The following is a 115,026-nucleotide window of genomic DNA, read 5'->3' as shown; positions in this document are numbered from 1 at the left end:
GGACGACCAGTACATCCAGGTCGACCTCGGCTCCACGCAGACCTTCGACCGGCTCAACCTGACCTGGGAGTACGCCTACGCGGCGACCTTCGTCATCCAGGTCTCGGCCGACGGCAACACCTGGACCGACGCCAAGGCCGTGGACAACTCCCCGGTGCCGATGACGATTTTTGTCAACGGCGTCAAGGTGTTCATCCGCGGCGGCGCGTGGGGCTGGGACGAGCTGCTGCGCCGGATGCCGCCGGACCGCGTGGACAACGTGGTCGCGATGCACCGGGACATGAACTTCACCCTGATCCGCAACTGGATCGGCTGCAGCTACCGCGAGGAGCTGTTCGCGGCCTGCGACAAGTACGGCCTGTTGCTGTGGAACGAGTTCTGGGACGGCTTCTCGGCCGACCCGGCCAACCACGACATCTTCCTGGCCCAGGCCAAGGACGTCGTGCTGCGCTACCGCCACCACGCGTGCAACGTGGTGTGGTTCGGCTGCAACGAGGGATCGCCGCCGGACGCCATCGACACGCCGCTGCGCGAGATCGTCACCAGCAGCTGCGACCTGATGTACCAGAGCAACTCGGCCGGCGGCGTGATCAGCGGCGACGGCCCGTACTTCTGGCAGGACCCGAAGAACTACTACGGCGTCACGCACGGCTTCTGGAGCGAGATCGGCCTGCCGACCGTGTCCGTGGTCGAGTCCATGCGCAACCTCGTCGGCGCGGACGACCCGGGCTGGCCGATCGGCCCGTCGTGGTACCTGCACGACTGGTCGGCCAACGGCAACCAGAAGCCGCAGACCTACGTCGACGCGATCTCCGCCCGGCTGGGCCCGGCCAGCTCGCTGGAGGAGTTCTGCCGCAAGGCGCAGTTCGTCAACTACGAGAGCATGCGCGCCATCTTCGAGGCGTGGAACGCGGTGCTGTGGAACGACGCCCGCGGCGTGCTGCTGTGGATGTCGCACCCGGCCTGGCACAGCACGGTGTGGCAGACCTACGACTACGACATGGACGTCAACGGCAGCTACTACGGCTCCCGCAAGGGCTGCGAGCCGCACCACGTGCAGGCCAGCCTCGTCGACTGGAAGGTCAGCGCGCTCAACCACACCCCGGTGGCGGTGTCCGGCGCCACGGTGTCGGCGCAGCTGTACGACCTGGCCGGCAAGTCCCTCGGCGCGGTGCAGAGCCAGAAGGTCGACATCGCGCCGTCCTCGGTGACGGCGTCGTTCACGGTGCCGTTCGCCGACTCCCTGCCGGCGCTGCACCTGCTGCGGCTGCGGATGACCGACAGCAACGGCAACCTGATGTCGGAGAACACCTACTGGCGCTACCGGGCCGACACGGACATGCGGACCCTCAACCAGACCGCCGCGACCAGTGTCTCGGTGTCGCTGAACCAGAGCGGCAACGCCTACAGCGCGGTCGTGAAGAACACCGGCAAGACGGTGGCGGCCATGGTTCGGTTGTCGCTGCGGGAGCACAACGGCAAGGACCGCGTGCTGCCCACGCTGTACGGCGACAACTACTTCTGGCTGCTGCCGGGCGAGAGCAGGACGGTCAGCGTGGCGCCCCGCAGGTCGGTGTCGCACCCGCGTCTGCTGGTCGAGGGCTACAACGTGCCGACGGTCCTGTCGAACTAGCCCACACGCTTCGCGCGGTACGTCGGGCCCAACCCGGCGTACCGCGCGAATCCCATCTCCCGGCCCGTTTCCGGCCGTGCGGATGCGCCGCGACGGGCCGATCGGGCCTGGCGTAATGTCCGGGTTGTGCCCTGGTGGATCGTGCGTGCCGGTTATGTGGTCGGCTTTCTCATCGGCACCACGACGCACGCGATCGACCTGCTGGCCGGCGGCTACTCGGGCGTGCCGGTGCCGCTGGCGGTGTTCTTCACGGCGCTGGTGGTGATCGATCCGCTGACGGCGGTGCTGGTGGCGCTGGGCCACCGGCACGGCGTGACGCTGGCCTTCGCGGTGATCGTGCCGGATCTGCTGGCCAACTGGTACCTGAACTGGCCCGGGCTGCCGGGGGCGCTGCTGCACCCGACGTGGCTGGTGCTCAACCTGTTCAGCCTGTTCGTGCTGGTCACCTGGTGGCCGCTGCGGCGGCGCACGCCCTAGGCCGGCACGACCTCGATCTCGCCGTTGTCGGTGCTCAGGTCCAGGGTGTTCTTGCCGTTCGGGTCCTCGGTGATGCCGATCTTGCGGTGCCCGTTGTGGTTCTGGGTGGTCAGCCGGTAGCCGCCGGTCGGCACGGCCAGCTTGACGTCGCCGTTGTCGCTGCGCGCGGTCACGTCGCCCGGCTCCAGCAGCGCCAGGTTGATCTCGCCGTTGCTGGTGGTCGCCTGCACGGACCCGCCCCGCAGCCCCCGCCCGGTGATCTCGCCGTTGCTGGTCTCGGCCTTCACCGTGCCCGCCACGTCGGCCAGGTCGACCTCACCCGAGCTGGTGGTGACGTTGACCGCCCCGACGTTGCGCAGCTGGACGTCGCCGTTCGAGGTCTCGCCGCTGACCGGCAGGCCGGCCGGCGCCGTGACGTCGTAGGCGACGTCGCAGTTGCTGCCGCAGTCGCCGCTGAGCACCAGCACGCCGCCGTCCACCCGGTAGGTGTCCTGCTTGGGCGTGCCGTCGTGGTACTTGATCGTCCGCTGCACCGTCACCTTGGTCAGCCCGGCCTGCCCCCGCACCGTCACGTCGCCCGACCGGCCGTCCAGCTTGATCGAGGTGACCGACTGGTCCAGCGTCTTCGTCTCGCTCATCGACTGCGGCGGCAGCAGGCGGCTGCACCCCGACGCCACGCACACCCCGGCCACCACCAGGCCGGCGATCCCCAACACCCTGTGCATCCGCCCACTCCCCCTACGACGTCCCGACGCCCACGGACGGTATCGGGGGGTGGGCGGCCGTCGCATCGGGAATGACCCTGAGGTCGCCTCTAGGGGAGGCTAGAAGGGGAAGCCGTTGTGCTGGCCGGCGACCGTCACCCAGCGGGTGTCGGTGAAGGCCTCCACGCCCCAGCGGCCGCCGAACCGACCGTAGCCGCTGGACTTCACGCCGCCGAAGGGCACCTGCGGCTCGTCGTCCACGGTCTGGTTGTTGACGTGCGCGATCCCGGTGCGCAGCCGCCGGGCCACGGCCAGCCCGCGCCGGGTGTCCTCGGTGATCACGCCGGCGGTGAGGCCGTAGTCGGTGTTGTTGGCGATGGCGATGGCTTGCTCGTCGTCGTCCACAGTGGTCACGGTGACCGCGGGCCCGAAGATCTCCTCGGTGAAGATCCGCATCTCCGGGGTGACGTCGGCCAGCACGGTCGCCCGGTAGCGGGACCCGTCGGCCTCGCCGCCGCCGGCCCGCAGCGACGCGCCGGCCGCGACCGCCTCGGCCACCAGCTCCGACACCCGCCGCGCGGCGCCCGCGGTGATCAGCGGCCCGATCACCGTTCCCGGGTCGGCCGGGTCGCCATGCGGCAGCGAGGCCACCTTGGCCGCCAGTTTCTCGGTGAACTCCTCGACCACGGCGCGGTGTACCAGCAGCCGGTCGGCCGACATGCAGATCTGGCCGGCGTTGTGGAAGGCGGCGAAGGCCGCGGCGTCGACGGCGTAGTCGATATCGGCGTCGTCCAGCACCAGCAGGGCGTTCTTGCCGCCCAGTTCCAGCACCGCGGGCTTGATGTGCTCGGCGGCGGTGGTGCCGATGATGCGGCCGACCCGGGTGGAGCCGGTGAAGTTGACGACCCGGACCCGCTTGTCCGAGATCAGGGCGCGCGCGACCTCGGCGGCGTCGGCCGGCGCGTTGGTGACGACGTTGAGCACGCCGGCCGGCAGCCCGGCCTCGCGCAACACGTCGGCGATGAACAGGCCGCACGCGATGGGCGCGTCCTCGCTGGGTTTGAGCACGACGGTGTTGCCCACCGCCAGCGGCACCGCCAGCGACCGCGTGCCCAGGATCAGCGGGGCGTTCCAGGGGGCGAAGGCCGCCACCACGCCGACCGGTTCGCGCAGGGCCAGCGACAGCTGCCCCTCGGTTTCGGTGGACAGCACCTCGCCCAGCGGCTGGCCGATGGCCGCGGCCGCGTCGCGCAGGATGCCGGCCGCCAGGCCGACGTTGAACATGGCCCAGCCGGCGACGCCGCCGACCTCTTCGGCCATCACGGCCACCGCCTCGGCCGTCCTGGCCTCGAGAATGTCCGCGGCCTTGAGGAAGATCCGGCGGCGGGCCGCCGGTGAGGTCGCCGACCAGGCCGGGAACGCCCGCTGGGCGGCGTCCACCGCGCGGGTGACATCGGCCGGACCGGCCGCCGCGACGATCGCGTGCACCTCGCCGGTGTACGGGTTGAGATCCTCCGTCGTGCGGCCGTCCAGCGCCGGGACGTCCTCGCCGCCGATGACCAGGTCTCGTTTGATCGTCACGAGCCACTCCAGTGTTCGCTCTGCGCACGGTCATTCGGTATCCGTACGCCAGTGTGGTCCCGTGGGCCCGGTGTCGTCAAGCGGCACTCTGTTGAAATTTGTACTATGTTCGACATGGCCGATGAGAACTGGCTCGACGAGCGCGAACTCACTGCGTGGAAGCAGTTTCTCACCGTGGGGGCCGCCGTCAACCGGCTCGTCGACCATCAGCTCAAGCGGGACGCCGGCCTGTCGCACCCGCAGTTCGAGGTGCTGGCCCGGTTGGCCGAGGCGCCCGAGGGCCGGCTGCGCATGACCGAGCTGGCCGGCGCGGCGGTGACGTCCAAGAGCGGCCTCACCTACCAGGTCGGGCAGCTGGAGAAGGCCGGCTTCGTGCGGCGCTGCGGCTGCCCCAGCGACGAGCGCGGCATCGTCGCCGTGCTCACCGAGGCCGGCTGGCGCAAGCTGCGCGAGGCCGCCCCCGGGCACGCCGCCCTGGTCCGCGAGCTGTTCGTGGACGGCATGAGCCGCAAGGACTTCGCCGCGCTGGCCGACGGACTCGGGGCCCTGCACGAGAACTTGCGCGATCGGGTGGAGTGACCGGCAATTCTCGGGTATCTGCGCCGGATCCCGCCGGACCTGGCGAGGGTGTCACCCATGAGGGGAATCTCCAGGCGTGACTTTCTGACCGTGGTCGGCGCCGCGGGCGGGGCGGGCGCGATGTTCGCGACCATGGGCGCACTCGGGCTGGCGCCGACGGCCATGGGCACGGCGGACTACCGGCCGCCGCAGCCGTCCGACTTCCGGCTGACCGGCCGTGCGGCGGCCAAGGTGGTCGTCCTCGGCGGCGGCATCGCCGGCCTGGCCAGCGCGTACGAGCTGGGCAAGGCCGGCTACGACTGCACCGTGCTTGAGGCGCGGGACGTCGCCGGCGGCCGCAACTTCACCGTCCGCGGCGGCACGCGGCAGACCGAGCTGGACGGGCAGACCCAGGTCGGCCGGTTCTCCGACGGCGAGTACATGAACGCTGGCCCGGCCCGGATCGCGCAGTGGATGGTGACCCTGGACTACTGCCGTGAGCTGGGCATCCCGATCGAGGTGTTCACCAACACCAACGCCAGCGCGCTGATCTACCACGAGGGCATGGGCGCGCCGGTCCGCTATCGCACGGCCAAGGCCGATGTGTACGGCTACGTCAGTGAACTACTGGCCAAGGCCACCGACCAGGGCGCGTTGGACAGCTCGCTGACCGGCGACGACAAGCAGCGGCTGCTGGCGTTTCTCGAAGACTGGGGCGACATCGGGGCGCAGCACAGGTACACGGGGTCCAAGCGCCGCGGCTATGCCGTCGATCCGGGGGCTTTCGACCAGGCCGGCACTCCGCTGCCCGGGCCGCCGTCGCTGTCGGACGTCCTGGCCCGCGGCGTCGGCCGGCATTTCTCGTTCGAGTTCGAGTACGAGCAGGCCATGCTGATGTTCCAACCGGTCGGCGGCATGGACCGGATCCCGGCGGCGCTGGTGCGGGCGATCGGGCCGGGCCGGGTGCGCACCGGGTGCGCCGTCACGGGAATCACCAACGGGGACAACGGGGTTTCTGTCACGTACACGCGCGGCGGCCGGGAGCAGCGGATCGACGCCGACTACTGCATCGCCGCGATGCCGCCGCACATCGCCGCTCGCATCCCACACAACCTGGGCGCGGATGTGCGGCAGGCGCTGACCACCTTCGACGTCCACCCGGTCGGCAAGATGGGCCTGGAGTACCGGAGCCGCTGGTGGGAGACCGATCACCGGATCTACGGCGGCATCACCGAGACGGACCTCGACCTGGATCACCTCTGGTATCCCTCGCACGGCTATCACGGTCGCCGGGGCACCCTGATCGGCTACTACAACACCGATGCGCATGCCGTGGCGTACGGGCAGCTGACGCCGGCGCAGCGGGAGGCCCGGGCGGTGGCGCAGGGCGTGCGGATCCACGGCGACAAGTACCGGACCGAGCTGGCCAGCTCGTTCTCCGTTGCCTGGCACCGGATTCCGCACATCGAGGGCGGCTGGGCGCTGCCCACCACTGACAACATCCCGGCGTACGTCCTGCTCAACCAGCCGCAGGGGCGGGTGTACTTCGCCGGCGACTGGTTGACCTTCCTGGTGACCTGGCAGGCCGGCGCGTTCGACTCGGCCCGGCGGGTGGTGACCGAGCTGCACTCCCGCGTGCTGAAATCCTGAGGCGTGCTACCGGCTTCATCGGATACGCTGTGCCGCAACACGTCGACGGAGACAAGTAGCCGGGGACCAACGCGGGTCCTCAGAGAGCCGCCGGTAGCTGCGAAGGCGGTCCCGCGTCCCCCGGTGAAGACACTCCCGAGTGCGGGGAGCAGTGATATCGAAGGGTCGGGCCCCGCCGGCCGGCCCGCGTGATCGGGCCAGAACGAGGTCCCCGTCCGCGGGGGCGAAAGTGCGGTGGCACCGCGAGTTTCCCTTCTCGCCCGCACTCCCAAGGGGTCGACTCGACCACTGGAGTGGCGATGATCGCCCGTGTCCTGTCCGCGGAATTGGCCGCCCACATCGGTGAACGCGTGCGCGTCGCCGGCTGGGTGCACCGCGGCCGTGAGCTGAAATCCGTGACCTTCGTGATCGTGCGCGACCGGTCCGGGCTGACCCAGGTGGTCGCCTCCGGGCCCGCGCCCGCCGAGGAGACCGTCGTCGAGGTGACCGGCCTGGTCACCGCCAACCCCAAGGCGCCCGGCGGTTGTGAGCTGACCGAGCCGGTGCTCACCGTGCTCGGCGAAGCCGTCGCGCCGCCGCCGTTCGACCTCTACCGGCCGACCGTCTCCGCCACCCTGCCGACCATTTTGGACCATGCCCCGGTGGCGCTGCGGCATCCCTTGCTGCGGGCCCAGTTCGAGATCGCCGGCGCCTCCGTCGCCGGCTTCCGCCGGGCCCTGGACGGCATCGGCTGCACGGAGATCCACACGCCCAAGATCGTCGGCTCCGCCACCGAGTCCGGGGCTGACGTCTTCGGCATCGACTACTTCGGGCGCAAGGCCTTCCTGGCCCAGTCGCCGCAGTTCTTCAAGCAGGCCATGGTCGGCGTGTTCGAGCGGGTGTACGAGGTCGGGCCGGTGTTCCGGGCCGAGCCCCACGACACCGCCCGCCACCTCGCCCAGTACACCAGCCTCGACGCCGAGATCGGGTTCATCTCCGACCACCGCGACGTCATGGCCGTGCTGCGCGAGGCCATCGCCGGCATGCTGGCCGGCGCCGCTTCGCGGGCCGATGCGGTCGAACTGCTCGGGGCGGAGTTGCCCGAGGTGCCGGCCGAGATCCCGTCCATTCACTTCGCCGAGGCTCAGAAGCTGTTGGGCGGCAAGGACGCGATCGACCTCGCCCCCGCCGACGAGCGGTGGCTGTCCGAGTGGGCCCGGCGTGAGCACGGGTCGGAGTTCTTTTTCGTCACCGGCTATCCCATGGCCAAGCGTCCCTTCTACACCCATTCCGAACCCGGCAACCCTCTGTACAGCAACAGTTTCGACCTGCTGTTCCGTGGCCTGGAGCTCGTCACCGGCGGTCAGCGCCTGCACCGTCACGCCGACTACCTGGCCGCGTTGGCGGAGCGTGGCGAATCGCCCGAGGCATACGAGGGCTACCTGGAGGTGTTCGCGCACGGCATGCCGCCGCACGGCGGCTTCGCCATCGGGCTGGAACGGTGGACCGCTCGGTTGCTGGGGGTGGCGAACATCCGGCAGACGACCCTGTTCCCGCGAGACCTGCACCGGCTGACGCCGTAAGCGGTCTTCTCCCCACCTCAATGTATAGCCGACCCGGGGCCTTGCGGCAAGGCCCCGGGTATGGTTCATCATTGCCCGCCGTACGGCTTTCACCAGCGGAAATGGGGGCAACCACATGCGTGTGGTGCTGATGACATACGGCTCGCGCGGCGACGTGGAGCCGGTGGTGGCGCTCGCCGCCACCCTGCGCGACCTGGGGGCCGAGGCGCTGGTGTGCGCCCCGCCCGACGAGGAGTTCGTGACGCTCATGGCCCGCGCCGGCGTGCCCCACGTGCCGCTCGGGCCTTCCGTGCGGGAACTGATGTCCGTGGCCAAGCCCGATCCCTTCGCCCTGGCCCGGGGCCTCGTCGACGCCCGCTTCGACACCCTGGCCCGGGTCGCCGAAGGCAGCGACGCCATCGTCGCCGCCGGTCTGATGCCGGCCGGCGCCCGCACCGTGGCCGAGCAGTCGGGAATCCGCTACGTCTTCGCGAGCTACCAGTTGTACGGGCTGCAGAAGGCCGCGTGGCAGCAAGATGTGGAGCGCATCAACGCCTTCTACCGTGAGCCGCTGAATTCTCATCTGACCGCCCTCGGGTTGCCTTCGGTCGACAACGTTCGCGATCATGTTTTTACCGACCGGCCCTGGTTGGCCGCGGATCCCGCGCTCTGCCCATGGGAGGGTGTGACGGAGCTCGACGTCGTGCAGACGGGGGCTTGGATCCTGCCGGATGATCGGCCCCTTTCCGGGGAGTTGGAGGAGTTTCTTCAAAGTGGTGAGCCGCCGGTGTATGTGGGGTTCGGCAGCATGCACCTGCATGCCGCGCCGAAGCTCGGGCGGATGGCCGTCGATGTGCTGCGGGCGCAAGGGCGTCGGGTGCTGTTGGCCCGAGGGTGGGCGGAACTCGGTTCACTGGATGATGCCGGGGATTGCTTCGTGACGGGCGATGTGAATCAGCAGGCCCTGTTTCCTCGGGTCGCCGCTGTGGTTCACCACGGGGGTGCTGGCACCACGACTGCGGCGAGCCGAGCCGGGGTGCCGCAGGTTGTGGTGCCGCAGATCGGGGATCAGCCTCAGTTTGCCGCTCGGGTGGCGGAGTTGGGGATCGGGGTCGGCCACGACGGGTCTACGCCTACGTATGAGTCGTTGGCGGGGGCGTTGAGGGTGGCTTTGGAGCCGGAGGTGGCTGTGCGGGCCAGGGAGATTGCTGGGCGGATCCGTACGGATGGGACGGTGGTGGCGGCGAAGATGCTGCTTGAGGGGTGAGGGTGAGGGTGGGGGTGGGGGTGGGGTAAGGGTGTGTCGTTGATCTGGGCGGTGGGCGGGGGGCGGGGGGCTGGGTGTGGCGGTGGCGCGTCGGGTGTCCGCACCGCGCAGTTGCCTGTCGGTTGGTTACCAGGTCCACGCCACCAGACGGGCACGGTGACGTGCTCCGGCGTCTGCACTCCCTGAGGGCGTCGACCGGTGCCGGCCCACGAACCCCGGTCGTGGTTCGGGTGTCCGCACCGCGCAGTTGCCGGCCTTTGCGCACAAAACACAATCACTCTCTTCGGCATGCGGTTCTGGAGTGGAGGCGGCGCGAGGTGCGTGGGGAGGGCGGGGTGCGTTGCGCGACACGGGTTGAGCGGGTGCGCGTGATTACAGAAGGCTTGGGACGGGTCGGAGGGTGAGGACTGATCCCTGTGGAGGAAGCGTTGCAAGGGGGGGCTGGAAAACGCTTTCCAGCAAAGGGATTGAAGGCCGCCACGATCGTGTATAGGTTGGTGTGTAACGGAAATCGATCATAAAAGGGTAGTAGAATGGGGGTATGTCAGCGAATCCTGAATTCCCTGCCGACACCGAAGGGTGGCAGCACGGCGAACTGGAGCTGTGGCAAGCCGGGGAAGAAGCCGAGAGCCGGTGTCGGGCGCTCTACATCCAGCAGCTGGAGCGCGTCTGGGAGGTGTGGGACCGATCGTTGAAGTCGAAAGAGGACCGGACCTCCATCGTGTCGACAATGGTGATCCGCTGGCGGCTCACGGTCAGGGAAGCGCGTGAGCGGCTTCGGTACGCGGAGTTGTTCCACAGCCAGGCGATCCGTGAGGCGGGTCGCGGCGGGGTGTTGGGCCGGCAGCATTTGAAGGTCATCCACGAGACGTTGCGGATAGCGCCGGCGGTCGAGCGGGACCGGGTTGAGGCGTCGTTGTTGGAGAACGTCCAGTTCGATGAGGGCGAGTTCAAGAACATCGCGCAGCGGATTCTGTTCCACCTCGACCAGGACGGCAAAGCGCCGGATGACCGGGAGTTGCGGGCGCCGAAGCGTGAGTTCCGTTTCGAGCGCAAGCTGGACGGCAGCATGGTGTTCTGGGGAATGCTTGACCAGGAGTACGGGGCGAAGATCGCGGCGATGCTCAGTGCGCTGGCCAAGCCGACCTCGGGCAAGGATCCGCGCACGACGGCGGAGCGGCAGGGGGATGCGTTCGCGGAGATCGTCGAGCTGGCTTCCCGGTGTGAGGGCTTGCCGGAGCAGGGTGGGGAGCGGCCGCATCTGACGTTGTCGATGTCGTTTCAGGATTTCATGGACAACACGGGTGTGGCGAAGGTCGAAGGTGGCGGCGTGATGAGCGCGGCGGAGGCCCGCCGGATCGCCTGCGACAGCACGGTGATGCGCCTGGTGCTGGGAGCCAACGAAGAGATCCTGAATGTGGGGCGGCAGCAGCGCACGGCCCCGAAGGGGATCCGCAAGGCCCTGATCGAGCGGGACGGCACGTGTGCGTTCCCGGGATGCCAGACGGAGCCAGCGCAGTGCCACGCCCACCACGTAGTCGAATGGGCGAACGGAGGACCGACCAGTCTGGACAACATGGTCCTCCTCTGCGGAGCCCACCACCGGCTCATCCACCACAGCCGGTGGACGGTGAAAATGGTGGACCACAGGCCGGTGTTCTCCGACGGGCTCGGGGAAACGGGGTGAAGGGCCACCCCTGGCCCGCTCCGGCATGTCGGCGCGGGCAAGTCACGGCTGTGCGCGCGGCGGCGGTGGATCGGCGAGCTCGGGCGATCGGGGCCGGGCCGAACTGGAGGTGCCGGCGGTGGAGCGGGGCTGGGCACGCATCGAGGGGGTGGCCGGTGAATCGAGGCGAACGCCGGCTAGAGCAAGGACAAGAGCTCGGCGGCGGCGCGGGCGCCGGACTCGGCGCCGCCGTTCATGTAGCCCTGAGAGTCGACGGAAGTGTGCTCGCCGGCCAGGTGGATGAGGCCCTGACGAGTGGCCTCGTAGCCGGCGAAGCGGTGGCAGTAGTCGACGGGATAACAACTGTAGGCGCCGAGGCTGAAAGGGTTGCGGTGCCACGCGGCCAAGGTGGCCTGGCCGGTGTAGGCGTCGGCGAGGTGAGGGACGACGGGGGCGAGTTGGGAGAGCTTCTGGCGGACGGAAGAGCGCACGTACGGGGAGAAAGCGTTGGAGAAAGGGGACGAAGGCTGGAAAGACAGAGCTCCGGCGCCGCCGCCGTACTGGATGGCGATGCCCGAAGGGCCGGGCTGACCGGTGGTGGCGTCCCACACCTGCTGGTAGCCGGTGTCGGAAAAGCTGATGCCGTTGGCGACACCCGGCCAAGGGCCGTGGCCGAGCCAAGGGCGGGAGGAGAAACGCATATGCAGCTTGGTGCAGAAACCCATCTGCAGCTGGGAAACCGCGCCCCTCATGCGAGGGTCGAAGCCGGCGCGGTTGAGGTCGAGCCGCTGCAACACCCCGAGAGGCACGGTCAGAACGGTGTGATCGGCCCGCACGGCGCCGGTGTCGAAATGCAGAGTCTGGGAACCATCGCTGTTGCGCACCAAGGCTTCGAGGCGATGACCGTGCTGGACGGTGCCGGCGGGTAAAGCACGGGCGATGGCCTCCGGCAGGGACTGATTGCCGCCGGAGATGTGAAAGCGCTCGTCGGAAGCACCCCAGATCTCAGGCTCGGAGAGATCCGACTGGTCGATCATCATGTACGCCAGGTTGACGGCGGTCTGCTCGGAAGTGTCGCGGCCGTACTCGACCACGTAGGCGTCATCGAGGAAACGGGCGATCCACGTCGAATAGCCGCCGGGCACGCGGGTGGAAATCCACTCCTGCACGGACATGCGGCTCAACGCGACGCCGAAAGGCGTCGACGAGTCCCAGGTCGGGGCGTCCTCGCCGGCGCGGTCGATATCGACCCGAAGAGCCTTGTACACAGGCTGGAAATCGGCCACAAACTCGGCATGCGACCGGTAACGGCCCTCGTAGTACAAAACATCGCTGCTGCCGACGGGCTCTGCGGCGCGGATGTCGGTGAGGCCGATGGAGAAACGCTTGCACAGGGCGCGGATCACGGAGTGGTCGGTGTCGATCAACTCGCCGCCGTACTCGGTGACCTGCCCGCCGCCCCAATAGTCACGCTCGGAGAACATCCGGCCGCCGACACGGTCGCTCGCCTCGTAGACGGTGCAGCGCACGCCGGCATCAGCCAAGGCGAGGGCGGTGTTCAAGCCGGCGATGCCGGCACCGATGACAGCAATCCTCGCCTTGCCACCACCCAGCGGCACGGCGGCGGCCCTCGGTGCACGTAAGACGCTGGCCGCGCCGAGCACGGCGGCGGAGGCGCCGAAGATCCGGAGCGCGTCGCGACGGCTCAACGTACCGGCGGCCCGAGCCAGCCGCGCCTCACGGAACTCCAAGACCGGCATGCCCAGCCGCGCGGCGGCGGCATGGTCGGTCGCGACTCGACGCAGAAACCGGAACATCTCCGTACGCGGCATGCCGGGAGCAAACACCAACCGAATCAGTACTGTCAACGTCTCAAGGCAACGAAATCAGTTGCCAACGATGGCCAGAAACGCGCGAGTCGCAGGAGACAGGGCCACCCCGGACGGTGTGGCGGCGTGCACGGCGCGGGTCGGGACCTCGTCGGGATGCAGCCGTACCAGGCAGATGTCCGAACGCACGGACTCGGCGGCAATGGACGGGATGAGCGTGATGCCCACGCCCGCCGCCACAAAGCCCTGCTTGGCCATCCAGTCCCGGGCCACGAAACCGATCCGCGGCCGGAACCCACGAGCCAGACACGAGCTGATCAAGGTCTCCTCCGGCCGGTCACTGCCGGCGATCCACTCCTCGTCGGCCAGATCGATCAGCCGCACCCGACGGCGACGGGCCAACCGGTGCCCGGCCGGCAGTGCCACCAGCATCGTGTCGTCACGGAGTTTACGCAGGTCAACGCCCTCAAATGGGCCGTCGCCGGACAGCACGGCCACGTCCAGCTCGCCGCCCCGCAACTGCCGGGCCAACCCCGGGGTATAGGCCTCGGTCAGCGTCACCGTGACCGCCGGATGGGCGGCTCGGAAGGCGGCGATGGCCTTGGGCACCAGGGAGGCATCGGCGGTGGCGAAAGCGCCGACGCGCAGTCGGCCCGTCGCCAACTCGCGGAGGTCAGCCAGCTCCCGACGGGCCGCCTCCAACCGGTCCAGCACCGCCTCGGCGTGCAGGAGCAGCCGCCGGCCCGGCTCGGTCGGGCGGACTCCGCGCGGCAGCCGGTCGAACAGCGGCGTGCCGGCATCCTCCTCCAGCGCGGAGATCTGACGGGAGATCGCCGACTGCGTGTAGCCGAGCCGGCTGCCGGCCGCCGTGAACGAACCGAGCCGGGCGACCTCGACGAAGATCCGCAGCAAACCGCTCGACAACTCATGCGTGTCCGGCATGCCATCCATGCTAGACATTCGCTGGTTGCATCGCTGCGAGAACCCTAGCGTCGACGCTATGGAAAAGATCGCGTTTCTCGGGCTGGGCTCGATGGGCCTGCCGATGGCCCGCCGCCTGCTGGCCGCCGGCTACGAGCTGACGGTGTGGAACCGGACCGCCGCGAAGGCGGAGCTGCTTGCGTCAGAGGGTGCCAAGGTCGCCATCACACCGGCCGAAGCCGCGTGGGACGCCGACGTGATCGTCACGATGCTGGCCGACCCGGAAGCGGTGCACGCGGTCGTCGGCGCAATGCTCCCGGCCCTGCGCCCGGGCAAGCGCCTGATCGACATGTCCTCCATCGGCCCGCAGTCGTTCGCGGCGCTCGCCGCCAAGCTGCCCGAAGGCGTCACCGCGATCGACGCTCCGGTGCTGGGCAGCGTCGACCGGGCCGCCGCCGGTCAGCTGATCCTGTTCGTCGGCGGCGATCCGACGCCGGTGCAGGGCATCCTGGAGCAGTTCGGCCGCATCACCCGCTGCGGCGGGCCGGGCGCCGGCTCGGCGCTGAAGATCGTCGTCATCACGGCGGTGATCGTCGGCGTCACGGAGATCGCCGAGGCGATGAAACTCGCCGCCACCTATGGCCTTTCCGAGGATCTGGTCACGGCCGCCCTGACCAACAGCCCGCTGGGCGGGGTCGCGGCGCGGGCGTTCGCCGAGGGCGTGCACTACCCGATTCGCTTGGCGGCCAAGGATGTCGCGCTGGCGACGGCCTCGGCCGACCTGCCGCTCGCCCGCACCGTGCACGGGCAGCTGGCCTGGCTGGCCGACACCGAGCAGGACCTGGGCAAGGTGGTCGACCAGCTGCGCTGAACCTGAACGGCCCTCGTCGCGTTGAGACGAACGGGCGCGGCGCGAACCCGGGCGCGCCGCCGTGTACCGTGCCCGCGACGAGTGCAGGGGTGCCCGTGGCGGAATTGGCTTCGCGCGACTACGAACGCATGCTCGACCTGGCGGTTGCGGTGATGGACAGCCGCAACGTCGACCAGACGTGGTCGCTCGTGGCCGACGAATTGATCCGATCATTGCACGGCACCACGTGTGTGCTGTCCCGCAGCCACCGCTTCGTCAGCCGCGTCATCGTGCTGGACGAGGTCGAGGTGTGGACGCCGTGGTTCCGCGGCGTGCTGCCGCCGGAAGCCGAGGAGCGGGGCCGGATGCCGCTACACCCGCTGGTGCGGCACTACGCCGAGACCGGCGACGGCGAGCCCCGGACCGTCAGCGATCTGCTGGACGACCGGACGTGGCGGTCGACGGAGACGTTCGGCTCGCTGCGCGGAACCTCCGGCGCGACAAGGCATATCGCCCTGCCGCTGCACGACATGTCCGGCGCCAACCGGGGCTTTGTGCTCGGCCGGTCCGGGATGGACTTCACCGACCGGGAACGGGCCTTCGTGCGGCGGCTGCAACCGTTGCTGCGCAGGGTGGACGGCCATGTGCGGCAGCTGAAGCTGTGGCAGGACAAGGCAATCGACGGCATGGACCGGGCCGCCGAGGTGAAACTGACCAGTCGCGAGATCACCGTGCTGTCGCTGCTGGCCTCCGGGCTCACCGCCGGCGGCATCGCCAGCCGCCTCGGCGCGTCGCCGCGGACCGTCCACAAGCACCTGGAGAACATCTACCGCAAGCTCGGCACGTCCGACCGGCTCACCACCGTGCTGAGGGCCCAGCGGTTCGGAATCCTGCCGTCATAGCAGGGAAACGCCGCTCTCGGCTGCGATGAGACGCAGCGACGCCACGCTGTCCCGCGTGGCCTGCGCGGTGCCGCCGACCGGCGCCGAGTAGTGCGTCTCGATCGACAGGTACTCGTCGTAGCCGGCGTCGGCCAGGCCGCGCAGCTGGCTCGGCCAGCCCACGATGCCCGCGCCCGGCTTCACCCAGCCCTGGTCGTGCGCGTAGTCCTTGACGTGCACGTGGGCCACCGCCTCGGCCACCTTGCCGCAGTTCACCGTGTCCGGCTCCGTGCGGCGGAAGCGGGCCTCGTTGGCCGGGTCCCAGACCACGCCCAGCAGGCCCGGGGCCATCTTGCCCAGCAGCTCGTCGGCCTCGGCCACCGTGGCCACCATGCAGGCCTCGTCGATCTCCAGCAGCAGCGTGAAGCCCGCCGCCCGCACCTGGTTGGACGCCGCCGACAGCACGTCGGCCAGCCACGGCAGGTACCAGTCGCGGTCGTCCACCCGCAGCCCCGAGAACACCCGGATCGCCGTCGCCCCGACCAGGTCCGCGATCTCCATGCCGCGGTCCAGGTGCTCCCAGATCGCCTTCGTCGCCTTCAGGAACGGCGTGTCCACCACCGGGCAGGCGAAGCCGCCCGCCGCCAGCGCGTCCCGGAACTCCCGCAGCCGGGACTGCTCGTGGTGCACCACGTTGCGGCCGCCGACGCTGCGCAGCTCGACCGCGGACAGCCCGAGCGCCTCGCACTCGCGCAGCGCCGTGTCCAGGTCGGGCGCGATCTCGTCGGTGATGACGGACAGCCGCATGCTGCTTCCACTCCACGGTCGGCAGGGTCCCCCGTGGAGTACCAGCTACAGCCGGTCGGCGCAACGGCTACCCCTCGTCACAGCCCCGGCGGCCGGGCCAGACGCGACGATCGGTCGAAAATCCGAGACGTTCGGTCACAGTGATCACAGGCCTTCGAGGTCCCGGTTTACCACGCTGTAGCGCCGCACGGTGGCGAAGCCGAGGCGGTGGTTGACGTCGGCCATGTGCGTGTTGGCCACTCCGGTGGACGTCCACACCTGCTCCAGGTCGTCCTTGTCGGCGGTGATCCAGCGGAGCATGTCGGCCTTCATCGCCAGCCCCAGGCCGTGCCCGCGGTGGGCGCCGAGCACGACCGTGTCGCCCTGTATCAACCGCCGCCGATCCGTCGGCCGGGCCTCCAGCTCCGTCAGTCCTGCGACCTCGCCCCGTGCGTCAACCGCGACGACCGTCCGGTGCTCGATGCCATGTTCGTGGTAGTCGGCCTCGATCCGTCGCACCCGGTCCACCGTCCAGTCCGGCGCCGTCAGTGCGGATTCGCCGGTCGGCGCGTCGCCGATGGCCCGGCGGGCCACGGCGTACGCGTCGACCAGATCATCCGGCGCATGTCCGATCCAGCGCACGAGCCGGTACCCCTCGGGCACGTCGACCTCCCACCGCGCACGGTCGAGCCCGCTCAACTCCATGATCTGCAGCAACGTGCTGTGCACCAACCGAAACCCGTGACGCCGGATCCAGTGCCCGCTGTCCCCGTCGAGGTTGACGTTCCAGCCCTCGACCACGGTGCGGCCACGCTCACGGAGCAGCGGTGCCACGAAGTTCAGCAGTTCCGTGCCAATGCCCTGCCGCCGCAGCTCCGGGTGGACAACGACATCCAGTGCGGCGAGGTGCTCATTGCCGTCGGCCGGCAGGCTGACATGCGCCCGGCCGACCAGCCGGCCGTCCCGACGCGCGGTCCACAACAGCCGCTCGCCGAGCTGAACCTGCGGCGCACGCAGCCCCGAGATCGTCGCCGCCCTGGTCGGCGCCGGGAGCTCCGGAAAGTCGCGCTCGTAGGCGGCCAGCCTCATCTCGTGGTAGTCGTCCCACTCCGCCTCGCCGGCCTCGGCCACATCGAACAACCTCACGTCAAGCATCAGATCTCCCCCAGGAGTCACAGGCCTTCGAGGTCCCGGTTTACCACGCTGTAGCGCCGCACGGTGGCGAAGCCGAGGCGGTGGTTGACGTCGGCCATGTACTGGTTGGCGGTCGCGGTGGAGGTCCACACCCGCCGCAGCGAGGGGTTGTCGGCGGTGATCCAGCGGAGCATGGCGGCCTTCATGGCCTGGCCGAGGCCGTGGCCGCGGTGGGCGGCGAGGACGGCGGTGTCGCGCTGGGCGGCGAGGTCGGGGCGCAGCGGCTGGAGGTCGAGCTCGGTGAGGCCGACGACGTCGCCGGTGGTGTCGACCGCGGCGACCACGCGGCGTTCGACGCCGTGCTCACGGTAGGCGGCCTCAAGGCGCCGGACGCGGTCGACGGTCCAGGTCGGGGTGCGCCACGCGGAGCCGCCGGGCGGGGCGTCGCCGATGGCGTGGCGGGCCCGGGCGTAGGACTCGACGAGGTGCTCGGGGGCCTGCCCGATCCAGCGCACGAGGCGATAGCCGAGCGGCGTCGGGACGTCCCAGATGTCCGGGTCGACCTCGGCGAACTCCAACAGCTGGAAGATTGACCTGGTGGCGGTGCGGAAACCGAGCGCGGTGGCGAAGCGGTCGCCCGGGGAGTTGGACTCGACCCGGGACACCTCGACGGTCACGCGGCCGCGGTCACGCAATGCCGCGGCGGCGGTGTGCAGCAACAGGGTGCCGATGCCGTGCCGGCGCAGTTCGGGGTGCACGACCAGCCGGACCATGCCCAGGTGCTCGTTGCCGTCCACGGGCAGCTGAGCGGCCAGGGCGCCGACCAGCCGGCCGTCGACGCGGGCGGTCCAGGCCACGCTCTCGCCGAGGTCGACGTCGGGGTTGCGCAGCCGGATCAGCACGGCCTCGCGGGTCGGCGGCGCGACGGTGGGGTAGTCCACCTTGCTCACGGCGAGGTGCAGCTCGTGGTGCTCGTCGACGTCGGCGGTCAGCGGGTCGACGAGCCGGATCTCCGGCGTCACGGTTCGATGATCCACGTTTCGAGCCGCAGCGACCGCCCTTTTGACTGAACCTCGACCGGATCGGCGTCGCTGAGCCGCGCCCCGAGCGCCCGGGCCACGGCCACGCTGGCGGTGTTCTCCGCCTCGATCTCCAGCAGCACGTGCGGCAGCCCCACGGCCCGCAGCGCGAACTCGGTGATCACCTGGGCCGACCGCACGGCCAGCCCCTGCCGGCGGTGCCGCTTGCCGACGACGTAGCCCACCATGCACAGCGCTGGCCGCAGGAACACCATGCCCAGCGGCACATCCTCGCCCGCACGGGTGATGGCCAGGTGCAACCGGTTCTCCTCGGCCCTGGTCCGGCGCATGACCGCCAGGTAGTCCCGCGCGGCGGCCAGGTCGAACGGCGAGGCGATGGGCGTGCGCAGCGCCACATCGGGGTCGTCGAACAGGTCCACCATCACCGGCAGGTCGGCGTCGGTGAAATCCCGCAGCAGCAGCCCGTTCCCGGTGATGGCCAACGGCGAGGCGAACGGGTTCATGGCCCAACAATGCCAGACATACCGGTTCGACATCGGGCGGACGATGCTGCACGATCGTTGCCCATGCGCTTCATCGTGGACACCGACGTGCCGGTCGTGACCAGGGACGGCACCGCGCTGGCCACGAACGTCTGGCGGCCCGCCGACCAGCGGCCGGCGCCGGTCCTGCTGCTGCGCACCCCGTACGGCAAGGACGACATCGCCAGTTACGGCGGCAACCGCCCGAACCTGTTCGCCCTGCTGGAAGCCGGTTACGCGGTGGTCGTGCAGTGCTGCCGCGGCACCGCGCGGTCCGGCGGCGTGCACGTGCCGCACGAGAACGAGGCCGCCGACAGCGCGGACACCCTGGCCTGGCTGCGGGAACAGCCTTGGTGCGACGGCAACATCGGCGGTTTCGGGGCGTCCTACCAGGGCGCGGTGCAGTGGCAGTCGGCGGAGTTGTTGCAGGCCATCGCCCCGATCTTCGCCACGGCCGACTTCTACCGGGCCCCGTGGTACTCCCCCGGCGGCGCGATGTCCCTGCACACCGTGCTGACGTGGATCACCGCCAACGCCGCCGGCGAAGCCCTCAAAACCGGTGCGGTGCAGGACCTTCCGGAGATCATGCGGCAGCAGTTCGACACCCTGCCGACCCGGGACCACCCCGTGCTGGCCAAGCACTTCCCTTGGCTGGACACGGTTTTCGCGCACCCCGAGCACGACGGCTACTGGCAGCGGCTGGCCCCGGCGGCCAAGGCCCCGGCGCTGAGCATCGGCGGCTGGTACGACGTCTTCGTCGACGAAACCGTGCGCTCGCACAACGAACGCCTGATCATCGGGCCTTGGACCCACCTCAGCACCGACTACCGCGGCGCCAACCTGACCGACGCGCACCTGCGCTTCTTCGACCAGTGGCTGCGCGGCAAGCCGGACGACTCGGCGCCGGTGCGGATCTTCGTGATGGGCATCGACCAGTGGCGCGACGAGCGGGCATGGCCGCTGCCCGACACCCGGCGCATGGACTACTTCCTCGGCGAGGGAACACTTTCCGTGTCGCCGATGAGGACCGGCGCCACCACGTACCGGTACGACCCGCTCGACCCCACGCCCACGATCGGCGGCAACACCCTTGCCGCCGATGCCGGCCCGCGCGACCAACGACCGGTCGAGGCGCGCCAGGACGTGCTGTGCTTCACCGGCCCGCCACTGGGCGATCCGCTGGAGGTCACCGGGCACGTCTCGCTGACCCTTTTCGTGTCCAGTTCGGCCGTGGACACGGACTTCATGGGCAAGCTGGTGGACGTGCACCCCGACGGCACGGCGATCAACCTGTGCGAGGGCATGCTGCGCGCCCGCTACCGCGACTCCCTGTCCGCGCCGGAACTGCTGACGCCGCAACGGGTCTACGAGCTGACGCTGGACCTTTCCGTGACGTCCACCGTGTTCCGGCCCGGCCACCGCATCCGGCTGGAGGTGTCCAGCAGCAACTTCCCGCGCTACGACCGCAATCCCAACACCGGCGGCGTGGTCGCGGCGGCGGGCCCGAACGATGTGGTGGTCGCCGAGAACACCGTGCACTTCGGGCCCGCCCGCCCCAGCCGACTGTCGCTGCCGGTGATCAGCGCCAGGTGACCAGCCCGTCCAACGGGATCTGCTGGGGCCGGTTGGCCAGGCTGCTGGGGACGGCGCGGGAGTTGTCGTCGGAGTAGCCCAGCGTCAGGACACCGGCCAGGCCCACGTCCTTCGGCAGGCCGATGAGCTCTTCGAGGCCGTCGGCGTGCGGCCCGAAGAAGCCGGTGGCCAGGCCCTCGTTGGCCGCCGCCAGCTGGAGCAGCACCAGCAGGCTGCCGCTGTCGAACCACCAGAACGGCACCGGCCACTCGCCTTCCTCGCCCTCGTCGGTGACCTTGTCGGGCTGCCGGTAGCGCTCGTGGTAGGACTCCTCGCGGATGCCGATCGCGATGAGCACCGGGGCCACCGAGATCCACGGCTTCATGCCGCCGTCGAGGTAGGTCTGCTCGGTCAGGTCGGCGACCTTGCGGCGGAGCTCCGGGTCGGTGATGACGATCAGCCGGTGCCCCTGGCTGAAGCCGGCGCTGGGCGCGCGGTGCACCACCTTCACGACCCGGCGCAGCACGTCCTCCGGCACCGGGTCGGGGCGGTAGCTGCGCACCATTCGGCGAGCGCGGAGCACTTCGGCGAAGTCCACGGGCGTCTCCTTGCGGTCGGGCCCTCCAGCATGCCAGGACCGCCGGCGCCCGCGAGGGGTTTTATTCGGTCACGAACCATTCCCTTGATCCGACCGGGCCGTCACCAGCACCGAATGCTTGTGGATGCGCACGGTGCCGCGACCGGCGACTTCGTTGTGCAGCACGGACAACTCCTCGTCGGTGAGGTCACGGTCCACGCAGCTGGCCAGGTAGGCGACCACCGGCTCGGGTGTGGCCACGACCAGCTCGTCCTCGTAGCGGATCAGGTCGACGTCCTCGAAGTCACGGCTCAGCAAGGCGATCGCGTTCTCGGCACGGAACGAGAGGTCCGCGGCCAGCGGAAAGGACATCGGCAGGCCGACCTTCTCGGCGATCTCCCACAGCTCGGCCATGTGGCCGCCGCCGTTGGTGGTCGCGACCAGCCAGCCACCGGGCCGCAGCACCCGGTTCAGCTCGGCGATGGCCTTCGGCGGCTCGTCGACGTGATAGAGCATGTGGGACGCGATCGCGCCGTCGAAGGAGCCGGCGGCGAAGGGAAGGGCGTCGGCGCTGCACCGGGCCGGCGCGAATCCCTTGCCCCGCAAGGTGGTGCACATGGCGGCGGAGAGATCCGTCGGCACCAGGGCGATGTCCGGCTTCGACGGCCACAGCGCCCTGGTGCCGGCGCCGACCTCCAGCACGCGTTGGCCTTGGCGCGACGGCAATCGCTCGCGGACCCAGTCCTGCCACGGCTGCGGATTCGTGCCGTAGCCGTGCAGGGCGATGCGGGCGGCGAGCTTGTCGACGGTCCGGTACTGGATCACACCTTCACGATGCCATGGCCAGCCGCCGACCGGCCCAGACCAGGATCACCAGCTGCACGACGCTGAACAGCACCAGCACCAGGAGGCTGGGCAGGGCGGTGAGCGCGACGCCGACGACCAGCACCGGCAGCGCGAGGCCCAGGTAGAAGGCGAGGAACACGCCGGCCAGGGTCTCGCCCCGCAGCTCGGGGGCGGCGACTGCGGCGACCTTGGCCAGGGCGACCCGGAAGCCCAGGCCCATGCCGGCACCGCCGACGACGGTGCCGGCGCAGAACAGCAGCTCGCTGCCGCTGAGCACGCTGGTCGGGATAGCCACCAGCGACAGCACGAGGCCGCCGAGGCCGATGAACAGCTGGCGGCGCAGCGGCTGGCCGGCGAACAGCAGCTGCGAGCCGGCGGCGGCCGCGAAGACCGACATCGCGACCAGGCCGCCGACCAGCAGCGACGGCTCCCGGAAGGTCCCGCGCAGCAACGTCGGCGCGAGCGCCCCGACCAGGCCGCTGAACATGTTGACGGCGAAGGCGACCGCGGCGGCGGCCCAGAACACAGGCTTGGCGTGGTGCGGCACCGACACCCGCTGCGGGTGGTAGCGAGGGCGGTCTTCGTTGCGTGAGACGGTCTCAGGCACGAACTTGACAGCGCCGGCCGCCACCACGAACAACGCCAGGAAGATCACGTACGGCGTGGTCAGCGGCGCTGTGACGTAGCTGGCCAGCAGCCCGCTGACCACCGGCCCGATGCCGAGGCCGGCCATGTTGACCATGGACGAGAACAGCCCGGCGTCCCGGCCGGGATGGGTGACGGCCCGCAGCTCGGCCAGGTGGGCCGTGGCGGTGGCGGTCAGCGCGCCGATGCCGACGCCACCGACGAATCGGGCGACGACCAGCCCGGGCACGTCCGGCCAGGCCAGGAACACCGCCGCCGAGACCGCCTCGGCCAGCACGGCGGCCAGCGCCATGCGGCGGCGGCCGAGCCAGTCGCTGACGTGCCCGATGAAGTACATGCTGGCCACGACGCCGAGCGCGTAGGCGGCGAACACGACCGTGATGACGACGGTCGGGAAGCCGTCGCGCTGCTGGTAGAGGGGGTAGAGCGGGGTCGGCACGGTGGAGAAGGCCAGGGCCAGCAGGAAGGCGGCGGCCACCACCCAGAAGCCGGTGCCGTGGTTCAACCGCGGCGCGGGGCGCGCGACCATCAGCGTGGAACTCATGGTCCCAGCCTGCGCCGCGCCGAGCATCGAGTCCAACGAAAGATGCTGGTCACAGTTATCGGCGTGGTGCGATAATCGGGGACGTGGACACGCGTCAGCTGGAGTACTTCGTCGCGGTGGCCGAGGAGCTGAGCTTCACACGGGCCGCCCGGCGGCTGCGGGCGGTGCAGTCGACCGTGTCGGCCGGCATCAAGTCGTGGGAGTCGGACCTGCGCACCACCCTGTTCGACCGGTCGACCCGCTCGGTCGCGCTCACGCCGTCCGGGGCGGCGTTCCTGCCCGAGGCCAAGGCCGCGCTGGCCCAGCTGGACCGGGCCAAGGCGGTCGTGCAGGAGGCCGGGGCGGGGCTGCGGGGCAGCCTGCGCATCGGCACGATGATCAGCGTCGGCCCGCTGGACCTGCCCGGCCTGCTCGGCGCGTTCCACCGCCGGTATCCGCTGGTCGACCTGCACCTGACCATGTCGACCACCGGCTCGACCGGCCTGGCCGAGGACGTCCGGGCCGGCCGGCTCGACGCCGCGCTGGTGGGGCTGCCGCCGTCCGACCTGGCCGGGCTCCAGGCGCGCGAGCTCAACCGTCACTCCTACGTCGCGCTCATGCCGGCCGAACACCGGCTGGCCACGCGGTCCACGGTCACGATCACCGACCTCACCGGCGAGGATTTTGTCGACACGCCACGGGGTTTCGGCAACCGGATCGCCCTCGAACGGGCCTTCGACGCCGTCGGCAAGCCCCGGCGGGTGGTGGCCGAGGTGTCCGACCTGCGGGTGGTGCCGGGCTACGTGCGGGCCGGGCTGGGCATCGCCGTGGTGCCCGACCTGGAAATCATCCGCGAGCCCGACCTGGTGCGCATCCCGCTGGCCGGCGCCGCGGTGGAATGGCTGGTGACGCTGGTGTGGCTGGCCGATCACAAGCCCAGCCGGGCGCTGACCACGCTGCTGGGGCTGGTCGAGGACATGTTGACGGCCGGCGGCGACGGCGAATAGCGTTGGCACGAGTGAGCGACGAGACGTTCCGGCTGCTGGTCAACGGGGCCGAGGTGACGGTCGAGGCCGACCGCGACACGCCGTTGCTGTACGCGTTACGCAACCAGCTGGGTCTGAAGGGCACGCGGTTCGGCTGCGGGCTCGGGCTGTGCGGGTCGTGCAACGTGCTCGTCGACGGGCGGGTCGTGCACTCGTGCGACACTCCACTGTGGTCGGTCGACGGCAAGGAAGTCCGGACCGTGGAAGGGCTCGGCGACTCGCCGCTGCAACGGGCGATGATCGACGAGCAGGCGGCGCAGTGCGGCTACTGCGTGTCCGGCGTCGTGATGACCGCGACCGCCCTGCTGGCCCGGAATTCCTGCCCCTCGGAGTGCGAGGTCCGCGAAGCCCTTGACGGCAATCTGTGCCGGTGCGGGGCCCACAACCGGATGGTGCGCGCGGTGCTGAAGGCGTCCCAGATCGAGGCGGCGCAGTGATCCCGCGCAACCTCGCCGCGAATCCCCGCCTGTCGCACTGGGTTTCCGTGCGCCCCGACGGCACCGTCGACGTCCGTTGCGGCAAAGTCGAGCTGGGACAGGGCATTCTGACCGCTTTGGCGCAGATCGCCGCCGATGAGCTGGATGTCGCCTATAACCGGATCCACATGGTGCCGGCCACCACCGACTCCAGCCCCGACGAGGGCCTGACCGCCGGCAGCCGGTCGATCGAGGACTCCGGCGCCGCCCTGCGACAGGTGGGCGCGGAGGTCCGGGCCGTCTTCCTCGCCGCGGCGGCCAAGGTGCTCGACAGTTCCGAGCTGTCCGTTGTGGACGGCCTGATCAACGACACGGTCAGCTACTGGGACCTGCTCGACGACGTCGACCTCGACGTCGAGGCGACCGGTGCGATCGAACCGAAACCCGTTGCCGAGCGCAAGGTCATGGGCACCAGCCCGGGCCGGTTGGACATTCCCGACAAGGTGTACGGCCGGGCCCGCTTCATCCACGACCTGTCGCTGCCGGGCATGCTCCACGGCCGCGTCGTCCGGCCGCCCTCCCGTGGCGCGACTCTGATGTCCTTGGACACCAGCAAATCCGCCGAGTTGGACGGCGTCGTCGAGATCGTCCGTGACGGCGATTTCCTCGGCGTGATCGCCGATCGCGAGGAGACCGCTGTGCGCGCCGCCGAGTTGCTGCGCTGCGAGTGGGCCGAGCGAGACAGCCTGCCGGACGTCGACGCCATGCCGGAATTCCTGATGTCCCGCCGCACCGAGGACGTCACCATCGTCGATGAGTCCACTTCGGACGATGCCGTCACCACGGTGGCCGCCACCTATTCCCGGCCGTATCTGTCCCACGCCTCGATGGCGCCCTCGTGCGGCGTCGCCCGCTGGGACGGGGACAAGCTGGAGTTGTGGACGCACAGCCAGGGCCTGCACCCGCTGCGCCTGGACATCTGCCGGTCGCTCGGCGTCGCCATCGACCAGGTCACTCTGCACCACGTCGAGGGCGCCGGTGCCTACGGCCACAACGGGGCCGATGACGCCGCGTTCGATGCCGTGTTGTTGGCCCGGGCCGTCAACGGGCGGCCGGTCCAGGTCGTCTGGTCGCGGGCCGACGAGCTCGGCTGGGCCCCTTTCGGCGCGGCGATGGCCGTGCACATCGAGGCCGATCTCGATGCCGCCGGCGAGGTCGTCGCCTGGCGGCACGACGTCTACAGCAACGGCCACGTCTCGCGCCCCGGCTTCTTCGACGCGCCGGCCCTGCTCGGCACCCAGCTGCGGACCGGCACTCCCCCGCCGGTGTCCATGGATCCCCCGTTCGCCAACGGCGGCGGCTCCGAGCGCAATTCCGTTCCCCTGTACACCTTTCCCGGTCAGCGGATCACCAAGCACCGGCTGCTGGAGATGCCGCTGCGCACCTCGTCGCTGCGGGCCCTCGGGGCTTACGCCAACGTCTTCGCCATCGAGTCCTTTGTGGACGAGCTGGCCCTCCGTGCCGGTGTCGACCCCGTTCAGTACCGGCTACAGCACCTGTCCGACGAGCGAGCCCGGGCCGTCATCACCGCTGCCGCCGACGCCGCCGGCTGGTCCCGCCGCGGCGAGGGCTGGGGCTTTGCCTTCGCCCGCTACAGCCACCATGGCGCCTACTGCGCCGTCGTCGCCGAGGTCGAGGCCGAGACCTCCGTTCGCGTCAAGCGCCTCACCCTCGCCGTCGACGCCGGGGCCGTCGTCAGCCCCGACGGCCTTCGCAACCAGGTCGAGGGCGGGGCGATCCAGAGCACCAGCTGGACCGTCAAGGAGCAGGTCCGCTTCGATCGCTCCCGCGTCACCAGCACCGACTGGGAGTCCTACCCCATCCTGCGGTTCTCCGAGGTGCCCGAGGTCGAGGTGGTGATCGTCGACCGCCCCGACCGGCCCAGCCTCGGCGCCGGCGAGACCGCCCAGGGCCCCACCGCCGCCGCCATCGCCAACGCCCTCCACTCCGCCCTGGGCGTCCGCGTCCGCGACCTCCCGCTGACGCCGGCCGCCATCATCGCCGCCCTGTGAACCGGTAACTCAGGTGTCTGAGAGCGGGACTCGCGCTACGGAGTTGCGTTCGATCAGTTCGACGGGGAGGACTAGGCGTTTGGGTGGGGAAGAAGGGGTGGCGATGCGCTCCAGGAGGAGGCGGGCGGCCTCGTAGCCGATGTCGTAGTGGGGGATGCGGACGGTGGTGAGGGCGGGGCGCTGCTTGTCGACGAAGGGCATGTCGTTGAAGCCGGTGACCGAGACATCCTCGGGACAGCGCAGGTCGAGCTCGGCCAGCGCCCCGTAACAGCCGAGGGCGATCATGTCGTTGCCGGCGACGATGGCGGTGGCGGAGGTGGCGGCCAGCAACTTGTGCGTGGCGTCGAAGCCGGCCTGCTCGCTGTAGGCGTCGCACACCTCGACGCCGGCCGGGGCAAGGCCGCGGGCGGCGAGACCGTCGAGGAAGGCCCGGCGGCGCTCGACGCCGGTGGAGGTGTCCTGGGGCCCGGCCAGGTGGGCGATCCTGGTGTGGCCTCGCGCGATCAGGAGGTTCACCAGCGCGTGCACGCCGGCGCTGCTGTCGGCGACGACGGAGGGGACGTCGCCGGCGTCGGTGCGGCGGTTGACCAGCACCACGGACACGTCGGGCCCCAGCGGCACACTGTCCCGCTTGCTGGTGGCGAGGATGAACCCGGCCAGCTGCTGCCCGCGCATGGTGGCCAGCAGGTCCCGCTCCCGCGCGGCGTCGCCGTCGGTGTTGCCGAGCAGCGCCAGGTAGCCGGCCTCCCGCAGCGCGTCCTCGACGCCCCGCACGATCGGCGGGAACACGGGATTGCGCAGGTCCGGGATGACCACGCCGACCACCGACGACGTGCGGGTCCGCAGGCTGCGCGCGGCCGAGTTGGGCGAGTAGCCCAGGGCACGGGCGGCCTCCACGATCCGGGCCGCCGTCCGCGGGCTCACCTTGTCCCGGGTCTGCGGGTTCAGCGCACGGCTCGCGGTCGCCGCGTGCACGCGGGCCATTTCGGCGACGTCCTTGATGGTCGCGGGCTTGTCCATCGCGTCAGCATATTGACCGCGCCAGCATCGTGAACCGCGCCAGCATCGTGAATGGAACTGTGGACGCGCCGCGAACTCACTCGTCCGGAGTCAACCCATCATCCACTGACACGTTCTCCGGTTCGAGCGCGAGGCCGGCCCGGCGGGCCTGCTCCAGTAGTAGCGTGGCGAAGTCCTGCTCGGTGTGGCCGGCGCCGATGGCCGAGGCGATCAGCTGGGCGGTGGCCGAGGCGATGGGCATCGGGGCCTCCAGGCTGCGCGCGGCGGCCAGGCCCAGATCGAAGTCCTTGCGCAGCAAGGGCATCGTGAACGTCGGCGTGAAGTCGAGGTTGACCAGCGCGGGAGACTTGTACCGGGTGAACGCCGAGCCCAGCACCGAGTCGTTGAGGAATTCGAGGAACGCCGCCCGGCTGACGCCGCCCTTCTCGGCCAGCACGGTGATCTCCGACAACGACTGGACGACGACACCGAGGAACACATTGTGAGCGATCTTCACCAGCCGGGCGACCTCGTCCTCGCCGACGTAGGTCACGCCCCGGCCGAGCGCGCGCAGCACCGGCTCGACCTCGTCGAACACCGCTCGCGGGCCCGACACGGCGAGGGTCAGTCGACCCGCCGCCACGACCTTGGGGTTGCCGCTGACCGGCGCGGCCAACAACTCCGAGCCCCGCTTGCGGGCGGCCACCCGGACGGCGGCCGACGCTTCCTCGGACACGGTGGACGAGTCGATCACCACGCGCGGCGCGACGTCGGGATCGGTGAACAGGCCGTGGTCGCCGGAGGTCACCTGCTCCAGGTCGGCCGAGGCCGCGACCATGGTGAACACGATGTCCCGACCGGCCAGGTCGACCGGCCGGTCGACCACCGTGACGCCGAGCGCCTCGGCCTTGGCCCTGGTCCGGTTGTAGACGGCGACGTCGTAGCCGGCGGCGCCGAGCCGCTTGACCATGGCGGCGCCCATCCGCCCCGCGCCGATCCAGCCGATGCTCGGTCGAGCCATGACACTCCCTGAGGGCACCTGCAAACGTTCACAGTGAACGATGCCCAAGGAGGGGTCGGGCGTCAACCATTCTACCCCCGCCGACTATTGCACTATGCAAGACTCGGGAAGACACAAGGGACAAACGGAGGGCCGATGCGGGTGCTCGTGTGCGGCGCCGGTGTGGCCGGGCTGACCACGGCGTGGTGGCTGGGCCGACACGGGTGGGACGTGCTGCTCGTCGACCGCGACGAACAGCCCCGCGACGCCGCGCACCTGCTGGACGTCGGCGGCGCCGGCTACGACGTGCTCGACCGCATGGGCCTGCTGCCCGCGTTGGGCTCGCTGCGCCGCAACATCCCGGCCATCGTCTACGTCGACCAGGACGGCGGCACGCTGGCCACCGTGAGCTACCTGGCCACCGCCACCATGCTGCACGGCCGGCTGCTGACGATCATGCGGGGCGACCTGGAAGCGGCGCTGACCGCCGCGCTGCCGCCCCGGGTGCAGGTCCGGCGCGGCGTCGAGATCGTCTCCGTCGAGGACAGCGACGGGCCCGTTCGGGTGACGTTGTCCGACGGCGGAGTGCTGGCCGTCGATGCGCTCATCGGCGCCGACGGACAGCACTCCGCCGTGCGGCGGATGGTGTTCGGACCGGATCGTCTGTACGTGCGGCCGCTCGGCCAGCAGTGTTCGACGTACCTGTTCCGCGACGACGACCTCGCTCAGCACCTCGGCCCGGATCTGAAGGTGCTCAGCCTCGCCGACCGACAGGCCGGGTTCAGCCGCACCGCCGACGGCCGGATCGCCGCGTTCCTCGTGCACCGCGGCGACCGCTCGCCGGCCGATCCCGTCGCCCAGGTACGCGCCCGCTGCACGGGCATGGGGTGGATCGTCGACCAGGCGTTGGAGCAGTGCCCGCCTTCGCTGCGCCACGTGCCGGTGTCCCAGGTCGAACTGGCCACTTGGCATGTGGGACGCACCGTGCTGGTCGGCGACGCCGCCTCGGCGGTGTCCGCGCTGGCCGGCCATGGGGCGTCACTGGCCCTGCTCGGCGCCTTCCGCCTGGCCGATTCCCTGGCGCGGTCCACCGATATCGGCACGGCCATGGCCTCGTACCAGCTCGGCCTGCTGCCGGCCGTGCGCCAGGTGCAGCGGGCCGGGCGGCGGGCGGCGGGCTGGGTCGCGCCGACGACACGCTGGCAGATCGCGATCCGGGACGCCGTGCCCGCACTGTCCGGCGGGGCCTGAGGCACACTGGTGTCATGCCGCGCACACCGGGTGAACTCGCCGAGTCCACCGACGTCGACGCCGTCACCGACGCGGTGCTGACGGCATCGAGGCTGCTGGTCGCCGTGTCCGCCCGGTCCATCGCCGCCGTGGACGAGGCGATCACCCTGGCCCAGTTCCGGCTGCTGGTCATCCTGAACTCGGTCGGGGCCACCAAGCACGCCGCGCTGGCCGAGCAGCTCGGCGTCAACCCGTCCACCGCCAGCCGCATGGTCGACCGCCTGGTCGCCGCCGGCATGGTCGTGCGGGAGACCAACCCGGCCTCACGCCGCGAGATCGTCATCGACCTGACCGCCGAGGGCCGCCGGGTGGTGCGCCAGGTGACCGCCCGCCGTCGCAAGGAGATCGCCCGCATCGTGGCCCGCATGCCCGAGTCCACCCGGGTCGGCCTGGTCGACGCCCTCTCCGCCTTCGCCGAGGCCGGCGGCGAGCCCGCCGTCACCACCCCCGACGCCGCCTGGTCCTAACCGCGAGTCCCGCTCTCCAGCACCCATGAAACCGGTACGACCCCCGCGAGTCCCGCCCAGCGTCACACCGAAACCCGCTAGCGGTACTCCGGGTTCTGGAAGTCGAACCGGGAGCCGGCGTCCCACTCGGAGCGCTGGTTGCCGTGGGCGGGAATGCCGCCGGCGTCGGAGAGCATCCGGGCCATGTGCATCAGGTTCCAGGTCATGAACGTGGTGTTGCGGTTGGTGAAATCGTTCTCGGGCCCGCCGGAGCCGGGGTCCAGATAGGACGGACCGGGGCCGGCCTCGCCGATCCAGCCGGCGTCGGCCTGCGGCGGCACGGTGTAGCCGAGGTGCTGGAGGCTGTACAGCACGTTCATGGCGCAGTGCTTGACGCCGTCCTCGTTGCCGGTGATCAGGCAGCCGCCGGCCCGGCCGTAGTAGGCGTACTGGCCGGCGTCGTTGAGCAGGTGGGAGCAGGCGTACAGGCGCTCGATGACCTTCTTCATCTCGGAGCTGTTGTCGCCCAGCCAGATCGGGCCGCAGAGCACGAGGATGTCGGCCGCCAGCACCTTCTCGTAGATCGCGGGCCAGGCGTCGGTGGCCCAGCCGTGCTCGGTCATGTCGGGCCACACCCCGACGGCGATGTCGTGGTCGATGGCCCGCAACACCTCGACGGTGACGCCGTTGCGGGCCATGATGCCGCTGCTGACGTCGATCAGCCCGTCGGTGTTGCTCAGCTCTGGGGACCGCTTGAGCGTGCAGTTGACGAACAGCGCGCGAAGGTCGTCGAAGGCCATGCCGACAGTCCAGCACGGGAACCCGGGATCCCGCACGGTCCGGTAATAACCCCCTAATGTCACGGTGCCGCGAGCGCCTGGGTGGGTGTGAGCCGGGCGGCCCGGACCGACGGGTAGATGCCGGCCAGCACCCCGATGAGCACGGCCCCGGCCAGCCCGCCGCCGAGCGCGGCGAAGGGAATGATCACCGGCCAGCCCTGGTATCCGGTGTACGCCACCGTGGCCACCACCCCGATCACCGTGCCGGCCAGCCCGCCGAGACCGGACAGCACGGCGGCCTCGGTGAGGAACTGCCCACGGATCTGGCCACGGGTGGCGCCGAGCGCCCGGCGCAGGCCGATCTCCCGCCGCCGCTCCAGCACGGAGATCACCATGGTGTTGGCCACGCCGACGCCGCCGACCAACAGGGCGACGCCGGCCAATCCCAGGAACAGGCCGGAGAAGGTGGTCTTCGTGTCCTGCTTGGCCGCCAACGCGTCGGACGGCCGCGACACCTGGACCAGACCGGGAGTCTGCGGGTACAGGGTGGGTGCGAGCACGGCCCGCACGTCCTGGATGGCATCCTCGTCGGCCTTCACGTAGACCACGGTCGGATGGCCGTCGAAGCCCAGAACCTGTTTCGCCGCACCCCATCCGACCAGCACAGCCCGTTCGAGGTCGGGATTGAGCGGCATGGGGTCGAGAATGCCGATCACCGTGAACCACTGCGTTCCGATGAACACCTGCGGCGGCTGCTGGTTGGGCACCAGGTCGGTGAAGCCGAGCCGGGACGCGGCAACGGATCCCAGCACCACGGTCGGGAAGTTGGCCGAGGCGTCGTCGAGGAACTTGCCGGCGTGCAGGGAACCGTTGACCGCTCCTAGTAGATTGGTGCTGCTGGCCAACACCGACAGCCCCGAGTCGGCGTTGGGGTCGATACGGTCGTTGCGATGCACGGTCTTGTGGGCGTTGGCCACCTGCGCGGCGGCGGTGACGGGGCCGATCCGTTTGACCATGCCCATCGCGTCCTCGGGCAGCAGCACGGGATCGCCCTGCGTCTGCTGGGGCTCGGCCCGCAACAGGTTGGTGCCCAAGGCAGTCAGCTGATCGAGCAGGGACTGCTGGCTGGAGGCCGGGATGCTGGTGACGATCACCATGGTGGCAATGCCGATGGAGATTCCCAGCGCCGACAGGACGGTTCGCATCTTGCGGCTGCCGACGCCGAGCAGCCCGAGCCGCAGCACATCGCCGAACGAGAGGCGAACGGGCTGGGTTTTCAACGCAGTCACACCAAACTCCCAGCACGCGTGTCGGCCACCAGCCGACCGTCCCGCATCTCGATCCGCCGGGGCAGACCGGCCGCGATGTCCCGGTCGTGCGTGATGACGGCGATCGTGGTGCCGTCACTGTTCAAACGCCGCAACAACTCCAGCACAGCCTGCCCGTTGGCGGTGTCCAGGGCGCCGGTCGGCTCGTCGGCCAGCACCAACGCCGGATTGTTGACCACGGCACGAGCGATGGCCACCCGCTGGCGTTCACCGCCGGACAGCTGCTGCGGCTGGTGGTCGACACGGTGCGACAACCCGACCCGGTCCAACGCCTCCAGGGCCAGGGCCCGCCGCTGCCGCCGGGGTACGCCGGCATACAACAGGCCGGTGGCGACGTTCTGCGTTGCGGACAGGCCGTCGGTGAGATGGAACTGCTGGAACACAAAGCCCAACCACCGGCCCCGCAGGGCGGACAGCCGCCGGTCGGACAGCGTCGTCACGTCCAGGCCGCCGAGGAACACCGAGCCCTCGGACGGGAGGTCGAGGGTGCCGATGATGTTGAGCATGGTCGACTTGCCCGAGCCCGAAGGTCCCACGATGGCAACGAGTTCGCCGGTCTCGATCTCCAGCGACACCGAGTCCAGCGCGGTCACGCCGGGGTAGCGCTTGCTGACGTCCCGCAGCTCCAGCACCGGAGTCACGACGTGGTCACCACTTTCAGCCCCTCGCTCAGGCCGGCGCCGCTGACCTCCACCATGCCCTGCGCGAACATCCCGGTCTGCACGGCGTGGTACTTGCCGTCCCCGGTCTGCACGGCATAGCCGCCCTCCCGCAAAGCCACGAGCGCCCCGACCGGAACGGCCAACACTGCCTTGTGGACCTCCGTCGCCACCTGAACCTGCACGGAGGCCGCGTCCAGATCGGCCACAGTGGACGGATCGTCCGGCGTGATCGTCACGGTCAGCTTCGGCGGTCCGGACGTCTGGTCCTTGCCGCCACCGTCCACAGTGGTGCCGATGGCCGTCACCTTGGCCGACACAGGCTTGGTGTCCGGGCGGATGATCGTTACCGCCGCGCCGGCCTTGATCTGCCCGACCTCGGTCGCCTCCACCGGCATGGTGACGACCTTCTGCGTCGACGTGACCGACAACAGATCGCCCGCCACCGAATCCCCCAGCTGCGCGGTCACGGCGTTCACCCGCATCGGGCCCTTCAACACCACGACCTGGCCAACATCAAGCGTCCCCGTGTCGTCCAGACCGACGCTCTTCTCCCACTTCTTCAGCGCGGCCGCAATGGCCGGCGTGAACGACGGATCCTTGGCCGGCACCGAACCGACGCTGTAGCCCAAGGCCTTGAGGTTCGCCGCCACCACGGCGACATCCGCGCCCTTCAACGTCGGACCGTCGAGCTTGCGGAACAACGGCGTGTCACCGAAGAACACCGGCACCGGCTTGTCGTTCACCCAGTACAACGCCTTGCCCTGCCCCGCGATGTCGCCGACCGCAGGCAACTTGGTCACCAGCCCCGTCCCCGCGCCCTTGACGGTCATCGGCGCCCCGTAGCCGAGCGTGCCGCCGAACGACTGCCCGTTGGACAGGTCCATCCGCTTCACCGCGACGGTCTGGGCCGACGCCGGCGTGGCCGTGGTCGTGGCCGACGAGCCGTGCCGGGCATCGATCAGAGCCACGCCCAGCACCGTGCCGACCACCACGGCCAGCACGGCGATCCCGATCACCGCCCGCCGGCGGGTGTCCGCAGTCATGCCGTCACCATCACGGACGGTTATGAGGAACTTGTCAGGATCCGGTGGCCCGCGCATGGCCGACCTATCATCGGTGCCATGTGCGCCCACATCGTGCTGGCCGAGGACGACGAGAAGCAGGCGGAGCTGGTCCGCCGCTATCTCGAGCGTGAGCGGCACACGGTTGTCGTGGTCGGCGACGGCCGGGCGGCCATCGACACGGTGCGGGCCAACCGGCCGGACCTGCTGGTGCTCGACGTGATGATGCCCAAAGTGGACGGTCTGGACGTGATCCGGGTGTTGCGGGCCGAATGCGACGTGCTGGTGCTGATGCTGACCGCCCGCTCCACCGAGGACGATCTGCTGCTGGGCCTGGACCTGGGCGCCGACGACTACATGACCAAGCCGTTCAGCCCCCGCGAGCTCGTCGCCCGCGTGCGGACCCTGCTCCGGCGGGTCCAGCGCACGCCGGAGCCGGACGACCTGCTGCGCGTCGGCACGCTCACCGTCGATCCCGGACGGCACGTGGTGACCAGCGACGGCCACCGCGTCGAGTGCACGCCCGGCGAGTTCCGGCTGCTGGAGACCCTGGCCGGACAACCGGATCGGGTGTTCACCCGGCAGCAGCTGCTGGCCCGGCTGCACGGCTTCGACCGCTACATCACCGATCGCACCATCGACGTGCACGTGATGAACCTGCGCAAGAAGATCGAGCCCGATCCACGCCGCCCGGTCCGCCTCGTCACGGTGTACGGCGTCGGCTACAAGCTCACCGGCGAGGAGAGGCCCTAGTGCTCGCCCGACTTCTGGCAGTGTCCATTGTGGTCGCTGCCTGCTCCATCGCGGCCACGGCCTGGCTGGCCATCCAGACCACCAGCGTGGCCATCCAGCAGGAGCAGGGCCAGGCCATCAGCTCCGGCAACCGCATCTACGAGGACCTCGTCGCCTACGCGGCCCGGCACCCGAGCTGGGACGGCGTCCGCACGGAGGTGTCGGTGCTGGCGCAGGAGACCGGCCGGCGGATCGTGCTCACCGACCAGAACCGACGGATCATCGTCGACTCCGAGCCCGGCGGCCATGCCCTGCCCGTCAGCGCGTCGGCCGGCGTCGACGCGCTGTCGGTCGACCAGAGCTTCGCGCCGGACCGGATCTCCCCGTCGGCGATCGGGCCGTACGCGCTGAGCCAGGACGACATCGCGTTCCTGAGCGGGCTGGCGCAGCGGGCGCTGGACTGCGTGCGGAATCGGGGCGCCGTCGGCACGATCACCGAGCTGCCCAGCGGCCGCCCGCGGATCCAGAGCCCCGACGCGGCCAACTGCGCGAAGACCCTCAACCAGCCCGTGAAGTCCGAGCAGGCCGCCCTGGAGCAGTTGGACGGCCTGGTCAACGAGTGCCTGTCCCGCCAGCACCTGCCGCCGGTCGCGGTGGACCTGGACTTCTCGTGGCAGGTCCAGACCGCGCAGGCCGCCCCGAGCGGGGTCGCGCCCGACCGCAACGACCAGCGGGTCCAGGACTGCGTCACCACCGGCCGGCACGAGCAGCTGACCCCGTTCGTGGCGCCGGCCGCCCTGTTGTTCGTGACCAGCCCCGGCGGCTCGGTCACGCCCAGCACCTTCGACCTGTCCGCCGGCAACAAGGTCCGCATCGGCCTGGCGGCCGGCGGCGTCCTGGCCGTCACGATCCTCATCACCGTGCTGGCCGGCCGCCGTTTCACCCGGCCGCTGCGGGCCCTGACCGCCGCCGCCCAGCGCATGCGTGACGGCGACGTCAACGCCTCGGTCCGGATCAGGCGGCGGGACGAGATCGGACGCCTGGCCGGGGCCTTCAACGACATGGCGGCCAGCCGCGCCCAGGTCGAGCGCCTGCGCACCGACCTGATCAGCGACATCGCCCACGAGCTGCGGACGCCGCTGAGCAACATCCGGGGCTGGCTGGAGGCGACCCAGGACGGCGTCAGCGAGCCCGACGAGGCCCTGATCGCGTCCTTGTTGGAGGAAGCCGTGCTGCTCCAACACATCATCGACGACCTTCAGGACCTGGCGCAGGCCGACGCCGGCACGCTGCGCCTGCATCGCGAGCCGGTGTCGCTGGCCGAGCTGACGGCCCAGGCCTGCGCCGCCCACCGCGCCCGCGCCGATGCCGCCGGCATCGAGCTGCGGGGCGACGGCGACGGCGAGATCAGCGCCGATCCCGTCCGGCTGCGGCAGGTCGTCGACAACCTGGTGACCAACGCGATCCGGCACACCGGCCCGGGCGGGGTGGTCCGCATCGAGGCTCGCCGCGAAAGCAAGCACGCCTTCGTAGCCGTCAGCGACACCGGATCCGGAATCGCTAGCGAGGATCTCCCCCACGTCTTCGACCGCTTCTGGCGGGCCGAGAAGTCCCGCAGCCGCCAGACGGGCGGCAGCGGACTCGGGCTGTCCATCGTCAAGAAGCTGGTCGAGGCCCACGGCGGCACGGTCGGCGTGGACAGCGTCGTCGTGGGCGAAGGCTCTCGGTTCTGGGTCAGGTTGCCGGGATGACGACGGGGCGACCACGCTGACGACGGCCAGTTCCTGTCATACCCGGCTCGTAGAATCAACCCGGCGCGGTCAGCGCATTTCCGCAGGTCCGGGCCCCGCTGACCGGGCCGCTCACCGCTCACCACGATCCTCGTCCGCCACGGTCAGCGCGCGATCAGTCAACGGTCAGCGCCGGACGCGACGGTATGACCACACACCGAACGAGGAGGCAGAAATGACGAAGATCCTGGTTTCCGGAGCGAGCATCGCCGGCCCGACCACCGCCTACTGGCTGCACCGCCACGGCTTCGAGGTCACCGTGGTCGAGCAGGCCCCCGCCCTGCGGGCCGGCGGCTCGGCCGTCGACTTCCGCGGCGAGCAGCTGGAGATCCTGCGCAAGATGGGCGTGCTGCCGCAGATCGAGGCTCTCAGCACCCAGATGGGAGACGTGACCATCGTCGATCGCGACGGCCGCTTCGAGGCCAAGGTGCCGGCCGCGGTGATGAGCGGCGAGGTCGAGATCCCCCGGGGCGACCTGAGCCGGGTGCTGTACGAACACACCAAGGACAAGGTGGAGTACGTCTTCGGCGACAGGATCACTTCGCTGACCGAGCACGCCGGCGGCGTCGACGTCACCTTCCAGAAGGGCGCCCCCCGCACGTTCGACCTGGTCATCGGCGCCGACGGCTCGCACTCTGGTGTGCGGTCGCTGGCCTTCGGCCCCGAGCAGGACTTCGCCACCGACCTCGGCTACTACGTCGCCTACTTCACCGTGCCCAACCACCTTGGCCTCGACCACGACGGCCAGATGTACTCGGAGCCCAACCTCGGCGTCATGGTCACCAGCCACCTCGACCAGGACACCATGGGCGTGGCCATGTACTTCGCCTCCGAGCCGCTGACCTACGACCGGCACGACGTCGAGCAGCAGAAGCGCATCCTGATCGACAGGTTCCGCGACGCCGGCTGGGAGGTCCCGACCATCCTCGACGGGCTGGCCAGGACCGACACGCTGTTCTTCGACTCGCTCACCCAGATCCGGCTTGACAAGTGGTCGAAGGGCCGTGTCGTGCTCGTCGGCGACGCGGCGTGGGCCGGCGGCCCGGGCAGCGGCGGCACCGGCCTCGGCATGATCGGCGGCTACGTGCTGGCCGGCGAGCTGGCCACGAAGTCCAGCTACAGCGCGGCTTTCGAGGCGTTCGAGGAGGTCATCCGGTCGACCGCGAAGATGGGCCAGAACCAGGCCAAGCAGTCCGGCGGCTTCTTCGCGCCGGGCAGCGACCGCAGCATCCGCAACCGCAAGTACGTGTACCGCGTGCTCAACACCAAGCCCATGACCGGTCTGCTGACCTGGCTGGTCAACCGCTCCGCCGACTCGCTCCAGCTGCCGGACTACACTCGGGCGGCGTGAGTGATCCGGCTCAGGTACTGCGCACCGTCTTCGGCTACGACTCGTTCCGCGGCGACCAACAGGACATCGTGGAGCACGTCGTGGCCGGCGGTGACGCGCTGGTGCTGATGCCCACCGGTGGTGGAAAGTCCCTGTGCTACCAGATCCCCGCGCTGGTCCGTGACGGCGTGGGGATCGTCGTCTCGCCCCTGATCGCCCTGATGCAGGACCAGGTGGACGCGCTCAACGCGCTGGGCGTGCGGGCCGGCTTCCTGAACTCCACTCAGGATCCGGGCGAGCGCCAGATGATGGAGGCGCTCTACGTCGCCGGCGAGCTCGACCTGCTCTACCTGGCGCCGGAGCGGCTGCGTATGGAGTCCACGCCGCGGCTGCTGGAGCGGGGCAAGATCGCGCTGTTCGCCATCGACGAGGCGCACTGCGTCTCCCAGTGGGGGCACGACTTCCGGCCGGACTACCTCCAGCTGTCCCACCTGCACGAGCGGTGGCCGGACATCCCGCGGATCGCGCTGACCGCCACCGCGACGGAGGCCACCCGCAAGGAGATCGCCAGCCGGCTCAACCTGGAGCAGGCCCGGCACTTCGTCTCCAGCTTCGACCGGCCCAACATCCAGTACCGGATCGTGCCGAAGAACGAGCCCAAGCGGCAGCTGCTGGAGCTGCTGCGCACTGAGCACCAGGGCGACGCCGGCATCGTCTACTGCCTGTCCCGGTCCTCTGTGGACAAAACCGCGGAGTGGTTGACGGAGCAAGGAATCGCGGCGCTGCCGTACCACGCGGGGCTGGACGCGAGGACCCGCGCCGAGAACCAGTCCCGGTTCCTGCGCGAGGACGGCCGGGTCATGGTCGCGACCATCGCGTTCGGCATGGGCATCGACAAGCCGGACGTGCGCTTCGTGGCCCACCTGGACCTGCCGAAGTCGGTCGAGGGCTACTACCAGGAGACCGGCCGTGCCGGCCGCGACGGCCTGCCGTCCACGGCGTGGCTGGCCTACGGACTTCAGGACGTGATCCAGCAGCGCAAGATGATCGACACCTCCGAGGGCGACGACACGCACCGGCGACGGCTCGGCCAGCACCTGGACGCGATGCTGGCGCTGTGCGAGTCGGTGGAGTGCCGGCGCGGCGGTCTGCTGGCCTACTTCGGCGAGACGCTGACCGAGCGCTGCGGCAACTGCGACACCTGCCTGACGCCGCCGGAGTCGTGGGACGGAACCGTTGCCGCGCAGAAGTTCCTGTCGGCGGTGTTCCGGCTGGACAAGGAGCGGCGGCAGCGCTTCGGCGCCGGGCAGGTGATCGACATCCTGCTGGGCCGCAAGACGGCCAAGGTCATCCAGCACGACCACGACGGCCTGACGGTGTTCGGCATCGGCGCCGAGCTCAACGAGTCGGAGTGGCGCGGCGTCACCCGGCAGCTGCTGGCCCAGGGGCTGCTGGCGGTGGAGGGCGACTACGGGACGCTGTCGCTGACCGAGGCCAGCGGGGACGTGCTCGGGCGCAAGCGCGAGGTCCGGCTGCGCCGGGAGAACGCCGCCAAGCCGCCCAAGGCCGCCCGAACCGCCAAAGCGGCGGCGGCCGCCGCGGAATTGCCGGCCGAGGCCGCGCCGATCTTCGAACAATTGCGTTCGTGGCGCGCTGCAACCGCGCGTGAGCAGGGAGTGCCCGCCTATGTGATCTTCCATGACGCTACGCTGCGTCAGATCGCGACTCAGGCCCCGAGCTCGCTGGCGGAACTGGGCACGGTGAGCGGTGTCGGCGAGAACAAGCTGGCGAAGTACGGCCAGGCCATTCTCGACACTCTCGCGGCGGGCGTATAGCGGCTGCGAACGATGGCTGTCAACCAGAACAAGCCACCTTTCCCTTTACCCATGTTGATCTTTGCCCGAACACCGCCGAAGGAGTGAACCGGCGGAGCGGTGGAGTGCAGTTCTTGCCGGAATGCGATAGCGCGACCCAACCCGGAGCGACCGTTCGGCGCAAGGTGCTGTACGTTCATCGCAGTAGCCAGCGAATGCCCTGTTGGGCGTCCGGAGGCCCATTGGGCGGCGTTCGCGGATCTGCTAAGTTTCTCGGCCGCGGGAAGATCAACAGCAAGCGTGCGATCGTCCCGCGCCCGCGAGTCGAAGGCTTATGCACCAGGTAGGAACAGCTGTCGTAGAACCGGACCAGTCGAAGCCGACAGAGACCACCTGCACGTCCACGGGGTCGGTCATGGAGCGCCGTGAAGAACAAGAGTGTTTCCAGCAAAGACGACAAGTCGATCCGGTCACGACTTGTCGGCGCGGTATTGATCCCCAGCATCACGCTGATCGTGCTATGGACGGCCGGCGCGGCCTACCTGGTGTTCGACGCATTCTACGTGAAAGCCGTCGTCTCCAGCGTGCGCGACATCTCCATTCCCGCCGTGACGGGCCTGGTCTCGGCCGAGAAAGAGCGCCAGCTCGGCATGGCCTATCTGGGCAAACCGGCCACCGGCACGGCCGAGCTGCACAACCAACAGCAGCAGACCGACCAGTCCTTCGCGGCGATGCGGACGGCATCCGAGGCCGTGCTCGCGAGCGCGCCGGTCGAGGTCGTGCAGAGCGCGCAGAAGCTCTACGCGAGCATCGACCAGCTACCCAAGATCCGTGCACAGATCGACACGAAGAGTATCGACAAGGCTGAGGTCTATACCTTTTACAACACGCTCCTGGACAACGCGTCGAGCCTGTTCGACACCCAGGGCCGCATTCTTCCGGTGGTGACCGTCGCGCTGGACGGCGCGACCACCACCGAGGTCTTCCGGGCCACCGACCAGATGTCCCGCGGCGCGGCCCTGGTCGCGGCCGGCTTCGCGACGAACTCGCTGACCCCCGAGGACTTCCGGGCCTTCACCAACCTGGTCGGCACCTACCACTCCGAGCTGGACAAGTCGGTGCCGTTCCTGCGGCCCGACATCCGCGGCAAGTTCCAGGCGCTGTTCGACGGCGACGCCTACAAGCAGCTGGTGGCGGCCGAGAACGCCCTGATCGAGCACGGCGTGTGGACAAAGGGCGCGACCGGCGTGCCGATCGGCGAGACCAGCTGGAACACGCTGTCCACCCAGGTCCTGGACCAGCTCACCGAGCTGACCATCTCCAACGCCAACGAGGTCTCCACCCAGGCCATCGACGACGCCAACCAGCAGTTGACGCTGGTGGTCATCGGCTCCATCGTCGCCCTGATCGCGGCCATCGGCGCCATCGTGGCCGCGGTCCGGGTGTCCCGGACCCTGGTCGACCGGACCCTGGTCACCCGCCTGGCCCGGCTGCGGGAGGAGGCGCTGCAGCTGGCCCAGCACCGGCTGCCCGACATCGTGCGGCGGCTGCGCGAGGGCCAGACCGTGAACGTGCGGGCCGAGCTGCCCGACCTGGACTACGGCCGGGACGAGATCGGCCAGGTGGCCGACGCGTTCAACGCCGCCCAGTACACCGCCGTCACCGCGGCCGTCACCGAGGCGCAGGCCCGCGACGGTGTGCACAACGTGTTCCTCAGCATCGCCCACCGCAACCAAGGGCTGGTCCACCGCCAGCTGAAGATCCTGGACACCATGGAACGTGGCGAGGAGAACCCGCAGCAGCTGGAGCGGCTCTTCCAGCTCGACCACCTGGCCACCCGGGCCCGGCGCAACGCGGAGAACCTGATCATCCTGGGCGGCGAGCTGCCCGGCCGGCGCTGGCGCAAGCCGGTCAAGCTGGTCGACGTGCTGCGGGCCGCCGTGTCGGAGACCGAGCTGTACCACCGGGTCCAGGTCGAGCGCGGCCCGGACGTCTCGGTCGTCGGCTCGGCCGTCGCCGACACCATCCACCTGATCGCCGAGCTGGTCGACAACGCCACCTCGTTCTCCCCGCCCCGCTCCCAGGTGCTGGTCAGCAGCACCCTGGTGGCCCGCGGCGCCGTGGTCGAGGTCGAGGACCAGGGCCTGGGCATGAGCGAGGAGGACCGGGACCGGGCCAACCGGATGATGGCCGAGTCCCCCGAGTTCGACGCCATGGCGCTCAAGAGCGACTCCCGCCTCGGCCTGTTCGTGATCGCGCGGCTGGCCAACCGGCTGGAGATCAACGTGGAGTTCCGGGTCTCGCCCTACGGCGGCACCCGGGCCATCGTGCTGCTGCCGTCGTCCGTGCTGGCCAGCGGCGGACCTGTCGACCGCGGCCCGGAGACGGTGCAGCTCACCCACCAGCAGCAGGTGGCCGCCGCCGAGTCCGGGGTGGCCGCCGTCGAGTCGGACAGCTCGGAGCTCGACGAGTTCTGGGCACTGAGCCGTTCGCGTCTTGCGGACAAGGTTCAGACCACCGAGAGTCTTCACGGTGCACTGGACCCCATCCCGCCCGGCGCCGACATCGCCGAGCGACTCACGCCCAGCGGCGACTCCTACTCGCTGCCGGTCCCGACCGGCGTGACCCGCTGGCCCGAAGCGGAGGACGTGGACGAGGCCCCGCCGCCCGTCGTGCCCACGATCCGACCGACGCTGCCCCAGCGGCAGCCCCAGAACAGCCTGGCGCCGCAGCTGCGCGGCGATCTCGACGACGAGCCCGAGCTGGAGATGGACGACGACATCCGGTCGCCGGAGGAGATCCGGCACACCATGTCGGCGTACCAGGCGGGTTCGCTGAAAGGCCGTCAAGCGGGCGAGTACCCGGACTCTCGAGCGTAGGAACAGGGAAGTCAGGACCTGATGAACGACAAGGCGCATTCGGAAACGGATCTGAACTGGCTGCTGGACAACCTGGTCGAGCGGGTGGTGGACGCCAGGCACGCCGTCGTGCTCTCGGCCGACGGCCTGCTCATCGGCAAGTCCGACGGGCTGTCCAGGGACGACTCCGACCAGCTGTCCGCGATGGCCTCGGCCTTCCAGAGTCTGGCCAGAGGCGCCGGCCGGCACTTCGGGGGCGGCCAGGTCCGCCAGACCATCGTCGAGATGGAGCACGCCTTCCTCTTCGTGACCGCGGCCGGCCGGGGCGCGTGCCTCGCCGTGCTCGCGGTGGAGAGCGCCGATGTCGGGCTGATCGCGTACGAGATGAACCTGCTGGTCAAGCAGGTCGGCGTGTACCTCAGCTCGGCGCCGCGCAATCCGGAGGCGGCGACGGCTGAGAGTGGGCAGAGGGCGTAGCGATGGCCGACAACGACGCCGAGTGGTTCGACGAGGCAGCGGGCCCGCTGGTCCGCCCGTACGCGATGACGGGCGGCCGGACGCGGCCGGGAGCATCGTGGCTGGACGTGGCCACGCAGGTGGTGACCGTGCCGTCCACCGTCGAGCGGGTGGGCATCGGCCCCGAGCAGCACGCGATCCTGGAGATGTGCCACCGGGCACTGTCGGTGGCCGAGATCGCCCACTACGTCAACGTCCCCCTGGTTGTGGTCAAGGTGCTGATCAGCGACCTGATCGACCGGGGTGACGTTGTTGTCCGTCCTCCCGCCCAGGCGCTGCGCGCGCCGGGCCGGGAACTACTTCAGGCGGTTCTCGATGGTGTCCGTGCACTCTAACCAGTCATCGACTGTGGTCCCCGAGTCGGTGAAGATCCTGGTGGCCGGTGGCTTCGGCGTCGGCAAGACCACCCTGGTGGCGTCGGTCAGCGAGATCCCGCCGCTGAGCACCGAGGAGCTGCTGACCGAGGCCAGCACCGGGGTGGACGACCTCGCCGGCATCGAGGGCAAGACCACCACCACCGTGGCCCTGGACTTCGGCCGCATCACCATCAGCCCCCGGCTGGTGCTCTACCTGTTCGGCACGCCCGGCCAGGACCGCTTCTGGTTCATGTGGGACGAGCTGGCCCGCGGCGCCATCGGGGCCATCGTGCTGATCGACACCCGCCGCCTGGACACCAGCTTCGCCGCCATCGACTTCTTCGAACGCCGCGAGGTGCCCTTCATCGTGGCCGTGAACAACTTCGACGGCTCCCACCACTACGAGCCCGAGGAGATCCGCTCCGCCCTGGCCATCAAGGAGGGCGTGCCGATCGTCAACGCCGACGCCCGGCAGCGCGACTCCAGCAAGCTGGCCCTGATCAAGCTGATCGAGCACGCCATGACCAAGATCCCCGAGGGCGCGCCCGCGTAGTCGGGGGATGTGGTGCAGGGGGCGGGCCGCCACCAAGTCCGCCCTCACACCGCTGTGTGCAACCAACTCCGCCCTTGCTACACCGGATCGGGATGCAGCTGCCCGACGCCCAACAGCCCCGCCACGAACTCCGCTATCCGCGCCACCGACGGGTAGGTCCACAGCAGCGTGGCCGGCAGGTTGACGGGCAGCTTCTTCTGGAGCTTGCCGCGGATGGTGATGCTCATGACCGAGTCGATGCCCATCTCGGTGAGCGGGCGGCGGGCGTCCATCTCGGCGACGGGCAGGCGCAGCTCGTTGGCGACGACCGTCAGGACCAGGTCGGACAGGCGGTCGAGGGTGAGCTCGTCCATCTGCTCGGCCGGCTCGGCCGAGGGCTCGTCGGCGGCCAGGTCGCCGAAGACCGGCAGCCGTCGCTCCCCTGCGGCCATGGCGGTCAAGGGTAGGACCGCCAAATAGGGGGAACTGAACCGTTCGGCCCATTCCCAGCACCGGAAAGCGTCCACAGTGGACAGATCGGTGGTGCCCTGGGCGGCCATGACGGCGGCGAGGGCCTCGACGGCGTCGGCGGCCATGCCCCGACCGCGCCAGGCGGTCCAGGCCAGGCTCTGGGTGTTGTCGCCACGGTGGGCGGCCAGCACGTCGAGCACGCTGTTGGCCGAGGCGTAGCTGATCTGCCCGGGCACCTGGAAGACCTGCCCGCACGAGGAGAACAGCACCAGGAAGTCCAGGGAGCCGGGCGGGAACAGCTCGTGCAGCACGAGCGCGCCGGAGACCTTGGGCCGCAACACCTTGCTCAGGCTGTTGCGGTCGACCTGGGAGATCAGCTGGTCGTGCAGGACGCCGGCGGCGTGCACGACACCGCGGATCGGCGGCAGCTCCAGAGAATCGAGCACCTTGGCCGTCTTGGCTGCGTCGGCGATGTCCAGCGCCACGGGATGGACTGTCACGCCGAGGGATTCCAGCGCGCCGATGGCGTCCAGTCGCCGTCGGACGATCGGATCGGTGACGTGGGGCCAGTCCCGGCGGGGCGGCAGCGGGGTGCGGCCGGCCAGCACCAGCCGGCGGGCGCCGCGGCCGACCAGCCAGGCGGCGACCTCCAGGCCGAGATCGCCGAGCCCGCCGGTGACGAGATACGTGGCGTCGGCCCGGAGTTCGACGGGGGTTCGGTCGGGCGCCCGGTCAACCGCGGCCAAGCGAGCGACCTCGACCTCACCGGCGTCGAGCGACAGGATGTCGTCGCGCGGGGCAGCGCGCAGCAGCCCCAGCAGGCCCTCGATGCCGTTGGTCAGATCGATGGTGCCGCCCCAGAACTCGGGGTGCTCGTTGGCGGTGACGCGGCCGGCGCCCCACAACGGCGCATGCGCGACCGCCGAGGCCTCAACGGCGTCGCGCACGCCTCGGGTCAGGCACCACAGCCGAGGCTCGACCGCCGCACCCAAACCGTTGAGCCGCTGGACGGTTCGCGTGTAGCGCCACGCAGTGGTGGCGACCGCATCAGCCAACGAGTCGCCCGGGAGCGCCGGCGCGAACAACACGACGCTCTGCACGTCGAAGTCGCCGCGAAGGTCGGCCAGCTCCTCGGGTTCCCGCACGTGCACGCAGCGCAGGCCGCCGACGACGAACTGGGACGAGATCTCGCGGACGAACTCGTTGTCGTCACTGATGATCACGGCCAGGCGAGGGTCGGCCATGCGGTGCGTCGGCTCCGGATCGGGCAGCGGACGCCAGGCGAGCTCGTGCACCAACCGCCGAGGGTCCGTCACGCCGCCGTCAACGGAATCCAGCAGCCCGAAGCGAACTCCGTGCACGACTGCCACCGGCGTGCCGTCGGCGTCCGCCACCCAGACGTCGACGGAGTCGAGCGGTGAATCCGGGTTGGTCCGCGCCGACACCTGGATCTCGTTGGGCGGCAAGGCATCGGCCACCGACAGCAGCTCGATGTGCGCCGGCATTCGTTGCACGGCACGGTCCGGCAGCACCAACGGCGTCAGCGTGACCGCCGCGTCGAGGGCGTGGGCCCACGACAGCGGCCCGTCGCCCATGGTCATGCGGGCGAACATCTCGCCGTCGCCGCTGCGCAGTTCCGTGGCCTGCCAGTCGAAACCGAGGCCGTCGGCGCCCATCTCCGCCATCAGCTCCGGCACGGCCGTGCCGTCCATCACGGTCGCGCACCGCGCCCGCGACGCCCCGAAGTCCGGGAAGTCGTTACCCTCCAGCGGGTTGTGCGAGGCGACGGCCGTGGTGTGGGTCAGCCAGCTGTCGTCGTCCTCACCGTGCGGGCGGCTGGCCAGGGTCAGCACGCCGCCCTGCCGGATCACCTGCACGTCCCGGCTCGGCTCCACCGCCAGCGGAACCCGCAGGTTCACGTCCGTGAGGCCGGTGAGCTCGCCGGTGGCCAGGAAGCTGTTGAGCAGCACCGCCGCCGGCACGATCTCCACACCGTGCACGGGATGCTCACCCGGGTACGGCCGGCTGTCTTCGTCCAAGGTGGTCTGCCACATCCGCGTCGGGCTGCCGCCGCCGATGGTGACCATGGCGCCCAACAGGGTGTGGCTGTCGGGGTCGTGGCCGGCGTCGGCCGTGCGGGCCTTGCCGCTGTGCCAGTACGGCCGGTGCTGCCAGGCGATCGTCGGCAGGTCGACCAGGGCCAGGTCGGGGTGCACCCGGCTCCAGTCGACGGACACGCCCCGGCAGTGCAGCGCCGCCAGGGCGGTCAGGAACTGCTTCGGCTCAGGTTCGTTGCGCCGCAACGTGCCGATGATGGCGCCCTCGCCGGCCAGCATCTCGCCGACGGAGTGCACGACCAGCGGGTGCGGGGACACTTCGAGGAACAGCCGGTGCCCGTCCTCGATCGCCGCCTCCACGGCCGCGGTGAACCGGCACATCTCGTACATGTTGACCGCCCAGAACCGGGCGTCCCTCGACGCCTCGGCCCGCGGGTCGGCGAGCGTCGTGTTGTAGGCCGGCAGGGTCTGCGGCCGGGCCTCGATGTCGGACAGCGCGGCGATCACGTCGTCGCCCAACGGCTTCAGGTGGTGGCTGTGGTAGGCGACCGGTGTGTTGATGCGGAACGCCTTGGTCCCCTCGGCCTCGCACTCGGCGATCAGCGCGACGACCGAGTCGATGTCCCCGGAGACCACAGTGGACGTCGGCGAGGAGGTGATGGCCGCGGCCAGGTCGCCGCGGCCGGCGAGCCGCGTGACGACCGTGTCGAAGTCCAGGTACACCAACGCCATCGCGCCCTGCCCCTCGACGCGGCGCATGATCATCGCCCGCCGGCACACGCTGCGAGCCGCGTCGGAGAGTGTGAGCGCTCCCGATACGACGGCGGCGGCGTACTCACCGAGGGACTGGCCGAGGACCGCGGCCGGGACGACGCCGTAGGAACGCCACAGCGCGGCCAGGGCGACCTGCATGGCGAACGTCGCCGCCTGCATGTGGTCGACGTGCTCCTGATCGTCGCTGACGAGCAGGGCGTGCGCCCCGACGCCCAGCTCCTCGAAGAAGATCGGGTCCAGCTCGTCGATCACGGCGGCGAAAACCGGTTCGGCGGCGGCAAGTTCTCGGCCCATACCGACCCAATGCCCGCCGTAGCCGGAGAACACCCACACCGGCGCGGGATTTTCCATGGTCTCGGCCGAAACCAGGCCCGGCGCGGGGTCCCCGGCGGCCAGGGCCCGCAGTCCGGAAAGGATGGTGTCACGGCCGCCCACGACGGCGGCGCGGCTGGACAGGTGGGCTCGCCGCCGGGCCAGCGTGGCGGCGACGGCGGAGAAGTCCTTGTCGGGGTTGGACTCCAGCCAGTCGGCCAGGTTCGCCGCGTTGGACCGCAAGGCCGCCTCGGTGCGAGCCGACAACGGCAGCGCGGTCTCGAAGACGCCGTTCCCGACCGGAACCGCGATCTCCGGGGCCTGCTCGACGACGATGTGCGAGATGGCGCCGCCGTAGCCGTAGCAGGACACGCCGGCCCGGCGCAGGCCGTTGTGCGGCCACGGGGTCGGCTCGGTGACCAGCCGGAGTCCGTTGTCCTCCCAGGGAATCTCCGGGTTGGGCGTGGTGACGCCGACGCTGGGCGGGATCTCGCCGTGGTGCACGGCCAGCACGGTCTTGATCAGGCCGGCGATGCCGGAGGCCGCCTCCAGGTGCCCGATGTTCGGCTTCACGGAGCCGATCAGGCACGGCTGCCCCGCCGGCCGTCCACGCCCGACCACATCGGCCAGCGCGGCGGCCTCGATCGGGTCGCCGACCGGCGTGCCGGTGCCGTGGGCCTCCACGTAGTCGACGGCCTCGGGCAGGATGCCGGCGAGCTCGTAGGCGTCGGACAGCATGGCCGACTGGCGGTCGGTGCTCGGGACCATGATCGCCTGGGTGCGGCCCTCGTGCCGGGAGACGCTGGCCCTGATCACCGCGAGCACCCGGTCGCCGGCCGCGAGGGCGTCGTCGAGGCGCTTGAGCACCACCGCGCCCGCGCCCTCGCCGCGCCCGTAGCCGTTGGCGTCGGCCGAGAACGACTTGGAGCGCCCGTCCGGGGAGGTCGCGCCCATCTCGTCCAGTGCGACGAAGCCGTGCGGGGTCGGCAGCACGCTGACGCCGCCCACGATCGCCGCCGAGATGCGGCCGGCGGCCAGCCGCTCACAGGCGAGATCCACGGCCGTCAGCGAAGAGGCGCAGGCCGTGTCGACCGCGAGGCTCTCGCCGAACAGGTTGAGGAAGTACGACACGCGGTTGGCCACCGCGTAGTAGGTGCTGCCCATGCCGGCCCACGGCTCGACGTCGGTCATGTCCTCCAGCGTGCGCCGGCCGTATTCGGCGAACGTCACGCCGGCATAGACACCGGTGTTGGTTCCGCCGAGCGAAAGGGGGTCGATACCGGCGTGTTCGAGGGCCTCCCACACCACTTCCAGAAACAGCCGCTGCTGCGGATCGGTCACCTCGGCCTCACGCGGGGAAATGCCGAAGAAATTGGCGTCGAATCCGTCCAGGTCGTTGAGGTAGGCGGCGCGCGTCGATGCCTTGCGTAAGGCGGCCGCCAATTGCGGGTTGCCCTCGACATACGGCTGGAGCCGTTTCTCCGGCATCGCGGAGACGGCATTGCCGCCACCCATGACGAACGACCAGAAATCCGCGACCGAGTGCAGATCGGGAGCGAACCTGCACCCGAGTCCGACGACGGCCACCGGAATGAACTCATGCCGCGGCTGACGGGTCGCGCCCACCGGCACCTCCTGCTCGAGCCCCACTTCGATGTCAAACGACGCGCAAAAACAAGCCTCCCGTGCGAACCACGGTGGCCTCGTGACGAAGTAGACCGGCGACCAGCACCGACCACGGCAGACCGTCTACAGTGGTCGGTCACACGTGCGCTCAGACGCTATATGACGACGCCGACGGCCCCATACCGCCCACCCGGTGATTCAGCATTCAACCGCGATGACGCAGCGCTGTCGCCCAATGAAATGACAACGTTGTCAGCCCGGAACGGGCGACCGGTGCGAACCTATTTTCGATAGGTGCGTGCACAGGTCTCGCGTCGAACTCGTCGAAGCCGTCGCCAACGCGGCCCCTCTCTCCCGGCTGTGGCGTATCGGACATCGGAAGACATTACCCGGACGACAAGACCGAGTGAAACGAGTGACGATAACGCCACATCACCGCTTCGGCGGTGACGCACGGGACCTGCGATGATCACCGAGCGCCACCGGGACAGGCGGGCGACCAGCGGCGACCACCCAGGTGGCCGGGATGCGGCCCGCGGTGCGGGCGGCATCGGGCCTGCCGCGGCGGCGGGTGGCCATCGGTCCGTCCCTGGCACACCCGGGGCGAGGAGGGCGCCGCCACGCTCCCACCGAGTCCCGACCACACGGAACGCCGGCGTCCCGAAAGGCCCGAATACCGGACGCGCGTTATGCAGGCCGCCGAATACCGACACGCGCCGGTATCGTTGAATGGGCAATCGAATCGACGGTCAGGACCAGGCCGACAGGCGCAGCCGGCTCTCGAAGCGACGGTGCTCTCCGGACAGCGGATCCCGGAACTCCAACGTCTTGGCCAGCAGCTGGAGCGGATTCGTGAAGTCGTCCAACGGCTTCTCGGTGAGCACCGGGTAGAAGTCGTCGTTCAGGATCGGAACACCGAGCCCGGCCATGTGCAGGCGGAGCTGGTGAGTGCGGCCGGTGCGCGGGGAAAGCCGGTACCGACCGAGGCCGCCACGATGTTCGACAAGGTCCACAACGGTCTCCGCATTGGACTCGCCGGGCACCTCCTGGGCGACGATAACGCCCTTCTCCTTGACAATCCGGCTGTGGACGGTCGTCGGCAGGACCACATCGGGGTCGTAGCCGGCGATCGCCTCGTATTCCTTGTGCACCAACCGATCCCGGAACAACGTCTGGTACCGGCCGCGAACCTGAGGTGTGATCACGAACATCACCAGGCCGGCCGTGACCCGGTCCAAACGGTGTGCCGGCACCAGATCCGGCAGATCCAGCTCCCGCCGCAGCCGCACCAGCGCCGTCTCGGCGATGTGCTGTCCACGGGGGATCGTGGCCAGGAAGTGGGGTTTGTCCACCACGAGCAGATCCTCGTCGCGGTGCACGATGCCGATCTCGAACGGCACCGGCGTCTCCACCGGCAGGTCCCGGTGGAACCAGATCACCCCGTCCGGAACGAACGGCGCGTCCGGGCCCAGCGGCCCGTCAAGGTCGACGATCCGGCGCTCCCGCAGCATCTCGTCGATGCGCTCGGGATCCACCCGCGGCAGCCGGAACACCAGGTGCTCACGCAGGGTCCGCCACGGCCCCTCGGCCGGCATCCGCATGCGCACCGGATCGAGGCCGAGGCGCTGGGGCAGCGGGGGCTTGGCGCGACGTCTCATCTCGCCATCCACCCTACGTCACCCCGTTACGCAGGGAAGGACGCCTTACCCTCGTTGAACGAGGGTAAGGCGTCCTTCCCTGCGTTGGCTCCGGTTCAGCGAACCGCGATCATCACGGGTAGCTGACGATGTTCACCGGGCTGGTGTTGGTCGGGGTCTGCGCACCGGTGTCGTTGATGACGTGGGTGATGGACCCCTTGTTGCCCAACGACAGGTCAAGGATGTTGTGGAACTTGACGTTGCCGTTCTGCGGCGCCTCGAACGAGTGGTAGTTGACCACGCTCGGGTTGGTGTTGAAGAAGGCGTACACGCCCATTCCCCACGCCTCGTGGCTGGTGACGTTGGCCCCCACCTTGTACGAGGCCCAGCCCTGGGTCGAGCCGTTCATGTACGCGCCCTGGTTGGGCACGTCGTAGGGCATCTCGCTCTGGTAGAAGATCGTCTTGCCGCCGTTGCCGTTCCAGATCACCTGGTACTGCTGGTAGTGCTCGGCGAACAGGCCGTAGGCGGTGACGTTGTTGCCGTTGACGACGAGGCCGTTGGCGCCGGTGTTGGTGTTCCAGCCCGAGGTCCCGTTGTTGTCGTCGTGGTCGGCCCGCCAGATCCAGGTGTCGTCGGTGATCGTGTTGTTGCTGTTCACGACCAGCGACCGGGTGGCCTTGCCGACGGTCGCGCCGCCGAGCCGGAAGTGCACGTCGGACAGCACGGTCGGGTCGGCCGCGTGGTCGGCGGTCGCGCCGTTCGGGCCGATCTGCACCAGCTGCTGCGAGTTGACCGTGCCGCCGTCGATCAGCAGGCCGGCGATCTTGATGCCGTTCACGTCGGCGGTCTGGATGGCGGTGATGCCGTTGTCCGGCACGAAGGTCGCGACGCCAAGGCCCAGCACCACGGTGTCCGGACGCGTGACGTTCAGCGTCTGGTTGAGGTGGTAGATGCCCGGCGTGACGATCAGGTTCTTGCCGGCCGCCAGGGCGGCGTTGATCGTCGAGGCGGTGTCGCCCTGCTTGACGATGTAGAAGCCGCTCATCGGCAGCGAGGTGCCGGCCGGGTTGCCTCCTGCCCACGAGGTGCCCGAGCTGTTGGTGCGCAACGCCGGCACGAACACGCTGTAGTTGCCGCTGCCGTCGACGTACAGGTACGGCTTCTCGGCGATCACCGGGCTGGTGTTCAGCGTGGTGTACGGCGGGTTCGGGAACGTGTTGCCGGGCGCGCCCTGCACGCCGGAGAACACCATGTTCCAGTTCTGGCCGTTCCAGCTGCCGATCTGGTCGTTGCGCGACAGCCACTGCTGCTGCGAGCCGGAGATCACCTGGCCGGTGACCCGGGAGTCGGCCAGGAAGCCGCCCGAGGACCAGCCGTTGTCGTCGAGCTTCAGGTTGCCGTTGACCTGCACCCGGCGCAGCGGGTCGGCCTGGGACACGGCCCAGGTGTTGGTGCCGCCGGGCGGGTTGATGGTCAGGCCCTCGGCGTCACGCCAGAAGTTGCACGTGGCGTTGCCGCCCATCCAGTCGGCCTCGACGTGCACCTGGCCGTTGATGGTGACCTGGCCGGGGGTCAGGCCCAGGCCGGCGACCTCGGTGTAGAAGCCGACGTTGGCATCCACGTTGTAGGTGCCGGGCGTGAACAGCAGCGCGTAGCGGCCGGTGCCGAACTGGGCCGACTGCTGCTGGTTGAACACCGAGTTGAGCTTGTTCTGGATCGTCGACTGCGGCGTGGACGGCGTGAAGACCGACACGTTCGGGCCGAAGTCCGGGCTGCCGGGCGGGGGTGGCGGCGGAGGCGGCGTGGTGCCGCCGCCGCTGAGCGAGAACGTCTGCGCGGCCGAGCCGTTGCAGGTGTACTGCTGCAGCTGCACGCTGTCGTTCACGGACGCGCCGGGCACGTCGAGGCACTTGCCACTGTTGCGGTTGATGAAGTGGTAGTTGCCGTTGCCCTCGTCGACCGGCTGCCACTGCTGGTTGGCGCCGCCGCCGTAGGTCCACAGGTGGACCACCGCCGAGTCGGCGGTCGACACGTTGGCGACGTCCCAGACCTGGGCGGCCGCGGTCGACGCGCCGACCTGGTAATAGCCGGAGTCGGTGGCGGTGAACGTCCACGACTGGGCTGCGGTGCCGTTGCAGGTGTACTGCTGGACGGCGGTGTCGTTGGCGGTGGCGGCGGAGCGCGCGTCGACGCACTTTCCGCTGCCCGCATTGGTGACGGTGTAGGTGCCGGGAGACACCGCGGCACTGGCCGCGGGCGCCATGCCGAAGGTCATGGCGGTCGCGGACAGGGTCACGACCGCCGCGGCGAGCGCGGTGGTACGCACAGGGGTCACAGGGCCCTCCTGCTTCGCTGGGAGAGGACAGGTCTGAGTTGGCGGCCCCGACGAGGCCGAATGTTATGGGGGTCACAGGGGAGCGTCAATACACGCCTTAAAATAAGACCAAGACGATCTCGCCGACGAGGATCATGCTCGCATGGCGACAAGGCGTCCGATCAGCACCGGGACCGCCGTGGCCGGCCTGGCGGCGACGCTGGCCCTGGCCGCGCTGGCGGTGCGGCTGCCGGCGTTCGCGCCGCTTCTGGCGGCCGTCGCCGGCTGGCTCGGCGTCGAGACCTGGCTGCGACACCATGTCGGGACCGCCGGGTTCCGGCACAGTCTGCACGATCAACTTCTCCGGTCACGGGCGGGGTACGCGTCGTCACAGCGAGCGCGTTTGGCTCAACAGCCCCGAAGCGCGATGGCGCAGTTCGTGCTCGACCAACTGGACGCCGACGATGGGCCGATCCCCGCATTGTTGCCGTTCCGGCCCCATGCCGACCTCCGCAGCTACGCCGCGGACGAGCTCGCGGCGCAGCACAAACCCTTGCGCAAGCGGACTTCGGCCGGGTCGACGCTCGCGGCCGAGCTGTTGCGGGCCGGCCTGGTGTATCCGGTGCTTGCTCACGTTCCCGGCGTGAAACCCCGCTGGACAAGGGAAATTCTCGGGGCCGTGGTCGCCGGCGCGCTGGCCGTGGCGGCGATGGCCTGGCTGGAACAAACCTGGAACATCAAGCCTGCCACCTATCATCGGACGATCACCTTGGCCCTCGGGCTGGCTCTGGGCTGCCTGGTGCCGTTGGCCGAGGTCGTACTGGCGACGTCGAGCGGCCGTCGCATCCGGGTCGCGGCCGTCGCCCTGACTCCCCTGACCTTCATGCTGTGCTGGACGATCCGCAAGTCGTGGGACCCAAGCTGGTGGCAGCACGGCTTCGGCATCCGTGAATGGCTTGTCGTGTCAACGATTGCCGTCATATCGCTGGCCGTCGGCCTGGGCACGTCGTCGACGCGTGGCCGCAACCGCGTGTCGCCGCAGCGGATCACGCAGCTGGCGTGGCTGTCCGTCGCGTCGATCGCCGCAATCGGGCTCGGGCTGCTCACCCCCGTGCTGGCCGGCCCGCCGCCGGAGCCGCAGTTCCGTCACGTGTCGGCGTGCTCGCTGCTGCCCCGGGAGGCGCTGGCCCGGATCGCGCCGTTCATCGACGGACCGCCCGGGGTCACCTTCAGCGAGGCGACCGTCAACGGCTGCGAGTGGTCCCAGACCCACGGGCCGCTGCCGATCCTGTTCATCGCGATCGACGCGTACGTCGGCAACGGTGACATCGAGACGTCGAAACGGGAGTTCGCGCTGTCCGTCGCGGCCGTCGGCGGCGCCACGCGCACCGTCGACGGGCCGTGCGACCAGACCACCGAGGTGCGGGGCAGCCACGGCATCGAGATGGTGGTGCGCTGCGGCAACCTGGTTCTGACGGTGTTCAGCCTGGATCCCGACCCGCACCTGGCAGCGCGACTCGCCGAGGAGGCCGCGCGCGTGGCAACCGCTGGTTGATCTACCGCTGTGGAAGACTGTGCCGGCGATGTTCACCCCAACGGACCTGGCCGACCTGCTTGAGTGCGAGCACCGGAGCGTGCTCGACCAGGCGCTGACCGCCGGGCTGCCCGGAGCTCCGCGGCCCGATCCCGGCGGCGACCAGCTGGCCGTCAAGCACGGGCAGGCGCACGAGCTGGCGGTGCTGGAGCGGCTCAAGGCGTCACACGGCGTGGTTGAGATCTCCGGCGACGACCCGGAGGCCGCCACCCTGGCCGCGCTGGAAGCCGGCGCGCCGGTGATCTACCAGGCCGTCTTCCGCGACGGTGATCTGACCGGGCGGGCGGACTTTCTGATCGCCGACGCCGACGGCCGGTACGAGGCCTATGACACCAAGCTGGCCCGCCATGCCCGTCCGGCGGCGGTGCTCCAGCTGACGGCGTACGCGGATGCCTTGCGCCGCACCGGTTTCCCCACCGGGCCGCACATGCACCTGTTGCTGGGCGACGGCAGCGACGTGGCGCTGCGGGTGGACGACTTCGTGCCGCTGCTGGATCGCCTGCGGGCCAAGCTGTCCGTGCGCAAGCCCTCGTTGCCGCCGCGGCTGTGGGACGACGCCCGGCCGGCCTGCGGCACCTGCAAGTTCTTGAGCACGTGCGAAACCGGGCGCGAGAAGGACCGCGATCTGTCGCTGGTCGCCGGGATGCGGGCCGATCAGCGGCGCAAGCTGGTCGAGGCCGGCATGGGCACCATCGACGCGCTGGCCGAGGCTGCCCCCGAGGACCGCCCGCGCGACCTGTCCGCGACCACCTTCACGGCGCTGCGGGCGCAGGCGGCGATCCAGGTGCGGCAGGACGCCACCGGGAAGATCAGCTACGAGGTGGTGGACGGCTCTGAACTGGCCAGGCTGCCGGCGCCCAGCCCCGGCGACGTCTTCTTCGACATGGAGGGCGACCCGTTCGCGCTGGCCGGGACCGGTCTGGAGTACCTGTTCGGCTCCGTGACGACCGACGGGTTCATCCCGTTCTGGGCGCATTCCCGGGCGCAGGAGAAGAAGGCCTTCGAGGAGTTCGTCGACTTCGCCTCGGAGCGGCTGGCTTCGAATCCCGGCGCGCACATCTACCACTACGCGCCGTACGAGGTGACGGCGTTGAAGCGGCTCGCCGCCGTGCACGGCACCCGCGAGGAGGCGGTCGACGACCTGCTGCGCGGCGGGGCGCTGATCGACCTCTACGCCGTGGTGCGCAAGGCACTTCGGGTGTCGCAGCGGTCCTACTCCATCAAGTACCTGGAGCCGCTGTACATGCCGTCGGCCCGCGACGGCGACGTGAAGACCGCCGTGTCGAGCATCGAGGCGTACGAGGAATACCTGACGCTGCACCAGATCGGCGACGCGCGGGCGGCCGAGGTGTTGCAGGGCATCAGCGACTACAACGAGTACGACTGCGTGTCGACGCGGGAGCTTTTCCACTTCCTGCACCGGGTTCGCGTCGAGGCCGACATCGAGACCGTGGCAGAGATCCCTGAGGAGGATCTCCTCACACTGGCCGAGGACCTGGTCGCCGCCGAGCGCCGGGCCGAGCGGGCCGCCCGGCTGGCGGCGCTCGTCGACCCGCTGATGGCCGGCCTGCCCGACAATCCGGCCGACGCCACCGACGACGAGAAGGCCCGCGCCCTGCTGGCCGCCTCGGTCGGCTACCACCGCCGGGAGACCAACCCGGCGTGGTGGGAGTTCTTCCGCCAGGTGGCCGCCCCGCTGTCCGATCTGGAGGTCGACACCACCTGCGCCGTGCCGGTTTCCGTGCAGGCGGGCGACTGGCAGCCGCCGGCCGGCCGAGTTCGCCTGGCCAAGCGCGTGCTGACGCTCGTGTGCGACCCCGACCGGCCGCATCCGTACGCCATGGGCGACCAGGTTCGCCTGCGGTACGGGGATTCCACGCGGGACGCGGTCGTCAGCGCCGCCACCGCCGAGGAACTGACCTTGGTCGAGAGCGCCAAGCCCGACGAGACCTCCGACGGTCGCCCCAACGCGGTTCTGCCGGGATCGCCGGTGATGCCGAAGCCCAAGGACGAGGCCGTCGCCGATCTCGCGCAGCTCGCCGTCGACAATCTGCCTGCGCTGCCCCAACATCCGGGCATCGACCTGTTGCGCCGCACTCCCCCGCGCCTGCGCGGCGGCGTCGAGTTGCCGCCGCACGGCGAGGATCTCGTGCGCACGGTGATCGAGACCGTCGACCTTCTGGATGGGTCGACCTTGGCCGTGCAGGGGCCGCCCGGCGCCGGCAAGACCTACCTGGCCGGCAAGCTCATCGCGCATCTCGTCGGCTCCGGCCGAACCGTGGCCGTGACGTCCACCAGTCACAAGGCCGTCGAGAACGTGTTGCGGGCAGCCAAATCCTCCGCGCCGACGCTGCCGGCCGCCAAGCGACCGAAGAAGGCAGCGGAGAAGGACGTCCCGTGGGAGCAGCCCAAGGACAACCCCGGGCTGGCCCGGTGGCGGGCCGAGCACACGGACGGGCACCTGGTCGGCGGCACCGCGTGGACCTTCGCCAACGCCGCCATGCGGGCCGAGCCCTTCGACGTGCTGGTGATCGACGAGGCCGGCCAGTTCTCGCTGGCCGACGCCCTCGCCGTCTCCATGTGCGCCCGCAACATCGTGCTGCTCGGCGATCCCCAGCAGCTGCCGCAGGTCGTTCAGGGCACCCATCCCGCCGGCGCCGAGGCCTCGGCCCTGGGGCACCTCATCGGCGACAACGACGTGATTCCCCCGTCACTGGGCTACTTCCTCGACCAGTCGCGGCGCATGCACCCCGCCGTCTGCGAACCCGTGTCCCGCCTGTCCTATTCCGGTCTCCTGCATGCGCATCCGTCCGCCGCCGAGCGCGGGATCGACGGCATCGACTCCGGCCTGTACCTCGCCTCCGTCGACCACCGCGGCAACACCACCCGCTCCGTCGAGGAAGCCGCCGCCGTCGTCGACATCGTCCGCTCCCTGCACGGTCGCAAGTGGACGGACAGCTCCGGCGTGCGTCCCCTCGGCGACGAGGACATCCTTGTCGTCGCCCCGTACAACCTCCAGGCCCGCGTCGTCACCCGTGCCCTTGAGGTCGCCGGCTTCCCCGACGTCCGGGTCGGCACCGTGGACCGCTTCCAGGGCCAGGAGGCTCCCGTCGTCATCACCACCATGACGTCGTCGTCCGCCGCCGACCTCCCCCGCGGCCTGGACTTCCTGTTGTCCCGCAACCGGTTGAACGTCGCCCTCTCCCGCGCCCAGGCCGTCGCCGTGCTGGTCTGCTCCCCCAAGCTCGTCGAGGCCGACATCCGCACCGTCGACCAGATGCGCCTGGTGTCCGGCATGATCGGCCTCATGAACGCCGCCCAGGAGTGGCGCCACACTCCCTGACACCGCGAGTCCCGCTCTCGGGCAACCATGACGCAGGTTCGGTCCGTCTCCGTCGGGCGGGGCGGTGCGGGGCGGACCGCCGCCTCGCACCGATCCGATCAGCCTCGGCCGTAACAGACCCACCAGTCGGTCTTGTTCGACGTCGGCACCTCGCAGGTGGTCCAGGTGTCCGGCGCGGGCGCCTGCTCGTACGAGCCGTCGGTCAGCTGGAACCACCAGTGCAACGTGGTGTGCCCCTTCCACCACCAGCGCTGCAGGTAGTACGTGCACGCCCCGGGATTGCCCACCCGCACGATGGGCGAGTCATTGATCTGCTGCCCCTTCTCGTTGGTGCCGGTCACATTCGCGTGCCACACCGTGTTGCTCGCGCCGTGTTTCGGGGCACACAGCACCAGTTGCTGGCCGTTGGTCCCGGCCGTCGCGGTGCCCGCTCCGGCAACCAGCAGACCGAGGACCACCGCGACCGTGGCCGTCGCTTTCCTTGTGAAAGAACGATATGCGCTCATGGCAGGCAACCGTGCCGGCTGACCGGCCGCCCCGACAACATCGAAGGGACAGGCGGCCGGCCAGATCGGCACGATTCAGCTGGCAGCGGTCAGCCGCGGCCGACACCGGCGTCCGGTGCCCATCGGGCGTCAGCGGCCGAGGCCCGCGTCCCTGGCCCGCACGATGGCCTGCGCGCGGTCCGCCACCTGCAACTTGGCGAAGATCGACGAGATGTGGTTGCCCACGGTCTTCACCGCCAGGCCCAGCTTGTCGCAGATCTGGGGGTTGGCCAGGCCGGCGGCGATGAGGTCCAGCACCTCGCGCTCACGGTCGGTCAGCTGGGGGAAAGGCAGGTTCGGCAGGTCCTCGGGGCCACCGCTGAGCAGGGCGTCGACCCGGCGGGCGATGCTGGGCCCGAAGATCACGCCGCCCTCGGCGACACAGCGGACGGCACGCAGGATCTCGTCCTGCTCGGCCCCCTTGAGGATGTAGCCGCGGGCCCCGGCGCGGACGGCGGCGAAGACGGAGTCGTCGTCCTCGAACATGGTCAGCACCAACACCGCCGTACTCGGGGCGACGGCGACGACGGCGCGGGTGGCGTCGATGCCGTCCAGCTCGGGCATCTGGATGTCCACCAGCAGCACGGACGGCCGGTACGCGGCGGCCGCCTGGATCGCCTCCCGCCCGTTGACCGCCTCGGCCACCACCCGCATGCCGGGTGTCGAGGCCAGCAGCGCCCGCAGACCGCTACGCACCACGGGATGGTCGTCGGCCAGCACAACAGTGATCTCGGGGTCGGGCACCTGCTGCTCCTGTGGTCGTGGCGAACGAGGTCTTGGTCACCCGGCCCGGCCGGGAAGAACTTCCCGGTCCGACCGGGTGCCTGCCCCCTGGGACCGGGAAGGCGGCCGAGGCAGGCTGTGCAGTGTCGGGGGCAGTCCGCCCTCACCTTCCCAAGGAGCCACCCATGGCAGCAGAGGACTTCGGCATCGTCGCGCGCTTTTCCATCCCGCACGCCGAGTTCGCCGGGAAAGTCACCCCGGGGACGCCGGTGAGCTACGGGTAAGCCCCGCGCGCCGTCCTCCCCCGGCGTCGAGCGGGAGGGCGGCGCTGACTCGGCCGCCGCCGGGGCTCGGACCGCTGCGACACCAGCCGTCCACCTCGGCGGCGCGCTCGGCCATCGACGCCGTGCCGACGCCCGGCGCCCAGGCCGTGGACGAGGAACCGCCGTTGTCGGCGACCTCGATGCGCAGCTCGTCGGAAACCGAGATCTGCACACGAGCGTGATCGGCGGCGGAGTGCTTGGCGGCGTTGGTGAGCGCCTCGACGACGATCCGGTACGCCGCGACCTCGACGGCCGCCGGCAGGTCCAGCCGTCCGCCGGGGGCGTCGATGACGATCCGCAGCGGATCTCCGCCGGCCCGGTAGCTGAGCCGATCGGCCTGCTGCCGCAGGGCTTCCACCAGCCCGAGCTCGTCGATCGCCGGCGGACGCAGGCCGTCGACCAGACGCCGGATCTCGCTGATCGCCGCGTTGGCGTGCGCACGGAGTTGACCGAGCAGCTCCAGCGCGCCGGCCGGCTCGGCGGTGACGAGGTTGCGCGCGGCGTCGGTCGTGAAGGCCAAGCCGCTCAAGGTGGGGCCCAGGCCGTCGTGCAGATCTCGGCGCAGCCGACGGCGTTCCTCCTCGCGCGCGGACACCAGCCGTTGCCGCGACGCCTGCAACTCCGCCGACAGCACGGTCGCGCGGACGGCGACGGCCAGCGGCGCGACCAGGACACCGAGCACCCGCAGGTCCTCGGGATCCAGCCGTGACTGTCCCTGCCGGACGCCGACCACCAGTTCCACGTCGCCATTGTCCGAGCTCAGCAGCGGCAACACCTCGACACGCCCACCCGGCTGACCAGATGTCGCCGTTTCTCGCCCGTCCAGTCGGAAGGCCGCGAACGGCAGCCGCAGCGACTCCCGCACGGCCGTCAGCAGATCGTCGAGGGAGCCGGGATCCCGGCGCAGGCGATCCCCCAGGTTGCGCAATGCCCGCACGGGATCGCCGCGATCCCCGTAGAAGAGACGATCGATGCCCCGTTGCAGCCACGCCCGGCCCGGCTGGAACGCGATGGCGACGCCCAGCGCGACCAGGGCGGCCCCGATGTCACCGAGCCGGCTCTGCAACACCAGGTCGAAGACCAGAACCACGCCGCTGTAGAGCAGCACCACCGCCCCGGACAGCACCAGATACAGCAGCGTCCGCGACACCACCAGCTTGATGTCGAACAGCTGGGGGCGCAGCAGGCCGATGGCCATCGCGACCGGCTGTAGGAAGATCAACACCTGCAACGAGGTGGCGCTGATGCCGAACGGCGCCCACGGCACCGCGCACAGCACTGCCAGCATCAGCCACAGCATCTGCCGCCGCTGCCGCTCGTCGCCGTCCCGGTAGCGGACCGCGAGCACAACGACGTCGATCAGCATCGGCACGACGATCGCCGCCAGGTCCAGCTGCGGGCGGATCGGCTCCAGCACCGGGATCGCGAACGCGCCCGTGTACGGCGGCGGGCCGCCGACCGAGTACGGCGAGGTGGTGATCAGGCTCCACCACTCGAACGCCACGGCGATGATCACGGTCAGGCCGGCGACCGGCCGGAACCTGCGGGTCAGCGTGCCGGTGGGGAACAGCAGCAGCGCGAACGGGATGAACAGCCGCAGGCCCAGCGGCCACGACGCCGTCGCGGCGGTGACGATCACGCCGAGCGTCGGCTCGGTCCAGCCGTGCACCAGCCCGAAGCTGAGCAGGCCGACCAGCAGGACGGTGGTGGCGTGGGCCGCGCCGCCGCACAGCAGCAACCACCCGATCGGATTACGCGAACGCCGCCAGGCCACCAGCGCGCCGCACAGCGCGAAGGTCATCGCCAGCAGGCTGTCCGTGACCAGGAAGTTCTGCACCCCGTCGGCAAACGTCCAGCCGTCGCCGAACCACAGTGCGACGCCGCCCACCACCTCGGCGACGATCACGCCATAGCTCAGCCAGGCCCACCAGGTCACCCTCCTGGGGGAGCCACCCTTGCCCCAGCTCACCCCGCATACGCTACCCAGAGTTCCGTCGCCAGTATTTCCGGTAGCCGGCACGCCGGGATTCCGCCACGTCCGCCAGCACCACGCTCACGTTGTCCGGCGCTCCCCCGCGCAGCGCCAGGTCGACGAGCTGGTCCACCGCGTCGTCCGGGACCGCGACGTCGGCCAGCACACCGGCGATCGTCTCGTCCGTGAGCACCGCCGTCAGGCCGTCCGAGCAGACCAGGTACCGGTCGCCGGCCTTGAGCCGGTAGGAGAAGACGTCCGGCTCCGCCTTGCTGCCGGTCTGCACCGCCCGGGCCAGCATGTTCCGGCGTGGGTACGTCTCCGCCTCCTCCGCCGTGATCCGCCCGCTGTCCAGCAGCGACTGCACCAGCGTGTGGTCCTGGGTCATCTGCCTCAGCTCGCCGCCCCGCCACCGATACGCCCGCGAATCCCCGATGTGCACGCCCGCGAGCACTTCGCCGGTCCAGAGCAGTGCGGTGATGGTCGTGCCCATGCCGTGGAAGCTACTGTCCCGCGCCGCCATGGCGTCCAGCCGCCGCAGCACTTCGCCGGGAACCGAGCCAAGCGCGACGCTCTTCTCCACCCCGCCGAACTTCCCGACTTCGGCGGACTTCTCAACTCTGCCGAACTTCCCGACTCCGACCGACCTCTCAACTCCGACCGACCTCTCGACACCGGCGAACTTCCCAGCACCGGTCGACCGCCTGCTACGGGCCGACTTCTCGACACCGGCGGACTCCTCAACTCCGGCCGACCTCTCGACTCCGCCGAACTTCTCAACTCCGGCCGACTCCTCAACTCCGGCCGACTCCTCGATGCGCGTCGACCGGCCGAGACCGAACCACCTGCCCAGTCCGGCGGACTTCTCAAGTCCGACCGACTTCTCAACTCCGGCGGAGTTCTCGATGCCGACCGACTTCTCCAGTTCGGCGAGGACCTGGACGGCGACCGCGCTGGCGACCTCACCGTGGGCATGGCCGCCCATGCCGTCGGCCACCGCCAGGACGTGTTTGCCCAGGTGGACGGCGTCCTGGTTGTAGCCGCGAAGGCAGCCCGGATGGGTGCGTGACACGGCGGTCAACCGGAACTTTGATGTGTTCGCCATGTCACCAGTGAATCAGTTGTGAACTGGGTTCACAAGCAAAATGGCAGTGCACTGGTGCTGCTAGGCTTCGCTCGGTGAACTCCGGAGCCACCGTCAGCGCCGCCGACATCGCCCGACTTGTCGATGTCGGCCGGGCGGCCGTCAGCAACTGGCGGCGGCGGTTCGACGACTTTCCCCGGCCGGTCGGCGGCAGCGCGGCGAGCCCGCTGTTCTCTCTCACCGAGATCGAGGACTGGCTGCGGCGCAACGGCAAGGCGTTCGAGGTGTCCACCGCCGAACGCACGTGGCAGGCGCTCCGCTCGGGCGTCGACGACCTCCGGCTCGGCGAAGAGGTCGCCCGGGCCGGCATGTTCCTCTCCGGCAGCGGCGGCTTCGACGACTCGCAGTTGGCACGACTGCTCAACCAGCTGGCCGAGGAGCACGGTGCCGCCGGCGCGTACGAACTGATCGTCGCCCGCTACGTCGACGCCCACTCGCGCCGACTCGCCGTCACCCCGCCGGCCGTCGCCGAGCTGATGGTCCGCCTCGCCTGCCCCGACGGTGGCGTGGTGCTCGACCCGGCGTGCGGGGTCGGCACGCTGGCCGTGGCCAGCACCGCGCACGAGGTCTTCCTCCAGGACATCGACCGGGCCGCCATGGTGATCGCCTCGTGCCGCATGACGCTGCGTGACACCGACGTCGACATGGCCACCGGCGATTCGCTGCGGCGTGACCGCTTCGCCGGCCAGCTGGTCGACGCAGTGCTGTGCGATCCGCCGGTCAACGACCGCACCTGGGGGCACGAGGAACTGGTCGCCGATCCGCGTTGGGAGTACGGCGTGCCGCCGCGTGGCGAGCCGGAGCTGGCATGGCTGCAGCACTGTCTCTCCCACGTCGGCCCCGACGGCATGGTGGCCATCCTGATGCCGCCGACCGCCGCGAGCCGCCGGCCCGGCCGTCGGATCCGGGCCAAGCTGCTGCGCACCGGCGCTCTGCGGGCCGTCATCGGACTGCCGGACGCCGGCTCCGACCTGTGGCTGCTGTGTCGGCCGGCGCCGGAGTCGCGGCCGCCGTCGACCGTGTTGATCACCGATGAGCTGGACGGCGTCGAGAGGGCGTGGCTGGACCCGTCCGCGGCGGACGCGGTGCGGATCATCGACCTGCTCGACGACGACGTCGACATCAGCCCGGCCCGGCGGCGGCAGCTGGCCCAGGGGCCGGACATCGGCCGCGAGTTCGCCGCCGCCGTCGAACGGTTCCGCGGCTTCGACCTCACGCCGCCAAACCTGACCGTGCTGATCGAGCACGCGTCCGCGCCGACCACGACCGTCGGCGACCTGATCCGGTCGGGTGCTCTGACCGTGCGGCACGCCCCCGTCAAACTGACGCCGGGTGACGGCGTGCCCGTGCTGACCATGGACGACCTCGCCGAGGGCCGTCCGGCGAGTGAGCGTGCCGCCGACACCGGCGACCTGGTGATGATCGAGCCCGGCGAGGTCGTCGCGGCCCCGACCGGCATGGCGCGGGTGGCGACGGCAGCCGCCGCGCTCGGGCCGTACCTGACGGCATACCGCGTCGACGAGCAGCAGCTCGACGCCCGGTTCCTGGCCGGCGCGCTGCGGGCCTCCACCGCCCGGCCGACCACCGGCTCCAGCCGTCTCGACGTTCGGCGGACGCAGGTGCCGCGACTGGCCCTTGGCGAGCAACGGGCGTGTGGGGAGGCTTTCGAGCGGCTGCTGGCGTTCGAGGACCAGTTGCGGGAGGCCGCCGCGGTCGGCGGCTCCGTGGTGCGGCTCGGCGTCGACGGCCTGGTCGAGGGTAGCCTGCGGCCAGGACGCTAGCGGGAGGGCCGGATGCTCATCGCCGACCGGTACGAGCTCGACGACCTGCCGCTCAGCCGGGGCGGCATGGGCGCCGTGCACGGTGGCTACGACAAGCACCTCGACCGCCGGGTCGCCGTGAAGTTCCTGCACTGGCCCGGCGGTTCCGACGACGAGCTCGAACGGCGCTTCGTCCGGGAGGCCCGGATCCTGGCCCGGCTGGAGCATCCCGGCGCCCCCGTCCTCTACGACTTCGGGGCGCACGAGCACCGGCTGTTCCAGGTCATGCAGTTCATCGACGGCGTCACCGTCGCCGATCTCGTCAGCGAGCACGGGCCCCTTCCCGTGCCGTGGGCCGCCTCCATCGCCGCCCAGTCCTGCGCCGTGCTCTCCGCCGCCCACGCGCTCGGCATCGCGCACCGGGATCTCAAGCCCACCAACCTGATGCTGTGTCCCGACGGCAGCGTCAAGGTGCTCGACTTCGGCCTGGCCCTGCTGCGGGAGTCCGACCTCGCGCAGTTCACCCGCGCCGGCCAGATCCTCGGCACGCCCGCCTACATGGCCCCCGAGCAGATCCAGCGCGGCGCTGCCGGGCCGTCCAGCGATCTCTATGCCCTGGGCTGCGTGCTGCACGAGATGCTCACCGGCCGGCAGCTGTTCACCGGCCCCACCGCCTACGCCGTGTTCGACAAGCAGGTCAAGGAGTTGCCGCCCGCCGTCCCTGGTGTGCCCGCCTCCCTCGACCAGCTGCTCCAGGACGTCCTGGCCAAGGACCCCGCCCGCCGCCCCGCCGACGCCGCCGCCCTCTACGACCTTCTGCTGCCCTTCATCACCGATCTCCCACCCCTACCGGGTTTCCTCGACCCCGTCCACCCCTCCCGCCTGTACTCCCACGTAGCCGGCCGCCGCTAACCCCCGCGAGTCACGCCCTCCGACCCACCGAACCCCGGTTTCCGGCACACCCCCGCGAGTCCCGCCCAGCGTCACACCGAAACCCGTTTTTCGGTAGGTCGACCGCTGCATTAACGACGCCCCAAGCGTATCCACGGCTATTCCCCCGACTCGGGGGCTTTCGACCAGGCCGGCATCCCGCTCCCCGGACCATCGCCGGGCAAATCCCTTGTCCTGCTTGGCAATGCCGCGTTCCCAGCTTCGTGTGCTTGACTCGGATTCGGGGGCGCCATCGTGCGCTGGCGAAAGAGCAGCCCCAATCCAGCCTAGACCTTGAATCTGGGAGCCCTGGCCGGCCACGGGACCGGAGGCCGAGTCACTGGCAGCTTCGTGACGACGGTCGCGCGAGCCAACGATGGACGGGACAGGACTGGTGCCAGGGTTGGGTTTGAGCGCCGAGCAACGCGTGGGCTCTGTGTCGGCGGGGGCGGGAAGGCTACCTGTTCCACCGACCAGCGCGATCCGCTGCGGGCCAAGGGTTCACGGCGTTTCACGCTCCGCGGCCAGGTCGTTGATGATCCACTTCAAAGCGCTGACGGCGTTCGAGTAGCGCAGGTACCGGGGGTTCTGGTTCGACTTGGGCTCGCAGCGGGATCGCATCCGGCGGAGCTCGTCGATCATGTCGCGCAGGCGGTCCGTCTCTGTCATGCCACCGAGGCTAGCCAGGAGGGCGAGCGGCCCAGGGCGATGAGGATCTGGTCCAGCGGGGTGGGGGCGTCGCCGACGAGAAGGGCGGGGGCGAAAGGGGCGTCGGGGGCGAGGCGGTTGGCGTCGTTGGGCACGGAGAGGGCGATCGGTAGGGCGAGGTCAAGGGTGGCAGGGGGCAAGGTGTAGTCGAGGCCCAGGGAGCGCGCGACGTCCCAGCCGTGGACGACGTAGTCGATGAGGTGGAAGGAAATGGCCTGAGCGGCGGGGAAGCGGGAGACGGGGTGGAACTCGGGCAGATCGAAGGCAGAGGAGGGCGCGGCAAAGGCGGAGAGCACGTCCAAGGCGGCCTCGGTGTAGGAGGCGACGGGGCGAGAGCCGAGGGGCAAGACCTGCCAAGCGGTGAGGTCGCTGCCCTGGCCACGGGCGGCGGCGGCGAAGCCACGGTGCTGAGCGGTCATGTGGGCCAAGAGGTCGGAGAGAGACCAACCGGCGCAAGGAGTGGGGCGGTCAAGGGAAGCGGGAGTGACACGGGAGACGACGTCGATGCTGGCCTGAATGACGGTGCGGTGCTGGACCAGGAGCGAGTTGATATGCATGTGCTTACGATAAGCAGATGCATACGGTAGACGCAAGGCGGTTACCATAAAGCTCATGCGACGGGATCTGGCGGCGATGATCGCGCCGCTGCAGAGGGCGCTGATCGCGGCGGAGCTGCCGGTGCTGAAGGAGCACGGCGTGAGCATGTGGGGCTACGTGGTTCTCAACGCCCTGGACGGAGAGCCGGTGAGGACCCAGGCGGCGCTGGCGGAGTTCATCGGGGCGGACAAGAGCCGGATCATCGGCGTGCTGGACGAGCTGGAGGACGAAGGCCTGCTCGAACGCACCAAGGACCCGGCGGACCGGCGAGCGCGTTTCGTGGCCATCACGGAGGAGGGTCGCCGGAAGAAGCGGGCGATCCAGAGCGACATCCACCGCACCGAGGAGCGCCTGCTGACGAAGCTCCCGAAGGAAGACCGGGAGGCGTTCCTGCGAGCGCTGGACGTGCTGTCGGCTACCGAGATCGAGCCGCCCCGGTGATGTTGCGGACCATGCCGCCGAAAACCAGGTCGTGGAACGGGGAAATGGCCTTCCAGTACACGTGCCCGGCCAAGCCGTGGGGCTGGAACACGGCGCGCTGGCGGTAGAGGCTGCCGCCGTCGACGGACGGCTCGACGCCGAGCTCCAACCAGGCCCGCCCGGGCAGCTTCATCTCCGCCCGCAGGCGCAGCAGACGGGGGCGGTCCAGGCTCTCGACCCGCCACCAGTCCAGGGCCTCGCCCACGTGCAGTCGACGGGGATCGCGGCGGCCACGCCGCAGGCCGACGCCGCCGACGAGACGGTCGGCCCAGCCCCGCACGGCCCACGCGAGCGGGAACGAGTACCAGCCGTGCTCGCCGCCGATGGCCTCGATGACCTGCCACACCTGCTGCGGCGCGGCGTCGGAACGGTGTTCGCGGACGTCCTCGTACAGGCTGCCGCCGGCCCAGTCGGGGTCGGTGGGCAGCGGATCGGCGGGCTGGGCGCTGGCGTCGGACCAGCGGGTCGGCACGTCGGCGCGGGCGATCCGGGCCAGGGCCAGCTCCAACGCCTCCTCGTAGTGGGTGAGCCCGCCGTCCGGATCGGGGATGTGCCGGGCAATGTCGTGCTCATGGCAGACGACCTCGTGCACGAGCGACTCGATCAGCGGCACGGCGATCGACCCGGGCACGGGCGTGACCAGGTTGACCCACTGGGCGGAAAGCCAGGGCGTGAGCACGGGCACCGGCAGCACCAGCCGCCGCGGCAGGCCGGACACGACGGTGTAGCGGCGCATCATGTCCAGGTAGGTCAACACATCCGGGCCGCCGATGTCGAAGGCCCGGTCGACGTCCGGCGGCAACGAGGCGGCGTGCACGAGGTAGTGCAGCACGTCTCGGACGGCGATGGGCTGGATCCGGTTGCGCACCCAGCGCGGGGTGATCATCGCCGGCAGGCGTTCGGTGAGGTAGCGGAGCATCTCGAAGCTGGCGGAGCCGGAGCCGATGATCACGGCGGCCTGGAGCACGGCGGCCGGCACGCGGCCGGCGAGGAAGATCCGGCCGACCTCGGCCCGCGAGGCGAGGTGGGCGGACAGCTGTGTGCCGTCCGGCACGATGCCGCCCAGGTAGACGATGCGTTTGACGCCGTGCTCGGCCGCCGCGTCGGCCACGGCTTGCGCCGCCGCACGGTCCACGTCGACGAAGTCGTGCCGGTTGAGCGAGTGCACGAGGTAGTACGCGACGTCCTGACCCTCGATCGCCGCCCTCACGTCATCGGCGCTGGTCACGTCGCCGCGAACGGCCTCGACGCGGTCTCGCCACGCGGCGTCCTGGAGCTTGTCGGGGGTGCGGGCGACCACCCGGACCTCATGGCCGGCGTCCAGCAAGGCCGGGACGACCCGGCCGCCGATGTAGCCGGTGGCGCCGAAGACAACACATCGCATGCCTTCGAGGGTGCTCCCCCGCCGTCAGTCCCGCAGAACGGAGACCATCCGGAAGTCGTACGCGGCAGGGATGGGCTCGTCGCCGGCGATGAGCCGCCACGTGTCGGTGAGGGACTCCTCGCCCTCGCGGAGGTCGGCGACCTCGAAGCCGGTGTCGTAAATGGCACGGGCACCGGCGACGTCGCCGAGGGCATGCCGGATGCGGGCGTCCAAAAGGCGCAGACGACCAAGCGTGGCAACGGCTTCCGGCAGGGAAGCCAGGATTGACGCGGCTTCGACGGCCGAGCCCGCGGCCAACAGCGCCTCCAGGGTCTCCACGGCAAGGCCCGGCGCCGAAGGCGCGAGCTCGATGGCCCGCAGCAACAACCCGACGGCCCGGTCCGGACGGGCAAAAGCCAAGGCGCGCAAGGACCACGGCGACTCCGCCAAAGCCAAGGACTGCTCCCACGCGGACACGGCGCCGAGGGTGTCGCCGTGATACCACCGGGCAACACCCAAGTGGTACAAGGAGATCCACGACTCGGGGGCGGCCTCCAACAACGAATGCCAAGCCACCAAGGTGCATCCGGGCGGCGACAACGGATCCCCGACGGGCATGGCCCCGTCCAGCAACGCCAACCAAGGCAGCTGCTCAAGACCCAACGAGCCAAAAGGCGTGCCGGGCAACGGATCGGTGCCGGTGCGCAGCAACTCCAGGGCGCCCCACCCCGAGCCGGAGAACAACACCGTCGGCTCGGCGGAGGCCACGGACCGCCAAGAATCCAGTGGCAGCGAAGGGAAATCGCCGTAGGGGCCGTAGGCCTCCAACCAATCCCACGACGCGCCGCCGGGCATCGGGAGGTACTCGAACTGGGTGGGTGCCAGACCGGCCTGGATCTCCAGATAGCCGTCGGTCCCCGGCGCCAACCACGACTGCCAGCGCCGACCACCGGCGCCGGTCCCCCACACGAACAACTTCCGGCCCCGCAAGCGATCCGTGGACGCCTGCATCAGCCCGAAGCCGTCGGCATCCACGGCCGCGATCCACGGCTGACGATCAGAGGGAATGTCGTAGAACAGGTCGGCGGCATCGCGGTCGTCGACCGAGACGAACGAGGCATCCACACGGGACAGTCGCTGCGTGTACCCGTAGTGCCAACCGGAAGAGGCCGGCACCAGGATCCGAGTGTCCGAGCGTAGGGGAACGGCGGCGTTGGACCACCAGTAGGCGGGAACCTCGTGCTGCCAAGGATTCCGGATCCGCACGCCGACGTAGAGGAAAGAGGAATCCGGGGGCAGCCACAGATCGACCTGGTACACGAGGTTCCGGGTCCGCTCCCACTCCCACAGCCGCAGCACCGGCGAGCCGTCGGGCCCCTCCACGGTGCCGGCGTACATCGGCGCGCAGGTCATGGTGGTGTGGCCGGTGCTGCCGAGGTTCCACTCCACACCGCCGGCGAACCAGGCGTTGCGCAGGGCGAGGTTCGCCGGCTGGAAGACGGGGTTGCGGAACAGCAGGTCCCGACCCGACGGCTTGTGCACCAGCGAGTGGAGCCGGCCGCCGAGCCCGGGCAGCACGGTGGCGGCGAGGTGGTCGTTCTCCAGCACCACCGCCGGCAGGGCGGTCTCGGTCAGTGACCGGCCGTAGCCGTCCTGAAGCAGGCAGGGCAGCACCTTCTCCATGCCCTCGCCCAGCACGGGCAGCGGGTTCTCCGGTCCGAGGGCGGCGGCGGGCAGCCGCAGCTCGGTCACGGTCAGTGCGGTACGCCCCATGGCGTTGATCTAATACCCGGCAAACGTTTGCGATCCCCGATTCGCTCGCAACCCGGCCGCGAGCAGGGCAGAGTGGGCGGTATGGCCTTGCCGATCATCGGACTCGCGAAGGCGGTCACTGTGGCCGCCATCGACACCACGATCGCCCTGGTGTCGCTGCCGGCCCGGGTGATCGGGCTGGTCGGCGCGGCCGAGTCGATGGTGGAGCGCATCACCGAGGTGGTCGAGCGGGCCGAGCGCCTGGTCGTGGAGGTCGAGGCCATCGCCGCCTCGGCCGGCGTGGTGGTGGTCGACGCCGCCAAGATCAGCAGCCAGGCCTCGGGTGTGGTGGCCGTGGCCGACCAGGTCAGCCGCAAGGCCTCCGGCGTCGTGGCGGTGGCCGAGCACGTCAGCGGCCGGGCCAACGAGGTCGTCGGCGGCGCGGCCCGGGTCAGCGAGGAGGCGGCCGCCGTGGTCGCGCTGGCCGAGAGCACCGCCGCCATCGCCAACGAGCTCATCCGCGTCTACGAGCCCATCGCCCTGCGCGCCGCCCCGCTGGCCGGACGCTTCGTCACGGAGCTGTCCGACGAGGAGGTCGACGCGGCGATCCGGCTGGTCGACGAGCTGCCGAAGCTGACCGAGCACCTGATCGCCAACATCCTGCCCATCCTGGGCACGCTCGACCGGGTCGGCCCGGACGTCACGGAGCTGCTCAAGGTGACCAGGGACGTGCGGCAGGCGATCGTCGGCATCCCCGGCTTCCGGTTCTTCCGCCGCCGGGGCGCCGAACAGATCGAGGCGAAACAGGAGCAGGAAGAGAGCTAGACCCGGTTGCCCAGCAGGCCTCTGAGCTGGTTGAGCAGGTCGCTGCGGGTGTCGCTGCCGAGGCGCTGGCGCATCCGGGCCACGTGGTACTCCACGGTCTTGGCCGAGATGAACAGCTTCTCCCCGATCTGCTTGTACGTCAGGCCGCTGACCACCAGCTCAGCGACCTCGCGCTCCCGGTCGGACAGAGTCGTGGCGTTGTCGGCGGCCATTGGCGCTTCCTGCTGCGGCTCCTGCTGCCGGCCCTGGATGATCCGGGCGCAGTCGAGCAAAGCGACCATCGCCGCACGGTCGGTGGTGCGGATGGCGGCCTGGCCGGCCAGGCGAGCCCCGTCCCACACCAACCCGGCGGCGGCCAAAGCCCGGGCGGCGGACTCGGTCTCCACGGGATCGACGTCGCCGGCCAGCAACTTCACCCACACCCGCGCGGCATCGGCGACGGCCGCGCAGTAGGGGTGCGCAGCCGCCAAGCCGGCCAGGTCGGCGGCGTGACGGGCGGCGTCCTCGGGGTGCTCGTCGAGCACGGCGGCGTGCATCCGGCTCCATGACAGGGCCGTCGACCACAGCGGCGGATTGCCCAGCTGCTGCACCAACTCGGTGGCCTGGGCCAGGTGCGGGGCCAGCCGTGAGGAGTCGTGCAGCCGGCCGGCGGCGACGGCGAGCTCGCCCAGCGGCAGCAGGGCGAACAGGTCGGCGGGGTGCCGGACGATGGCCTCCCGCGCCCGATCCCATACGGTTCGAAGCGCGGAAAGGTCGCTGTCCCGGCGGGCGAGGCCGATCTCCAGGCCGGTGGCCAACAGCCAGTCCCGCGGCTCCATGGGCCCGCTGGAGGTCGCGGCCAGCAGATCGGACCGGGCGGCGTCGAAGCCGCCACGGAGCATGGCCGTCCAACCCCGCAGCAACAGGTGCCGCCGCGCGGCGATGGCGCCGCCCATGCCGGAGTCGATGGCCCGCCGCAGCACGGATTCGGCGACGGTGAACTCGCCACAGTGCAGGGCCACCAGCGCGGCCAGGGCGGCCGGGGTGTCGGGGAGCAGGACGTTGCGCCCCAACGGTTCGATCAGCACTGCGGCCCTGGTCAGGGTGGCAAGGGCCGTGGTCGCGGAACCGGCGACGGACTCCCGGACGCCCTGGGCCAGCTGCCGGGCGGCCCCGGCCAGCAGGGTCGGCGGGCCGCCGCTGCCGGGCCGGGACAACAGCTCGTCGGCCTCGGCCAGACGACCGGTGCCGATCAGGCCCAGGGCCGCGAAGGGAATGGCCGAGCCCTCGCCGGCCCAGCGGTACAACTCGGTGCTGCTGCTCAACAATCCGCGATGGGCCAACACGGCCGCGGCGACGCTGGCCCCGTGTGCGCGGTCGGCGGCGGCCTCGGCGGCGATGGCCTGGTCGGCCAGGCGCAGGCCGGAATCCAGGTCCCCGGACAACGCCGCCGCCTCGGCCCGCCGGGCGGCCAACGACAGGGCGGGCTCGCCGGCTTCGACGGCGGCGGCGAAAAGGCGCGCCGCCAACGCGGGCGACTCGGCCAAGGCCTCGTCGCCGGCCACCTTGAAGGCCGATGCGAACAGCGGGCCGCTCACCGGCGCCCCGAGCAGGGGCCTGACCAGCGGCAACAACGCGCCGCTGCGCGCCAGCTGGATCTCGATCAGCCGCTGGTGCAGCGAAAGCCGCCGCTCCCACGGGCTCAAAGCGATCAACGCCCGCTGCGCTATCGGCAGCAGAACGCCGTAGTCGTCGAGCAATCCGCTGGCCCGGGCGCCGTCCATGGCGTCGCCCAGCGCGTCCAGGTCCAGCCCGAGCAGCGACACGAGCAGGTCGGTGGCCGCCCCCAGGGCCGTCGCCAGCAGCACCCGCCGCACGTCGTCGTCGAGGTTGTCCACCTCGTACCGGAAACCCTCGACGGCCGACGGTGGCACCGAGCAGTCCGCGGTCTCGGACACGGCCTTGACCAGCCGGTCGACGAAGCGCGGCACCCCGCCGGTCTGCTTGCCGACCAGGTCCACCAGGTCCTCGGACGGCTTCGCACCCAGCAGCAGCCCGGCGCGCTCGCCGATCTGGGCCCGGCTCAGCGGCCCCAGCAGCACCGGCGGCCGCACCCGGGTCACGGCCTCGACCAGGTCGGTCAGCGCCGCCCGTCGAGGCCACGGCCGATAGGCGATGGCCAGCTGCGCGCTGCCCGAGGCGGCCAGCGCCCGCAGCGCCCGTAACCGCTCGTCGTCGAGCTGGTGGGCATCGTCGACCAGCACGGCGGCGTCCCGCGCGGGCAGCTCCTGCCGACCGTCGTACACGGGGACGCCGGCGTCGCGGTAGATCTTGGCCCAGCGCGTGAGCAGGGCCGTCTTGCCGTAGCCGCCGGGCGCCCGAACCCCGACCACCCTCGGCGCGGACGGATCGGCGGCGATCGACTCGTCCAGCTGCCGTAGATCGGACTCCAGGACCATCACAGGCCGCCCCCTATGGGCGTCGTGAAGTACTGGAGCACCAGGTACGCGCAGGCCAGGACCAGCAGCAGGGTGACGAGACCGATGACCAGGCCGCGCCGGCTGGCCTTCTTGCGCCGCCGGCGCGGGGCGGCCGTGAGCGCGGGCTTGGCCGGCACGAGCTCCGGTGGCTCGGTCTCCAGCGACGGTCTGGCCGGTGGCTCCTCCGTCGCGGGCCCTTCGTCGACGAAGTCGGGGTCCTCCATCGGGAACAGCACCACGGTCTCGTCGGTGATCCTGGCCATGACCACGGTCTCCGCGACCGGGTTGACCGGCTCGGGCAGCGACCGCGAGGCCATCAGCGCGGCGCCGGCGGCAACGGTCGCCTCGGGCGCGCCGTCGACCAGCACGGGACGGCGCAGGCGCTCCCCCAGCACCTGTCGGACCAGCGGGATCCGGGCCGAGCCGCCGACGAGCACCACCGCGCCCACGCGCTCCGGCGTGAGGCCGGCATTGGACAGCGCCCTCAGCAAGACGTCCACTCCCTGGTTCAACAACGGTCTGATCAGCTCCTCGAACTCCGCACGGGTGACTCGGACCTGGAGCGGGGCCACGACGGCCTCGGGAGCCACGGAGAGCGTGTGCTTGGCCTGCACACACTCCTGCCGCAGCTTCGTGAGGTCGTCCCAGGCCGCACCCGGGTCCGGTCTGCCCGCTGTCACGAGGGCGACCAGTTCGTCGTCGAAATCGGCGCCGGCCGGGTGCTCCGCGGTCTCCGAGCGGCCGATGATCTCGAACCCGCCCGGCGTCGGGCGAAGCAGGGTGGCGGTGACCGAGGTGCCACCGAGGTCGTATACGGCGATCGGCGCGGGCCCGTCGATGCGGTGCCGGCTGGCCGCGGCCACGGCGGCGGCCACGGGCTCGGGCACTAGGGCGGAGCCCCCTAGGCCCACTCGGGACAGGGCTTCCCGCAGCAGGTCGATGCGGTAGGGGCCCCAGGTCGAGGGGTGGGTGACGGTGACGCGCACGGGCCGGTCGCCGTGGTGGGCGGCCACCTGCTCGACGATCCGGTCGATGCCGGTGGCCATCAGCTCGTGCGCGTTGTGCTGGCGGTTGCCCAGCACGATGGGCACGTCGTCGCCGATCCGCCCGACGAACGGGCCGGGATCGGCCGAGACCGGCGACACCGGGTGCGGGGCACCCCGGTGTGGTCCGTCGAGCCGGGTGATCGCGGCGGCGGCGCGGCTGGCGCCGACATCGATCCCTAGCGTGTACGGCAAGTGTTCCTCCGCGAGGCGCAGCGGCCGGGGTCTCAGGTGGTGGGGGCAAAGGTAACCCATTCGTGATCTGGTGCCGTAACGAAGGGGGTTCCCTAGTGCCCCAGGCCGGGGCCGCGGCCGGATCCCTAGTGGTCGGGCCGGCAGGACTGGGAGTGATCCCGGATGGCGTACGGGCCGCCAGCCCCTAGCGTTCCTCAGCGTCACGGCCCACACCGTGATCATCCCCGTCAAGTCCCCCGATCTAGTCAGGAGCATCACCCCATGGCCCAGACGCTGCACGAGTTCACCCTTGGTCTGCTGAGCGACGGCCCGGCCCGCGAGCTGTTCGCCGCCGACCCCACGGGTGTCCTGCAGTCCGCTGGCCTCGGCGACATCACCGCCGCCGACGTGCACGAGATCCTGCCCCTCGTGCTCGACATGGCGCCGACCAACGTGGTCGAGGCCTTCGAGCAGACGCTGGGCGGCGCCGTCCCCGGTCTGCCCGGCGCCGACGCCATCGCCACCCTGCAGCACCTGACCACCGTCGTCCCCGTGGCCGTGCCGGCCCTCCCGCTCGACGGCCTCGGCCGCGAGCTCCCGGTCAACGCCCTGCCCGTGCCGGGTCTGGACAGCCTCCCGGGCCTCGACAGCCTGCCGGTCGGCCTGGACTCGCTGCCGGGTCTGGACAGCCTGCCCGTCGGCCTGAACAGCCTCCCCGGCCTGGACGGCGTCGCCCGTGAGCTCCCGGTCGACGGCCTGGCCGGCGTCCCGAGCCTGCCGAACCTGCCGCTGGACGGCGTGACCGGCCTCGTGCCGAGCATCCCGGGCCTGCCCGGCGTGCCGGACGTGAGCGACCCGACCGCGCTGGTCGGCGACCTGCGTGGCGCCGCGGCCAACCCGGCCCGCTCCCTGGACCAGGTCCAGCAGCTGGCCTCCCAGGTGCCGGTCGTGGCCTCGCACGGCATGCCCGCCGTGCCGTCGGTGGAGAACCTGGTCGGCACCGTCACCCACGTCGCCTCCGACGTCGACGTGACCAAGACGCTCGACACCACCTCGCACACCGTCGCCGGTGTCGCGGGCAACGTGCCGATCGCCGGCAAGATCGTCGCCGACACCTCGGGCCACGTGACGTCCGCGGTGCACGGTGTCGACGTCGACGGCGTGACCAAGACCGTCACCTCGCTGTCGCACATCACCGACGTCACCCAGATCGCGAACGACCCGATCCACTCGCTGACCAGCATCGCCAACGACCCGATCCACGCCGCGGCCAACATCGCCGACGTGTCGCACACCCTGGACACCGTCACCTCGGTGCACGGCGACCAGGCCCTGCAGCACGTCACCGGCGCGGTCGACGCCACGGTCAAGGACCTGAACATCGGCGACGCCAACCACATCGGCGGCATCGGCAACATCGACCTGGGCGGCGTGCACGTCGACAACGTGACGCACAACCTCGACGCCACGCACCTGACCGGCTTCTGATCCTTTCCCCCTTCTCCAGAACCGGTTGACCGCTTCCAGGCCGGGCCCGCTCCCTCAGCGTGGGCCCGGCCTGGTGTGCGTCACCCGATCGAAGGGGACACAATCTCTCGGGTGATGACCATGACGGCCCTCGATGTGATCGACGAGGCGCTCCGGCAGCCGGCCATCGGCCGCCGGCGCGACCTGACCAGCAGGCTCAGCCGCCTGCGGGGCAGACTCGCCGACCCGGCGATCCGGGTCGTCGTGGTCGGCGGTCTCAAGCAGGGCAAGAGCCAGCTGGTCAACGCCCTGTTGGGCACCTCGGTCTGCCCGGTGCACGACGACGTGGCCAGCGCGGCGCCCGCGGTCATCCGGCACGCCGACCAGTCCTGGGCGGCCGTGGTGCGGCCCGGGCAGCAGCGGCTGGAGCCGGTGGAGATCGAGCGGGTGGCCGAGGAGATCAGCGGCGGCCAGGTGGTCCGGGCCGAGGTCGGGGTGCCCCGGGCCGTGCTGTCCGGCGGGCTGGTCATCGTGGACACGCCGGGTGTGGACGGCTTACGGTCCGAGCACACCAGCCGCACCCTGGCCGAGCTGGCCGAGGCCGACGCGGTGCTGGCCGTGACGGACTCGCTGACCGAGCTGTCGCCGGCCGAGCTCCAGTTCCTCCGTTTCGCCACCACGATCTGCCCGAACGTGTTGGGCGTGCTGACAAAAACAGACATGAGCCCGCGGTGGCGTTCGCACCTTGAGCGCAACCGGATGCTCATCGCCGAGGCCGGGCTGGCGATCCCGCTGGTGGCGGTGTCCTCCGTGCTGCGTGAGCGCGCACTCAGGACGAGCGACCAGAATGTCAACGCCGAATCCGGTTTTCCCGCCCTGGTGGGATATCTGGAGAACACCGTCAAGGCGCAGGCCGGCCTGCTGGCCCGGCGGTCGGCGTCCGAGGCGATCCTCGCGGTGACCGAGCAGGTGTCGCTCGGGCTGCGGGCGGAGCTGTCCACTCAGGACCCGTCGTCGCTGGCCGGGCTGGAGGACGCGCAGCGGGCGGCCGAGCTGCTGCGCCGGCAGTCGTCGCGGTGGCAGAACATGCTCATGGACGGCATGGCCGACCTGATGTCCGATGTGGACCATGATCTTCGCGAGCGGACCCGGATCATCCTGCGGCACACCGACCAGGCCTTCGACAAGGCGGATCCGGCCAAGACGTGGGACCAGTTCTGCGACTGGCTGGCCGACAAGCTGACCGATGCCGTGCTGCGCAACTACGACTGGACGGTGGAGCGCACGCACTGGCTGTCCCAGCGCATCGCCGAGCAGTTCGACGAGGAGAGCCGCGGCACGCTGCCCGATCTGGGGCTGCGCGATCCGGCCCGGGTGCTGGAGCGGATGGGCGGCCTGCTCACGCCCGACCTGGCCCCGCCCGGCATCGCCAACAAGGTGATCACCGGCCTGCGCGGCTCGTACAGCGGCATGCTGATGTTCGGCCTGCTGACCAGCCTGATGGGCATGCCGCTGGTCAACTTCGTGTCCGTCGGCGCCGGCGCGGTGATGGGCGCCAAGACGTTGAAGGAAGAGCGCGACGCCCAGCTCAAACGCCGCCAGGCGGTGGCGAAGACGGCCGTGCAGCGCCATGTCGACGAGCTGGTGTTCCAGGTCGGCAAGCACAGCCGGGACGCGCTGCGGCAGGTGCAGCGGCGGCTGCGGGAGCACTTCACCGAGCAGGCCGAGCAGCTCCAGGACGCGCTGAGCGATTCCATCCGGCGGGCCCGCGACCTGGCCAACGCCGACCTCGTGGCCCGCAACCAGCGCAACCAGAGCATCGCCGAGGAGATCAACACGTTGGTGGCGCTCCGGCAGCGCGCCCAGGCCCTGGCCATCACGTCATGATCACCCAGGAACTGCTCACCGAGGACACCCGGGCCATGCTGGAGTGGGCGCTGCGGCTCTACCGCGGCAGCGCCAAGGCGACGAACTTCCTGACGCAGCAACGACAGCTGTTCGACGAGCCGCTGCGGGTCGGCGTCACCGGCCGACCCAAGGCCGGCAAGTCGACGCTGCTGGACGCGTTGGACGAGGACGACTTCATCGAGGGCCACACGTCCGATGTGGACGCCGTGCTGCACCTGACCGGTCCCGTCCGGGCCGAGGACCGCTCGGCCCTGCAAGGAAATCCCATTCCCGTCAACACGATCGTCGTGCTGGCGCGGGCCGACGAGCTCGGCGGCGGCCGGGTCGACGCCATGTCCTCGGCCAAGATGATCGCGCGTCGGCTGCGGGCCGAGCCCGAGCTGGGTCAGCTGTGCCAGGATGTCGTTGCCGTGGCCGGCCTTCTGGCCGTCGCCGGACGGACGCTGACCGACGCCGAGTTCGACGCGCTGGTCGCCCTGGCGGCGCTGCCCCGTGAGGAGTTGGACGAGCTTCTCCTGTCCACCGACCGGTTCATGAACCCGGCGCTGGACGATGTGGTGCTGCGTCAGGGTTTGCTGGAGCGCCTCGGCCTGTTCGGCATCCGCCTGTGCACGACCCTGGTCCGCCGCGGCTACGGCGATCCCAGCCGACTGGCCGCGGAACTGGTGCAGCGCAGCGGTTTGAACGACCTGCGGCTGTCCATCCGCCGACACTTCACCGAGCGGGCTCCGGTGCTCAAGGCGCGGTCGGCCCTGGTCGCCGTCGAGACCGTGCTGCGGGCCGAACCGCGTCCCGAGGCCCGGGGCCTGCACGCCGAGGTCGAGCGGATCCAGGTCACCACCCAGGACTTCCGTGAGCTGCGGCTGTTGGCCGCGTTGCAGACCGGTCGCATCGAACTGCCCAGCGAGATCGCCACCGAGGCGGAGCAGCTGTTGGGCCTGTCCGGCACCAGCCCGGCCAACCGCCTGGGCAGCGATGACGGCGCGGACCTGCTGCACATCGCCATGGCCGTGCTCGACCGCTGGCAGGCCTACGCCTCCAACCCGGTCTGGCGCCGCGCACAGACCACCGCCGCCAAGACCGTGGTCCACACCTGCGAAGCCATCATCGACACCCTGACCCGCCCCTGAACCCCCGCGAGTCCCGCCCAGGGTCACACCGAAATACGGTTTTCGGCACATCCGACGGGTCCGCCGAGGGCATGCTGGGCCCATGAGCAGCACACCTGACCTTGGTCCCCTGCCCCGGCGCGTGACCGTCGACGTCGACCAGGTGCGCCGGCTCGTCGCCGACCAGTTCCCGCACTGGGCCGGCCTTCCGGTGCGGCCCGTGGCCAAGAGCGGTTGGGACAACTTCACCTTCCACCTCGGCGCGGACATGGTGGCGCGCCTGCCGAGCGCCTCGGAGTACGCGCTGGCGGTCGGCAAGGAACGCCGCTGGCTGCCGGCGCTCGCTCCCCGGCTGCCGCTCCCCATCCCCGTCCCGCTGGCAAAGGGAGAGCCCGGCGCGGACTATCCGTTCGAGTGGTCGGTCTACCGCTGGCTGCCCGGCCGACCCGCGAGCGCGGACCGGATTTCCGATCCCGTCGGCTTCGCCCTCGACCTGGCCGGGTTCCTGGCCGCCCTGCGGAGCATCGATGCCGCCGACGGTCCCCAGCCGGGAAAACACAACTGGTTCCGGGGCGCCACCCTTCGCACCTACGACGCGCAGGCCCGGCGGGCGCTGGCCACAGTGGACGGACACATCGACGTCGAGCTGGCCCGCGAAATCTGGCAGGCGGCGCTGGACACCCCCTGGGACGGGGTGGACGTCTGGTTCCACGGTGACATCGCGCCGGGAAACCTCCTGCTCGACAACGGAAAGCTGGCCGCGGTCATCGACTTCGGGACCTGCGGCGTCGGCGATCCGTCCTGCGACCTGGCCATCACCTGGACGCTGCTGACCGCCGACGGCCGGCGGGCGTTCCGCGAACACCTGGCCATCGACGACCCGACCTGGGCCCGCGGACGCGGCTGGGCCCTGTGGAAGACGCTGGTCACCTGCGCGCGAACCGTTGGCCGGCAAGACGAAGAGGCCGTGAACGCCCGTCGCGTGCTGGGCGCGATCTGCTCGGGAACGTAATTCGGTGTGACGCTGGGCGGGACTCGCGGGGGTCAGCCGCAGTGGAGGCGGTACAGGGGGAGCGTGATGTCGTCGACGATGGCGGTGATGGTGGCGTCGTCGATCATCACGCCGTAGAGCAGGGTTTCGCTACGCAGCAGGTCGAAGGGGACGCGCAGAACACGGTCGCTGCACTGGTCGGTGCGTAGCTCGCCGCGGGCCACGGCGCGGGCCAGCAGGGGCCGGATCAGCTCGACGACCTCGCCGGTGCGCAGCCGGCCGCGGAGTTCCTCGAACACCTCGGGCTCACGGAAGGTCTCGGTGATGAGGCCGGGCATGGTGTCGCCGGGAACGCGGCCGAAACGCCTGATGCCCCGGCCGACCAGCTCGATCAGGTCGCCCCGCAGGGTGCCGGTGTCGATGTCGGCCTCCTCCAGCGGCAGGCTGTGCGCGAGGGCGGCGATCACCAGCTTGGCCTTGGTCGGCCAGCGCCGGTAGATCACCGGCTTGCTGGTGCCGGCCCGGGCGGCCACGTTCTCCATGGTCATCCTGGGGTAGCCGACGTCGAGCAGCTCGGCCCACGCGGCGGTGAGCAGCGCGTCCTCCAGCTCCTCGCCGCGTCGTCTGAGGCCGGCCATGGGACTCCCGATTAGATCCGTTGCGTTTCTTCGCATCGCAGTCTAGCCTCGAAGTGAAGATACGATCCGTTTCTTACAATGGTGGGGGAACACTCATGACCGACACCATCCCGGACCTCAGCCTGACCAGGACCTGCCCGTTCGATCCGCCGGACGGGGCGGCCGAGCTGCGCGAACGCGGCCCGGTGGCCCGGGTGCGGCTGTTCGACGGCAGCACGCCGTGGCTGGTCACCGGGCACGCCGAGGCCCGCGCGCTGCTGGCCGACCCGCGCGTGTCGTCCGACCGCGGCCGGCCCAACTTCCCGACGCCGATCCCGATCCCGCCGCAGTCCCGGCCGACCGGCCTCACGGCCACACTGGTCTCCAACGACCCGCCGGTGCACACCCGGCTGCGCCGGATGCTGATCTCGTCGTTCACGGTGCGAAAGATCACCGCGCTCAAGCCGAAGATCGAGCGGATCGTCACCGAACGGCTGGACGCGATGATCGCCGCCGGCCCGCCGGCCGACCTGATGGCGGCGTTCGCGCTGCCCGTGCCGTCCATGGTGATCTGCGAGCTGCTGGGCGTGCCCTACGAGGACCACACGTTCTTCGAGGAGCAGTCCCGGCGCCGCCTCGACGCCGACGGCACGGCCATCCACAACCTGTTCACGTACCTGCACGAGCTGGTGCAGAAGAAGATCGACGATCCCGGCGACGGGCTGCTCGACGACCTCATCGCCGAGCAGCTGGCCGAGGGCAAGCTGGACCACGTGGAACTGGCCACGATGGGCATGGTCATGCTGATCGCCGGCCACGACACCACGGCCAACATGATCTCCCTGGGCACGATGCTGCTGCTCAGCAACCCCGAGCAGCTGGCCAAGATCCGTGACGACGAGACGGCGATGCCGGCAGCGGTCGAGGAGTTGTTGCGCTACCTGACGATCGCCGGCGCGCTGGGCCGCGTGGCCACCGAGGACATCGAGCTCGGCGGCGTGACGATCAAGGCCGGCGAGGGTGTGCTGGTGGCCAGCGCCGTCGCCGACCGCGAGCACTCCGACGAGCTGGACGTGGCCAACCCGATGCGCCAGCACCTGGCCTTCGGTTTCGGCATCCACCAATGCCTCGGCCAGAACCTGGCCCGGGCCGAGCTGGAGATCGCCTTCACCCACCTGTTCCGCCGCCTCCCGGCGCTGCGGCTGACGGTCCCGGTCGAGGACGTGCCGCGGCGGGCCAACGCCGTGCTGTCCGGCGTGACCGAGGTGCCCGTCGCCTGGTAGATCGACTACGGGTACTTGAAATTTGAACGACCTCTCGCCTAGCATGTTGAATATTCAACTAGGTGGGAGGTCGTTCCCATGCGTTTGCCGACCCTGTACCTCAGCCACGGCGCGCCGCCGCTGGCCGACGACAAGCTGTGGACCGGCCAGCTGGCCGCGTGGTCGAAGGACCTGCCCAAGCCCAAGGCGATCCTGATGGTCTCGGCGCACTGGGAGGAGGCGCCGCTGACCGTCTCCGCCACCACCACCGTGCCGCTGGTCTACGACTTCTGGGGCTTCCCGCAGCACTACTACGAGGTCCAGTACGCCGCCCCGGGCGCCCCGCAGCTGGCCGACCGGGTGCGTCAGCTGCTCGGTCAGCAGGTGCACGACGCCCCCGAGCGCGGCCTCGACCACGGCGCCTACGTGCCGCTGGTGGAGATGTACCCCGAAGCCGACGTGCCGGTGTTGCAGATGTCCATGCCCACGCTGGACCCCGAGAAGCTGATGGAGGTCGGCCGCAAGCTGGCGCCGCTGCGTGACGAGGGCGTGCTGATCATCGGCAGCGGCTTCTTCACCCACAACCTCAGCGCGATGCGATCCGTCGACACGCCGGCCTGGTCCTCGGAGTTCGACGAGTGGGGCCACCAGGCCCTCGACGCCGGTGATGTGGACTCGTTGCTGGACTTCGAGCACAAGTCTCCGGCCGGACGGCTGGCCCATCCGCGCACGGAGCACTTCGCGCCGCTGTTCGTCACGTTGGGGGCAGCGCAGGACGAGCTGGGCACGCAGCGCACGGTGATCGACGGCTTCTGGCACGGCCTGGCCAAGCGGTCGATCCAGGTGGGCTGAGGCGATCTGAGCAGCCCCCGACTCGATCGAACCAGATCACCATGTGCCGGCGACCTCGGGTTTCGGCCCTCAGGCGAAGCCGATCCGGGTGATCCACGGGCCCTGCTCGGGGAACACCACGAACAGATCGCTGATCTCGTCCAGCGGCATCAGCGAACCGGTGGCCACCGCGTACCGGCGCCTGTCGGTCGTCGGCGGCACGAGCACGGTCCCGAGCAGCCGGCCGTCCGGCGCGCCGCAGCGCAGTTCGACCGGCACGGGGTCGTCGCCGGCGTTGGAGGCCGTGAGGCTCCACGACCGGCAGCCGCTCGGGTCGTAGCCCAGCAGCCCGAGCCAGGCGCCGTCTTTTGCCGCTGTCACAACGGGTCCGGCCTCGCTGGAGATGTCGACCAGCGCCAGGCCCATCGACTCGTCGTAGGAATGCGCCGTGCGCGCGGTGCCGGCCAGGATCCGGGGCGGCAGGGTTTTGCCGTGCACGTCGAGAACGGCGCTGGCGGCGGCCTTGGCCGAGGAACTGCCGACAAAAACCTCGTGCAGCGCGGTCTCCACCACCCACTTGTCCCGGGTGACGTCCCAGAAACACAGGTCGGCGGCCCGTAGTCGGAAGGTGACGGCGCGGCTGCCGCGGGCCGGGATCAGCACCTTCCTGAAGTCCCGCAACACCTTCCGCGGCTGCCGCACCTGGGAGTTGAGCTGGCGGGTGTAGAGCTGCACGACCTCGTGGCAGTCCCGGAAGCCGTTGTTGCGGACCCGAACCGTCACCGTGACGGATTCATGCGAGTTGATCACCCGCGAGCTCAGGTCCATGTCCTCGTAGGTGAAGCTCGTGTACGTCAGCCCGTGGCCGAAGGGGTACAGCGGCTCCGTCTCCTGGTACATGTACGTGCCGCTGCCCTGGATCAGGTCGTAGTCCAGGGTCGGCGGCAGGTCGTCGTCGGTACGGTGCCAGGTCTGCGGCAGCCGCCCGGACGGGGCGTGGTCGCCGAAGAGAATGTCGGCCGTTGCCTCGTCGGCCGGGTGCGCGCTCCACAGGATCGCCGGCAGGTAGGTGTCCTCCCAGCGCAGCGCGTACGGATAGGCGCTGCGCACGACCAGCACGACGTTCGGGTTCGCGGCCCGCACCGCCCGCACCAGCTGGTGCTGCTGCGGCGGAAGTTCCAACGTGTCACGGTTTCCGTCGTCCAGGGCGGGGTTGCTGCCGATGGCCAGCACGACGACGTCGGCCTCGCGGGCCAGCGCCACGGCGTCGGCGATGCCGTGCGACACCCGCTGCCACTCCAGCGGCTCGCCGTCCGCGGTCACGGTCCCGTCGGAGTCGGTGAAGGCCTCGATCGTCCGGGTCTGCGAGGTCAGCGTGAACCGGCCGTGCCGCCACTCGGTGAGCTCGAACTCACCGTCCACTCCGGACACTGTGACCCGGTCGGAGCCGCTCACGTACTGCGCGGTGACGCGGCGGCTCAGCTCGTCGGCCAGTCCCTCGCCGTGCGGGCCGATGACCGCCAGCCGCATACCGGGACCGACCAGCAGCGGCAGCAGGCCGTCGTTGCGCAGCAACACGATCGACTCGCGGGCCGCCCGCCGCACCAGGTCCTGATGGCCCTTGCGGTCCACGTGCGCCGGGCCGGCGCTGATGGCCAGCAACTGCAGGCGCATCATCAGCATCCGCCGTGCCGCCGCGGTGATCATCGCCTCGGTGACCTCGCCCCGCTGGCACGCGTCGAAGATCGCCTCCACGGTCCGCCCGCCGCCCATGAACCCGTCCGCGCCGAGCCGCAGCGCCAGGGCCTGGCCGCCGGAGCTGAGCGGGCGGTCCGGCAGCTTCTCGCTCCAGATCGTCGTCTCGCCGTCGCCCCACCCGCGCAGCACGAGTTGCAACAGCTGGGCCGTCAGGGCCGGGTAGTCCTCCATCATCAGCTGGGACAGCACGATGCCGGCCGCGCCGCCGGTCTCGACCACGGCCCGGAACACCGGCATCTCGTACTCGTTGAAAACCCGCAGGTTGAAACCCGGCGATATGGCGCACCGGTCCAGCTGGTCCACATGGCGCACCACCGGAACGGTCTTGGGGTGCGCCTTCTCCGGTCCGCGCAGGCCGAGCGCGTAGACCACGCCGAGCTTGGAGCACAGCAGCGGGTCCTCGCCGAAACCCCGTTCGTTACGCGCGTGCCGGGGGTCGTAGGACGGGTTGACCAGCGGGATCTCCCGCACTCCGCCGCCACCGGCCGCCCGCAGCTCGTCGGCCATGGCCGCCCCGACCCGGGCCACCAGGTCGGGGTCCCAGCTGCTGCCCAGGCCCAGCGGCAGCGGGAAGGTCGACTCGATGCCCTCGGTGGCCGGCCGCATCGTGAAGTCCGCGGCCGGCAGGCCCAGCCGGGGCAGGGCCGGCTGGGTCTGCTGAGTGAGTTCGATCTTCTCCGCTAAGCTGAGGGTGGCGACGAGGTCATCGGCGACCCGTCGCGGGGTGGGCTCCTGCTGCTGGCCGGTGTCGGCGAGTCGGAACGTGGCCGCCCCCTTTCCTCGCCCTCGGCATCCGCCTGGATGGCAGGCCGATCGGGACTCCGTTCGGCGGAGTAGGCGAGAACTTTTCACGCCTTCCTGACGACCGTCAAGCGTTACCGACGGGTCACAGTCTGCGAAGTCCGGCCAGCACGCGGACGAGAAGGGCCTCGTCGGGGCGGCTGTCTCCGGTATGCACCGTTAACACGCCGAGCTCGATGAGGTCGTCGATCAGGACACGGGCGACCCCCAGCGGTGCCGGCAGGGCGGCCGCGACTTCGGCCACCGAGCGGGTGCGCTCGCAGATCTCCACGATGCGACGCTGTTCCATGTCCAGTACTACGTCGGCGCGCTCGACCGAGATCAGTGTTTCCAGCCGAAGTTCGCGACTGGCCTCGGTCCGGCCGCCGGTTCGCGCGTAAGGGCGCACCAACGAGCTGGGCTCTTCGTCGTCGTCGAGGTCGTCCTCCGGCAGGCTTCCGAAGAACTCCTCCGCGTAGGTCGGCGGCGGTGGCGGCGCCGGTTTCGTCGGGGCCGGCAGAGCCTGGGTCAGCGCGACCTCGTCTTCCTCGTCGTCGTCACGCTGCCAGCGGTAGCGGGCCCTCGACGAGCCGAAGCGGGCGCCCGTGCGCCCGACCTCCGGCGCCGCCTCCAGCTCGTGCCGGCCGTGCTCGGGCTCGGCGACGGCGGGCTCCTCGGGAGCGGGCTCCCCCAGTTTCGGCTGCTCCACGTCCAGTTCGACGTCCGCCCACCGCTCGCGGTTGCGCGACGATCCGAAGCGAGCTCCGGTCCGACCGACCTCCACCACGTCGGCCACCCTAGGACCGTCACCGGTTCCGCACATGTCGGGGATGTTTCGAGTCTGTTCGTTCCAGGTGAACCGCCCCGAGTTCAGGCTGTCGACACGCGGCGGCCATCTCGGGCTCTTAGCGTCCGCCCGTGCACCACCATCACCATCACCACGGGGACACCACGCCCGACTACGCCGACCTGTCGGTTCCGGAGCGCGAGCTCCGCCCGGTGGACGTGAGCCGTCGACGGTTCCTGCGCAACGCCGGCCTGCTCGGGGCGACGGTCGCCGGCGCGGGGGCGCTCGGCGCCGGCACCGCGGCGGCCAGCCCGGTATGGGACAGCCCCGGCCGCTACCAGTGGCTGGCCGGCGACCATCACATCCACACCCAGTACTCCAACGACGCCATGTACACCGTGGAGCAGCAGGTGGCCGGCGGCGTGCGCAACGGCCTGGACTGGATGGTGATCACCGACCACGGCTACCTCGCGCACGAGAAGTTCGCGGTCCAGCAGACCTACGCCGACGTGCTGAAATCCCGCCAGAAGCACCGTGGGCTGCTGCTGTGGCAGGGCCTGGAGTGGAACACGCCGGCGGCCGAGCACGCGACGGTGTTCTTCGACTGCTCGCGTGACGAAGCGGAGATGCTCCAGACGTTCGAGCGGCTCTTCGACGGCAACGTCAACGGCACCAACCCGAGCTCGCCGGCCAACGAGCTGATCGCCGTGCAGGGTCTGCGCTGGCTGGACCAGCAGGTACGTCTTGGCAAGATCAACTCGGCGTTGTTCCTGGCCAACCACCCTTCGCGCAACGGCCGCCTGTCCCCACACGAGCTGCGCAACTGGCGCGATGTCGCCCCGCACATCGCCGTCGGCATGGAAGGCTCCCCCGGCGCGCAGGCCGACAGCACGCCCGCTGCGCTGGGCGGCAACGGCGCGGCCCGCGGCGGCTACTCCAACAGCCCCGGCGTGGACTCCTGGCCCGGCTATCCACTGGAGCTGTACCGCACGCACGGCGGGTTCGACTGGATGACGGCCAAGCTCGGCGGCCTGTGGGACTCCATGCTGGCCGAGGGCACTGGCTGGTGGATCACGTCGAATTCCGACTCCCATCGCAACTTCGGCGACACCCTGACCAGCCCGTCGCCCGACGCCGACTACAACGCCACCGGCAAGCACCTCGACCCGGTGGACAGCGGAACCAAGCACAGCTGGGCCGACTTCTGGCCCGGGCAGTACTCGCGGACGGTGGTCGGCGCGACGGACCGCAGCTACCGGGCGGTCATGGACGGCATCCGCAACGGCCGGGTCTGGGTCGCGATGGGCGGGCTACTGGCCGGCCTTGAGGTGACGGTGTTCTCCGACGAGGGCGGCCGGCCGGTGACCCTGGGCGGCCGGACCACGGTCCGGCGTGGCGGCAACGTGACCGTGCTGGTCGTGGCCCGGCTGGCGACGCGGCCCAACGCCGGCGGAAGCGTGCCCAAGTTGGCCCGCATGGACCTGATCCAGGGCATGGTCACCGGTCCGGCGGCCGACCGGGACGCCTTCGCGACGCCCAGCACGCGGGTGGTGCAGTCGTTCGAGACGCGGCGGGGATTCGTGCCGGTCGCCGTCTTCCAGCACACCTTCCGCAATGTGCGCGACCCGTTCTACGTGCGGCTTCGCGGCACCGACGGCAACGTCCACGCCGACGGCTCGATCGAGCCGCGGATGGATCCGGCCGGCGGCGTCGATCCGTGGAGCGACCTGTGGACGTACTCGAACCCGATCTTCGTGGACGTGCGGTGACGCTGTACACGGCCGACGGCGGCCACCGTGATCGGCACGAGGCCGAGCATTTCGCGCTGGGGCTGGCCCCCTCGGCTTCGTTGCTGTGCACGCACGTGGTGCGGGAGCCGTCGCCGCACCACGCCGTGTCCTTCGAGCTGGACGGCCCGGCGGACTTCGCGGTGGCTTCGTGTGAAGGCGGGCGAGCGTTCCGATTTCCCGGGCAGGACGCCTTGCGAGGCTCGCTACCAGTGCGGGATCTCGTGGCGCTGAGCGCTGTCGACCGTGTCGTCGGCGTCGGCTGCACCGTCACCGACGACACGGTCGTGGACACGCGGGACTACGTCCGCCCGGTCTATGCCGACGGACTGCTCACGCTGCACGTCACCCCGGCCGCCGCGGGTTCCGTTGTGCCGCTGGAGGTCGAGGGCGCCCACGTCTGCTGACGCCGTTCCAGCAGGCCCGAGGCGACGGCGACGGCCAAGCCGGCGAAGGCCAGCGCCGCGCCGATCCAGCTCGGGGACGTGTAGCCCAGGCCGGCGCCGATGGCCAGGCCGCCCAGCCAGGCCCCGAACGCGTTGCCGAGGTTGAAGGCGGCGATGTTGGCCGTCGACGCCAACGCCGGCGCGCCGTCGGCCTGCTGCATGACGCGCGTCTGGAAGCCGGGGACCGTGGCGAAGCCGATGGCGCCGAACAGGAACAGGGTGATCGCGGCCGGGATCCGGGCGTGCGCGGTGAACACGAACACCAGCAGGATCGCGGCCAGGGCGGCGAGGGTGACGTACAGGCTGGGCATCAGCTTCTTGTCGGCCAATGTGCCGCCGACCAGGTTGCCGACGACCAGGCCGACGCCGAACAGCACCAGCAGCCAGGTCACCGCGCCGTTCGAGAAGCCCGCGACCTGGGTCATCATCGGCGCGATGTACGTGAAGGCGGCGAACACGGCGCCGAAGCCCAGCGCGGTCATCGCCAGCGCCAGCAGCACCTGCGGGCGTTTCAGCACGGCCAGCTCGCCGCGCAGGCCGGGGCCCGGTTCGAGCGGCTGCTTCGGCACCAGGAAGGCGACGCCGAGCAGGCCGACCACGCCCAGCGCCGTGACCGCCCAGAACGTGGAACGCCAGCCGAAGGCCTGGCCCAGGGCGGTGCCGCCGGGCACGCCGAGCACGTTAGCCACGGTCAGGCCGGTGAACATCAGGGCGATGGCGCTGGCCTGCTTGGCCGCCGGGACCAGGCCGGCCGCGACCACCGACCCGACGCCGAAGAACGCGCCGTGGGCCAGCGCCGCGACCACGCGGCCGGTCAGCAGCAGGGCGTAGCTGTGGGCCAGCGCGGAGATCAGGTTGCCGGCGATGAACAGCACCATCAGGCCGACCAGCAGGTTCTTGCGGGGCAGCCGGTTGCCGGCCACCGTCAGCAGCGGTCCGCCGACGACCACACCCAGGGCGTAGCCGGAGATCAACAGGCCCGCCGTCGGGATCGTGACGTGAAGGTCGCCCGCGACCTCCGGCAACAGGCCCATGATGACGAACTCGGTGGTGCCGATGCCGAATGCGCTGACCGCCAGTGCGAGCAGGGCGAGGGGCATGACTGATGATCCTTCCCCTGGGTCCTTCCCCAGTAGACTCTCAGGTAGCAAGCTTCCGCAATAGTTGCAGACGCTTGTTAATGTTGCACGCAAGGATGCCCCGGGCGAGTCGATGTGGGCAAGCCGAGGAGGAGTGAGCCGTGACACTGGCCGACGAGGACGTTCGGCGCGCGCAGGGCTGGTGCACGCTGGCGGCCCTGCACAACCGCATCGAGGACCGGCTGGAGCGGGCCCTGCAGGCCTCCCACGACCTGTCCGTCCGGGAGTACAGCGTGCTGCTGACGCTGTCCACGCAGGTCGAGCACCACCTGCGCATGAACCAGCTGGCCGACGCCGTCGTGCTCAGCCAGTCCGCCACCACCCGGCTGGTCAACCGGCTCGAGGACCGCGGGCTGCTGCGCCGCTACCTGTGCCCGACCGACCGCCGCGGCATCTACACCGAGGTCACCGAGGCCGGATTCGCCCTGCTGGAGGCCGCCCGGCCCGTCAACGACGCCGAACTGGAGAAGGCGCTCGGCGAGGCCGCCCTCAACCCCGAGTTCGCGCCCCTGGTCCGGGCCTTGTCGGCCTGACCGTCGAATCGATGCCCGGTTGACGGAACTCCTAGGTGTCAGAGCGTGACCGGTCGTAGATTGTCCCGATGCGACGCAGGTCCGGCGAACTCGAGTCCGAGGTGCTGGCGGCGCTGTGGGCGGCCGACGGCGCGATGACGCCCGCCCAGGTGCAGGCGGAGCTCGGGGGCTCGCTCGCGTACACCACCGTGGTCACCATCCTGTCCCGGCTGCACGACAAGGGCGTGGCTGCACGGGAGAGGCAAGGTAGGGCGTACGCCTATTCCCCAGTGCAGGACGAACCGGGCCGGGCCGCCGGTCGGATGCGTAAGCTCCTCGACGCCGAGCCGGACCGGCGCCTGGTGCTGACCCGGTTCGTGACGGACCTGAGCGAGGAGGACGAAGTGCTGCTGCGACAGCTGCTCGCGGACTCGGATGGATGACGGCGCGCTGGTGCCGCTGTTGGCACCGATGTTGGCCTGGGCACTGATTCCCTGCCGCTCGTGGCAGCCCCGGTCGACCAGCTGGCTGATCGCGGCGATCAGCGTGTTGTTGGCACTGGCCAGCACCGTGACCCTCGCCGTGACCGCCGTGTCCTCCATGCTCAGCGGATCCGTTGCACTAGGCGCCGTACTGGCCGTCGCGTTCTGTGCCGCCGTCACCTCCGTGGGCGCCGCCGCTTGGCATCGTCGCCAGGCATGGCGGATTCCCGTTGACGGGCTAGCCCTTCTGCCCGACGACGAGCCCGTGGCCTACGCGCTGCCCGGTGGCGTCGTCGTGTCCAGGGGCATGGTCCGTGCCCTGTGCGCCGACCAGCGCCGGGCCCTGCTCGCCCACGAGCGGGCGCACGTTTCCTTGCGCCACCACCGTTTCGTGCTGCTCGTCGACCTCGCCAGCGCCGCCGCTCCCCTGCTGTGGCCCTTGCGCGACACCGTTCGGTACACAGTGGAGCGTTGGGCCGACGAGGTCGCCGCCACCGCCACCGGTGACCGCGTGCTCACCGCCCGTGCCGTCGCCACCGCCGCCCTCGCCGCCCGCCACGCCCGCCTCTCCGTCGCCACCCTCGGCATCTCCGCCGGCCCCGTCCCCCAGCGCGTCGCCGCGTTGTTGACGCCCGTCCGCCCTCGCTACCGCTACCTGGCCCTGCTCACCGTCGCCCTCGTCGCCTACGTCTTCAGCGAAGCCACCGAAGCCGTCCTGGACATGTGGCAGCTGTTCTAAGGGTTCATGCCCCGTGACGCCGTCGTCGCTGGGCGTAACTCCGCAGTGCCCGCAGGAAGTCCACCTCCCGGAAGGCCGGCCAGTAGGCCTCGCAGAAGTACAGCTCCGCGTAGGCGCTCTGCCACAGCAGGAAGTTCGACTGTGCTTGTGCCGCGCGTTCCGCGCGGGGCGAGGCCGCTCGTGACCGGTGCCTTCCCTTGCCAGATTTCGACCGCCGCATCGGCTCGGGTGGCGGCGATCGTCAGGTGGCGGCGATCGAAATCTGCCAACCGGTCCAGGCACCGGCGCGGCCTCGCGACTGGCTTGGAACCCCAATGATTGCGTTCCCCACCCCGCACCAGACCCCCATCGCCCGCATGAGGCATGCGCCGTGCTGTCCGGCAACACATCCAGGCTCCCCGCGATGTGCACCCGCCAGTGGTCGTTGCGCTTCGCCAACCGCTCCGCCACGACATCCTCGATCACGCCCATCAGGTACGCCACCTCCGCGTCATCCCGACGCTGGAGGTTCTCCGTCGAGCACACGAACACCGTCACGTGCTCGATTCCCGTTGCCTGGCACCAGGACAGCACGTCGTCGACGTGCTCCGCCCCGTACCGATGCCCCAGGCTCAGCGAGGCCATCCCCCTCTGCCTGGCCCAGCGCCGATTTCCGTCCATGATCAGCCCCACGTGCCTCGGCAGCGGGCCTTGCACGACGCGTTTGCGCAGGCGTCGGGTGTACACGGCATAGAGCGGTCCGGTGAGCCAGTCAGCCATACCCCCACCGAACCAGCCGTTTGTGGAGATCCCGCGCAGGTCCTGTGAGGATTTACGCCGGGCGGTCCTCGCTGCCGATACGGGGGAACGGCGTGGTCGAGAAGACGACCTCCACCGGCACCTCGAAGTGCTCGGCGATGCGCAGGGCCAGGAACAGGCTGGCGCTGTACTCGCCGCGTTCGAGGTAGCCGACGGTCTGGTAGTGCACGCCCAGCGCCTCGGCCAGCTGCCGGCGGCTGATGCCGCGCTCGGCCCGCAGCATGGCGATGCGGTTGTGCACCGTCTCGGTCATCCGTGCCTCACCCAATTCGCTGCTTTGCCTTTCCGATCCGGGCGCCCTTGCCGCGCCGCGTCATCCGCCGCAGCACGATCGGGGCCAGGACCAGCCCCAGCAGCGCCCACGCGCCCAGCACTGCGAAGGTTTCCCCGCCACGCCACGACTGCCCGATCTCCGTGACCAGCGCCGAGTCGGGCAGCAGCGTGGAGCGCACACCCAGCCCGAGCCAATACATGGGGAACACCTGCGCGATCCACTGCACCCACCCGGGCAGCACGGTGATCGGATACAGGATGCCGGAAACGGCCAGCAGCGCCAGCAGCGGCACGGACACGACGGCGGACACCCGTGGGTTGGGGAACAGCGATCCGAGCACGGCGCCGAGCAGCAGGGTTGCGAGCAGTCCCAACAAGATCACGGCCACGAGCTTGAGCCAGCTGCCGAGACCGGGCAGGGCGACGCCGTCGAACAGCAGTAGGGCGTACACCAGCAGGACTGCCACACTGGCCACGGCGAAGCCGGCCGCCATCAGGACCTTGCCGATCAGATAGGCCGGCACGCCGTTGGGCAGCGCCCGGGCCCGCACGAGCGTGCCGTCCTCCCGTTCGGCGGCCAGCGTCTGGGTCATGCTGGACAGCCCGCTGAAGCACAGGCTGGAACCGATAAGGCCGGTGAGAATGAGCGTGCCGTAGGAGAATCCGGCCCCGGCCACCGGCACAAAGCGAAGGAAAGCCAGCACGGCCATGAAAAACACCGTCGGCAGGAAGTAGCCGAGCACTTCGGACGGCACGGTGAACACCTGCCGCAGCTCGATTCGTCCGCGCGCCACGCCCAGCTTGATCGCGTTCACCGGGTCGCCCCCTCGAACTCGCGCACGCCCGCCTCAGCGGCGCCGGACTCGACGGCCCGGACCAGCGCCATGTAGGTGTCCTCCAGGCTGGCCCTGCGGACCTCGACATCGACGATCTCGTCGCCGTACTGGCCAAAAAGCTCCCGCACGAACGGGGCGGTCTCGGCGGTCGAGTGCACGAAACGCTCGCCGCCTCGGGTCCACCGCACCTCGCTGGCGGCGTCCACGCGGCGCGACAGGGCGTCAGCCGAGCCGTCGGCGATCACCTTGCCGCCGGCCAGGATCAGGATCCGGTCGGCCAACTTCTCGGCCTCGTCGAGGTCGTGCGTGGTCAGCAGGATCGTGGTGTCCTCGAAGTCGGACAGCTGGTGGACGAAATCGTGGAAGTCACGCCGCGCCTCGGGATCGAAGCCGGCCGTGGGCTCGTCCAGGAACAGCAGGTCGGGCCGGCCGACGATGCCGACGGCCACATCCAGCCGGCGGCGCTGCCCGCCGGACAGCCGGCTGACCCGCTTGCCGGCGTGCTCGGTGAGGCCGACCCGCGCCATCAGCTCGTCGACGGGCCATGGCTGGCGATACGGCTCGTAATACGTGGCGAGGTGCGCCAACAGTTCCCGCACCCGCCAGCGGCCGTGGTCGCGCCAGGACTGGAGCACGATGCCCAGCCCGGCGCGCCACGCCTCATCACCGCGTGCCGGGTCCACACCCAGCACGCCGACCTCGCCGGCCGAGCGTTTCCTGAATCCCTCCAGGATCTCGATCGTCGTGGTCTTGCCCGCCCCATTCGGTCCGAGCAGGGCGAGCACCTCCCCCCGGTGGGCCTGGAACGTGACCCCGGTCAGCACATCGGTCGACCCGTAGCGCATCCGCAGGTCACGAACGTCGAGCACGTTCATGAACCCTCCCCTGTCCAACACGTGGAACGAAATGTAGCAGACCTACTACATCGCATGGAAGGGGTACGACAGGTTCAGAGCTCCTCGTGCGTAGCGTCGACCTTCCAGTAGCCGCTGAAGGCGATCATGCTCTTGGGCACGCCACGGTCGCCGACCAGATGCCGGCGCAGGTCACGCACGGTCGAGGCCTCGCCGGCCAGCCAGGCGAAGACCGGGCCGTTCAGGAACTCGGCCTCGCGCACGGCATCCAGCAGTCCACTGTGGACCCACCGCACCTCGACGTCGCCGGGGCAGGCCAGCGACTGGATCTCGTGCCCGTCGGGAACGTCGATGTACGCCAACGCTTTCGCCCCGGGCGGCAGCGCGGCCAGCGAGGCGGCGATGGCCGGCAGCGCGCTCTGGTCGCCGGCGAACAGCGTCCAGTCGTACGGACCGGGCTGCGCCAGTTGACTCTCCGACGGGCCCAGCAGCCCGACCACGTCGCCGGGCTCAGCCGTGGCGGCCCAGCGCGTGGCCGGGCCGTCGACATCGTGCAGGAGGAAGTCGATGTCGATCTCGGCCGCCTCAGCCCGGTGGGCCCGCACCGAGTAGGCGCGCATCCACGGCCGGCGCTCGTCCGGCATCGCCAGATAGGACCGGTACCAGCGCATCACGTCGCCGTCGGACGGCGGCTGCGGCACCCACGGCCGCGGCTCGCCGTTGCGCCCGAAGAACAGCTTGACCTGCTGATCGGGTGCCACGGAGGTGAAGTCGGCCAGCTCGGGGCCGCCGAAGGTGAGCCGCCGCGTGCGCGGCGAGACCTGGCGCACGCCCGTGACCGTGACCAGCTTGTACTGCTTCAGCATTAGCTTAGGCTAGCCTAAGCTAATAGCCGAGCGCAGTCGCCGTTCCACGGTTTCCGGATCACCCGGCGAGTACTCGATGCGGGGCCGGCCGTCGATGCCGCGCGTGGTGATCGCGAGGTAGCGTCCCTCCTCCGCATCCACCCAGCCGATGGACCGGCCGTCGACGAGGAACGAGCCGCCACCCAGTCTCGGCGACGCCGACGGCGCGCGACCGGATGCGCCGGCCATGGGCGGCAGTTGCGCCACAAGCCGGGGCACGACCAGGTCCCGCGGCACGGCGTCGAACCGGATGCCCTCGCCACGCCGGATCGCCACGAGGCCACGGTCCACACCGAACACGCCCAGGGCCGTCAGCTGCTCGTCGCCGTTCATGCCCAGCAGGCCGATCGTGGGCGTCCCCGTGCCGAACAAGGTCACCGTGTCCTGTAGCTCGGGCGTGAACCTGTTGTCCCGCAACAGACCCCGCCCGGCAAGGCTCGCGCCGACCTGCGCGTGCAGTCCCGCCCGGTTGATTCCGTTGCCGTAGTGCGGAAACGTGAACGGGAAGCGACGGAGCGTGAGCCCCAACGCCTCCCCCGCGGCGTCGAGCTCGACGAAGGTGCACTCCAGTGCCACGGCCGCCATCGTCACACAGGACCGGCCGGGCCCAGGCGTGACTCTTTTCAGTGGCGGCTGTCCAACGCCTTCACCACGTCGTCGGCGACCTGCTTGGCCTGCGGCAGGACATCGGACTTTCCGGCGATGGTGAGGTTCACGGTCACGATCTCGAACTCGTCCTTGCCGAACGGGGACTTCGTGTACTGCACCTGCACGTAGCTGCTGGCCAGCTTGTCGTTGCCGATGCTCGTGGCCATCGCCAGCCGGTTGCCGATCTGGAACGGCTCCGGCGAGCCGAGTTTGATCTGCGGCGGCCATTCGTCCGAGGACAGCAGCACACTGACGAAGTTGTGCGCGCCGCTGACCCAGTTGCAGCCGTAGAAGCCGGCCGGCGAGGGCGTGACCGAGGTGCCGAGCGCCTTGGACGCCACCGAGGCCAGCGTCGGGCACAGGTCGACGTCGCCGACCGAGCCGGCCGGGAACGGATTGTGCTTGAGGCTGCCCGATTTCAGGACGGCGAGGGCGCCCGTGGCCATCGCGTCGGCCGTCGGGCACGGGTCGGCGTCCGGGAAGGACGAGGAGTTCTTGGCCTCCAGCACGATCGCCTGACCGCCGGACAGCGTGATGCCGCGCAGGCAGCCGACGTCCTTCTGCCCCTTGCCGACGTAGACCGTGCGGCCGTCCTGCTGCTTGGCCGTCACCGAAACCTGAAACCTCTTCAGATAATCCTCGGGCGTGGCCAGGCCGGTCTCGGTCTCCACCGACAGCAGGTAGCCGCCGGTGACCTTGGGCGGCGTGGCCGTGTCGGCCAGCACCAGGGAGTAGTAGCAGGAGCCGTAGTCGGTCAGGCTGGTGTCCAGCTTGAACTTCGGCGCCATCGCCTTGAACGCGTCCTGCGGGGCGAACTGGCAGACGTCCACCGTGCGCGGATCACCCAGCTCGGAGGTCGTCGTCGCGGCGCCGCCCGACGGCTGATCCTGGCCGGCCCCAAGCGGTTGCGCCACGCCGGCGACTCTGGTGGCACAGCCGGCGGTGGCCAGCGCGACACAGACCAGGGCGGCGATCACGGTTTTTGTCCCCACGGCTGGGACTGTAACGCCTCACCACTGTCCAAGCAGGAGGATCGCGGAACTCGTCGCCGTCACCCCGATCAGGGCGCCGACCACCGTCTGGGCGATCGTGTGCTCCCGCAGCACCACTCGGGACCAGCCCACCGCCGCCACCGCCGCGAACCCCAGGCCCCACCACGGGCTCAGCAGCGCCATGAACGCCGTCACCGCCCCGCTGCCCACCGCCGCGTGCACGCTCACCTTCCAGGCCAGCGTCACCAGGAAGAGTGGCACCAGCACCGTCATCATCGCGATCAGCGCACCGACCAGGACCGGCGGCGCCCCCAGCACCGCGAACAGCACGATGCAGCCGCCCACCGACACCATGACCAGCGGAATCACCACCAGCCGCGCCTGCCTGGTGCGGACGTGCGGGTCGTGCCAGCTGCCCCGCACGATGCCCAGCCTGATCACCACGCCCGGCACCACCCCGGCGAACACCACCGCCAGCAGCGCCCAGGCCAGCCCCGTCGGCCCGCCCGTGCGCCAGCCGATCACCACCAACCCCGCGACCACCACGTTCTTCGGGTCCAGCACATCGCTGACCGCCTTGGCGAGCCTCACCCCACCATGATCGACACAGAACCCCCGCGAGTCACGTTCTCAGGCACCCCGAATGTAGGTTTCGCGCACACACGATCGGGTGCCCGAAACCGGCATTCGGTGGTTCCGAGAACGTGACTCGCCGGGGTGGTCAGGCGTCGTAGTCCACTGTGATCTGATCCGACACCGGGAAGGTCTGGCAGGTCAGCACGAAGCCGGCGTCGACCTCGGCCGGTTCGAGGGCGAAGTTGCGACGCATGTCGACGTCGCCGCACAGGACCTTGGCCCGGCACGTGCCGCAGACCCCGCCCTTGCAGGCGAAGGGCAGGTCGGGCCGCACGCGCTGGGCGCCCTCGAGGAGAGTGACGTCACGGGGCAACACCACGTCGGTGGTGCGGCCGTCCAGCTGGACCTTGACCGAGGAGCTCGGCCCCTCGATGCCGGGCTCGGTGTGCCGCACAGGCTCGGGCGGCAGGTCGTCGACGAAGAACAGCTCCTGGTGTATCCGCGACCGAGGCACGCCGAGCTCGGCCAGCACGGCCTGGGCGTCGGTGACCATGGCATAAGGCCCGCACAGCCACCAGTGATCAACCTCGGCGACGTCGAGCAGCGCGGGCAGCAAGGCCCGGAGCTTGTCGGCGTCGAGCCGGCCGGTGAACAGCTCGGCCTCGCGCGGCTCACGCGACAGCACGTGCACCAGGTCGAGGTTCTCGCGGTTGGCGTCCTTCAGGTCCGCCAGCTCGTCGGCGAACATCACAGTGTCCGTGCGCCGATTCCCGTACAGCAGCGTCGCCGAAGCCTTGGCCAGCACGGAAGACGCGATGGACAGGATCGGCGTGATGCCGCTGCCGGCGGCGATCAGCACGTGATGACCGGGCACGTCGAGGTCAGGACTGAAGGAACCGGTCGGCGGCAGCACCTCGATGCGGTCACCGGGCCGAACCTCGTGCACCAGCCACGGCGAGAAGGCGCCGCCCGGCACCTCACGCACGCCGATCCTCGGCTTGGAACCCGCGGGCGCGCAGATCGAGTACGACCGCCGCGCCTCAAGGCCGTCGATCTCCCGGCGCAGCGTCAGCGACTGACCAGGCCGGAACGCGAACAACTCCGCCAGCTCATCGGGCACGTCGAAGGACACGGCGACGGCGTCGTCGCACAGTCGCTCCACATCGCACACCGTGAGCGCGTGAAACGTGGTGGCCACTCAGATCTCCTTGACGTGCTCGAAAGGTTCGGCGCAGGACCGGCACCGCCGCAACGCCTTGCATGCGGTGGCACTGAAAGCGGAAACCTCAACGGTGTCGGAACTTCCGCACTGCGGGCAGGACACCACCCGCACGGAAGGCCCAAGCGTCAACGGAATCGGGCCACCGTGCTCACGAGGCGCGGGACCGGGCGGGGCGATGCCGGCCTCGGCCAGCTTCCGACGCCCGGACTCGGTGATCCAGTCCGTCGTCCACGCCGGCTCCAGCACGACCTTGATCTCCACGTCCCGATAACCGGCCTCATGCAGCCGGTGATCGAGGTCGTCGCGCATCGTGTCCATTGCCGGACAACCGGTGTAGGTCGGCGTGATGGCCACGACGACCCGGTCCCCGCTGTCCTCGACCGACCGGAGCACACCCAGCTCCGCCAACGTCAGCATCGGCAGCTCGGGGTCCGTCACGGTCTCGGCGACGGCCTGCGCGGTCACCATGTCGCACCCGGGTGCGCCCGCGCGACGCTCTGCATCTCGGCCAGCATCGCCGCCAACGCCTCGGTGTGCTCGCCGTCCCGTCCCAGGACCTGTTCGACGCCAACGGATTCCGGCCGGTCCAACCCGGCGGCCGCCAGCACCTGGTCGATCACGGCGTCGAACTCGCCCCGCACCGACGCCGGGTCGACCATGTCCACCGCGTGACCGGCGAACAACTCGCCGACATACGGCCACACGGCGTCCAGACCGTCCCGCATCCGCTGGTGCGACAACTCCGTGCCGTCGCCGAGCCGAACGACCCACTGCGCCGAGTAGTCACGGTGATACGTGACCTCCTTGACGCCCTTGGCCGCGATCGCCGCCAGCACCGGATCGGCCGACGACATCAGGCGCTGCAACAGGGCCAGCCGCCACGTGCTGAACACCAGCAGCCGGGCCATGGAGAACGCGAAGTCCCCGTTGGCCAGTTCCACCAGCCGCACGTTCCGAAACTCCGGCGCGTCCCGCAGGAAGGCGAAGTCGTCGTCGGACCGCTCGGTGCCGTCGGCCTTGCCGGCCCGGGTCAGCAGCAATCGGGCCTGCCCCAACAGGTCCAGCCCGATGTTGGCCAGTGCGACCTCGTCCTCCAGCTCCGGCGCCCGCGTGCACCACTCCTGCAGCCGGTGCGACATCACCAGGGCGTCATCGGCCAGCATCAGGCAGTACGCCGCCAGTCCGGCGGCGTCCACATCGGACGGCACCGTGGTGTCCACACCGGACAGCGGGTCGGCGAAGCCGGTGCCGAAGGCCCAGCGAGCATCGCCCTCGGAACTCAGTGCCTCGTAAGCGTTGTCGAACATGGTCGCCTGCTCACATGTGGGGAACGTCGTCGGGGATCTCGTAGAAGGTCGGGTGCCGGTACACCTTGTCGCCGCTGGGCTCGAAGAACGGGTCCTTCTCGTCCGGGCTGGACGCGGTGATGTCCGCGGCCTTCACGACCCAGATGCTCACGCCCTCGTTGCGCCGGGTGTACAGGTCCCGGGCGTGCCGCACGGCCATCTCGTCATCGGCCGCGTGCAGGGAACCGACGTGCACGTGGTTCAGGCCGCGCTTGCCTCGCACGAAAACCTCGTACAGCGGCCAACTGTTCCTGCTCATGCCACCGCCGCCTTCCGGGAGTTCTTGGCCGCGTGGGCGATCGCCGCTTCACGGACCCAGTCGCCGTCCTCGTGGGCGCGACGCCGGTTCTCGATGCGCTCGGCGTTGCACGGCCCGTCGCCGGAGATCACGCGCTTGAGCTCGCTCCAGTCGATCGGCCCGAAGTCGTAGTGCTCCCGCTCGGAGTTCCACTTCAGATCCGGGTCGGGGAAGGTCACACCGAGTTTCTCGGCCTGAGGAACACTCATGTCCACGAACCGCTGCCGCAGCTCGTCGTTGGTGTGGCGCTTGATCTTCCACGCCATCGACTGCGCGGTGTTGGGCGAGGCGTCGTCCGGCGGACCGAACATCATCAGCGAGGGCCACCACCACCGGTTCACGGCGTCCTGCACCATGTCCCGCTGCGCCTGGGTGCCCCGCATCAGCGTCAGCAGCAGCTCGTATCCCTGCCGCTGATGGAAGGACTCCTCCTTGCAGATGCGGATCATCGCCCGCGCGTACGGGCCGTACGAGCTGCGACACAGGGGAACCTGGTTGCAGATCGCCGCGCCGTCCACCAGCCAGCCGATCACGCCGACGTCGGCGAAGGTCAGCGTCGGGTAGTTGAAGATCGACGAGTACTTCTGCCGGCCCGAGATCAGCATCTCGGTCAGGTCGCCCCGGTCGGCGCCCAGCGTCTCCGCCGCCGAGTACAGGTACAGCCCGTGCCCGGCCTCGTCCTGCACCTTGGCCAGCAGGATCGCCTTGCGCCGCAAGGAAGGCGCGCGGGTGATCCAGTTGCCCTCGGGCTGCATGCCGATGATCTCCGAGTGCGCGTGCTGCGCGATCTGCCGGATCATCGTCTTGCGGTAGCCCTCGGGCAGCCAGTCCCGCGGCTCGATCCGGTGGTCCGCCGCGATGGTCGCCTCGAAATCCTGTTGCAGGTCAGTCATTTTTCGCCACCAGCGTCAACACGTCGTACTTGGCGACCGACTCTCCGGTCTGCTTGGTCACGTCCGCGTCCCAGCGGACCTCGCCGTAGTCTCCTGCCTCGCGCGGGGTGATCTGCTTGGCCGTCAGCGTCACGGTCAGCTCGTCGCCGGGGTAGACCGGCGTCAGGAACCGCAGGTTCTCCAGGCCGTAGTTGGCCAGCACCGGCCCGGGCTCGGGCGACACGAACAGGCCGGCCGCGAACGAGACGATCAGGTAGCCGTGCGCCACCCGGCCCTCGAAGAACGGGTTGGCCTTGGCCGCTTCCTCGTCCATGTGCGCGTAGAAGGTGTCGCCGGTGAACTCGGCGAAGTGCTCGATGTCGGCCAGCGTCACCGCCCGCGGCCCGGCCACCACCGTGTCGCCGATCTTCAGCTCCGCCAACGACTTCCGGAACGGGTGCACGCCGTCGTCATGCCGATCGGCGCCCGGGACCCAGCGGCCGGTGATCGCGCTGAGCACCTTCGGGCTGGCCTGGATGGCGGTGCGCTGCATGTGGTGCAGCACGCCGCGGATGCCGCCCATCTCCTCGCCGCCGCCGGCGCGACCGGGGCCGCCGTGCACGAGCATCGGCAGCGGCGAGCCATGGCCGGTGGACTCCTTGGCGTCGTCGGCGTCCAGGACGAGCAGTCGGCCGTGCCACGGGGCGACGCCCAGCACCACGTCTCGCGCGAACTCGGCGTCGCCGGTGACGATCGAGCCGACCAGGCTGCCCTGGCCGCGGGCGGCCAGCTCGATGACGTGCTCGGTCGAGGTGTACGGCAGCAGCGTGCTGACCGGGCCGAACGCCTCCACCTCGTGCGGCTGCGGCAGCTCAGCGTCGTCGGCACGAAGCAGAACCGGTGACATGAATGAGCCCTTGGTGGCGTCTGCGTCCACCAGGTCCACCTTCTCGGCGTCACCGAAGACGACGCGGCCGGCCTCCAGCAGGCCCTTGAGCGAGCGCCGGACTTCCTCGCGCTGCTCCAGGCTGGCCAGCGCGCCCATGCGCACGCCCTCGGCCGTCGGGTTGCCGACCTTCACCTTGGCCAGCCGCTCGGACGCCGCCTCGGCCACCGCGTCGATCAGGTCGGCGGGCACGAAGGCGCGGCGGATGGCCGTGCACTTCTGGCCCGCCTTCACGGTCATCTCGCTGACCAGCTGCTTCACGTACAGGTCGAACTCGGTCGTGCCGGGTTTGGCGTCCGGGCCGAGGATCGAGCAGTTCAGGGAGTCAGCCTCGGCGTTGAACCGCACCGACCGGTTCACCACGACGGGGTGCGTGCGCAGCCGCTGCGCGGTCGAGGCGGAGCCGGTGAAGCCGACCAGGTCCTGCTCGGTGAGGTGGTCCAGCAGGTCGCCGGCGCTGCCCGCGACGAACTGGAGTGAGCCCTCCGGCAGCAGGCCGGACTCGATGACCAGCTCGACCATGCGGGCGGTCAGGTAGGCGGTCTGGCTGGCCGGCTTGATCAGCGACGGCATGCCGGCGACGAAGGCCGGCGCGAACTTCTCCAGCGGCCCCCACATCGGGAAGTTGAAGGCGTTGATCTGCACGGCCACGCCGCGCAACGGAGTGTGGATGTGCTGGCCGAGGAAGGTGCCGGTCTTGCCGAGCGGCTCGATGTCGCCGTCCACGTAAACCTTGGCGTTGGGCAGCTCGCGGCGGCCCTTGCCGGAGTAGCTGAACAGCACGCCGATGCCGCCGTCGATGTCGACCATCGAGTCGGTCTTGGTGGCGCCCGTGCGGGCCGACAGCGCGTACAGCTCCTCACGGTGCTCGCGCAGCAAGGAGGCGACGGCCTTGAGCAGGGCGGCGCGCTGGTGGAACGTCAGCTCGCGCAGCGCCGGGCCGCCCACGCGGCGGCCGTGCTCCAGCGCGGCGGCGAAGTCGACGCCGGCCGACGAGATCGTGCACACCTCTTCGCCGGTCACCGCGTCGTGCAGCGGCTGGCCGTCGACCGTCGGCGTGTGCCACCGGCCGTTGACATAGCTGCGCAGCAGAGCCATCTGAAGCACCTCTCGCGACCGAATTACTGACCGTCCGTTCGTTAACATGCTAGCGTGTGCGCATGGTGAGGGAAACCGCTGGGGAAACCGTTTCGCTCGACGTCGACGGAGCTGTCGCGACCATCACCCTGGACGCGCAGGCGCGGCGCAACGCGCTCACCGTGCCGATGAAGGAATCGCTGCTGGCCGCGGTGCGCCAGGTCGCCGCCGACGACTCGGTCCGCGCCGTCGTGCTCACCGGCTCCGGTCGCGCCTTCTGCGCAGGTCAGGACCTGGCCGAGCACGCCGCGGCCCTCCGCGCCGACGCCGCGACCGCGCTGGACACCGTCGGCGACCACTACAACCCGATCGTGCTGGCCCTGACCGGCATGCCCAAGCCGGTGCTGGCCGCCATGAACGGCACGTGCGTCGGCGCCGGCCTCGGCCTGGCGCTGGCCTGCGACCTGCGGATCGCCGTCGAGTCGGCCAAGTTCGCCACCGCCTTCACCGGCATCGGGCTGACCTGCGACTCCGGCCTGTCGGCCACGCTCGCGCGGGCCGTCGGCGCCGCCCGGGCCAGCGAACTCGTGCTGCTCGGGACGCCGTTCACCGCCGCGCAGGCCCTGGAGTGGGGCGTCGTCGGGCGGGTCGTGCCGGACTCGTCGTTCGTCGACGAGGTTCGCGAGCTGGCTTCGAAGCTGGCAAATGGGCCAACGCTTGCGTTCGCCGCCGCGAAGGCGGCCTTGGCGGCCAGCTTCCAGCCGCCGCTGGCCGATGTGCTGGCCGCGGAGGCGACGGCTCAGACCGCACTCGGCCTGACCGCCGACCACCAAGGCGCCGTGGAGTCCTTCCTGGCCAAGCAGCCGGTCGTCTTCCAGGGCAAGTAGCTCAGTTCCAGGCGTAGAAGCCCTGCCCCGACTTGCGGCCCAGTTCGCCCCGCTCCACCTTGTCCCGCAACAACTTCGGCGGGGCGAACCGGTCGCCCAGCGTCCGCTCCAGGTACTCGGCGATGGCCAGCCGCACGTCCAGGCCGACCAGGTCGGTCGAGCGCAGCGGGCCCATCGGGTGGCCGTAGCCCAGCTCCATCGCCCGGTCGATGGACTCGGCGTCGGTGACGCCCTCCTCCAGCATCCGGATCGCCTCCAGACCGAGCATCACGCCCAGCCGGCTGGTCGCGAAGCCCGGCGAGTCGCGAACCACCACGTCCGACTTGCCCAGCAGCCGCACCCAGTCCAGGGCCTTGTCCCGCACCTCGTCGGTGGTGTTGGGGCCGAGCACGATCTCCACCAGCTTGGACACCGGCACCGGGTTGAAGAAGTGCATGCCCACGAAGCGGCCCGAGTGCACCAGCACCGAGCCCAGCTCGGCGATCGACAGCGAGCTGGTGTTGGTGGCCACGACCGTGGACGTGGAGACGGCCAGCTCGACCGCCGTGAGCACGCGAACCTTGAGCTCCGGGGCCTCCGGGACGGCCTCCACCACCAGGTCCGCGTTCGTCGGCAGCGACGGGATGTCCGTGACGAAGTCGATGCGCCCCAGCACCTGGCTCGGCGTGCCGTCCAGCTTGCCGCGCTCGGCCGCCCGACGCAGGCCCGTCTCGACCCTCGTCAAGGCCGCCTTGGCGGCGATGGTGTCGCTCTCCACCACCGTCACGTCGGCGCCCGCCGCCGCGAACACCTGGGCGATGCCGGACCCCATCCGGCCGCCGCCCACCACACCGATCTGCACGTCAGACCCTTTCCACGAGCATTGCCACACCCTGACCGACCCCGACACACAACGTAGCCAGGCCGCGCCGGCCGCGCTCGCGCTCCAGCCGCCCCAACAGGGTGACGACCAGCCGCGCGCCCGAGCAGCCCAGCGGATGACCCAGCGCGATCGCGCCGCCGTCGGCGTTGACCTTCTCCTCGTCCAGCTTCAGCCGGCGCATCACCGCCAGGCTCTGCACCGCGAACGCCTCGTTCAGCTCTACGGCGTCCAGGTCGTCGATCCGGAGTCCGGTGCGGGACAACAGCTTCTCCGTCGCGGGGACCGGTCCGAGACCCATCACGTGCGGGGCGACGCCGGCCGAGGCGCTGGCGATCACCCTGGCCCTCGGGGTGAGATTGTGGGTCCTCACGGCTTCCTCGCTGGCCAGAACCAGCGCCGCCGCACCGTCGGACAGCGGCGACGACGAGCCGGCCGTGACGACGCCGTCCTTGCGGAACACCGTCTTCAGCGTTGCCAGCTTGTCCATCGTGGTCGATGGGCGCGGACCTTCGTCCCTGGCGAAGTCGCCGACGGGGACGATCTCGTTGACGAAGTGGCCCTTGTCGATGGCATTCACGGCTTTCTGGTGGCTGCGCAGGGCGAACGCGTCGCTGTCTTCGCGGCTGATGCCGTCCAGGGCCGCGACCTCTTCGGCCGTCTCCCCCATCGACAACGTGGTTTGCTTGTCGTACCTGGGATTCGTGAACCGCCAGCCCAGCGAGGTGTCGCTCACCTCGCCCGGCCGGGCCCATGGCGTGCCCGGCTTGGCCATCACCCACGGGGCCCTGGTCATCGACTCCACACCGCCGGCGACGATCACGTCCGCCTCGCCGGCCCGGATCGCCTGCGCCGCCGAGGCGATCGCCGTCAATCCGCTGGCGCACAGGCGATTCACCGTGTAGCCGGGCGTGTGATCGGGCAGGCCGGCCAGCAGGACCGCCATCCGGGCCACGTTGCGGTTGTCCTCGCCCGCCTGGTTGGCCGCGCCGAGGATCACTTCGTCGATCACGTCCGTCGGGATGTCGGCGCGCCGGACCGCCTCCGCGACCACCAGGGCGGCCAGGTCGTCCGGGCGCTCCTTGGCCAGCGCGCCGCCGTAGCGTCCCTGCGCGGTGCGCACTCCGTCGACGAGGAACACTTCCGGCATGGCGGCTCTCCTTCGGGCGTCGGCACGCTATTATTAACCGGCCATTCGGTCAGTTCGCAAGGGTGGGAGGCACCGTGGAGCCAGCGCCACGCCGAGGTCGGCCCGGCTACGACCAGGAGTCGCTGCTGGCCGTCGCGGTGAAGGTGTTCAACGAGCGCGGTTACGAGGCCACCTCGATGGAGGAGCTCTCGCGCAAGCTCGGCATCACCAAGTCCGCCATCTACCACCATGTCAGCAGCAAGGAGGAGTTGCTGCGACTGGCCATGGACCGCGCCCTAGACGGCCTGTTCGCCGTCGCCGCCGAGGCCCAGGCCATGGACGGCCGGGCCATCGACCGCCTCGAGCACGTCGTCCGCGGCAGCGTCGCCGTCCTGGTCGACCGGCTGCCTTTCGTCACCCTGCTGCTCCGCGCCCGCGGCAACACTCGCATCGAGCGCGCCGCCGTCACCCGGCGCAAGGAGTTCGACCGGCTCGTCACCGACCTCGTCAAGCAGGCCGAGGCCGAGGGCGACGTCCGGCCCGATGTTGACCCCGCCGTGACCGCACGACTGCTGTTCGGCATGGTCAACTCGCTGATCGAGTGGTACCGCCCGCGCTCCGGCGCCTCCATCGCTGACGCTGTGTGCGCAATCGCCTTCGACGGTCTCCGCACCCGGTAGCCCGATCGGACCTCGCGGCCGTTCTCCCCGCGCCACCATACTGAACCTCGACAAGTGGTCTATACCACTTCGGCCGCCGCGCTTGATTCCCTGCCGACCCTTGGGGGTTGTCTCATGCGCACCAGGTTCGCCCTACCCCTGCTCGCCGTCCTGGCCGTCGCCCTACCCGTGCTGCTCGCCGGCGTCGCTCAGGCCCACGGCTACACCACCAACCCCGTCAGCCGCTCTTCCCTGTGCGCCACCGGCGTCGTGAAGAACTGCGGCGACATCCAGTACGAGCCCCAGTCCGTCGAGGGCCCCAAGAACTTCCCCGCCGCCGGCCCCGCCGACGGCAAGATCTGCGCCGGCGGCATCGCCCGCTTCGCCCAGCTCGACGACCCCCGCTCCGGCGCCTGGCCCACCACCAAGCTCACCTCCGGCGCCCCCTACACCTTCACCTGGCACTTCACCGCCATCCACGCCACCACCGACTTCCGCTACTTCGTCACCCGCAACGGTTGGGACCCCACCAAGCCCCTCACCCGCGCCTCCCTCGACCCCGCCCCCTTCCTCACCTCCAACTGGGGCGGCAAGCGCCCCTCCGGCGACGTCTCCATCCCCGGCGCCCTCCCCGCCGGCAAGACCGGCCACCACCTCATCCTCGGTGTCTGGGACATCGCCGATACCGGCAACGCGTTCTACTCCTGCGCCGACGTCACCTTCTGACCCTCCTGTGACGTCGCCGGTGGCTCCTGCCCGACACCCCTGCCGTCGAGCGGGAGCCACCCCTTCAGATCGGCCGAAGTTCGCGATGATAGGCGGCAAACTGAATGTCGATGCGGTGGGCCCCAACCTCGTTCAGCGGCCCCATCCGCAAACCGGCCATCACGTCAACCACGTATCGATCGTCGTCGATAATAAAAGCGCCAAGATCGAACAACTTGTGATGGGTCGGACAGAGACAGAGCGCGTTCTCCACGATGTCCGGCCCGGCATGTTTGCCACCAAGCGGCTTGATATGGGCCGTCTCGGCGTACGGTCCGACCGGCGAGTCGTAACGATTGCCACAGAACTGACACGTGAAGTTGTTAATCTCCTTCACCCAGTGAGCAATGATCGCCGACCGCATCAGCCGTTCCGCGTGGCTACCTCGCCGACCAGGTTGTACGACGCCCTGCGGGGTCAGCGGTTCCGTCGAGGGTACCGAGTCGATCGCGACCATCTCGTATTGCCAAATCCGGAAACCGGACTTGCCAGTGGCCTGCCAGTAATTCTCGACCAGGTACAGCCCACCATAGGTGTATCCCGCCGAGGTCGAGCCGCGCAGCACTCGAACCGGCTTGCGCTCCATCTTGCTGGTAACCAAGGCAGCGTTGCCCTTGGTGAGCCGCTGATGGGCGACTTGCTTGCCAGTCTTAGCGTCCCTGCCTCCCTCGCCGGTGTAGACAATGACGTCACCGTTGTCGATGTCATCCTCGTAGCCACCGACGATGGCGATTGACTCGCAGCCATTCTTCGCCGTGCCGCAAATGCCGGCTTGGAGCTGCCGATGCACCTTGGCGCGGTAGGCATCCACTCGCTTCGGAAACCAGTCGCCCACCTTGACGCCAGGCACCGGCCCATAACCGTCCCAGGAGGGACTCAGCCCCAACTCGGCAAGCAGCACAACCACGGTCCCGGTAAAGAACCTGCCGGTGAGAGCATCGACCGCCTGGTTGCGCTGGTCGGCGTCCTTGGCCACGGCGCCGTAGACCTCCTCGGGAAGGCCCCCTTCCGCTGTTCCCGAGACCTCCCACCACGGCGAATCCGCCAGGCCAGCAAATGGATCTGTCGAACTCGGCGAGCCATATCGAGCAAAGAGCTCGGTTAGTTCGTCACGAACCGCGGACCAGCGCATGAGACGCGGTTCCTCGAATCGTGCCTGGCTGATCGACCAGAGCAGTACCAACGCCGCGGAGCGGTCGGCCTTTCCACTCGGCATTGTCACCTTGATTGAGTCGACTTCGCTCGACCAATCCACCGTGCTCCCCCTCGTTATCTCGGGTCAGCACTCCAGGCTAGCCGTGTCACACCCCAGCGGTGAGGATTTTCATGGCGGCGTTGTGGCCTGGGATGCCGGAGACGCCGCCACCGCGTTGGGCGCCGGCACCGCAGAGGAGGATGCGGGGGTGGGGGGTTTCGACGCCCCAGGAGCCGGGGGAATCGTCGCTGTAGGGCCAGGTGAGGTCACGGTGGAAGATGTGACCGCCGGGGAGGCCGAGGGAGTGCTCGAGGTCGACGGGGGTCTTGGCCTCGATGCAAGGGCGGCCGGAGGGGTCGATCCAGAGGCAGGACTCGATGGGCTCGGCGAGGACGTGGTTGAGGGACGCCAAGGTCGCGGCGAGGGCCTGGGAGCGGGCGGCCTCGTTGTCGGCGGCGAAGAGGCGTGCGGGCATGTGGAGCCCGAAGAGGGTGAGGGTGTGGGCGCCGGACTCGCCGACGATGGAGGGGTCGGTGAGGGAATGGCAGTAGATCTCGCACGGGGGCAGTGAAGGGATCCGGCCGGCGGAGGCCTCGGCGTAGGCGGTGGCGAGCTGGGAATAGGACTCGTTGACGTGGAAGGTGCCGCCGAAGGCGTCGCGGGGGTCGACGGAGGAGTCGCGGAGGCGGGGTAGGCGGCGCAGCACCATGTTGACCTTGAGCTGGGCGCCCTCGGCGGGCTCGGGGAGGTCGCCGAGGAGGCGGGAGAGCTCGGCGGGAGAGGCGTTGACGAGGACATGGTCGCCGTGGATGACATGGGAGGAATTGCCTGCGATGTAACGAACTTCGCCGTCGGGGGTGATGGAGGTGACGGTGGCGCCGGTGAGGATCCGGGCGCCGGCGGAGCGGGCGGCGTGCTCAAGGGCGGCGGTGACGGAGCCCATGCCACCGACGGGGACGTCCCAGTCACCGGTGCCGTTTCCGATGACGTGGTAGAGGAAACAACGGTTCTGACGCAGGGCGGGATCGTCGGCGGAGGCGAAGGTGCCGATGAGGGCGTCGGTGAGCACAACGCCGCGAACGATGTCGTCACGGAAGGAATGCTCGACGACGTGGCTGATGGGCTCCTCGAACAGAACCCGCCACGCCTCATCGTCGTTGACCCGGGCGCGAAGGGAAGCCTTGCTGGTCAAGGGTTCCGTGAGGGTGGGGAACACGCGAGAGGCGACACGGGCGGTCATGGCGTAGAAGCGCTGCCACGCGGCGAAGTCGGCGGGATCCACAAAGGACCGTGCGGTGCGAGAAGGATCCTCGGTGTCGACGAGGAGGCCGCGGTCGCCGACGGGGGTGTAGGAGGACATCCGTCGGCGGAGCAAGGAGATCGACAGGTCGAGATCGGCGATCACCTTGCGCGGCAACAGGCTGACCAGATACGAGTAGCGCGACAGCCGGACGTCGACACCGGGGAAGGCCTGGAAGGACACGGCGGCGCCGCCGACGGCGTCGAGCCGCTCCAGGACCTGCACGGACTTGCCGGCCCGGGCCAGATAGGCCGCGGCAACCAGACCGTTGTGCCCACCACCGACGATGACGACGTCCACCAGGCGACTCCTATCCGGCCAGCGCGACTACCCTCTCGTGCAGCCTACCCAGATAGTCCTCGGACTCGGGCTTCATCAGCACGCTACGCAGTACCCGGGCACCGTCGGCGTCGGCGACGGCAGCGATGCCCCGTTGACCGAAGGCGTCGGCGCCGGCCCGCAACGTGCTGAGGTAGAGCGGATCGTCCTTGTCGGCCATGCCCTCCCGCAGCATCCGCTCGGACGCGGCGTCGATCGCGGAGAGCGTCGGCTCGGCCGGGAAGTAGGTGACGATGTCGAGTTCGGGACGCTGATAGGGCACGAGCCGATCGGACTGGTCGATCAGACCGTGCCACCGGACGGCGGCACGGCGACCGGCGGCGAGCACGGCGCCGAGGCCGTCGGCTCGCAGGGGCAGCAGCTTGAGTGTCAACCACAGGGCTGCTGCGGCGGCGCCGGGACGGGAGCATTCCAGGCTGATCTCGCCGAGGTGCAGCTCGTCGGAAGTGAAGTAGGTGTACGGGGAATCGTGCACGTAGAAGCGGCCGACGGCCGGGTCGGCGAACAACACCGTGCCACAGCCGTAGGGCTGCAGGCCGTGCTTGTGGGGATCGACCACAATGGAGTCACAGTGGCGAATCGCCTGCCACGGCAAGGGATCGATGCCCTCGGTGCCGGCGATCAGGCTGAAGAAGCCGCCATAAGCGGCGTCGACGTGGATCCGGAAGTCGTAGCGGGATCGCAGCGCGACGACCTCGTGGACGGGATCGACGACACCGAGTCCGGTGGTGCCGGCGGTGACGACAACGGTGCCGACCTTTCCGCTGCGGAGCAAGGACTCCAGGGCGTCCAGGTCCATCTTGCCGGTGTTGTCGACCGGGACGGCGTGACCGGTGACGCCGATCAGCCTGCACATCCGCGAATGGGTGTAGTGACTGTCCACACTGTACGCGATACCGAGATCGGGATGGATTTCCCTTGCCACATAGAGGGCTTCGAGGTTGGCGATGGTGCCGCTGGAGGTGAGGTGCCCGAGGTGCTCGCCGTAGCCGAACATCTCGGCGAGCTGGCGCACGACCTCCCGCTCCATCTTGGCGGTGGCGGGACCGCCGTCGAGGGCGTGGTTGTTGGGGTTGATCAGCATCGCGGCGGCGTAGCCGGCGATCGCCACCGGGTGCGGCGGCTTGAGCATCTGGCCGGCGTAGCGGGGATGGAAGAACGGGTAGTTGTCGCGCAGCCGGGACGCCAGCTCATCGAGCGCGGCCTCCACGTCACTGTCCTTGAGCGCCAACGAATCGTGTCGTGCGTACTCGCCGAATTCGGCGGTCCACGACTCGTGGTTGGCCAACACGCGGTCGAGCCAGGGGCGCAACTGCTCAGATGTGGTAGGCATACTCGCGGAACTCCCAATCGGTCACCCATTGCTCGAACCGGGCGACCTCGGCCCGCTTGAGCACGCTGAACGAGCTCACGAAGTCCTTGCCCAGCAAGGCTTGCAGCGCCGAGTCGTCATCAAGCGCGTCGAGTGCGGCGGGCAGGGACATGGGCAGCACGGCGGTACGGTCGGCGTTGTAGCCGTAACCCTCAAGCGGCGCAGGGGGTTCCAGGCCGTCCTCGATGCCGAGCCGCATCGCGGCCAGCACTCCGGCGTGCACCAGGTACGGGTTGGCGGAAGCGTCCGGCAGCCGGACCTCGATCCGGGTTCCGGCGCCGCGATCGGGCGGCACACGGACCATCGCGCTGCGGTTGTCCAGGCCCCAGTCGATCAGCCACGGAGCGAGCGTGTCGGGGCCGAAACGCTTGTAGGAGTTGACGGTCGGGTTGGTCAACGCCGTCAGCGCGGGCGCGTGCCGGAGCACGCCGGCCAGGGCGTGACGCAGCAGCGGACTCATGCCGTACTCGGCGGACTCGTCGGCGCCGAGGTTCTCGCCGGCCGCGTCGACGAACGACACGTGCACGTGGAAACCGGAAGCACCGTGCCTGTTGAACGGCTTGGCCATGAAGGTCGCGAGCTTGCCCTCGCGCCGGGCAAGGTCCTTGACGGCGGCCTTGAAGCGGAAGGCCCGGTCGGCGGCGTCCAGCGCGCCGGAGTGGGCGAGGTTGATCTCGAACTGGCCCGGGCAGTACTCATGGTTGCCGCTGAGCACACCGAGCCCGAGGTCGCGGAGGTTGCGGACCGTCCGGATCAGGTGCAGGTCGGGGTCGCCGCGCGTGCCGCTGACGTAGACGTTGCCGGGTTCGGGCGAATACGGCGCGAAGCCGTTCCCGTCCGGCACGCAGAGGTAGTACTCCAACTCGGGGCCGACCAGCGGGCGCAGCCCGGACTCGGCGAGGCCGGCGACGACGCGGCCGAGCACCGCCCGTGGCGACTCGCCCCCGTCGCGCTGATCGCCGATGCACGTCGCCACGCCCGGTTCCCACGGCACCACCGCGAGCGTGTCCAGATCGGGGATGATCTCGATGTCCGGCAGTCCGGCGTCCAGGCCGCCGGGCACCGCAACGGTGTCACCGCGGGGGCTGGTGTGGTAGACGGCGCGACAGAAGGCCACGCCCCGTTCGACGGCGGCGGGCAGCTGCTCGACGAGCAGCTCCTTGGAGCGCTCGGTGCCCATCAGGTCGGGGAAGGCGACGCGGACCACGTCGACTCCCTTGGCGGTCAGTTCGGCCACGACGCGGTCGGCCTGCGCTGCCATCCTCCACACCCTCCATCGTTTGATTCCGAACCATAGCGCCGTGACAGGCCGGCAACAAGGGCGATATCGTACGTACCCAAACGAACATCGGGAGGCGGCACGTGAAGGGCTTTCTGCACCCGCGCACACCGACCGGCCGGGCGTCGGTGACCGCCGCTCCGCCGTGGCACTACGCGGGCGATCTGATCACCGTCGAGTACCGCACGGATCCCGACAAGGTCGCCGCGCTGCTGCCCGAGCCCCTCGCGCCGGCCCCCGACGATCCCGGCGCGGTCGCCCTGATCTGGGCCGACTGGCAGGCCTGTTCCGACGGCGGCGCCGAGCTGCTCGACCCGGTTCGCTCGCAGTACAAGGAATGTTTTGTCGTCGTCCGCTGCCAGTTCGCCGGCCGGACCTACTCGCGCTGCGTGTTCATCTGGGTGGACAAGGACTTCTCCCTCGCGCGCGGGCTGCACCAGGGCTATCCCAAGAAGTTCGGCTCCATCCACCAGACCCGGCCCCACCCCTTCGGCCACGCGCCCCGCCTCGCGCCCGGCGCCCGCTTCGGCGCCACCCTCGCCGCCGGCGACCGGCGCCTCGCCGAGGCCGTCATCGAGCTCACCGAACCCAGCCCCCACAACGGTTTCGTCAACGCGTACCCGATGGCCCACCACCGCTTCCAGCCCTCCATCGAGCCCGGCCAGCCGGACAGCTACGGGGAGCTGGTGGAGTCCAAGTCGGCTGCCTTCGAGGGCGGCCAGGCCTGGGCCGCCCGGGCCGATCTCCGGCTGTTCGAGTCGCCGACCGAAGAGCTGGCCGATCTGACCGTGGACGAGTACATCGGCGCCTACTACCGACAGGTCGGCGTGACGTGGAACGGCGGCACCGTGCTCGCCTGAGCCGGGTCGTTTTTGAGCTGCCCCCGAATCAATCCAACCAGATCAACCTGGGAGTCCGGGGCGGGCGAGGTCGACCAAGATCACGCCGAGCGGGATTGCCAGGTTCGAGGTCTAGGCTGTATTCGGGGGCTGCTCGGTACGAGCAATCACCGCGGGCGCCGGCCGCCAGGTTCAAGGGCTGGACCGGCATCAGGAACTGCCCGGTACGGGCACAATCACCGCAGGCACCAGTCGCCAGGCTCGCGAGCCGGACCGGCTTCTAAGGCCGCCCAGTACAGGCACAATCACCGCGGACGCCGGCCCTCAAGTCCGAGAACTGGATCGGCATCAGGAACTACCCGGTACGGGCCATGAGGCGTGGGTCAGAACCACCATGACACGGGCAACCGGTGCCTGAGCCAGGACGGCAGCCGGTAGCGCCGTGGAAAGAGGTAGGTCTGGATGTCGCCGTAGCCGTCGAGGGCCTGGGTACTGACATCGCTGGGGTCGGTCCGGGCGCGGGCGGCGAGGGACGTGGCCAGAGCGATGGCCTCGGGGCTGAGGTGGCCGAAGCGGCGGGCGGTGTGGTCGAGGCAGAGCGTGGCGAGCCCGAGCAGGGGGCTGCCGGACGGAGCCCGGGTGCCGATCTGCATGCACCAGTGTTCGACGAAGTCCCGGTCGTCATCGCCCAGGGCGATCCCGACCAACGCGTCGCTGGCGTCGAACCGGGACTCGTCGGTCGGTTCCCGGAGGGCACGCTCAAGCACGGCCACGACCTGCTGATGGGGTCGCGCCGGAGGGTTGAAGAAGACCCGGTCGGAACACACGCCGATAAGGCTATGCGCCTCGGACGGGCAGTCGCACGCGGGTTTCGGGGCTGCCTGAAACCGTGTTTCGGTGTGCCGGAGAGCGGGACAGTGAGGATGTAGATGGTGGTCCTCCCGACCCGGTCTGACCCCGAGCGGGACCGGCGTGATGCCTTGCGCG

The 115,026-nt window shown here is 70.2% G+C and carries 98 protein-coding genes and 2 pseudogenes (1 of these 100 only partly in view); 44 read left to right on the top strand and 56 right to left on the bottom strand.

Annotation, left to right across the window (positions count from 1 at the left end; genetic code table 11):
- Both AB0M73_RS06600 and AB0M73_RS06595 read left to right on the top strand, forming a co-directional pair.
- A protein-coding gene (locus tag AB0M73_RS06600; protein ID WP_363887716.1) for a discoidin domain-containing protein crosses the window boundary here: on the top strand, positions 1-1,633 show its final stretch. The gene continues 1,961 nt to the left of window position 1, outside the view; only the last 1,633 of its 3,594 coding nucleotides appear in the window; the start codon falls outside the window, past its left edge; its stop codon occupies positions 1,631-1,633.
- 126 nt (positions 1,634-1,759) lie between these two features.
- Positions 1,760-2,110 carry a hypothetical protein gene (locus AB0M73_RS06595; RefSeq protein WP_363887713.1) on the top strand — a complete coding sequence of 117 codons (351 nt, stop codon included), beginning with the start codon at positions 1,760-1,762 and terminating at the stop codon, positions 2,108-2,110.
- Here the strand turns inward: AB0M73_RS06595 and AB0M73_RS06590 are convergent.
- Positions 2,107-2,835, bottom strand: a complete 729-nt coding sequence (locus AB0M73_RS06590; RefSeq protein WP_363887710.1) for a DUF4097 family beta strand repeat-containing protein — start codon at positions 2,833-2,835, stop codon at positions 2,107-2,109. The genes AB0M73_RS06595 and AB0M73_RS06590 overlap by 4 nt on opposite strands.
- A 99-nt stretch (positions 2,836-2,934) precedes the next feature.
- Positions 2,935-4,395 (bottom strand): aldehyde dehydrogenase, encoded by a 1,461-nt coding sequence (locus tag AB0M73_RS06585; RefSeq protein ID WP_363887708.1) that lies wholly within the window; start codon positions 4,393-4,395, stop codon positions 2,935-2,937.
- 114 nt (positions 4,396-4,509) lie between these two features.
- Here AB0M73_RS06585 and AB0M73_RS06580 point away from each other — a divergent pair, with 114 nt between their 5' ends.
- From AB0M73_RS06580 to AB0M73_RS06560, 5 genes are all read left to right on the top strand, one after another.
- Positions 4,510-4,974: a MarR family transcriptional regulator gene (locus AB0M73_RS06580; RefSeq protein ID WP_363887706.1), complete on the top strand. Its 465-nt coding sequence runs from the start codon at positions 4,510-4,512 to the stop codon at positions 4,972-4,974.
- Between the two features lie 57 nt (positions 4,975-5,031).
- A complete protein-coding gene (locus AB0M73_RS06575) occupies positions 5,032-6,603 on the top strand; it encodes a flavin monoamine oxidase family protein (RefSeq protein WP_363887703.1) in 1,572 nt (523 codons plus the stop codon).
- A gap of 299 nt (positions 6,604-6,902) precedes the next feature.
- Positions 6,903-8,165 carry an aspartate--tRNA(Asn) ligase gene (gene aspS / locus AB0M73_RS06570; protein WP_363887701.1) on the top strand — a complete coding sequence of 421 codons (1,263 nt, stop codon included), beginning with the start codon at positions 6,903-6,905 and terminating at the stop codon, positions 8,163-8,165.
- A 115-nt stretch (positions 8,166-8,280) separates the two neighbouring features.
- Positions 8,281-9,411, top strand: a complete 1,131-nt coding sequence (locus AB0M73_RS06565; RefSeq protein WP_363887697.1) for a glycosyltransferase — start codon at positions 8,281-8,283, stop codon at positions 9,409-9,411.
- Between the two features lie 541 nt (positions 9,412-9,952).
- Positions 9,953-11,098 (top strand): DUF222 domain-containing protein, encoded by a 1,146-nt coding sequence (locus AB0M73_RS06560; protein ID WP_363887695.1) that lies wholly within the window; start codon positions 9,953-9,955, stop codon positions 11,096-11,098.
- Positions 11,099-11,274: 176 nt separating this feature from the next.
- Here the strand turns inward: AB0M73_RS06560 and AB0M73_RS06555 are convergent, their stop codons facing one another.
- Positions 11,275-12,909 (bottom strand): FAD-dependent oxidoreductase, encoded by a 1,635-nt coding sequence (locus AB0M73_RS06555; protein WP_363887693.1) that lies wholly within the window; start codon positions 12,907-12,909, stop codon positions 11,275-11,277.
- Between the two features lie 54 nt (positions 12,910-12,963).
- Positions 12,964-13,848, bottom strand: a complete 885-nt coding sequence (locus AB0M73_RS06550; RefSeq protein ID WP_363887690.1) for a LysR substrate-binding domain-containing protein — start codon at positions 13,846-13,848, stop codon at positions 12,964-12,966.
- A 58-nt stretch (positions 13,849-13,906) separates the two neighbouring features.
- Here AB0M73_RS06550 and AB0M73_RS06545 point away from each other — a divergent pair, with 58 nt between their 5' ends.
- Both AB0M73_RS06545 and AB0M73_RS06540 read left to right on the top strand, forming a co-directional pair.
- Positions 13,907-14,698 (top strand): NAD(P)-dependent oxidoreductase, encoded by a 792-nt coding sequence (locus AB0M73_RS06545; protein WP_363887687.1) that lies wholly within the window; start codon positions 13,907-13,909, stop codon positions 14,696-14,698.
- A 95-nt stretch (positions 14,699-14,793) separates the two neighbouring features.
- On the top strand, positions 14,794-15,579 hold the full coding sequence (locus AB0M73_RS06540; RefSeq protein ID WP_052394510.1) for a helix-turn-helix transcriptional regulator: 786 nt from the start codon (positions 14,794-14,796) through the stop codon (positions 15,577-15,579).
- Here AB0M73_RS06540 and AB0M73_RS06535 read toward each other — a convergent pair.
- From AB0M73_RS06535 to AB0M73_RS06520, 4 genes are all read right to left on the bottom strand, one after another.
- Positions 15,574-16,365 carry a sugar phosphate isomerase/epimerase family protein gene (locus AB0M73_RS06535; RefSeq protein WP_363887683.1) on the bottom strand — a complete coding sequence of 264 codons (792 nt, stop codon included), beginning with the start codon at positions 16,363-16,365 and terminating at the stop codon, positions 15,574-15,576. The two genes, AB0M73_RS06540 and AB0M73_RS06535, sit on opposite strands and share 6 nt — an antisense overlap.
- 144 nt (positions 16,366-16,509) lie before the next feature.
- On the bottom strand, positions 16,510-17,499 hold the full coding sequence (locus tag AB0M73_RS06530; protein ID WP_363887680.1) for a GNAT family N-acetyltransferase: 990 nt from the start codon (positions 17,497-17,499) through the stop codon (positions 16,510-16,512).
- A 17-nt stretch (positions 17,500-17,516) separates the two neighbouring features.
- Positions 17,517-18,500, bottom strand: coding sequence for a GNAT family N-acetyltransferase (locus AB0M73_RS06525; protein ID WP_363887677.1), 984 nt, complete (start codon positions 18,498-18,500; stop codon positions 17,517-17,519).
- Positions 18,497-19,021: a GNAT family N-acetyltransferase gene (locus AB0M73_RS06520; RefSeq protein ID WP_363887674.1), complete on the bottom strand. Its 525-nt coding sequence runs from the start codon at positions 19,019-19,021 to the stop codon at positions 18,497-18,499. Before AB0M73_RS06520 ends, AB0M73_RS06525 begins: the two co-directional genes overlap by 4 nt.
- 63 nt (positions 19,022-19,084) lie before the next feature.
- Here AB0M73_RS06520 and AB0M73_RS06515 point away from each other — a divergent pair, with 63 nt between their 5' ends.
- Entirely contained in the window at positions 19,085-20,632 is a 1,548-nt protein-coding gene (locus AB0M73_RS06515) for a CocE/NonD family hydrolase (protein WP_363887672.1), read from the top strand.
- Here the strand turns inward: AB0M73_RS06515 and AB0M73_RS06510 are convergent.
- The 3 genes from AB0M73_RS06510 to AB0M73_RS06500 all read right to left on the bottom strand — a co-directional run bounded on the left by AB0M73_RS06510 (position 20,619) and on the right by AB0M73_RS06500 (position 23,223).
- Entirely contained in the window at positions 20,619-21,209 is a 591-nt protein-coding gene (locus tag AB0M73_RS06510; RefSeq protein WP_363887669.1) for a nitroreductase family protein, read from the bottom strand. The two genes, AB0M73_RS06515 and AB0M73_RS06510, sit on opposite strands and share 14 nt — an antisense overlap.
- A gap of 69 nt (positions 21,210-21,278) precedes the next feature.
- Positions 21,279-22,013 carry a class I SAM-dependent methyltransferase gene (locus tag AB0M73_RS06505; protein ID WP_363887667.1) on the bottom strand — a complete coding sequence of 245 codons (735 nt, stop codon included), beginning with the start codon at positions 22,011-22,013 and terminating at the stop codon, positions 21,279-21,281.
- 4 nt (positions 22,014-22,017) lie between these two features.
- Positions 22,018-23,223 (bottom strand): MFS transporter, encoded by a 1,206-nt coding sequence (locus tag AB0M73_RS06500; protein ID WP_363887664.1) that lies wholly within the window; start codon positions 23,221-23,223, stop codon positions 22,018-22,020.
- Between the two features lie 83 nt (positions 23,224-23,306).
- Here AB0M73_RS06500 and AB0M73_RS06495 point away from each other — a divergent pair, with 83 nt between their 5' ends.
- From AB0M73_RS06495 to AB0M73_RS06485, 3 genes are read left to right on the top strand one after another with little or no spacing between them, the layout of a single operon-like run.
- Positions 23,307-24,209 carry a LysR family transcriptional regulator gene (locus AB0M73_RS06495; protein ID WP_363887661.1) on the top strand — a complete coding sequence of 301 codons (903 nt, stop codon included), beginning with the start codon at positions 23,307-23,309 and terminating at the stop codon, positions 24,207-24,209.
- A gap of 11 nt (positions 24,210-24,220) precedes the next feature.
- Entirely contained in the window at positions 24,221-24,685 is a 465-nt protein-coding gene (locus AB0M73_RS06490; protein ID WP_363887658.1) for a (2Fe-2S)-binding protein, read from the top strand.
- Positions 24,682-26,736 (top strand): molybdopterin cofactor-binding domain-containing protein, encoded by a 2,055-nt coding sequence (locus AB0M73_RS06485; RefSeq protein ID WP_363887655.1) that lies wholly within the window; start codon positions 24,682-24,684, stop codon positions 26,734-26,736. The genes AB0M73_RS06490 and AB0M73_RS06485 overlap by 4 nt, the downstream gene beginning before the upstream one ends.
- A 9-nt stretch (positions 26,737-26,745) precedes the next feature.
- Here AB0M73_RS06485 and AB0M73_RS06480 read toward each other — a convergent pair whose 3' ends face one another.
- Both AB0M73_RS06480 and AB0M73_RS06475 read right to left on the bottom strand, forming a co-directional pair.
- The gene (locus AB0M73_RS06480) at positions 26,746-27,756 is read right to left on the bottom strand and encodes a LacI family DNA-binding transcriptional regulator (RefSeq protein WP_363887652.1); all 1,011 of its coding nucleotides are present in this window, start codon (positions 27,754-27,756) and stop codon (positions 26,746-26,748) included.
- Between the two features lie 76 nt (positions 27,757-27,832).
- Positions 27,833-28,756: an NAD(P)-dependent oxidoreductase gene (locus tag AB0M73_RS06475; RefSeq protein WP_363887649.1), complete on the bottom strand. Its 924-nt coding sequence runs from the start codon at positions 28,754-28,756 to the stop codon at positions 27,833-27,835.
- Between the two features lie 135 nt (positions 28,757-28,891).
- On the opposite strand from AB0M73_RS06475, the gene AB0M73_RS06470 reads away from it, so the two are divergent.
- A complete protein-coding gene (locus AB0M73_RS06470) occupies positions 28,892-29,986 on the top strand; it encodes an FAD-dependent oxidoreductase (RefSeq protein ID WP_363887646.1) in 1,095 nt (364 codons plus the stop codon).
- A gap of 14 nt (positions 29,987-30,000) precedes the next feature.
- Positions 30,001-30,492: a MarR family transcriptional regulator gene (locus tag AB0M73_RS06465; protein ID WP_363887643.1), complete on the top strand. Its 492-nt coding sequence runs from the start codon at positions 30,001-30,003 to the stop codon at positions 30,490-30,492.
- A gap of 77 nt (positions 30,493-30,569) precedes the next feature.
- Here AB0M73_RS06465 and AB0M73_RS06460 read toward each other — a convergent pair whose 3' ends face one another.
- From AB0M73_RS06460 to AB0M73_RS06445, 4 genes are read right to left on the bottom strand one after another with little or no spacing between them, the layout of a single operon-like run.
- Complete coding sequence (locus AB0M73_RS06460; protein WP_363887641.1) at positions 30,570-31,271, bottom strand: flavodoxin family protein; 702 nt, start codon at positions 31,269-31,271, stop codon at positions 30,570-30,572.
- A 59-nt stretch (positions 31,272-31,330) separates the two neighbouring features.
- Positions 31,331-32,539 carry an ABC transporter permease gene (locus AB0M73_RS06455; RefSeq protein ID WP_363887638.1) on the bottom strand — a complete coding sequence of 403 codons (1,209 nt, stop codon included), beginning with the start codon at positions 32,537-32,539 and terminating at the stop codon, positions 31,331-31,333.
- Positions 32,536-33,219: an ABC transporter ATP-binding protein gene (locus tag AB0M73_RS06450; RefSeq protein ID WP_363887636.1), complete on the bottom strand. Its 684-nt coding sequence runs from the start codon at positions 33,217-33,219 to the stop codon at positions 32,536-32,538. Before AB0M73_RS06450 ends, AB0M73_RS06455 begins: the two co-directional genes overlap by 4 nt.
- Complete coding sequence (locus AB0M73_RS06445; protein ID WP_363887634.1) at positions 33,216-34,283, bottom strand: peptidoglycan-binding protein; 1,068 nt, start codon at positions 34,281-34,283, stop codon at positions 33,216-33,218. Before AB0M73_RS06445 ends, AB0M73_RS06450 begins: the two co-directional genes overlap by 4 nt.
- Before the next feature lie 78 nt (positions 34,284-34,361).
- On the opposite strand from AB0M73_RS06445, the gene AB0M73_RS06440 reads away from it, so the two are divergent.
- The 8 genes from AB0M73_RS06440 to AB0M73_RS06405 all read left to right on the top strand — a co-directional run bounded on the left by AB0M73_RS06440 (position 34,362) and on the right by AB0M73_RS06405 (position 44,250).
- On the top strand, positions 34,362-35,054 hold the full coding sequence (locus AB0M73_RS06440) for a response regulator transcription factor (RefSeq protein ID WP_363887631.1): 693 nt from the start codon (positions 34,362-34,364) through the stop codon (positions 35,052-35,054).
- A complete protein-coding gene (locus AB0M73_RS06435; RefSeq protein WP_363887629.1) occupies positions 35,054-36,784 on the top strand; it encodes a HAMP domain-containing sensor histidine kinase in 1,731 nt (576 codons plus the stop codon). The genes AB0M73_RS06440 and AB0M73_RS06435 overlap by 1 nt, the downstream gene beginning before the upstream one ends.
- Before the next feature lie 214 nt (positions 36,785-36,998).
- Positions 36,999-38,174 (top strand): FAD-dependent monooxygenase, encoded by a 1,176-nt coding sequence (locus tag AB0M73_RS06430; RefSeq protein ID WP_363887627.1) that lies wholly within the window; start codon positions 36,999-37,001, stop codon positions 38,172-38,174.
- On the top strand, positions 38,171-39,988 hold the full coding sequence (recQ, locus tag AB0M73_RS06425; RefSeq protein ID WP_363887624.1) for a DNA helicase RecQ: 1,818 nt from the start codon (positions 38,171-38,173) through the stop codon (positions 39,986-39,988). The genes AB0M73_RS06430 and recQ overlap by 4 nt, the downstream gene beginning before the upstream one ends.
- A 404-nt stretch (positions 39,989-40,392) precedes the next feature.
- Positions 40,393-42,846, top strand: coding sequence for a nitrate- and nitrite sensing domain-containing protein (locus AB0M73_RS06420; RefSeq protein ID WP_363887621.1), 2,454 nt, complete (start codon positions 40,393-40,395; stop codon positions 42,844-42,846).
- 21 nt (positions 42,847-42,867) lie between these two features.
- Positions 42,868-43,302 (top strand): roadblock/LC7 domain-containing protein, encoded by a 435-nt coding sequence (locus AB0M73_RS06415; protein ID WP_363887618.1) that lies wholly within the window; start codon positions 42,868-42,870, stop codon positions 43,300-43,302.
- Positions 43,303-43,304: 2 nt separating this feature from the next.
- The gene (locus AB0M73_RS06410) at positions 43,305-43,676 is read left to right on the top strand and encodes a DUF742 domain-containing protein (protein WP_043717401.1); all 372 of its coding nucleotides are present in this window, start codon (positions 43,305-43,307) and stop codon (positions 43,674-43,676) included.
- Entirely contained in the window at positions 43,657-44,250 is a 594-nt protein-coding gene (locus AB0M73_RS06405) for an ATP/GTP-binding protein (RefSeq protein ID WP_363887615.1), read from the top strand. The genes AB0M73_RS06410 and AB0M73_RS06405 overlap by 20 nt, the downstream gene beginning before the upstream one ends.
- A gap of 77 nt (positions 44,251-44,327) precedes the next feature.
- Here AB0M73_RS06405 and AB0M73_RS06400 read toward each other — a convergent pair whose 3' ends face one another.
- The 3 genes from AB0M73_RS06400 to AB0M73_RS06390 all read right to left on the bottom strand — a co-directional run bounded on the left by AB0M73_RS06400 (position 44,328) and on the right by AB0M73_RS06390 (position 53,384).
- The gene (locus AB0M73_RS06400; RefSeq protein ID WP_363887613.1) at positions 44,328-49,469 is read right to left on the bottom strand and encodes a type I polyketide synthase; all 5,142 of its coding nucleotides are present in this window, start codon (positions 49,467-49,469) and stop codon (positions 44,328-44,330) included.
- 749 nt (positions 49,470-50,218) lie between these two features.
- Positions 50,219-51,127, bottom strand: a complete 909-nt coding sequence (locus tag AB0M73_RS06395; RefSeq protein ID WP_363887610.1) for an RluA family pseudouridine synthase — start codon at positions 51,125-51,127, stop codon at positions 50,219-50,221.
- 112 nt (positions 51,128-51,239) lie between these two features.
- The gene (locus AB0M73_RS06390; RefSeq protein ID WP_363888025.1) at positions 51,240-53,384 is read right to left on the bottom strand and encodes an RICIN domain-containing protein; all 2,145 of its coding nucleotides are present in this window, start codon (positions 53,382-53,384) and stop codon (positions 51,240-51,242) included.
- A 202-nt stretch (positions 53,385-53,586) separates the two neighbouring features.
- Here AB0M73_RS06390 and AB0M73_RS06385 point away from each other — a divergent pair, with 202 nt between their 5' ends.
- Both AB0M73_RS06385 and AB0M73_RS06380 read left to right on the top strand, forming a co-directional pair.
- Entirely contained in the window at positions 53,587-54,978 is a 1,392-nt protein-coding gene (locus tag AB0M73_RS06385) for a hypothetical protein (protein WP_363887607.1), read from the top strand.
- Positions 54,979-55,006: 28 nt separating this feature from the next.
- Positions 55,007-58,360, top strand: a complete 3,354-nt coding sequence (locus tag AB0M73_RS06380; protein ID WP_363887604.1) for a TM0106 family RecB-like putative nuclease — start codon at positions 55,007-55,009, stop codon at positions 58,358-58,360.
- Between the two features lie 98 nt (positions 58,361-58,458).
- Here the strand turns inward: AB0M73_RS06380 and AB0M73_RS06375 are convergent, their stop codons facing one another.
- The 4 genes from AB0M73_RS06375 to AB0M73_RS06360 form a co-directional block, all read right to left on the bottom strand.
- Positions 58,459-58,866 carry a hypothetical protein gene (locus tag AB0M73_RS06375; protein WP_363887602.1) on the bottom strand — a complete coding sequence of 136 codons (408 nt, stop codon included), beginning with the start codon at positions 58,864-58,866 and terminating at the stop codon, positions 58,459-58,461.
- Between the two features lie 129 nt (positions 58,867-58,995).
- Positions 58,996-59,649, bottom strand: a complete 654-nt coding sequence (locus tag AB0M73_RS06370; protein WP_363887599.1) for a response regulator transcription factor — start codon at positions 59,647-59,649, stop codon at positions 58,996-58,998.
- A gap of 231 nt (positions 59,650-59,880) precedes the next feature.
- Entirely contained in the window at positions 59,881-61,920 is a 2,040-nt protein-coding gene (locus tag AB0M73_RS06365) for a histidine kinase (RefSeq protein WP_363887596.1), read from the bottom strand.
- Positions 61,921-61,930: 10 nt separating this feature from the next.
- Positions 61,931-63,028, bottom strand: a complete 1,098-nt coding sequence (locus tag AB0M73_RS06360) for a hypothetical protein (RefSeq protein ID WP_363887594.1) — start codon at positions 63,026-63,028, stop codon at positions 61,931-61,933.
- Between the two features lie 74 nt (positions 63,029-63,102).
- On the opposite strand from AB0M73_RS06360, the gene AB0M73_RS06355 reads away from it, so the two are divergent.
- Positions 63,103-64,848: an N-6 DNA methylase gene (locus AB0M73_RS06355; RefSeq protein WP_363887592.1), complete on the top strand. Its 1,746-nt coding sequence runs from the start codon at positions 63,103-63,105 to the stop codon at positions 64,846-64,848.
- A gap of 12 nt (positions 64,849-64,860) precedes the next feature.
- On the top strand, positions 64,861-65,739 hold the full coding sequence (locus AB0M73_RS06350) for a serine/threonine-protein kinase (protein WP_363887590.1): 879 nt from the start codon (positions 64,861-64,863) through the stop codon (positions 65,737-65,739).
- Positions 65,740-66,258: 519 nt separating this feature from the next.
- Here AB0M73_RS06350 and AB0M73_RS06345 read toward each other — a convergent pair.
- The gene (locus tag AB0M73_RS06345) at positions 66,259-66,426 is read right to left on the bottom strand and encodes a hypothetical protein (RefSeq protein ID WP_157494541.1); all 168 of its coding nucleotides are present in this window, start codon (positions 66,424-66,426) and stop codon (positions 66,259-66,261) included.
- Positions 66,423-67,022: a TIGR03086 family metal-binding protein gene (locus tag AB0M73_RS06340; protein WP_363887588.1), complete on the bottom strand. Its 600-nt coding sequence runs from the start codon at positions 67,020-67,022 to the stop codon at positions 66,423-66,425. Before AB0M73_RS06340 ends, AB0M73_RS06345 begins: the two co-directional genes overlap by 4 nt.
- Before the next feature lie 55 nt (positions 67,023-67,077).
- Between AB0M73_RS06340 and AB0M73_RS06335 the strand changes: the two genes are divergently transcribed.
- Positions 67,078-67,503, top strand: coding sequence for a MarR family transcriptional regulator (locus tag AB0M73_RS06335; protein ID WP_363887585.1), 426 nt, complete (start codon positions 67,078-67,080; stop codon positions 67,501-67,503).
- Here AB0M73_RS06335 and AB0M73_RS06330 read toward each other — a convergent pair.
- Together AB0M73_RS06330 and AB0M73_RS06325 are read right to left on the bottom strand one after the other, a co-directional pair.
- Complete coding sequence (locus AB0M73_RS06330; RefSeq protein WP_363887582.1) at positions 67,478-68,926, bottom strand: SDR family oxidoreductase; 1,449 nt, start codon at positions 68,924-68,926, stop codon at positions 67,478-67,480. The genes AB0M73_RS06335 and AB0M73_RS06330 overlap by 26 nt on opposite strands.
- A 24-nt stretch (positions 68,927-68,950) precedes the next feature.
- Complete coding sequence (locus AB0M73_RS06325; protein ID WP_363887580.1) at positions 68,951-70,678, bottom strand: DUF5107 domain-containing protein; 1,728 nt, start codon at positions 70,676-70,678, stop codon at positions 68,951-68,953.
- A gap of 81 nt (positions 70,679-70,759) precedes the next feature.
- Here AB0M73_RS06325 and AB0M73_RS06320 point away from each other — a divergent pair, with 81 nt between their 5' ends.
- Positions 70,760-71,482: a hypothetical protein gene (locus AB0M73_RS06320; protein ID WP_363887577.1), complete on the top strand. Its 723-nt coding sequence runs from the start codon at positions 70,760-70,762 to the stop codon at positions 71,480-71,482.
- Here the strand turns inward: AB0M73_RS06320 and AB0M73_RS06315 are convergent.
- Both AB0M73_RS06315 and AB0M73_RS06310 read right to left on the bottom strand, forming a co-directional pair.
- Positions 71,479-73,920 (bottom strand): helix-turn-helix transcriptional regulator, encoded by a 2,442-nt coding sequence (locus AB0M73_RS06315; RefSeq protein ID WP_363888023.1) that lies wholly within the window; start codon positions 73,918-73,920, stop codon positions 71,479-71,481. The two genes, AB0M73_RS06320 and AB0M73_RS06315, sit on opposite strands and share 4 nt — an antisense overlap.
- Positions 73,920-75,179, bottom strand: coding sequence for an Hsp70 family protein (locus AB0M73_RS06310; RefSeq protein WP_363887574.1), 1,260 nt, complete (start codon positions 75,177-75,179; stop codon positions 73,920-73,922). The genes AB0M73_RS06315 and AB0M73_RS06310 overlap by 1 nt, the downstream gene beginning before the upstream one ends.
- Positions 75,180-75,440: 261 nt before the next feature.
- On the opposite strand from AB0M73_RS06310, the gene AB0M73_RS06305 reads away from it, so the two are divergent.
- The 4 genes from AB0M73_RS06305 to AB0M73_RS06290 all read left to right on the top strand — a co-directional run bounded on the left by AB0M73_RS06305 (position 75,441) and on the right by AB0M73_RS06290 (position 80,654).
- Positions 75,441-76,646 (top strand): IniB N-terminal domain-containing protein, encoded by a 1,206-nt coding sequence (locus AB0M73_RS06305; RefSeq protein ID WP_363887572.1) that lies wholly within the window; start codon positions 75,441-75,443, stop codon positions 76,644-76,646.
- Between the two features lie 114 nt (positions 76,647-76,760).
- The gene (locus AB0M73_RS06300; RefSeq protein WP_043717425.1) at positions 76,761-78,512 is read left to right on the top strand and encodes a dynamin family protein; all 1,752 of its coding nucleotides are present in this window, start codon (positions 76,761-76,763) and stop codon (positions 78,510-78,512) included.
- On the top strand, positions 78,509-79,663 hold the full coding sequence (locus tag AB0M73_RS06295; protein WP_363887569.1) for a hypothetical protein: 1,155 nt from the start codon (positions 78,509-78,511) through the stop codon (positions 79,661-79,663). Before AB0M73_RS06300 ends, AB0M73_RS06295 begins: the two co-directional genes overlap by 4 nt.
- 82 nt (positions 79,664-79,745) lie before the next feature.
- Positions 79,746-80,654: an aminoglycoside phosphotransferase family protein gene (locus AB0M73_RS06290; RefSeq protein WP_363887567.1), complete on the top strand. Its 909-nt coding sequence runs from the start codon at positions 79,746-79,748 to the stop codon at positions 80,652-80,654.
- A gap of 32 nt (positions 80,655-80,686) precedes the next feature.
- On the opposite strand, the gene AB0M73_RS06285 is transcribed toward AB0M73_RS06290, so the two are convergent.
- Positions 80,687-81,271 carry a TetR/AcrR family transcriptional regulator gene (locus AB0M73_RS06285; RefSeq protein WP_363887565.1) on the bottom strand — a complete coding sequence of 195 codons (585 nt, stop codon included), beginning with the start codon at positions 81,269-81,271 and terminating at the stop codon, positions 80,687-80,689.
- Positions 81,272-81,366: 95 nt separating this feature from the next.
- On the opposite strand from AB0M73_RS06285, the gene AB0M73_RS06280 reads away from it, so the two are divergent.
- Entirely contained in the window at positions 81,367-82,533 is a 1,167-nt protein-coding gene (locus AB0M73_RS06280; protein ID WP_363887562.1) for a cytochrome P450, read from the top strand.
- A gap of 78 nt (positions 82,534-82,611) precedes the next feature.
- Entirely contained in the window at positions 82,612-83,364 is a 753-nt protein-coding gene (locus AB0M73_RS06275) for a class III extradiol ring-cleavage dioxygenase (RefSeq protein WP_363887559.1), read from the top strand.
- Positions 83,365-83,433: 69 nt separating this feature from the next.
- Here AB0M73_RS06275 and AB0M73_RS06270 read toward each other — a convergent pair whose 3' ends face one another.
- The gene (locus AB0M73_RS06270) at positions 83,434-85,953 is read right to left on the bottom strand and encodes a glycoside hydrolase family 3 C-terminal domain-containing protein (protein ID WP_363887557.1); all 2,520 of its coding nucleotides are present in this window, start codon (positions 85,951-85,953) and stop codon (positions 83,434-83,436) included.
- A 34-nt stretch (positions 85,954-85,987) separates the two neighbouring features.
- Complete coding sequence (locus tag AB0M73_RS06265) at positions 85,988-86,677, bottom strand: DUF742 domain-containing protein (protein WP_363887554.1); 690 nt, start codon at positions 86,675-86,677, stop codon at positions 85,988-85,990.
- A gap of 122 nt (positions 86,678-86,799) precedes the next feature.
- Here AB0M73_RS06265 and AB0M73_RS06260 point away from each other — a divergent pair, with 122 nt between their 5' ends.
- The gene (locus AB0M73_RS06260; protein ID WP_363887551.1) at positions 86,800-88,437 is read left to right on the top strand and encodes a PHP domain-containing protein; all 1,638 of its coding nucleotides are present in this window, start codon (positions 86,800-86,802) and stop codon (positions 88,435-88,437) included.
- A complete protein-coding gene (locus tag AB0M73_RS06255) occupies positions 88,434-88,862 on the top strand; it encodes a hypothetical protein (RefSeq protein ID WP_363887548.1) in 429 nt (142 codons plus the stop codon). Before AB0M73_RS06260 ends, AB0M73_RS06255 begins: the two co-directional genes overlap by 4 nt.
- On the opposite strand, the gene AB0M73_RS06250 is transcribed toward AB0M73_RS06255, so the two are convergent.
- Complete coding sequence (locus tag AB0M73_RS06250; RefSeq protein WP_363887546.1) at positions 88,772-90,001, bottom strand: MFS transporter; 1,230 nt, start codon at positions 89,999-90,001, stop codon at positions 88,772-88,774. The genes AB0M73_RS06255 and AB0M73_RS06250 overlap by 91 nt on opposite strands.
- A 140-nt stretch (positions 90,002-90,141) precedes the next feature.
- Between AB0M73_RS06250 and AB0M73_RS06245 the strand changes: the two genes are divergently transcribed.
- From AB0M73_RS06245 to AB0M73_RS06235, 3 genes are all read left to right on the top strand, one after another.
- Positions 90,142-90,573: a MarR family transcriptional regulator gene (locus AB0M73_RS06245; protein ID WP_084579330.1), complete on the top strand. Its 432-nt coding sequence runs from the start codon at positions 90,142-90,144 to the stop codon at positions 90,571-90,573.
- A gap of 68 nt (positions 90,574-90,641) precedes the next feature.
- Positions 90,642-90,995 (top strand): BlaI/MecI/CopY family transcriptional regulator, encoded by a 354-nt coding sequence (locus AB0M73_RS06240; protein WP_363887543.1) that lies wholly within the window; start codon positions 90,642-90,644, stop codon positions 90,993-90,995.
- Positions 90,988-91,773 (top strand): M48 family metalloprotease, encoded by a 786-nt coding sequence (locus tag AB0M73_RS06235; protein ID WP_363887540.1) that lies wholly within the window; start codon positions 90,988-90,990, stop codon positions 91,771-91,773. Before AB0M73_RS06240 ends, AB0M73_RS06235 begins: the two co-directional genes overlap by 8 nt.
- A 4-nt stretch (positions 91,774-91,777) precedes the next feature.
- On the opposite strand, the pseudogene AB0M73_RS06230 reads toward AB0M73_RS06235, so the two are convergent.
- From AB0M73_RS06230 to paaZ, 15 genes and pseudogenes are all read right to left on the bottom strand, one after another.
- Positions 91,778-91,912: pseudogene (locus AB0M73_RS06230) on the bottom strand (undecaprenyl diphosphate synthase family protein); the annotation flags it as partial.
- 236 nt (positions 91,913-92,148) lie between these two features.
- Positions 92,149-92,433, bottom strand: a pseudogene (locus AB0M73_RS06225) (undecaprenyl diphosphate synthase family protein); the annotation flags it as partial.
- Between the two features lie 151 nt (positions 92,434-92,584).
- On the bottom strand, positions 92,585-92,824 hold the full coding sequence (locus AB0M73_RS06220) for a helix-turn-helix transcriptional regulator (protein WP_363887538.1): 240 nt from the start codon (positions 92,822-92,824) through the stop codon (positions 92,585-92,587).
- A gap of 7 nt (positions 92,825-92,831) precedes the next feature.
- Positions 92,832-93,659 (bottom strand): ABC transporter permease, encoded by an 828-nt coding sequence (locus AB0M73_RS06215; protein ID WP_363887535.1) that lies wholly within the window; start codon positions 93,657-93,659, stop codon positions 92,832-92,834.
- The gene (locus AB0M73_RS06210) at positions 93,656-94,555 is read right to left on the bottom strand and encodes an ABC transporter ATP-binding protein (RefSeq protein ID WP_363887531.1); all 900 of its coding nucleotides are present in this window, start codon (positions 94,553-94,555) and stop codon (positions 93,656-93,658) included. Before AB0M73_RS06210 ends, AB0M73_RS06215 begins: the two co-directional genes overlap by 4 nt.
- 74 nt (positions 94,556-94,629) lie before the next feature.
- Positions 94,630-95,400 (bottom strand): siderophore-interacting protein, encoded by a 771-nt coding sequence (locus tag AB0M73_RS06205; RefSeq protein ID WP_363887529.1) that lies wholly within the window; start codon positions 95,398-95,400, stop codon positions 94,630-94,632.
- Positions 95,401-95,409: 9 nt separating this feature from the next.
- Positions 95,410-96,024: an ESX secretion-associated protein EspG gene (locus AB0M73_RS06200; protein ID WP_363887527.1), complete on the bottom strand. Its 615-nt coding sequence runs from the start codon at positions 96,022-96,024 to the stop codon at positions 95,410-95,412.
- Between the two features lie 38 nt (positions 96,025-96,062).
- On the bottom strand, positions 96,063-97,079 hold the full coding sequence (locus tag AB0M73_RS06195; protein ID WP_363887524.1) for a hypothetical protein: 1,017 nt from the start codon (positions 97,077-97,079) through the stop codon (positions 96,063-96,065).
- Between the two features lie 18 nt (positions 97,080-97,097).
- Positions 97,098-97,670, bottom strand: a complete 573-nt coding sequence (locus AB0M73_RS06190) for a hypothetical protein (RefSeq protein ID WP_363887522.1) — start codon at positions 97,668-97,670, stop codon at positions 97,098-97,100.
- Between the two features lie 130 nt (positions 97,671-97,800).
- Positions 97,801-98,853, bottom strand: a complete 1,053-nt coding sequence (paaE, locus tag AB0M73_RS06185) for a 1,2-phenylacetyl-CoA epoxidase subunit PaaE (protein ID WP_363887519.1) — start codon at positions 98,851-98,853, stop codon at positions 97,801-97,803.
- Positions 98,854-99,345, bottom strand: coding sequence for a 1,2-phenylacetyl-CoA epoxidase subunit PaaD (gene paaD / locus AB0M73_RS06180; protein WP_363887517.1), 492 nt, complete (start codon positions 99,343-99,345; stop codon positions 98,854-98,856).
- Complete coding sequence (paaC, locus tag AB0M73_RS06175; protein WP_363887515.1) at positions 99,339-100,184, bottom strand: 1,2-phenylacetyl-CoA epoxidase subunit PaaC; 846 nt, start codon at positions 100,182-100,184, stop codon at positions 99,339-99,341. The genes paaD and paaC overlap by 7 nt, the downstream gene beginning before the upstream one ends.
- Before the next feature lie 10 nt (positions 100,185-100,194).
- Positions 100,195-100,482, bottom strand: a complete 288-nt coding sequence (gene paaB, locus AB0M73_RS06170) for a 1,2-phenylacetyl-CoA epoxidase subunit PaaB (protein WP_043717460.1) — start codon at positions 100,480-100,482, stop codon at positions 100,195-100,197.
- Positions 100,479-101,414, bottom strand: a complete 936-nt coding sequence (gene paaA, locus AB0M73_RS06165) for a 1,2-phenylacetyl-CoA epoxidase subunit PaaA (protein ID WP_363887512.1) — start codon at positions 101,412-101,414, stop codon at positions 100,479-100,481. Before paaA ends, paaB begins: the two co-directional genes overlap by 4 nt.
- On the bottom strand, positions 101,407-103,437 hold the full coding sequence (gene paaZ, locus AB0M73_RS06160) for a phenylacetic acid degradation bifunctional protein PaaZ (protein ID WP_363887509.1): 2,031 nt from the start codon (positions 103,435-103,437) through the stop codon (positions 101,407-101,409). Before paaZ ends, paaA begins: the two co-directional genes overlap by 8 nt.
- A 62-nt stretch (positions 103,438-103,499) precedes the next feature.
- On the opposite strand from paaZ, the gene AB0M73_RS06155 reads away from it, so the two are divergent.
- Positions 103,500-104,303, top strand: a complete 804-nt coding sequence (locus tag AB0M73_RS06155) for an enoyl-CoA hydratase-related protein (RefSeq protein WP_363887506.1) — start codon at positions 103,500-103,502, stop codon at positions 104,301-104,303.
- A gap of 1 nt (position 104,304) precedes the next feature.
- On the opposite strand, the gene AB0M73_RS06150 is transcribed toward AB0M73_RS06155, so the two are convergent.
- Complete coding sequence (locus tag AB0M73_RS06150; protein WP_363887503.1) at positions 104,305-105,144, bottom strand: 3-hydroxyacyl-CoA dehydrogenase family protein; 840 nt, start codon at positions 105,142-105,144, stop codon at positions 104,305-104,307.
- 1 nt (position 105,145) lies between these two features.
- Positions 105,146-106,312 (bottom strand): acetyl-CoA C-acyltransferase, encoded by a 1,167-nt coding sequence (locus AB0M73_RS06145; RefSeq protein WP_363887500.1) that lies wholly within the window; start codon positions 106,310-106,312, stop codon positions 105,146-105,148.
- A 74-nt stretch (positions 106,313-106,386) separates the two neighbouring features.
- On the opposite strand from AB0M73_RS06145, the gene AB0M73_RS06140 reads away from it, so the two are divergent.
- Positions 106,387-106,971: a TetR/AcrR family transcriptional regulator gene (locus AB0M73_RS06140; RefSeq protein ID WP_363887497.1), complete on the top strand. Its 585-nt coding sequence runs from the start codon at positions 106,387-106,389 to the stop codon at positions 106,969-106,971.
- 114 nt (positions 106,972-107,085) lie between these two features.
- The gene (locus AB0M73_RS06135) at positions 107,086-107,676 is read left to right on the top strand and encodes a lytic polysaccharide monooxygenase (protein ID WP_363887494.1); all 591 of its coding nucleotides are present in this window, start codon (positions 107,086-107,088) and stop codon (positions 107,674-107,676) included.
- 64 nt (positions 107,677-107,740) lie between these two features.
- On the opposite strand, the gene AB0M73_RS06130 is transcribed toward AB0M73_RS06135, so the two are convergent.
- From AB0M73_RS06130 to AB0M73_RS06115, 4 genes are read right to left on the bottom strand one after another with little or no spacing between them, the layout of a single operon-like run.
- Positions 107,741-108,970, bottom strand: coding sequence for a YDG/SRA domain-containing protein (locus tag AB0M73_RS06130; RefSeq protein WP_363887492.1), 1,230 nt, complete (start codon positions 108,968-108,970; stop codon positions 107,741-107,743).
- Between the two features lie 46 nt (positions 108,971-109,016).
- A complete protein-coding gene (locus AB0M73_RS06125) occupies positions 109,017-110,510 on the bottom strand; it encodes an NAD(P)/FAD-dependent oxidoreductase (RefSeq protein ID WP_363887489.1) in 1,494 nt (497 codons plus the stop codon).
- Between the two features lie 10 nt (positions 110,511-110,520).
- Complete coding sequence (locus AB0M73_RS06120; protein WP_363887487.1) at positions 110,521-111,882, bottom strand: aminotransferase class I/II-fold pyridoxal phosphate-dependent enzyme; 1,362 nt, start codon at positions 111,880-111,882, stop codon at positions 110,521-110,523.
- Positions 111,866-113,182 carry a glutamine synthetase family protein gene (locus AB0M73_RS06115; protein ID WP_363887486.1) on the bottom strand — a complete coding sequence of 439 codons (1,317 nt, stop codon included), beginning with the start codon at positions 113,180-113,182 and terminating at the stop codon, positions 111,866-111,868. Before AB0M73_RS06115 ends, AB0M73_RS06120 begins: the two co-directional genes overlap by 17 nt.
- Positions 113,183-113,283: 101 nt before the next feature.
- Here AB0M73_RS06115 and AB0M73_RS06110 point away from each other — a divergent pair, with 101 nt between their 5' ends.
- Positions 113,284-114,060, top strand: coding sequence for an acetoacetate decarboxylase family protein (locus AB0M73_RS06110; RefSeq protein WP_363887483.1), 777 nt, complete (start codon positions 113,284-113,286; stop codon positions 114,058-114,060).
- Positions 114,061-114,422: 362 nt separating this feature from the next.
- Here the strand turns inward: AB0M73_RS06110 and AB0M73_RS06105 are convergent, their stop codons facing one another.
- Positions 114,423-114,866 carry a hypothetical protein gene (locus AB0M73_RS06105; protein WP_363887480.1) on the bottom strand — a complete coding sequence of 148 codons (444 nt, stop codon included), beginning with the start codon at positions 114,864-114,866 and terminating at the stop codon, positions 114,423-114,425.
- Between the last annotated feature and the right edge of the window lie 160 nt (positions 114,867-115,026).

Source organism: Kutzneria sp. NPDC051319, from assembly GCF_040682195.1.
In the GTDB taxonomy this organism is placed as follows: Bacteria; Actinomycetota; Actinomycetes; order Mycobacteriales; family Pseudonocardiaceae; genus Kutzneria.
This window is presented reverse-complemented; position numbering and strand designations above follow the sequence as displayed.

Excerpts from the sequence above, each read along its gene's own strand:
- AB0M73_RS06590 (WP_363887710.1), bottom strand. The coding sequence starts at position 2,835 with ATGCACAGGGTGTTGGGGATCGCCGGCCTGGTGGTGGCCGGGGTGTGC.
- AB0M73_RS06580 (WP_363887706.1), top strand. The coding sequence starts at position 4,510 with ATGGCCGATGAGAACTGGCTCGACGAGCGCGAACTCACTGCGTGGAAG.
- AB0M73_RS06575 (WP_363887703.1), top strand. The coding sequence starts at position 5,032 with ATGAGGGGAATCTCCAGGCGTGACTTTCTGACCGTGGTCGGCGCCGCG.
- aspS (WP_363887701.1), top strand. The coding sequence starts at position 6,903 with ATGATCGCCCGTGTCCTGTCCGCGGAATTGGCCGCCCACATCGGTGAA.
- AB0M73_RS06565 (WP_363887697.1), top strand. The coding sequence starts at position 8,281 with ATGCGTGTGGTGCTGATGACATACGGCTCGCGCGGCGACGTGGAGCCG.
- AB0M73_RS06560 (WP_363887695.1), top strand. The coding sequence starts at position 9,953 with ATGTCAGCGAATCCTGAATTCCCTGCCGACACCGAAGGGTGGCAGCAC.
- AB0M73_RS06555 (WP_363887693.1), bottom strand. The coding sequence starts at position 12,909 with ATGCCGCGTACGGAGATGTTCCGGTTTCTGCGTCGAGTCGCGACCGAC.
- AB0M73_RS06550 (WP_363887690.1), bottom strand. The coding sequence starts at position 13,848 with ATGCCGGACACGCATGAGTTGTCGAGCGGTTTGCTGCGGATCTTCGTC.
- AB0M73_RS06545 (WP_363887687.1), top strand. The coding sequence starts at position 13,907 with ATGGAAAAGATCGCGTTTCTCGGGCTGGGCTCGATGGGCCTGCCGATG.
- AB0M73_RS06535 (WP_363887683.1), bottom strand. The coding sequence starts at position 16,365 with ATGCGGCTGTCCGTCATCACCGACGAGATCGCGCCCGACCTGGACACG.
- AB0M73_RS06530 (WP_363887680.1), bottom strand. The coding sequence starts at position 17,499 with ATGCTTGACGTGAGGTTGTTCGATGTGGCCGAGGCCGGCGAGGCGGAG.
- AB0M73_RS06520 (WP_363887674.1), bottom strand. The coding sequence starts at position 19,021 with ATGAACCCGTTCGCCTCGCCGTTGGCCATCACCGGGAACGGGCTGCTG.
- AB0M73_RS06515 (WP_363887672.1), top strand. The coding sequence starts at position 19,085 with ATGCGCTTCATCGTGGACACCGACGTGCCGGTCGTGACCAGGGACGGC.
- AB0M73_RS06500 (WP_363887664.1), bottom strand. The coding sequence starts at position 23,223 with ATGAGTTCCACGCTGATGGTCGCGCGCCCCGCGCCGCGGTTGAACCAC.
- AB0M73_RS06480 (WP_363887652.1), bottom strand. The coding sequence starts at position 27,756 with ATGGACAAGCCCGCGACCATCAAGGACGTCGCCGAAATGGCCCGCGTG.
- AB0M73_RS06475 (WP_363887649.1), bottom strand. The coding sequence starts at position 28,756 with ATGGCTCGACCGAGCATCGGCTGGATCGGCGCGGGGCGGATGGGCGCC.
- AB0M73_RS06470 (WP_363887646.1), top strand. The coding sequence starts at position 28,892 with ATGCGGGTGCTCGTGTGCGGCGCCGGTGTGGCCGGGCTGACCACGGCG.
- AB0M73_RS06465 (WP_363887643.1), top strand. The coding sequence starts at position 30,001 with ATGCCGCGCACACCGGGTGAACTCGCCGAGTCCACCGACGTCGACGCC.
- AB0M73_RS06460 (WP_363887641.1), bottom strand. The coding sequence starts at position 31,271 with ATGGCCTTCGACGACCTTCGCGCGCTGTTCGTCAACTGCACGCTCAAG.
- AB0M73_RS06445 (WP_363887634.1), bottom strand. The coding sequence starts at position 34,283 with ATGACTGCGGACACCCGCCGGCGGGCGGTGATCGGGATCGCCGTGCTG.
- AB0M73_RS06440 (WP_363887631.1), top strand. The coding sequence starts at position 34,362 with ATGTGCGCCCACATCGTGCTGGCCGAGGACGACGAGAAGCAGGCGGAG.
- AB0M73_RS06430 (WP_363887627.1), top strand. The coding sequence starts at position 36,999 with ATGACGAAGATCCTGGTTTCCGGAGCGAGCATCGCCGGCCCGACCACC.
- AB0M73_RS06415 (WP_363887618.1), top strand. The coding sequence starts at position 42,868 with ATGAACGACAAGGCGCATTCGGAAACGGATCTGAACTGGCTGCTGGAC.
- AB0M73_RS06410 (WP_043717401.1), top strand. The coding sequence starts at position 43,305 with ATGGCCGACAACGACGCCGAGTGGTTCGACGAGGCAGCGGGCCCGCTG.
- AB0M73_RS06405 (WP_363887615.1), top strand. The coding sequence starts at position 43,657 with ATGGTGTCCGTGCACTCTAACCAGTCATCGACTGTGGTCCCCGAGTCG.
- AB0M73_RS06395 (WP_363887610.1), bottom strand. The coding sequence starts at position 51,127 with ATGAGACGTCGCGCCAAGCCCCCGCTGCCCCAGCGCCTCGGCCTCGAT.
- AB0M73_RS06390 (WP_363888025.1), bottom strand. The coding sequence starts at position 53,384 with ATGACCTTCGGCATGGCGCCCGCGGCCAGTGCCGCGGTGTCTCCCGGC.
- AB0M73_RS06385 (WP_363887607.1), top strand. The coding sequence starts at position 53,587 with ATGGCGACAAGGCGTCCGATCAGCACCGGGACCGCCGTGGCCGGCCTG.
- AB0M73_RS06380 (WP_363887604.1), top strand. The coding sequence starts at position 55,007 with ATGTTCACCCCAACGGACCTGGCCGACCTGCTTGAGTGCGAGCACCGG.
- AB0M73_RS06375 (WP_363887602.1), bottom strand. The coding sequence starts at position 58,866 with ATGAGCGCATATCGTTCTTTCACAAGGAAAGCGACGGCCACGGTCGCG.
- AB0M73_RS06360 (WP_363887594.1), bottom strand. The coding sequence starts at position 63,028 with ATGGCGAACACATCAAAGTTCCGGTTGACCGCCGTGTCACGCACCCAT.
- AB0M73_RS06350 (WP_363887590.1), top strand. The coding sequence starts at position 64,861 with ATGCTCATCGCCGACCGGTACGAGCTCGACGACCTGCCGCTCAGCCGG.
- AB0M73_RS06345 (WP_157494541.1), bottom strand. The coding sequence starts at position 66,426 with ATGACAGAGACGGACCGCCTGCGCGACATGATCGACGAGCTCCGCCGG.
- AB0M73_RS06340 (WP_363887588.1), bottom strand. The coding sequence starts at position 67,022 with ATGCATATCAACTCGCTCCTGGTCCAGCACCGCACCGTCATTCAGGCC.
- AB0M73_RS06335 (WP_363887585.1), top strand. The coding sequence starts at position 67,078 with ATGCGACGGGATCTGGCGGCGATGATCGCGCCGCTGCAGAGGGCGCTG.
- AB0M73_RS06330 (WP_363887582.1), bottom strand. The coding sequence starts at position 68,926 with ATGCGATGTGTTGTCTTCGGCGCCACCGGCTACATCGGCGGCCGGGTC.
- AB0M73_RS06325 (WP_363887580.1), bottom strand. The coding sequence starts at position 70,678 with ATGGGGCGTACCGCACTGACCGTGACCGAGCTGCGGCTGCCCGCCGCC.
- AB0M73_RS06320 (WP_363887577.1), top strand. The coding sequence starts at position 70,760 with ATGGCCTTGCCGATCATCGGACTCGCGAAGGCGGTCACTGTGGCCGCC.
- AB0M73_RS06315 (WP_363888023.1), bottom strand. The coding sequence starts at position 73,920 with ATGGTCCTGGAGTCCGATCTACGGCAGCTGGACGAGTCGATCGCCGCC.
- AB0M73_RS06305 (WP_363887572.1), top strand. The coding sequence starts at position 75,441 with ATGGCCCAGACGCTGCACGAGTTCACCCTTGGTCTGCTGAGCGACGGC.
- AB0M73_RS06300 (WP_043717425.1), top strand. The coding sequence starts at position 76,761 with ATGACCATGACGGCCCTCGATGTGATCGACGAGGCGCTCCGGCAGCCG.
- AB0M73_RS06295 (WP_363887569.1), top strand. The coding sequence starts at position 78,509 with ATGATCACCCAGGAACTGCTCACCGAGGACACCCGGGCCATGCTGGAG.
- AB0M73_RS06290 (WP_363887567.1), top strand. The coding sequence starts at position 79,746 with ATGAGCAGCACACCTGACCTTGGTCCCCTGCCCCGGCGCGTGACCGTC.
- AB0M73_RS06285 (WP_363887565.1), bottom strand. The coding sequence starts at position 81,271 with ATGGCCGGCCTCAGACGACGCGGCGAGGAGCTGGAGGACGCGCTGCTC.
- AB0M73_RS06280 (WP_363887562.1), top strand. The coding sequence starts at position 81,367 with ATGACCGACACCATCCCGGACCTCAGCCTGACCAGGACCTGCCCGTTC.
- AB0M73_RS06275 (WP_363887559.1), top strand. The coding sequence starts at position 82,612 with ATGCGTTTGCCGACCCTGTACCTCAGCCACGGCGCGCCGCCGCTGGCC.
- AB0M73_RS06250 (WP_363887546.1), bottom strand. The coding sequence starts at position 90,001 with ATGCCCCTCGCCCTGCTCGCACTGGCGGTCAGCGCATTCGGCATCGGC.
- AB0M73_RS06240 (WP_363887543.1), top strand. The coding sequence starts at position 90,642 with ATGCGACGCAGGTCCGGCGAACTCGAGTCCGAGGTGCTGGCGGCGCTG.
- AB0M73_RS06235 (WP_363887540.1), top strand. The coding sequence starts at position 90,988 with ATGGATGACGGCGCGCTGGTGCCGCTGTTGGCACCGATGTTGGCCTGG.
- AB0M73_RS06220 (WP_363887538.1), bottom strand. The coding sequence starts at position 92,824 with ATGACCGAGACGGTGCACAACCGCATCGCCATGCTGCGGGCCGAGCGC.
- AB0M73_RS06210 (WP_363887531.1), bottom strand. The coding sequence starts at position 94,555 with ATGAACGTGCTCGACGTTCGTGACCTGCGGATGCGCTACGGGTCGACC.
- AB0M73_RS06205 (WP_363887529.1), bottom strand. The coding sequence starts at position 95,400 with ATGCTGAAGCAGTACAAGCTGGTCACGGTCACGGGCGTGCGCCAGGTC.
- AB0M73_RS06200 (WP_363887527.1), bottom strand. The coding sequence starts at position 96,024 with ATGGCGGCCGTGGCACTGGAGTGCACCTTCGTCGAGCTCGACGCCGCG.
- paaD (WP_363887517.1), bottom strand. The coding sequence starts at position 99,345 with ATGGTGACCGCGCAGGCCGTCGCCGAGACCGTGACGGACCCCGAGCTG.
- paaC (WP_363887515.1), bottom strand. The coding sequence starts at position 100,184 with ATGTTCGACAACGCTTACGAGGCACTGAGTTCCGAGGGCGATGCTCGC.
- paaB (WP_043717460.1), bottom strand. The coding sequence starts at position 100,482 with ATGAGCAGGAACAGTTGGCCGCTGTACGAGGTTTTCGTGCGAGGCAAG.
- paaA (WP_363887512.1), bottom strand. The coding sequence starts at position 101,414 with ATGACTGACCTGCAACAGGATTTCGAGGCGACCATCGCGGCGGACCAC.
- paaZ (WP_363887509.1), bottom strand. The coding sequence starts at position 103,437 with ATGGCTCTGCTGCGCAGCTATGTCAACGGCCGGTGGCACACGCCGACG.
- AB0M73_RS06155 (WP_363887506.1), top strand. The coding sequence starts at position 103,500 with ATGGTGAGGGAAACCGCTGGGGAAACCGTTTCGCTCGACGTCGACGGA.
- AB0M73_RS06145 (WP_363887500.1), bottom strand. The coding sequence starts at position 106,312 with ATGCCGGAAGTGTTCCTCGTCGACGGAGTGCGCACCGCGCAGGGACGC.
- AB0M73_RS06135 (WP_363887494.1), top strand. The coding sequence starts at position 107,086 with ATGCGCACCAGGTTCGCCCTACCCCTGCTCGCCGTCCTGGCCGTCGCC.
- AB0M73_RS06120 (WP_363887487.1), bottom strand. The coding sequence starts at position 111,882 with ATGCCTACCACATCTGAGCAGTTGCGCCCCTGGCTCGACCGCGTGTTG.
- AB0M73_RS06115 (WP_363887486.1), bottom strand. The coding sequence starts at position 113,182 with ATGGCAGCGCAGGCCGACCGCGTCGTGGCCGAACTGACCGCCAAGGGA.